Origin of the sequence: Wolbachia endosymbiont of Ctenocephalides felis wCfeT (assembly GCF_012277295.1) — a bacterium.
Lineage (GTDB): Bacteria > Pseudomonadota > Alphaproteobacteria > Rickettsiales > Anaplasmataceae > Wolbachia.
On sequence record NZ_CP051156.1, the window covers coordinates 1,325,846 to 1,441,188 of the forward strand.

Sequence of the window (115,343 nt, forward strand, 5' to 3'; positions counted from 1 at the left end):
AACCTTTCAAAATCTCTTGCTAAATGTGCCCAACAGACCTGCCTTTTCTTGCTGGAAAAGTAGTTGTAAGCTGCATATCTGTCGGTCACTACTAGGTTGTTATTCTTTCCAAATTTACTATTTTCCAGGACTTTCATCCCTCTTGACTCTGTCAATTTGATCACACTTCCTATTTTGCTCGCAAACATCCAGCACCAGCCCTGTTTACCTTTGTTGTAATGGCTAGTTTCATCGATATGTAAAATTTTGCTCTTGCTTACCTCTTCCTCAATTTGCTCATATGCTTCTTGGCATTTTTCTGCCACTCTAGCCTCGCTATTTGATACACTACCGACGCTGATATCCAGGTTGAAAATGTCCTTTATAATATTTGCCACTTCTTTTTTCGAATTCTTGTAAAATCCACTTAATGCTGTAATTACTGACTTAACTCTTGGACCAAATGTGTCCGCAGTTACTCCTTCTTGTAGCTTGCTACTTTTTCTTTTTCCACATCTTTTGCAACGTCCATGCTCTAGTTAATATTCAACTACATACGGCTTGATTTCCGGCAAATCGACCTTTTGATGAGTATACGGATCTTTTGATACCGCAATTTCTCCTCCGCACTCACACGTATTGGGCAGTTCTATTTTTACCATCTCATCTGCCTCCATTTTAGGGCGGTAACTGCCTTTATGTCCAACCTGTGCTCCTACTTTCCTGTCACTTTTTGGCTTATTTTCCCTCATCTTATATAATTCTTTGGAGCTTGGTATAGATGAATTTTTTGAATTTAAGCCAAGCCTTCTTTTAACTCAGCGTTTTCGATCCTTAGCGCTTTATTTTCTGCTTTAAGCTCTTCTATTTTTGTTTCTAACTTTTCTATAGTCTGCTTAAACTTTCGCAAAATTCTAAAAGATCAACCATATTACCTCACAGCCACTCTAGTTTACCTTTTTAGCATTCCTTGTCTACTCTTTATTTTACCGCCCGGCTGAATGGATACGCTACGAACAGTAGCCAATAATTGAGTATTCTATATGATACTCCCCTTAAAGAGTACTTTCTTCTAGCAGTTTTTGAATTTCATCAGTAGGTAAGCCTGTAGATTGGGATATAGTATCAATTGGTACGCCAACTTTAAGGAGGTTCTTTGCCACTTCAATTTCACGCTCTTTTCTCCCTGCTTCCCTGCCCTGTTCCTCGCCGATTTGGATGCCTTCTTCTCTACCTTCTTTTCTTCCTTCCTCTCTGCCTTCTTTTTTACCTTTTTCAGTAGCATCATCAAGTTTTTGCTCGAGAATGGCTTGCTCATCAAGTGTACGCTTTACTTCTTGCTCATATTCTATGTATTCCTTTTCTGACCAGTTAAACCTATTCAGTTCCTCATATGCTTTCTTGATTATTAGATCACTACCTATTATCTTTTCTAATCCTTCTTCACTGGTTTCATCTGCGTATTTAAAATAATAAATCCATTTTTCAACAATATTCTCAAGCTGATCTTCTTTTGTCTTAGGAAATTTAGGTAGCTCGATAAACGTAAAATAAAAGTCTTTTAAATTGTGTTCATAGCTATTTCGATCAAGAATTATATGATCAGACTTATATTCCTCTTTATTGGGAAACAGAATACAGTCAGCGATAGCAATGAAGATAATTTCTTTAAGATTATGATATTGATCACCTTTATCAGCTTGTCTTGTATAAGCCTTAGCTGCGTAATATTGAGCACGTTTTTCAAAACCTTTAGTCTTAGCAACCTGCATCTCGCAAATATATTGAATACCTGAAGAATCCCTGCATAATACATCAACAATACTTTGTTTTTTTGCAGCAATATCAGGATCTTGAATGGTACTTAAAAACTCAATCTCTTTTATTCCATTGACATCAGTAAATCCCAGAATATCATTTAAGAAATGAATTAAAATATCTTTGTTTTTTTCAGTACCAAAAATACGCCGAAATGCGACATCATTCTTAGGATCTAAAAACTTAGAAATAGCCATAATATTTAACGCACTAAATAAATAAATTATATATTATTTTACATAGGCTTACAAGAAGGAGTTTAAAAGTGTGCATGTAGCCAACATTCCAATGGCTAAATACAAAAAATCAAGGAAGAAAAACTTCCTATGTGCTTATTATAAATAGTTTATAGGCAGTGTTCAATATTTTTGTGGCAAAATTTATAATTGAAGCTATACCTTTATAGAAGTCGGTTGAACGCTTATGACAATCATTCTACTAGATACAAAAACCATAAACCGTATAGCAGCAGGAGAAGTAATAGAGCGTCCAGCTAGTGTAGTGAAGGAATTAGTAGAAAACGCCATTGATGCAAAAAGTACAGAAATAGAGATAAAAATAGAAAGTGGTGGACGTAACCTTATTACTATAACAGATGATGGTAGTGGAATAGAGAAGGAGGATATAGAGCTTGCATTTATGCGCCATGCAACTTCTAAGCTAAAAAACGATGATGATTTAGTAGAAATTAAGCATCTTGGCTTTAGAGGAGAAGCTTTACCATCAATTGCTGCAGTAAGTAGAATGAAGCTATCATCCAAAGCAAACAGAACAAACGAAGCATGGTCAATTAATTATGATGGTGGAGAAAAAGTAGGAGAGCTTGCACCTTGCTCTTTATCAAGAGGTACACAAATTGAAGTACGAGATTTATTTTTTGCTACTCCAAATAGGCTAAAATTTCTAAAGACTGAAAGAGCAGAAACCCAGCATATAGTTGATATTGTAGGTAATTTGGCAATGATTAATCCCAATATTGGGTTTACTCTTACTTCAGGTAGCAAAAATCTTGTAAGATATGCAAAGCAGAGTTTGTTATTTAGTAGATTATGTGAAATAGAGGAAGAATTCAAGGATAATGCGCTAGAAATTTGCGAAGAAGAAGACGGGATTAAGCTTACAGGACATATTTGCAAACCGACCATTAATCGTGGCAAATCTACCATGATCTATACATTTGTTAATGGCAGACCGATTAAAGATAACCTACTTATTGGAGCAATTAGATATGCATATCACGGTTTTATTCCAAGTGACAGATATCCTTTTGCAGCGTTACATCTTGAAATACCTTATGATCAAGTAGATGTAAATGTACATCCAAATAAATCAGAGGTAAGATTTCAAAATAAGAGGCTTATATACGAAATAGTGACAAGAGGATTGATAAAAGCACTGTCAACTAGAATAAGTATATCATTTGATGAGTTTGTTTCTAGCAAAGGTGGCTATGAGCTCATAGTGAGCAGTAAAAGTAAAGGACCAGAAAGTCAAAAAGAATTCTATGAGAGAAGACCAAGCCTTTTAGAGAATCAATTAATAAAAGAGTTTGTTTCACCTAGCACAAGTTCATCAAAGCAGTCAAATGACTATGTGCAACAATCTCCACTACAAACGGTTCTGGAAAAAAAGACATCAGAACAGACCGACTTGGAGCACCCACTAGGAGTTGCACACTGCCAGGTTTACAATACTTACATTATTGCTGAGGCTAAAGACAAATTGATTATAGTTGATCAGCATGCAGCGCATGAGAGGCTCGTGTACGAATGCTTGAAACAAAAATCAAATATAAAGAGGCAGTCATTGCTTATTCCCGAGGTAGTTAAAATTAAAGATCAGGCTGGAATGGAGATGATTGAAACTTATAAGGACAAATTATTTGAAATGGGTTTTTATATTGAAGTTAAGTCAGAAAGCGAAGCAATAGTGAAAGAAATACCTGCAATATTAGGAGCAGTCGATGTAAAAGAAATACTACTCAACATAGCTGATAGATTAACGGAAATAGAAGATACGCTTCCTATAGAAGACAAGGTAAATAAAATATTGGCAACCATCGCTTGTCATGGATCAATTAGAGCTGGTAGGAAAATGAAGTTAGAGGAAATGAATGCACTACTGAGGCAAATGGAAGAAACACCATACTCTGGTCAATGCAATCATGGACGTCCTACTTATGTAGAAATGAAATTGAGTGACATTGAGAAATGGTTTGAAAGAAGGTGAAAGTAGTCTGTGTAGAGGTTTGGTTATGCTTAAGATATTTTATTGTACTAAACGTTAAAGCTATTAATATGGGTATATGATGCTGTCCAATAAAGAGCTAAGGAAATTAAATGAAGATTTATTCTATGCTGTAAAACAGGGTGATCTCAATAGCGTTAAAGGGTGTATCGATAAAGGGGCTGATTTTAAAGCCATTACTAAGAGTGGTAATACTACTTTACACTTGGCTGCGTATTGGGGAAACTTGGATGTAGTACAATATCTTATAGAAATAGGAATTGATATAAATGCTAGCTAAGGATGGTAACACTTCTTTGCATCTAGCTGTCAGGGATAGCGATTGGGATATAGCAAAATATTTAATAGAGCAAGGTGCTGACTTTAACATTATCGATAACGATGGTAATACTCCTCTACACTGGACTGTAAGAAATGGTGGGTTAGATGTAGTAAAACACCTTGTAGAAAAAGGTGTGGATTTGAATATTACCGACAGTGATGGCTTGACTGCTATGGATTTGGCTGCTGCAGCTCATAACTTTGACATAGTTAAATATCTTAGTAAGAAGGGTTGCAATTTGGATGGTTTATTAAAAAAGCTTGGGTTAAAGAGGGATGCTTAGACTTAAAAATTCATGCTTAAGATTATAGATAAATTTTTAGATAGAAAAGAGTGATTTACGTAAATATAAATTTGGTTTGTTTATCACTTTCGCTAAAGTAGCAGATATAGATTGAGATTCAGATTTTAAGTGTGTCTTTTTTTAGAAGTCATTGTCTTATATAGGCCTTAGAACGTCAACTTATGATGAGGTGACACTTTATATCGTCTTTTGCAAGTACTTCTGTAGCTGCCGTTTAAGCATCAAGAAATGGATCGCCGTCATTTTATCAAATATTACGTATCCATTCAGGTGTATGGCTTAAGAAGCAATAGCCAGTAGGTTTTGAAAAGGATTTAACTTCTTTTGCCTCCAAGTCAAGTACAATGAAATTATCCTCTCAAGAAACATATTTCCCCGTTTCGATTGTGTAAAATATGAAACTTTTCGGTAAACAACGTAATGCCGAATCTGTCGCTCAGCATAGTTGTTTGTCAGTGGAATATTTTCTGGATCGTCCAAAAATTTCCACATCATCAGATCCGATTTCATGATATTTTTTGCTACTCGAGACGCTCCAATTGCCTCGGGTAAATTTGATATATTCTTTAAGTAATATCTCGTTCGCTTGCGTAATTTTCTTGCTCTTCTTATGAACCTTAATGTGTCTATTTCATCCTTTAACAGAGCTTTTTTCAATGCAAATAATTCAGTAGCAACATTCCTTAAATAATACCCCAAAACTTTCACTTCGCTATTCCAACTATGAGACAACCTTTCAAAATCTCTTGCTAAATGTGCCCAACAGACCTGCCTTTTCTTGCTGGAAAAGTAGTTGTAAGCTGCATATCTGTCGGTCACTACTAGGTTGTTATTCTTTCCAAATTTACTATTTTCCAGGACTTTCATCCCTCTTGACTCTGTCAATTTGATCACACTTCCTATTTTGCTCGCAAACATCCATCACCAGCCCTGTTTACCTTTGTTGTAATGGCTAGTTTCATCGATATGTAAAATTTTGCTCTTGCTTACCTCTTCCTCAATTTGCTCATATGCTTCTTGGCATTTTTCTGCCACTCTAGCCTCGCTATTTGATACACTACCGACGCTGATATCCAGGTTGAAAATGTCCTTTATAATATTTGCCACTTCTTTTTTCGAATTCTTGTAAAATCCACTTAATGCTGTAATTACTGACTTAACTCTTGGACCAAATGTGTCCGCAGTTACTCCTTCTTGTAGCTTGCTACTTTTTCTTTTTCCACATCTTTTGCAACGTCCATGCTCTAGTTAATATTCAACTACATACGGCTTGATTTCCGGCAAATCGACCTTTTGATGAGTATACGGATCTTTTGATACCGCAATTTCTCCTCCGCACTCACACGTATTGGGCAGTTCTATTTTTACCATCTCATCTGCCTCCATTTTAGGGCGGTAACTGCCTTTATGTCCAACCTGTGCTCCTACTTTCCTGTCACTTTTTGGCTTATTTTCCCTCATCTTATATAATTCTTTGGAGCTTGGTATAGATGAATTTTTTGAATTTAAGCCAAGCCTTTCTTTTAACTCAGCGTTTTCGATCCTTAGCGCTTTATTTTCTGCTTTAGAAGGTGTCTGCAAACTCAAGAATTAGCTAATTTAGTAAGCATAATAGTAGTCATATTAAAGAAAATATTGGTTTCCGAAGTTTGAGGAGAATGCTCATAATCCTTACTCATACGCCTAAAATTGGAAAGCCAAGCAAAAGTTCTTTCAACAATCCAACGCTTCGGTATAACCTCAAATCCCGCAATATTAGGAGCTTTTTTTGCTATTGTAAATAAACATCCTGTTTTTATTAAGCATCTGTTTTTAAGGTTACCTGTGTATCCTTGATCAGCAAAAAACCTCTGTAATGTTGGTATTTTTTGTTTTGCTTTTACCAGAAGATCTAAAGCTCCCTCGCGGTCTTGGATGCTTGCACTGTGTACATCTGCCGTAATCACGAGTCCTAGCGTGTCTACAATAATATGCCGTTTTCGACCTTTTATTTTCTTGCCAGCATCGTAACCTCTGGCCCCCCTTTTTGAGTCGTTTTTACTGATTGGCTGTCAATTATTCCAACTGATGGTGTGGCTCTTTTACCAACTACCTCCCTTACTTTTTTTACTAAAATATCGTGTATTTCTTGCCATTTTCCAGTGTTTTTTAGTCGTGTGTTCCAACTGTAAATTGTCTTCCATGGTGGGAAATCCTTAGGTAATTGTCTCCATTGGCAGCCTGTTCTCATTACGTACCTTATTGCATTAATAATTGTTCTAATATCGTGTTTTCTTGGTCTACCTGTCTTTTTTGGCTCAAAATATGGCTTTAAAATTTCCCATTCACTGTCTTTTATGTCACTTGGATACATGTTAAAGTTATCCTTGTATCACATAATTGTCCTTTTTTCTACTTTTCTACATACTTTGCAGACACCTTCTTAAGCTCTTCTATTTTTGTTTCTAACTTTTCTATAGTCTGCTTAAACTTTCGCAAAATTCTAAAAGATCAACCATATTACCTCACAGCCACTCTAGTTTACCTTTTTAGCATTCCTTGTCTACTCTTTATTTTACCGCCCGGCTGAATGGATACCTAGTGTCAAGCACTAGGACGACACTATCTTGCAGGTAACTGGCCTAAAACACGATGCTCGTACACTTCTTAACCCTCAGTTGCAGTTGTGTTTACTGTAGCTCTCGTCATCAGTCGGTCAAACACTCCAAGTACCCTTTTTAACAAACTTGGAGTGAGTGAAGAAATAACATCAACAAGTACATTACTATCTTCATTATCTCCGCTTGCTTTATAGTCTATTGATATAATCCCTCTGCTTTTTCCGCCAGTAAGGAGTTTTCCAAGTATAGGTATTTTCAATAAAGTTTGATTTATTGAATATGCAGGTATTACCTGTCCTTCAACCTGGAATTTATAGTCCTTAATATCAAGTTTTCCACTAGTGCTGATACCAAGTTCTGCTCCTTCAACCCATGATTCTTCAATCTCAATAGTACCATCTTTATACGAAAAAGGTGCATTACACTTGTGAAAGTGCACACCCTCATTCTTTATAGCATTCACAATTCCAGGAAGCGAAGACATGGATAATAAAGTAGTAAGTAGCGGAGCATCTTTTACATAAAAATGGCTAATGGATAGCATACCATAACGTTCTTCATTTTCCCTTTCAGAAGATAAATAAAAAGACAATTTGCCATCTTTTATTGATTTATTAATTCCTAGGGAGCGTAATAATATTCCTGCATTGTCTGCATATAATTCTAGCCCTATGCCACTGTACTCTGCAAATATTTTACTACTATCTTCAAGAAATTGACCTGTAAATTGACTTCCATCACAATTTCCTCCGATGCAGGTTAGGTTGAGGCTAGCATCTTTAATAATAGTTCCTTCCTTCATAATTATACTATCAATGTCCATACTAACCTCTATTTTTTTAACTATTTTATTGCTATTCCTGTTAAGCAACTCTAAGATGTCGCTTAAGTTAGCTTTCTCACCATAGATAGCAATAGAATCTTTTTCTTTACTCGATTCGATATCCACACTGAAATTGTTGTCAGGTAATTTAAAACTACTGGAATTTAAATATAAGGTTCCATTTTCTTTCTTGCCGCCAAATTTTATGTCTAAATTACTTCCCACTATTTCTAGCCTATCTACTGATAATTTACCAATACCTTGCAACTTTACAGAAAATGAAATTTGATTATGATCCTCAATCTTATTTTTCCACCCTAAGTAACTTGAACGTGAATCAAAACCTGATAAGTCTATATTACCTTTAATGTGTCCTGTATTACCTGCATTTATCACTGACTCTACATTTGCACTAATATAACCACCTATATCTTTATCAAAGTTAAGTATTTGAGCTGGCAAATCCCCAGCCAGGCTCCAGGTGAAAGTTTCATTTTTGTTACTGCTTTTAAGATCAAATAATAACTGCGTATCGTTTACTATGCCGCTACCTCTTAGGTTGGTAAAATCACTACCAAAATTAAGTTTAAGGTCATATTTGCCAATATTTGCATCGTAAATAGCCAAATCATCAATTTCTGAATGGAAATTGGCAGAAAAATCCACTTCTTTGTCATCTGCATTTATGTTCAAAATGCGAAAGCCGAACACAGAATTTGCTGTACCGCTCATATCATCCCTTGTGACTGGAATGGCATCGTCTAGCTTAAATCTTACCGGTTCATACAAACCATAAGCATCACTTACAGCCTGACCATTGATAGTAAGCACCGAATCGTCTTTGTCCAGAGAGTTCATTTCAATGTCACCACCATTAATGGTAAAATTTTGAAATTTAGCATTATTTACATTAATCTTAAGGTTATTGTTCTTGATAATTAAATCGCCATTTAGCTCTCGTACTTGCTCAAAATCTTCGTCAAACTTCACGCTGCCGTTTTCTATATCAGCAACAATTACAACGTCTGATAAATCATCATCAAATAAGTCTTTAATTTTACCGTTGAAGCTTAAAATTGTGTTTACAATATTTCCATCAATATTTTCACAATACCAATCTTGAAATTTCTTATTCAGCACTCCATCTGGCACATAAACACACAGATCTTTTGCCGCAAGTCTACTAATATTCACTCTAAACAAAGCATGTTTTATATCAAAATTCATCTTTCCCATTAAAGAGAGATAAATATCTCGAAATTTAAAGTGGAAATTCCTTACATTCATAATTCCAGCATTATATGCAAGGTTTATGTTTACATTAGTTAAGCTTGAGTTATCATTTGCATTATTCTCTGTACTAAGCACGTATACGTTTCCATCTACAACCTCACCCTTATCATTGATTTTTAGTAGAAAATTCCCTTTTAAACCTACGTTTTTATCTAAATTGTAATTTTTAACTGACGCAAAAACTTCGCTAAACAGCCCTAGTTTCAGATCATAAAATGTCCCATACGCATTTAACGAATTATTATGATTCTTTATCGTTATGAATAAATCATCTAAAATACCTTTTCCATCTTTTGTATGAACATAAACATTCAAAACGTTAAAATCTTCTTTCTTATCTATATAAATTTTATCAATTAAAAATTTGTTTTCTGTGCTTTCATTCACAACAATATTAGTAAATTCAATTTTTGACTCTACACTTAAGCTAAAAAAGAATTCTCTTGCTGCTTTTAACGAGTGTTGCAAACTGAAGCTCACTGCTTTTAAGTCAGCTTGATTAGTATGTATACGTATATTATCAGCTAAAACCTGGGTGAATTTTGCATTGGTTTTGAACAAAGAGCTGAACTTAAAGTGCACAAAAAACTCTGGAACTTTTATAGTAAAATTAGGGTTTTTTATCGTTAAGTCTGTAATGACTAAATATGGATTTTTCCCGTCTTTTTGCCAAATAATTGATGTGTCTTGCATACTGACGTCTGAGTTAGCAAAGACTTTTGCTATCTTATTCTTTACGTAAAAGTCGACATAATTTACATTAATTTCTAAAGAATTTTTGCTTTTAAAAAAAACAAACAGGCAAAATGCAAACAATAAAATTATCGAAGACAACACGGTAATTTTTTTAAGCATCAGTCACTGCTTTCCTTGCTAAACTATCCGCTTCCTCATTATATTTATCACCATTATGCCCTTTAATCCATCTGTAATCAACTTTATGTTGTGAAGCTGCGTCATCTAGCTCTTGCCATAACTCTATATTTTTGACCGGTTTTTTGTTCATTGTCATCCAACCATTTATTTTCCACTTATGTATCCATTCTGTTATACCATTTTTAACATAAAGGCTATCTGTATACAAAACAACATCACAAGCAGTTTTCAGAGCTTTCAACCCATTGATTACAGCTCTTAGCTCCATTTGATTGTTTGTTGCATTTTCCTCTCTACCATAAACTTCTTCTTTCTGATCTTGATACAATATAATGGCTGCCCATCCTCCAATTCCAGGATTACCAGAACAAGCTCCATCCGTATATATTGTTACTTCTTTTTTACTCATTTCTTATCCACATAAATTAATGAATTATACAGTTGTCTTATGAAAAAACAATTTTAACGGGTGGATGCAAACTATATTTTAAACTTTATTATAGAAATGAAAAAGAATACGATAGTTAGTGCTAATAAAAGAAAAAATAAAAAATAATTTTTATGTTTTTGCTGTTCCTTCATAATTAAAATAGATCGATAGAACAAAAAATAATGCTGGCAAACAGAGAAAACAGGTAGGAAACTGAATAGGAAAACATCCTTTTTTGCGAGCTATGATCTTTAAATCTTATTATAGATATAGCATACCAAATAAAAATGCAACCCTCAATCGTTACCACGCTTAGATAAAGCAAAGTCTTTTTTAAGAATAGTGCTGGAAACAGGCTAGTAAGCACTAGCAACACGCTATAAACTAGTATATATTTTCTTGTTTTTTCTGAACCATAAACAATATTAAACATTGGAATTGATGCTTTTAAATAGTCTTCAGACTTATTTAAAGACAGAGCCCAAAAATGTGGAGGAGTCCACATGAAGATTATTAAGAATAAAATAAAACTTTCCCAACCAATTGAGTTAGTAACAGATGCCCAGCCAATCATTGGTGGAAAAGCTCCTGCCGCACCACCAATAACGATATTCTGTGGAGTGCGCCTTTTGAGCCAAATTGTATATATGAAAACATAAAATAATATACTAACTGCAAGTAAAGCAGCAGAAACATAATTCACTGCTATTGCCATTATAAACACTGATAATATTCCAAGTGTTATGCCAAATTCAAGTGCACTTTCCGCAAGCACTCTACCTGTTGGTATAGGGCGGTTTTTCGTCCTTTCCATAAGTATATCTATATCTCTATCATACCACATATTTATAGCACCTGCAGCTCCTGAGCCAAGAGCAACACACATAAGAGAAATTAGCGCAAGAAAAGGATGAATACTACCTGGAGCAGCAACCATTCCAGCAACTGCAGTAAACACTACGAGATACATTATTCTTGGCTTTAATAGATACCAAAAATCTCGTATTGTTGACTCAATATTCAATAAAGCACCTGTATGCATTCTATTCGATTACTGGAGGTTTTTCAAAAGTATGGAAAGGTGGTGGCGAAGAAATAGTCCATTCTAAGGTAGTACCTCCCCATGGATTATCTCCGGCTTTTTTACCCCACTTAAATAAGTGGATTACCACAAATACAAAGAACAAAGCTGCAAAAAAAGATATATATGAGCCAATTGAGGATACATAATTCCAAGGAATAAATGCATCAGGATAGTCTGGTATACGCCTTGGCATGCCAGCCAGCCCCAAGAAATGCTGAGGGAAAAAAGTAATGTTAGTACCAATAAAAGTCAGCCAAAAGTGTATTTTGCCTAGACACTCGTTATATTGCTTGCCTGACATTTTACCTATCCAATAATAAAAGCCTGCAAAAGCCCCAAATAAAGTAGCTAGCGACATGACGTAGTGAAAGTGAGCAACAACATAATAGGTATCATGTAAGAGTCTATTTACTCCACCGTGAGAAAGGACTATCCCTGTTATACCACCTCCAACAAACATGAAAATGAAACCAAGAGCAAATAACATCGGTGTTTTAAATTCAATTGATCCACCCCACATTGTTGCAATCCAGCTAAAAACTTTTATGCCAGTAATAACACCAATAAGCATAGTTACAGTACTAAAAAATATTGCAGCATCCTCACCAAGACCAACATTAAACATGTGATGTGCCCAAACCATAAAGCCAAACACTGCTATCCCTATCATCGCATAGATCATTCCTGTATGACCGAACACTGGTCTATTAGAAAAAGTTGACACAACTTGGCTGATAATTCCAAATGCAGGGAATATAATAACATACACTTCTGGATGACCAAAAAACCAAAATAGATGCTGAAACAACACAGGATCACCACCACCTGCAGGATCAAAAAATGTAGTGCCAATATTGCGATCAGTAAGTAGCATAGTTATAGCACCAGCAAGCACTGGTAAAGCAACTATAAGCATAAATGCGGTTAATAACACAGACCATACAAATAATGGCATTTTAGTCAACGACATTCCCTTTGCACGCATATTGAATATAGTAACTATAAAGTTAATTGCCCCCACAATTGATGATATACCAGCAATATGGAGTGCAAATATAGCAAGATCAACACCTGCACTCGGATGAGAGGCTATTTGTGATAAAGGCGGATATAAAGTCCAACCTGTACCTGCACCTTCACCAACAAATACCGAAAGAATAAGCAAAACAAAAGAAGATACTAACAACCAGAAACTTAAGTTATTCATACGAGGAAACGCCATGTCAGGCGCACCAATCATTAAAGGAACAAACCAATTGCCGAATCCCCCCATTAAAGCTGGCATTATCATAAAAAACACCATTGTCAACGCATGTCCTGTAACCATCACGTTGTATAGTTGGTAATTACCGTGCAGTATATCAATGTGCATCAATTGAGTACGGATAATTACTGACAATAGTCCACCAATAATTCCAGCAAATATGGAAAAAATAATATACAGAGTACCAATATCTTTGTGATTAGTAGAAAATAACCAACGTTTTATACCTTTTGGTACATCACTCATAACTATACCTCAAACTTTATCTGATAACTTCTTACTTTCAATCCACTTATTAAAATCTTCCTTGCTTACTGCTTCAACAACAATTGGCATAAAACCATGGCCTTGACCGCACAACTCATAACATTGCCCATAATATATACCAGGCTTTTTAATATTAAACCACGCTTCATTTAATCTTCCTGGTATTGCATCAATTTTCACGCCAAAAGCAGGAACTCCCCAACTATGTATTACATCCCCTGCTGTAACTTGTAAACGAACATTAGTATCAATCGGTAAAATGACGTTGTGATCAACAGAAAATAGCTTTAAATCTCCTTTAACAAGATCATCTTTTCCTTTAATGTAACTGTCAAACGATATATCTTTATGTTCTGGATATTGATAGCTCCAATACCACTGATGGCCAATGACTTTTAGCGTCATGTCAGCTTTTGGTATTTTCTCTTGCAATCTAATCAATTTAGCATTCTCAAAAACTAATACTCCTACAATAATTGTCGGTATAACACACCAAATAATTTCTAGAAGGATATTATGATTGGTTTTACTTACTTCTTTTACCTTGCTTTTGCGAAAGCGAAGCACCACATATGCAAGTATTATCCATACAAACAGCATTATAGCAGCCATAATAATCATCACAAACGAGTGCGCTTTAACCACAGACTCCATTATATCAGTTGCAGGAACAGGAAACCCGAATTGCCAAGAAGTGGGAGCAGAAGCAAATGATATACTTGCGAAAAATAATATCAGTAATGCAAATAGCTTTACCATATCTTATGTTTATTTATTTGCTATAAACTCAGATAATAGTATATATAAAACTACTATGCAAATGAAGATTAGTGATGGTTAATGATTTTTTAGTATTTAATACCTATAATACAACAAAATCAATTTGAGGAAAGGAGCATTTGTACAAATCTATCTAAAATGAAAAGATCATAATACTTTACATTAAGAAAATAATAATATATAATGTATTGAGTGTTTACTTTAAGTAAGCTCTATAATAAGTTTAATAGTGTCTGTTACTGCTAATAACCCTCTAGCCTCACACCTAAAAGCAGTAACAGACACTATTAAACTTTATGTCAAATCTACTTACAGCGATAAGGAATTTCAAAGTTCCCTATTTGCATTTTGTCTTGTGATTCATTAATTAACTTTTAATGCTTACTGTAGCATCTAGAATCTAAATTGAAGTGTATCCATTCAGGTATATGGCTTAAGAAGCAATAGCCAGTAGGTTTTGAAAAGGATTTAACTTCTTTTGCCTCCAAGTCAAGTACAATGAAATTATCCTCTCAAGAAACATATTTCCCCGTTTCGATTGTGTAAAATATGAAACTTTTCGGTAAACAACGTAATGCCGAATCTGTCGCTCAGCATAGTTGTTTGTCAGTGGAATATTTTCTGGATCGTCCAAAAATTTCCACATCATCAGATCCGATTTCATGATATTTTTTGCTACTCGAGACGCTCCAATTGCCTCGGGTAAATTTGATATATTCTTTAAGTAATATCTCGTTCGCTTGCGTAATTTTCTTGCTCTTCTTATGAACCTTAATGTGTCTATTTCATCCTTTAACAGAGCTTTTTTCAATGCAAATAATTCAGTAGCAACATTCCTTAAATAATACCCCAAAACTTTCACTTCGCTATTCCAACTATGAGACAACCTTTCAAAATCTCTTGCTAAATGTGCCCAACAGACCTGCCTTTTCTTGCTGGAAAAGTAGTTGTAAGCTGCATATCTGTCGGTCACTACTAGGTTGTTATTCTTTCCAAATTTACTATTTTCCAGGACTTTCATCCCTCTTGACTCTGTCAATTTGATCACACTTCCTATTTTGCTCGCAAACATCCAGCACCAGCCCTGTTTACCTTTGTTGTAATGGCTAGTTTCATCGATATGTAAAATTTTGCTCTTGCTTACCTCTTCCTCAATTTGCTCATATGCTTCTTGGCATTTTTCTGCCACTCTAGCCTCGCTATTTGATACACTACCGACGCTGATATCCAGGTTGAAAATGTCCTTTATAATATTTGCCACTTCTTTTTTCGAATTCTTGTAAAATCCACTTAATGCTGCAATTACTGACTTAACTCTTGGACCAAATGTGTCCGCAGTTACTCCTTCTTGTAGCTTGCTACTTTTTCTTTTTCCACATCTTTTGCAACGTCCATGCTCTAGTTAATATTCAACTACATACGGCTTGATTTCCGGCAAATCGACCTTTTGATGAGTATACGGATCTTTTGATACCGCAATTTCTCCTCCGCACTCACACGTATTGGGCAGTTCTATTTTTACCATCTCATCTGCCTCCATTTTAGGGCGGTAACTGCCTTTATGTCCAACCTGTGCTCCTACTTTCCTGTCACTTTTTGGCTTATTTTCCCTCATCTTATATAATTCTTTGGAGCTTGGTATAGATGAATTTTTTGAATTTAAGCCAAGCCTTTCTTTTAACTCAGCGTTTTCGATCCTTAGCGCTTTATTTTCTGCTTTAAGCTCTTCTATTTTTGTTTCTAACTTTTCTATAGTCTGCTTAAACTTTCGCAAAATTCTAAAAGATCAACCATATTACCTCACAGCCACTCTAGTTTACCTTTTTAGCATTCCTTGTCTACTCTTTATTTTACCGCCCGGCTGAATGGATACTTCATATTTTACACAATCGAAACGGGGAAATATGTTTCTTGAGAGGATAATTTCATTGTACTTGACTTGGAGGTAAAAGAAGTTAAATCCTTTTCAAAACCTACTGGCTATTGCTTCTTAAGCCATACCCCTGAATGGATACCTAAAACACAAAATTCGTACAGCTGTGGATCAAGTCATAGGATGATAAGAAGATCTGCAAAAGCTATTAAGACGCACGATCTTGATATTCACGCAGACTTTTGTTAGTAACAACAACTGTGTCCGCTATCTTATCGTGCCAAGACTGGCAGCGCTTGTTGAAATTTGCCCATATGAAACCCAAGAACAATGGAATGATCGATAACGTAATAGAAAAAAATCTTTTTGTTGCTTGTTTTAAGGTCATTTTTTCAAAAGTTTGTGCATTTACAACTCTGAGTCCCAATAACAGTTTTCCAGGTGTGGCAGCAAATCTTATCCACATATACGCAATGTAGCTGAAGAGCATAAAGAATTGGATTATTTGATTTAAGATTAGTAACCAAATGAAACTACTTTGCATATCCTGTTCCTCAATAGACAGAGGGACTTGCATTTGATATTTTGAAGTAATTTCACCTAGCATCTTACCAGTTTCTGAATTTATAAAGATTTGACCTACAATCTGGCCAAAAAACTGTAAAAGTAAGATTATAATAACTAGATCAAGCAATATTGATAAATAGCGCCTAAGCCCTGTGATATAACATATTCCACTCTCATCTTTTTTGACTTTCTGAACGGCACTCATAGAAGAGAGAAAGGAAAATAAACTATCGAAAAATTTCTTTAACATAAAATGCACTTTTAAATATCACATGTGCCCCTGGCCGGACTTGAACCAGCACACTTTTGCAAGCAACAGATTTTGAGTCTGTCGTGTCTACCATTTCACCACAGAGGCCTTTAGTTTTAATGCTATAGACAGCAGAAAATTAGTCAAATTTTATGTGTCTTTAAAATCGAAATTAAATGTTTTAACAGTTAACTTATGGGATTGTATAAGATTAGTTGCAATTGTTTATAATATATAATATATTAAAATATTAATAATTAATTTCAGAAAAATATTATGGCATCATCCAGTCAAGAAGATTCAGAAAGGATTTGTATTTTTATTCTTGCTTCATTTGTTTTGTTCATGGCTTTCCTTGCTCACATTTTGACACCATCACGAAATAATCATCATATTTATCGCAGCCCAGCATAAGTGGCTGGCAATTTTTCTAATGCTAGTAATCCTACCATTCCAATAGTGCTTCTCTGTGTAGCGATAGTGTTGTTAACAATAGCTGCTTGTTGTTACTACTATGACTATAAGCAAACTTCTGCTGAGAAGAAGGGAGGCGAGAAAGTAGAATCAAAAACTGATATTGGTCGTTGTTTAGAAGGAGACAGCACTCCACAAACTGGCGTGGAAGCTAACGATTCCGGCAGTATAGTTGCTAATGCAGCTCATGCTACTTCAACAGAAGCACCCAAGCGTAACTGAAAATTATATTTACTTTATAGCGGATATTATGTATATTCACTATAAATATTTTAATAATTAGCTTGCTGGACCATCAATAATAAATCTAGAGGTAAAAAATATGAGAGGAGGGTTATTTAATAGAAGGCGCTTAAGAGATATATTCAGGTTTCCACTTGTTTTATCTGGCTCAATGATATTTCTTGGAGCCGCAGTGGCTATAGTGTCTTATGCTATTGGATTCTCGTCTGGGATATGGAAATCTCTTAATTTGCAAATTTGTTATTACACTGGCCTTGGTATGATATTACTTAGTGCAGCATTTTTTGTAGTGAGTGTACTTATTGGTTGTTGTATGGTAGATGCTAAAGAATACAGCACTCCAGAAACTCATATTGTACAACAAGTTGATGATGAAACGCTAGGAAAGCTGGAGTTAATTAAAAAGAAGTTATTGTTATCTGAACATGAGCATCAGCAAATTAGAACTTCGCAAGCTAACGTGAAAATTACCGAACTTGAAGATGAAAATATAGATGCTAATGCAGCTAGTGTTACTTCAACAAGAGTACCAGCAAGATAAAATTATATTTTACTTAAAGTGAGCATTCTGTATATCCACTTAATAAGTTCTAAATTTGATAATTATCTCGTGAGAGCATAAAAGTTTCGCATTTTAGCGGACTACAGGGTTATATATTTCAAGATTAGTTGCAATTATTCATAATATATGATATATTAAAATATTAATAATAAATTTACAGGTGAAATATGATTACAAATTTAAATAATAAAAAGCCCAAATCAGAGTATGTAGCTAATTTAGCTTTTAAAGCTATGATAGGTGGATTAAGGGGGGTTTTCTTACTTGTTTTATTGATATTATTGGACATGCATTTGGGTTGTGTGAATCTCCTGCATTGAAAATTCTTTATGGCGTCTGTTTGGTTATATTTATATCTGGTATAATATTGTTTTGTACGGCAGTATTTATGGAAGATCCTAAGAAAGCCAGCACTTCAAAAATCGGCATGAAAATTACGGAAGACAGCACTCCAAAAGCTGATATGAAAGAAGTTAAAGAAACTAAAGGTATAAATGCTGATGGAACTAATGTTGCTCCATCAGTAACAACAGCAAGCTAAACTTGCATTGTACTTAAAGTGGGCATTTACATGTCCACTTAAATAATAATCTTTAAGGTTAAATATTTTAATGATTAGTAAAAACTCAAGTGAGTATAGGAATTTTCTCTCTAAGTAGGGAAAATCAGTTGCAATTGTTTACCATATTGTCATATATTAAAATATCAATAATAAGTTTAGAGGTGAAATATGATTGGAGATTTATACAGTAAAAGACACAAATTAAGGTGCGTAACTATTTTATCTGTTCCAGTGATGTTACTTGGATTCACAATGGCTATAGCGTCTTACTTTAAAGGATTCTCGTTTGGATCGTGGAAATCCCCTGAATTTGAAATTTTGTTTTACACCAGTATGTGTCTTGCTTTAATTTTTGGAGCGCTCTTTATTGGAATAGAATATATTGGTATGGTGGGGCGTAAAGAAAGCAGTACTTCAAAAACTAATATGCATACGCTACCTATTGCAACATGTATTAAGAATGGTATGGCGGTAGGTTTTGAAGAAGGCAGCACTCCAGAAATTAGTATACGAATTAACGGTGAAGTACTAGAGCAAACAAGGTTATTTCAACAGAAGAATCAGCTTAGCCAACACAGCTGAAAGTTGTATCTTACTTAAAGTGGGCATTTACATGTCCACTTAATAATAGGCTTTAAAATCATCAGCTTTTGTACTAAAATAATTTCTTTATTCCTCAATGCAAGATGAACAAATTAGCTAGCCTTCTTGAAACAAGAAGTTTAGATAAAGAAATATGTAAACTGCCGCACAATTTGGAAGCTGAACAAATGCTCATAGGCGCTATGATTCGTGATAATAGGATCTGTGATGCAGTTGAAGACGCTATCACTGCAGAAAATTTCTATGATCCGCTGCACCAAAGTATTTTTACACAAATATCCAAAACAAGAAAACATGGCATAGTTGCAAATGAACTGAGCCTTAAGATGTTCTTTGAAAATGATCAATCATTTATCGAATGTGGTGGAGTTGAATATTTAGCGAAGCTTGCTGCAAAAGCCAGCATTGCACTCGATATCTATAGTTTAACTAGAATAATTCGTGACGCTTACTTGAGAAGGTGTTTGATCAGATTAGGGCAGGAAATAGTTGATGATAGCTATAATTATGATGTTGAAAACCCAGCACAGATACAAATTGAACAAGCAATGACAAAATTGTTTAATTTAGCAGTAAAAAAACAAGGTGAAAAAACATATATCAAGCTTGCAAGCTCAGTGAAGGATGTTGTTGAGAAGATCAGTATGCTGAAAAATAACCCTGAGGCACTTGGTATAACAACTGGACTTCAGGACCTCAATCAACTTTTGGGTGGATTACAGAAATCTGATTTACTAATTCTTGCTGCAAGGCCATCCATGGGTAAAACAGCACTGGCGCTGAACATTGCACTTAACGCCTGTAAAGTTTTACAAAAAAGAACAGATAAACAACATACTGTAGCATTTTTTTCACTTGAAATGTCAGCAGAGCAATTAACTGCTAGACTTATTACTATAGAATCTGGCATTAGCTACTATAAAGCATTGACCGGAAAAATTAGCGACTTTGAATTGCACGGATTTATTAATGCCAGCACACAATTATCTGAATTACCTTTCATAATAGATGATACTCCCGCATTATCAATTAGCGCTATTCGCACTAGAATACGGTTATTATATCAACTATATAATGTAGAAGTGGTGTTTATTGATTACCTGCAGTTAATTAGAGGAACGACAAAGCGCAGCAATGAAAACAGAGTGCAGGAAATCTCAGAAGTAACACAAGGATTAAAGGCAATTGCGAAAGAGCTAAATATTCCGATTATTGCACTATCGCAACTTTCTCGTTCTGTTGAGCAGCGAGATGATAAAAAACCACAACTTTCTGATTTGCGTGATTCAGGAAGCATAGAACAAGATGCAGATATAGTAATGTTTCTTTATAGGGAAGAGTATTATGAATTAAGGAAACAGCCCAATGAAGGAAGTAATAAGCACAGAGAGTGGCAAGAGAAAATGGAAAAAATTAGAAATATTGCAGAGCTTGCTATAGCAAAACAAAGAAACGGACCTATTGGTAGTGTAAAGTTACATTTTGACTCCAATAGGGGTACATTTAAAGACTATACAGAAAGGCATGTATCCATTCAGGTGTATGGCTTAAGAAGCAATAGCCAGTAGGTTTTGAAAAGGATTTAACTTCTTTTGCCTCCAAGTCAAGTACAATGAAATTATCCTCTCAAGAAACATATTTCCCCGTTTCGATTGTGTAAAATATGAAACTTTTCGGTAAACAACGTAATGCCGAATCTGTCGCTCAGCATAGTTGTTTGTCAGTGGAATATTTTCTGGATCGTCCAAAAATTTCCACATCATCAGATCCGATTTCATGATATTTTTTGCTACTCGAGACGCTCCAATTGCCTCGGGTAAATTTGATATATTCTTTAAGTAATATCTCGTTCGCTTGCGTAATTTTCTTGCTCTTCTTATGAACCTTAATGTGTCTATTTCATCCTTTAACAGAGCTTTTTTCAATGCAAATAATTCAGTAGCAACATTCCTTAAATAATACCCCAAAACTTTCACTTCGCTATTCCAACTATGAGACAACCTTTCAAAATCTCTTGCTAAATGTGCCCAACAGACCTGCCTTTTCTTGCTGGAAAAGTAGTTGTAAGCTGCATATCTGTCGGTCACTACTAGGTTGTTATTCTTTCCAAATTTACTATTTTCCAGGACTTTCATCCCTCTTGACTCTGTCAATTTGATCACACTTCCTATTTTGCTCGCAAACATCCAGCACCAGCCCTGTTTACCTTTGTTGTAATGGCTAGTTTCATCGATATGTAAAATTTTGCTCTTGCTTACCTCTTCCTCAATTTGCTCATATGCTTCTTGGCATTTTTCTGCCACTCTAGCCTCGCTATTTGATACACTACCGACGCTGATATCCAGGTTGAAAATGTCCTTTATAATATTTGCCACTTCTTTTTTCGAATTCTTGTAAAATCCACTTAATGCTGCAATTACTGACTTAACTCTTGGACCAAATGTGTCCGCAGTTACTCCTTCTTGTAGCTTGCTACTTTTTCTTTTTCCACATCTTTTGCAACGTCCATGCTCTAGTTAATATTCAACTACATACGGCTTGATTTCCGGCAAATCGACCTTTTGATACCGCAATTTCTCCTCCGCACTCACACGTATTGGGCAGTTCTATTTTTACCATCTCATCTGCCTCCATTTTAGGGCGGTAACTGCCTTTATGTCCAACCTGTGCTCCTACTTTCCTGTCACTTTTTGGCTTATTTTCCCTCATCTTATATAATTCTTTGGAGCTTGGTATAGATGAATTTTTTGAACTTAAGCCAAGCCTTTCTTTTAACTCAGCGTTTTCGATCCTTAGCGCTTTATTTTCTGCTTTAAGCTCTTCTATTTTTGTTTCTAACTTTTCTATAGTCTGCTTAAACTTTCGCAAAATTCTAAAAGATCAACCATATTACCTCATAGCCACTCTAGTTTACCTTTTTAGCATTCCTTGTCTACTCTTTATTTTACCGCCCGGCTGAATGGATACTATCTAAAATACTTTTCGCTTCTAATTCTTGTTTAGCAATAAAGTCTTTTATATAGCTTTCAATTTTTTGATCGCAGTAATCCTGCACTACTTTTTGAACTATACTTTCAGTGTTTTGTGCTAATTTTTCAACTTCAATTTCGATATTGTCTACTTTTCTATCTGTTTCCTCAAGATTTTTTTGTGTTTGCACAATAGCTTTTTTAATAGCAGGATAGTTAGTTAGGCCTAAATCATCAAGAATAGTATAGGCTGAAGGGGTTAGCTTATTACTAAAATTATAATGTTTTTGTTTCATAATGTTACTCCTTTAAGTTTAAATATATAAGTTAATATTATATTAATAAGTGCATATTTATTTAGAATAAGTCTAACGAGATTGAAGGCGGGGAATCTTGACAAAGATTCCCGCTGTAGTATAATTAGAACAAGTGAGTAAATTCTGTACTCGGACACGATTCATTTGCTGCTACGGTAGATAATGTTTCTGCACTCTTATAGAAATTATCTGCAGTAGCTTTTAAAGTATTGGCTTTTACTTCTCTAAGTTCACATTCAAAGTCTCCTAACGTATCCATTCAGCCGGGCGGTAAAATAAAGAGTAGACAAGGAATGCTAAAAAGGTAAACTAGAGTGGCTGTGAGGTAATATGGTTGATCTTTTAGAATTTTGCGAAAGTTTAAGCAGACTATAGAAAAGTTAGAAACAAAAATAGAAGAGCTTAAAGCAGAAAATAAAGCGCTAAGGATCGAAAACGCTGAGTTAAAAGAAAGGCTTGGCTTAAATTCAAAAAATTCATCTATACCAAGCTCCAAAGAATTATATAAGATGAGGGAAAATAAGCCAAAAAGTGACAGGAAAGTAGGAGCACAGGTTGGACATAAAGGCAGTTACCGCCCTAAAATGGAGGCAGATGAGATGGTAAAAATAGAACTGCCCAATACGTGTGAGTGCGGAGGAGAAATTGCGGTATCAAAAGATCCGTATACTCATCAAAAGGTCGATTTGCCGGAAATCAAGCCGTATGTAGTTGAATATCAACTAGAGCATGGACGTTGCAAAAGATGTGGAAAAAGAAAAAGTAGCAAGCTACAAGAAGGAGTAACTGCGGACACATTTGGTCCAAGAGTTAAGTCAGTAATTACAGCATTAAGTGGATTTTACAAGAATTCGAAAAAAGAAGTGGCAAATATTATAAAGGACATTTTCAACCTGGATATCAGCGTCGGTAGTGTATCAAATAGCGAGGCTAGAGTGGCAGAAAAATGCCAAGAAGCATATGAGCAAATTGAGGAAGAGGTAAGCAAGAGCAAAATTTTACATATCGATGAAACTAGCCATTACAACAAAGGTAAACAGGGCTGGTGCTGGATGTTTGCGAGCAAAATAGGAAGTGTGATCAAATTGACAGAGTCAAGAGGGATGAAAGTCCTGGAAAATAGTAAATTTGGAAAGAATAACAACCTAGTAGTGACCGACAGATATGCAGCTTACAACTACTTTTCCAGCAAGAAAAGGCAGGTCTGTTGGGCACATTTAGCAAGAGATTTTGAAAGGTTGTCTCATAGTTGGAATAGCGAAGTGAAAGTTTTGGGGTATTATTTAAGGAATGTTGCTACTGAATTATTTGCATTGAAAAAAGCTCTGTTAAAGGATGAAATAGACACATTAAGGTTCATAAGAAGAGCAAGAAAATTACGCAAGCGAACGAGATATTACTTAAAGAATATATCAAATTTACCCGAGGCAATTGGAGCGTCTCGAGTAGCAAAAAATATCATGAAATCGGATCTGATGATGTGGAAATTTTTGGACGATCCAGAAAATATTCCACTGACAAACAACTATGCTGAGCGACAGATTCGGCATTACGTTGTTTACCGAAAAGTTTCATATTTTACACAATCGAAACGGGGAAATATGTTTCTTGAGAGGATAATTTCATTGTACTTGACTTGGAGGCAAAAGAAGTTAAATCCTTTTCAAAACCTACTGGCTATTGCTTCTTAAGCCATACACCTGAATAGATACCTCCTAACCGTTTTTCTATGCTTGAGCTTATAGATTCAAGTATCTTGTCTATTTCAATGCTTAAAATCTCTTTAGCAGCCTCTCTAAGTGCTAATACTTCTTCGTCAACACGGTCATTTATCTTGCTTTTAACTTCATGCTTATTTATAATACTTTCAATGTTTTGATTGCAACTATCTAGTACTACTTTTTCTATCTGATTTTTTATTCCTTGATTTTCTGCAATTCCTGATTTTACTTTTTCAGTTATATCACCGATTGCTCTGTCAGCTACATCCTTGACTGCTTTTTGTGCTGATTCTTCAGCTGCAGTTTTGACACTTTCTACTTCTTTTGCTACTAATTTTTTCACTTGTCCAATATCTCTTTCTACATCATCCCGTAGTTCATCAAGATCTCCTTTTATTTTGGAAATATCTCTTTTAATAGGGTTAAGGTCAACTAAGCTGATATTATCAAGAAAACCAGCATAGGGTGAAGGGGCTTTTGGTGAGTTAAAGCTGTCTAATGTTTTGTAGCTTGAGCCGTATTTAGTGCCTAAAGCACGTGGGTTGTATCTTGTCATAGTATTACTCCTTTAAATTTAAATATATAAGTTAATATTATAGTATATTAGTATTAATATTATGCTAATAAAAGTATATTTATTTAAGCAGTAAGAAAAAATTAAGGGACTTCTTTCGAAACTGATTTATGGTAAGAAAGAAGTCTAATGAGATTGAAGATAGGGGATTTTGACAAAGACTTCCCGCTGTAGTATGATTACAATAAGAAAGCTGGTTCTGGACACACCTCATCTGCTGCTATGGTAGATAATGTTTCTGCACTCTTATAGAAATTATCTGCAGTAGCTTTTAAAGTATTGGCTTTTACTTCTTTAAGCTCACACTTAAAATCTTTTAATTCCTTATCCATACTTAAACGTACGAAATCACGTAACTCATCAAATTCATAGTTTAAAGACTTCTCTACTTCTAATCTTTCTTCATCGATAAGTTTGTCTATCTTGCCCTCAACTGCATCATTTATAACGCTTCCAATTTTTTTATCACAGTAATCTTGTACTGCTTTTTTAGCTGCACTTTCTGCTTCTTTTGCTACTAATTTTTTCACTTGCCCAATATCTCTTTTTACATCATCCCGTAATTCCTCAACACTGTTTTCTAATTGGGAGATTTTTTTGTTGATAGGGTCAAGGTCAACTAAGATATTATCAAAAATACCAGTATAGGATGAAGGGATATTTTGGCTTGAGCCGTGTTTAATGCCTAAAGTACTTGGGTTGTATCTTGTCATAGTGTTACTCCTTTAAATTTAAATATATAAGTTAATATTATAATATATTAGTGTTAATATTATGCTAATAAATATATATTTATTTAAATATTAAGAATTTGATATAAATATTAAACTTAATATGAATTTGAAATGCCGCTTCAGAAAATCCACAACTTGACGTTGTAATTGATCGTGTTTACTTTAATGTCTAAACTATGACATGGCTGACTTAAAAAAGATGATAGAAGAACTTACTAAACTACGAGATCAGATTAATTACCACAACTTGCTATATTATCAGAAACATGCACCAGAGATTACTGATGCTGAATATGATGAATTAAGGCAAAAGGCGGCTGAGATAGAGGCACGGCTTCCGGAAATTGATAGGATGCAAGATGGTGTAGGCGCTGCACCTGATGAAAAATTTTCTAAAGTGAAACATCAGGAACCTATGCTTTCTCTTGACAATGCTTTCGATGAACAAGGTGTAGAGAAGTTTTTGTCTAAGATAAAGAGATTTTTAATTAGGGATGAAATAGAAATATTGTGTGAGCCAAAAATTGATGGACTGTCATTTTCTGCAGTTTATGAGGATGGGAGGTTTGTTAGGGCGGCAACTCGAGGTGATGGTTTTGTGGGAGAAGATGTGACAAGCAATGTTGCAACAATAAAAGGCTTTCCAAAAACTTTACAAGGTGTGCAAGGTAGGTTGGAGGTAAGGGGTGAAATATACATTAGCAATAGCGATTTCTTGAAATTAAATGAAAGTAATGCATTTGCTAACCCACGCAACGCGGCTGCCGGTTCTTTGAAGCAATTGGATGTAAATGTTACAGCAAGTAGACCACTTAAATATTTTGCCTATTCTTTAATTGGTGGAGCAGAGAAAAGTCAAAGTGAAGTTTTAAATAGGCTTGATGCGCTAGGGTTTTGTGTAAATGAGCATCAATTCTTAACAGACAATATAAATGGAATGTTGGAGTTTTATAATAAGATTTATGATTGCCGCTATAGCTTGGATTATGATATTGATGGAATAGTCTATAAAGTCAATAACTTGGCATTACAAAGTCGCCTGGGAAGTACTCACAAAGCACCACGCTCAGCACTTGCATATAAGTTTTCTGCGGTTTATGCAAAAACAAAGTTAAATAAGATATTTATACAGATTGGTAGGACTGGAATATTAACTCCAGTTGCAGATTTAGTACCGGTCAATGTCGGAGGGGTGCTAGTTAGCAGGGCAAGTCTTCATAACCAAGATGAGATAAAGCGTAAGGATATCAGGGAAGGGGATGTTGTTACAGTTAAAAGGGCAGGGGATGTAATCCCTCAGATTGTTGAAGTGGATAAGGATTCTCGTTCTAAAAATGTGTCTGAATTTGTATTTCCTGAGGCATGTCCTGAGTGTGGAAGTAAAGTGCAAAATGTTGAGGGAGAAGCAGCAGTAAGGTGCCCTGAAGAGTTTACCTGTAGAGCTCAGATTATAGCGAAGCTAAAATATTTTATATCCAAAGATGCATTCGACATAGTTGGCCTTGGTGGAAAACAGATAGAGTTCTTTTATGACCTTGGCCTGATAAAACAAATACCAGATATTTTTACTTTAGAAGAAAAATTGAACGGATTTAACCTTAAACAACAACCAGGTTGGGGTGAGAAGTCAATAGCTGGTTTATTAAATTCTATACAAAATAAAAAAGCGATAGCGTTGGATAGGCTAATATTTTCTCTAGGCGTGAGATTTGTTGGTCGGGTGACAGCCAAACTTCTAGCAAGTTATTATACCTCTTACAATAATTGGTATGGCAACATGATTAAATTACCACTTAATAAAGAAATTTTTTCTGAATTAGAAAGTATAGGTGGTGTGGGAAAAAAGACGGCTGAATCCTTAAAATCTTTCTTTTCTGAAGAGCGTAACATGAAGATGTTAAACGATCTTATTTTCCATCTTAATGTTCTTCCTGTAAATGTTAACTCTAGTGATTCTATCTTAAATAATAAAATTGTAGTATTTACTGGCACACTGCTTACTATGAGTAGAGGCGAAGCAAAAGTAAGAGCCGAAGCTCTGGGAGCAAAGGTTGGTTCAAGTCTTTCTATAAAAACAGATTACCTCATTGCTGGAGAAAATCCTGGTTCTAAATACAAGAAAGCAATGGAACTTGGCATAAAAATTTTAAATGAAGATCAGTGGCGCAGTTTAATTTAAATGTTCTTCACCTCACACTTTAAACATGATATCTTGTACAACTCACTAATTGAAAAATGTTGTTACCTTTTTTGTTAATATTAGCTCTGATTGCTAAATTTATTGAAATTGACATTTCCGTACCCAGCTTTCCTGATATTGTACGCTACTTTAATGTATCAGAAGGGGTGATCCAACTAACTATAGCCTATAATTTTTTGGGTTTTTGTATAGGAGGATTGTTTCTTGGTCCGTTGTCGGAATGTTATGGCAGAAGAAGAATTATGATTTTAGGCAACACTTTACTACTGATTGGAGCTGTTGGCTGCGTCTTTGCCCCAACTGTCTTTTGGCTTATGGTTTCGCGTTTTATTCAAGGAATTGGTGCTAGCGCATCTGTGGTTGTATTTGCAGTGGTTGCAGACAGTTATCAAGGTGAAAGAGCAGTAAGGTTTATCGGTATAATGAATGCAACCTTAACTGTGGTTATGGCAATTGCACCAGTTTTAGGAAGTTTGATTAATAATGCTGTAGGATGGCGTGGCAACTATGCGAGTGTTGCAGCAATTTGTTTTGTTTCATGGGTTTTATTACTTTTAGCATTACCAGAAACAAAAAAAGACTTTGAAGTCTTTAGTGTAAAAAAAATGATAGGTGATTATAAAAGTTTACTGCTAAGTTCAAGATTCGTTGTACTCTCTATGATACCAAGCTTCTTTTCTGCTGCTTATATGTCATTCATTACTTGTGGACCATTTTTGTATATGGAAACTTTTGGTTTGTCTAGCACTAGTTATGCACTACATCAAGGTGCAATTGTTGGATTCTTTTCATTAATCAGCCTTTTTTCTGGTAAAATTTTACATAAACTTGGAGCAAGGTGGTGCGTGATTCTGGGGACAGCCATAATTATTCTTGGGTCTTTTTTGCTTTTAATATTCAGTGTAACTGCACCTCTTTCTCCTCACTTTACAACATTATCTGTAATTATTTTTGGTATTGGATGTGCAATGTGCCAAGCAGTGATTTTCAATGCATCTATCAGTGTTTTTCCAGAAATGAAAGGTACAGCCTCTTCTGCAGTTTCATTTATTAGATCGTTTATCATGGCTATTTTCATAGGTTTAGCAAGCTATACCTATAACGGTCAAGCAATTAGTGTAGCTCTCCTTATGTTGTCTGCAGTAACTCTAGAACTTATCTTCACTGTTTATTTATTGTTTTCAAAGTCTGGAGAGGAGCTGTAAAGTTGATTCAAATGCCTTCTGATACTTTTGCACAGTTGTAACTGAAGGATTGCCTTCTTGTTATTCTATAACTTGATCATATGACCTAGTCGAAAAATCTGGGTTGGCTATAATCATATCTCCTCTTCTTTATGATACCTATAACTTCCACAAGCAGTGCAAATACAAACGAAGAGTACAAATAACCTTTTGGTAATTTTATATGAATTCCTTCAAGCACAAGATACACACCAACAAGCAGAATAAATAAAATAGCAATTAATTTTAAGTTTGGATTAGACTGTATTAATATTGTAGTATAGTTCGATAAAAATATCATTGCTAATATGGAAAACGTAAATGCTATAGCAATTATTACCATATTGTGAGTCAATGCTATAGCAGTCAATATTGAGTCAACAGAAAAAACTAGGTCTATCAGCATAATCTGCAGAACAACCAAGAAAAATTGTGATTTCGCACTTACTTTTGTTACTTTTTCCTCCTTGCCTACAAAAATATCGTTTAACAACTCCATAGCACTCTTAACAATCAGAAATACTCCCCCTGCAATCATAAGCAAGTCCTTTACTGAGATATCAAGTAATGCTGCATGAAATATGGGCTTCTGCATTGATAATATAGCTGATGTAAAAAATAATATTACAAAACGCATCAACAGTGCTAATCCAAGGCCAATAAATCTCACTTTTTCCTTCAGATCTTTTGAGACTTTATCTATCGCTAAAGAAATAAAAATTAAATTATCTATACCAAGGATAGTTTCAAGGAGTGTCAATACCAGTAAAGTCCAAAGATCTTCTAACATTTTATCTATTAGATTTAATTTTTTTATACTTTACAATATATTTATAAAAATTAAGTGACCTTAGTAAGTGGAAATAAGAAAAAAACCTTCATCTGACTTAGCATTTATTTATATTCAGAAATTTTAGTATATAATTATAAATAAATTATATATTCTATAGGATAATGCTGAGCGATATGAGAAAGATGATTGAAGAGATAATAGACCAGAACAAAGGTCACGATATAGTAACTCTTGATGTGCAAGATAAGACTGTTATTGCGAAGTATATGATCATTGCATCTGGTGATTCAAGCCGCCATGTCAAAGCTTTAGCTGAGCATGTAATAAAAGGCCTAAAAAAATATGATAAAGTGAGTGTTGAAGGCATGGAAGAAGGCAATTGGGTGATTTTGGATTTTCAAGGCATAATGGTTCACATATTCAGACCTGAAGTTAGGGAGTATTACAAGATAGAAGAGCTGTGGCAGTAGCTACATTCGCGCATTTATGGATGTGACAGTTTAATTGACAAAAGTTAGAATATCAGATAAAATTTATGTGCTAGTATTGATATTTTTAATAGGGGAATGAACTATTACACTCGCGCATTTAGTGAATATGTCTATATATTTGATAATTATTCTTTAACAATATATGGGCCTTGTAAGAAACAAGAGAAGCCTGATAAGGAACCAGAGAAGTGTCATGTAGTATATTATCACAACAATGAAGATTTATCTAAGATTGAAAAGTGTCATTTAAAAGGGATTAAAAATGAAGATTTAAAAGCATTAGCTGAATACTTGAATCAGTTTGAAAATCTTAAAGAACTTCATCTGTCAGGTACTGAGGTTAGTGAAATAAGTCCACTGAAGGATCTTACAAATCTTACGTACCTTGACCTATCTGGCACACAAGTTAGTGAAATAAGTCCACTAAAGGATCTTAAAAGTCTTGAAAAACTTAATCTATCGGGTACCAAGGTTAGCGACATAAATGTACTTAAGGATCTTAAAAGCCTTAAAGAACTTCATCTATCAGGCACTAAGGTTAGTGACACAAGTCCACTAAAGGATCTTACAGGTCTTACATGCCTTGATCTATCTGGCACTCAGGTTAGTTACGAAGATGCACAAGAATTAGTGAAAAAGCTTCCAAATTGTAGCATTATAGGTATAGAAACGCTAAGAGTTAATAATCAAAATCGTGCAGCTTCAATCAATAGAAAGTACTATATCAGTGGTGCAGTAATTGGTTTTATTCTAGGGTTGGCAGCATATTTTGCAGGAGCTACCATTTTAACTTTTATTTGTGCTGCCATTGCTTGCGCAACGATTGTGGCTGCAGTAGGTGCAGTTGCAAAAGTGCTTGATAATGTAAGTACTACTAAACTTAACACGCTCTACCAATCTATTGATGATCCCACTAATAATTCTATTTACAGTAATGAAGTTACACCATAGAATTAACCCAACAATCAGCTTGGTTGACAGAGCATCATGTGGGTTGTTTTTTACTTTATAGTTGAAGTATGAGTATTAAAATTGCACCTTCTATACTTTCAGCAGACTTTGCAAAATTAGGAGAAGAAGTAAAGAAAATCGATGATTCAAATGCAGATTACATACACATAGACGTTATGGACGGATGTTTTGTTCCAAACATTACAATTGGTCCTAATGTTATCTCTGCAATACGTAAATATAGCAGTCTTCCCTTTGACGTGCACTTAATGATTAATTCTCCGAGAAATCACATTGAAAGTTTTGTAAATGCGGGTGCTGATATTATTACTGTACATGCAGAAGCAGAGGTGCATCTTGAGAGGCTAATAAAAAAAATAAAATCATATAAAAATATAAATGATGAGAAAAAAACTATCCAGGTTGGGGTCTCCATTGTTCCTTCAACTCCAGTAAATGTTCTTGAATATATAATACATGAGCTAGATATTGTGCTCATTATGACAGTAAATCCTGGTTTTGGTGGACAAGAATTCATTCACTCACAACTAGAGAAAATATCCTCCGTGAAAGAAATGATACAAGACCGCAATCTAAAAACGCAAATTTCAGTTGATGGTGGTGTAAGCCTTTCAAATGCATCTGAGATAATAAAAGCAGGAGCAGATATCTTGGTTGCAGGGTCAGCAATATTCAAAACTAAAGATATCAAAAAAGCTATAGATGATTTTAAAAGTTTGTAGTTAATTACCATAATTGTATCCATTCAGGTGTATGGCTTAAGAAGCAATAGCCAGTAGGTTTTGAAAAGGATTTAACTTCTTTTGCCTCCAAGTCAAGTACAATGAAATTATCCTCTCAAGAAACATATTTCCCCGTTTCGATTGTGTAAAATATGAAACTTTTCGGTAAACAACGTAATGCCGAATCTGTCGCTCAGCATAGTTGTTTGTCAGTGGAATATTTTCTGGATCGTCCAAAAATTTCCACATCATCAGATCCGATTTCATGATATTTTTTGCTACTCGAGACGCTCCAATTGCCTCGGGTAAATTTGATATATTCTTTAAGTAATATCTCGTTCGCTTGCGTAATTTTCTTGCTCTTCTTATGAACCTTAATGTGTCTATTTCATCCTTTAACAGAGCTTTTTTCAATGCAAATAATTCAGTAGCAACATTCCTTAAATAATACCCCAAAACTTTCACTTCGCTATTCCAACTATGAGACAACCTTTCAAAATCTCTTGCTAAATGTGCCCAACAGACCTGCCTTTTCTTGCTGGAAAAGTAGTTGTAAGCTGCATATCTGTCGGTCACTACTAGGTTGTTATTCTTTCCAAATTTACTATTTTCCAGGACTTTCATCCCTCTTGACTCTGTCAATTTGATCACACTTCCTATTTTGCTCGCAAACATCCAGCACCAGCCCTGTTTACCTTTGTTGTAATGGCTAGTTTCATCGATATGTAAAATTTTGCTCTTGCTTACCTCTTCCTCAATTTGCTCATATGCTTCTTGGCATTTTTCTGCCACTCTAGCCTCGCTATTTGATACACTACCGACGCTGATATCCAGGTTGAAAATGTCCTTTATAATATTTGCCACTTCTTTTTTCGAATTCTTGTAAAATCCACTTAATGCTGTAATTACTGACTTAACTCTTGGACCAAATGTGTCCGCAGTTACTCCTTCTTGTAGCTTGCTACTTTTTCTTTTTCCACATCTTTTGCAACGTCCATGCTCTAGTTAATATTCAACTACATACGGCTTGATTTCCGGCAAATCGACCTTTTGATGAGTATACGGATCTTTTGATACCGCAATTTCTCCTCCGCACTCACACGTATTGGGCAGTTCTATTTTTACCATCTCATCTGCCTCCATTTTAGGGCGGTAACTGCCTTTATGTCCAACCTGTGCTCCTACTTTCCTGTCACTTTTTGGCTTATTTTCCCTCATCTTATATAATTCTTTGGAGCTTGGTATAGATGAATTTTTTGAATTTAAGCCAAGCCTTTCTTTTAACTCAGCGTTTTCGATCCTTAGCGCTTTATTTTCTGCTTTAAGCTCTTCTATTTTTGTTTCTAACTTTTCTATAGTCTGCTTAAACTTTCGCAAAATTCTAAAAGATCAACCATATTACCTCACAGCCACTCTAGTTTACCTTTTTAGCATTCCTTGTCTACTCTTTATTTTACCGCCCGGCTGAATGGATACAAAGGCATAGTTCTCCTAAAACTACGTAATATACCTATGCGACAAGATTTTTGGCTATAGGTGTCTCAATCCCGTAAAAAAATCTTTTAATAAGATAGAACATTCTTTTTCCAATATTCCACCATAAACTTCAGGCACGTGGTCACAAAACTGAAATATTTTAGCACCGTGTTCAACTCCCCCACCTTTTGGGTTGTAAGCCCCAAAGTATAATCGCTTAATTCTTGCAAAAGATATAGCTTGAGCACACATTGGGCAAGGCTCTAGTGTTACATACATGTCAGCGTCACAAAGTACAGAAGTTGAAAGTGATTTACATGCCTCTCTAATTACTAGCATTTCTGCATGCGCAGTTGGGTCATTATCGATATTATATGCAGAAGCAATAACCCTATCTTCATACACCACTATAGCCCCTATTGGCACTTCATTGTTTTCTTTAGCAACCTTAGCTTGCTCTAAGGCTAGCCCCATGTATTTATGATTGAACACTTTTTGTTCTTAAATTTTCTACTTCTCTCAAGCCATTAATATTACTGTATGGCCCTTCAGAAGGTGATATATAGCCTTCATCGCCTTCGTTGCTAAACTCATCATATCCATAAGGAGTAACATTTACTAAAAATTTAGTACCCTGCCTACTCGCATAATCATGTTCACGTTCGATTTGGGCTTTTAATTGTGTAAAATACCATTTTACTTCTCGCTTTAGATCTTCCTCTATTTCTTACTGGTACAAGGTTTATTTCCATACCATACTCATCTGCCATTTCTAAAATTCCATCAACTATATCTTTTGGAATCTGATCATCCGTTTCCTGACTAATAACTTGAAACAATTCTGGTAGATATAAACGCACAAAATCTTCCAACACCACCTAACCTATTTATTTAGCCCACTTTATTCTACACTAAATTTTGTTTTTATCAACTGCTGCTTTAACAAATGACACAAAGAGAGGATGAGGAGAGAATGGCTTTGACTGAAGCTCTGGGTGAAATTGAACGCCGATAAACCATGGGTGGTCTATTAACTCCACTGCTTCTATGCACGTTCCATTTTCTGCAATACTGCTGCATATCAAGCCATTTTTTTCTAAATCGTCTTTATAGTCTAAGTTTATGATATATCTATGCCTATGCCTTTCTGAAATAGTGGAATTTTCATATACATCTGCCATTTTAGAGTTTGCACTTACATTGCACTTATATGCCCCAAGTCTCATGGTACCGCCAAGATCAGTGTTTTGATTGCTAGCTAATTTAACAATTGGGTGTTTGCAAGTATAAAATTCCTCAGAATGTGCATCTTCAAGTTTCATAACATTACGAGCAAATTCAATCACTGCAAGCTGCATGCCAAGGCATATTCCAAAAAAAGGAATATTACTTGTACGAGCATAGTTTATAGCTAAAATTTTACCTTCTATTCCATCGTCACCAAATCCACCAGGTACAAGTATTGCATGAGAGTTCTGCAATTTCTTCCCTATAAGTTTTTCATCTTTTTCTCTTGAGTTAATCCAATTTATATTTACTTTAACTTTATTGCTAATCGCACCATGAGTAAGTGCTTCCAACAGAGATTTATATGCATCAGGGAATTCAGTATATTTTCCAACTATTGATATAGTAACCTCTTGTATTGGATTTTTAATAGCATCCACTATTTGATGCCACGCAATTAAATCAGGCTTCGACTTGCTTATATTAAAATGTGCTAAAATTTGCGTATCAAGCCCGCGCTGACTATATAAAACTGGTAGCTCATATATATGGCTCACATCAGGAGCTGGAATCACGTTAGATAAAGAAACATTACAAAGTTTAGCTATTTTTTCCCTTTGATTATCAGCAACTTCTTTTTCGCTGCGGCATAGTATAATATCTGGTTGCAGACCTGCAAAATTCAGCTCTCGCACTGAATGTTGCGTGGGTTTTGTTTTTGATTCTTGTGCTACAGCAAGATACGGTACCAAAGTTAAATGCATGAGAATAACCCTTTGCTTACCAAGCGTATAGCTTATTTGTCGTATAGCTTCTAAAAACGGTTGGCTTTCAATATCGCCAACAGTTCCACCAATTTCACATATTACAAAATCTAAATCTTCTGTATCATTAAATATAAAGGATTTAATTAAATTCGTTACGTGGGGAATAACTTGAACGGTTTTACCCAAGTAGTCACCATGCCTTTCTTTTCTTAATAACTCATAGTACACCTTGCCAGTTGTTATGTTGTCATCCTTGGTTGCTTGAATTCCAGTGAAACGCTCATAATGTCCAAGATCTAAATCGGTTTCAGCCCCATCTTCAGTGACAAATACCTCTCCATGTTGAGTTGGATTCATTGTACCAGGGTCAATATTTAGATATGGGTCAAGCTTTCTAATGCGGACCTTAAAACCATAAGCTTGAAGTAAAGTGCCAACACTTGAGGAAACCAAGCCCTTACCAAGTGATGAGACAACACCACCTGTAACAAAAATAAATTTAACTTCCGTCATTCATTTTCAAAAGGAACAGAAAAAGATTCTTTTTCTTGTTTTTTTTCTAATATGATTTTCTCTGCAATTGATTTTCTATGAACATCCTGTGAACATAATCCTGACAACAACAGTGTATTTATGATAAATAACCCAGCAACTACTGCAGTTATTTTGCTCAGCGGATTTGCAGAAGACTTTACTGGAATCATCGAATTTAGTCCCTGCTGTGAACTACTAAATCCACTCAATGAACTACTGCCAGGTGGTTGCAAAAGCACTAACACCACCAAAATAATAACCAATATTATTTGAAATACACTTAATAATGTTACTGACACGATAGAAAGGTTGAAAATAAAAATTTTAGAAGCATAAAACGTACAAGTCAAGTTCTTATAAGCATTAAATATTTTACTTAAATATTTAATTCTTTATCATGTATGAGATTAATAGTGGTGGTATACTAATATGATTAAAGATTATCAGAGGGGACATAGAGGTCGCCTAAGGGAGAAAATTATCTCAGACTGTGGACAATCATTACTTGATTATGAGATTTTAGAGCACATCTTATATTCAGCATACAGCAGAATTGATGTAAAACCGATTGCAAAAAATTTAATAAAAGATTTTGGCGGTTTAAATAAAGTCTTTAATGCTGATAGAGAAGCATTGCAAAACATCAATGGAGTGAATGATGCAGCAGTATCTGCTATTTTTTGTGTAAAGCAGGCTTTTGTTCGTTCTGCAAGGGAGGAAATCATGAATAGTCCCATATTAGATAATTGGAAAAAATTACTCGATTATCTGAGAACTAGTATAGGAAGCTTAAATAGGGAGAATTTTCGTGTTATTTATATGAATAAAAAATATCGTTTAATAGCAGAAGATTTGCAAAATGTGGGCACAGTCGATCAAACCCCTCTTTATGTTAGAGAGATTATCAAGCGTGCACTTTTGATCGGTTCAACATCTATTGTAGTTTGCCACAATCACCCAAGTGGAGATACGCAGCCTTCAGGTAGTGATATATCCCTTACTAGACAACTTTCAGAAGCTTGCCAAAGTATAGGAATAGAACTTATAGATCACATTATCATTGCATTTAACAGTCACTTTAGCTTTAAGGAAAATAGATTGTTGTAAAATTCTTTTATTTAAAAAACCTATGCAATTTTCCGCAGATAATAAGGAAAATTAGAGCTCTCTTTGAGCAGAATCATCTATTATTGGATTACTAATTCGAGCTCTTGCAGCTGGTTGCTCCTCCTCAAAACTTAACTTGAAGCCCCCTGTGCACTCAAACCTTTTGAACTCAAAAGCATTATTAAGTTGTACTGCTATCATAAGTGCCGATAGAGCGATACATCCCAAAGAAAATGGTAGGTGGAACTGTAAATAAGAACACAATGCCAGCACCACCCAAGTTACGATGTTTATAAATTACTTTCATATACCCCCAAAATAAAAATACCAAGTTTAGAATGACACGTATATGAATTAATTGCAAGCAAACCTATGATCTATTTGGATTACTACTCGGAGATGCTATAAAATTTGGTTGTTGCAAATTAGTAAAAAAATTTTATAATATAAGAAAAGTACAGGTATAAATATAAATTATGGCAAATCATAAAAGTGCTAAAAAAATGATCCGGGTAATAGCAAAGCGTGCTTTAATAAATAAAATGCGTAAAAGTAAAACCCGCACTGCTGTTAGGAAATTAATGGACATAATTAATTCTGGTGATAAAGAAAATGCTGTTATGGCATTCCGCAATGCTGAGTCTCATTTGCATAAGTGCGTAAACAAAGGTGTTATGCATAAGAACACTGCTGCACGTAAAATAAGTCGTTTAAATGCAAAAGTAAAAGCATTGATGACTGCAGTAGCTTAGGTGATGGATAAAAAAGCATTATTAGAATTGGATGATGGATTAAAAATCGAGTTACCTATATTAAGCGGGGCAACAGGTCCTGATGTGCTAAATGTTAAAGATTTATACAAAACAACAGGGTTATTTACTTACGATCCAGGATTTGTTTCAACTGCATCTTGCTCTTCTTCAATCACGTTCATTGACGGAGATGAGGGAGTTCTAAAGTACAGAGGGCTTGATATAGCAGATCTTGCAGAGGGTAACAACTTCGTCGCTATTATTTATCTGCTGCTTTACGGTAAATTACCAACTCAAGAGCAACACAAAGAATTTTTTTCGAAAATACAGGAGCTATCGAAGGTATCAGAGCAAATTGTAAATATAATTAAAGCATTCCCGAAAACTGCTCACCCAATGTCAATTTTAATCGCATGCTTTGCGAATTTAGCAGCATCTTATCATGAAGAATACGGAAATAATGTTAATGGTAAAGGTTTAAACTTTGGCATCTCCGCAATAGCGCAAGTCCCTGCAATTGTTGCTATGATTTACAGGCACACTAATGGACAAGAATTCGTTAGTTCCAGCAATGAGCTCAGCTATAGTGAGAATTTCTTAAAGATGATGTTTGGCAATACTTTTGATAGTGATAAAAGTGTAATTTTTGCTGAGGCTTTAGATAAGATTTTTACTCTTCACGCGGATCACGAGCAAAATGCATCAACAGCAACTGTCAGAGTGGTGGGGTCTGCCGGTTCTAACCTATATGCATGTCTTGCTGCTGGAGTGGCAACGCTTTGGGGACCAGCGCACGGCGGTGCTAATGAAGCAGTGGTGAAGATGCTAGAAGAAATAGAAGAAAACGGAAATGTAGATGAATTTATCACGCGAGCCAAGGATGATAGTGACTCGTTTAAACTCATGGGATTTGGACACCGTGTCTATAAAAATTACGACCCGCGCGCACGAATACTGAAGGAAATTTGTAATAGTGTCTTAAATAAAATCGGCAATAAAGACAATAAGTTACTTGAAATTGCAGTAAAACTTGAAGGGGTAGCTTTAAGGGATGAATACTTTGTTAAGCGTAAGCTATATCCAAACGTTGACTTCTATTCAGGTATAATAATGAATGCTATTGGCATACCCTCAAGTATGTTTACCCCAATTTTTGCACTTGCAAGAACTACAGGTTGGGTTACTCAGTGGTATGAGATGATAAATGATGAAGAGACTAAGATTTGCAGACCAAGGCAGCTTTATGTTGGTGGATAGTCATTTTTCTTCATAAATTTTTAAAGAAATTTATATAGTAAATAGCAGTAAAGCATGTTATCTATAAGGTAAAAGGATTTTAGCTATAAGATGGTTCAGTTTTCTCTACCAAAAAACTCTCAAATTAACGAAAGGGGCAAAGTTTATCCTATCTCCAGTGAAGCAAAAAACGTCAGAAACTTCCTTATTTATCGTTGGTCTGCTGATGATGGAAAGAACCCAAGGATAGATACATTTTCCATCGACATGGACGATTGTGGCTCTATGGTGCTTGATGTGTTGATAAAAATTAAGGATGAAATAGATTCAACTTTAACCTTCAGACGTTCCTGTAGAGAGGGAATATGCGGGTCTTGTGCTATGAATATTGATGGAACTAATACTCTTGCATGTACTAAATCTGTGAATGACATCAAAGGTGATGTAAAAATATACCCATTACCTCACATGTATGTAATAAAGGACTTAGTTTCAGATTTAAGCCAATTTTATGAGCAATATAAATCAATTAAACCTTGGCTGCAAGCAGATGAATCCACCATTTCAAATAAAGAACACATTCAGTCTCCTGAAGAGAGGGAAAAGTTGGATGGTCTTTCAGATTGTATATTATGCGCTTGTTGCTCAACTGCTTGCCCAAGTTACTGGTGGAATAGCGATCAATTCTTAGGGCCAGCAATATTACTTCAAGCTTACAGGTGGATAAATGATAGCCGCGATGCCAAAACGCGTGAAAGGCTTAATGCGCTCAATGATTCATTTAAATTGTATCGCTGTCATACCATAATGAACTGCACAAAAACGTGCCCTAAAGGGCTGAATCCTGCAAAAGCAATAGCAAAAATAAAACAGCTTATGGTAGAAGGAATTTAGCAAATGGCTGGGCATTCGCAGTTTTCAAATATAAAGCACCGAAAAGGTGCTCAGGATGCAAAACGCTCTCAAAAATTCACAAAACTTATTAGGGAAATAACAGTTGCTGCAAAGGAAGGCTTACCTGACCCTGAGCTCAATCCACGCCTTCGCTCTGCTATATTTGCTGCACGTAAAGAAAACCTACCAAAAGATAAAATAGATACGGCAATAAAAAATGCAGCAGGTAATATCGCTGGAGAAAATTATGATGAAATACAATATGAAGGTCATGGACCTTCAGGAACTGCATTGATTGTTCATGCTCTCACTAATAACCGCAATCGCACTGCCTCTGAAGTGCGCTTTATTTTCTCTCGAAGAGGTGGAAATTTAGGGGAAACAGGAAGTGTAAGCTATCTTTTTGATCATGTAGGTCTTATCGTTTATAAAGCAGAAGGTATAAATTTTGATGACCTTTTTGATTATGGAGCTGAATTAGAGGTGTTGAATGTGGAGGAAAATAGCTCAGAAGGGTTGTATATTATCACTTGCGAAGTAAAAGATTTCGGCAAAATACGTGATGCTTTTTATACAAAATTCGGAGAGCCAGAGCTTGCTTGTCTTTCATGGCAACCAAAGGATTTAATAGAAATCAGCGATAAAGAACTAATCGAAAAACTATCTTCGTTGGTTGAAGAGCTAGAGGATAATGATGATGTACAGTATGTGGAAGGCAACTTCACTTTCTCTGATGTTGCTTAAAGGCATGAGATTAATTGTATTTGCATTGCTTTTTATCCTGCCAATGTTTGATGTACATGCTTCAACTAGCAGTAAAGATACTTTGTTAATATCAAGTAAAATAAATTCCTCTTTTTTTGCAACAGGAGTTGCACATGGTTTGGCACCAAATACAGTAATGAAGCTGATTAGCATATACAAGGACTTTGGTGTAGATTTCAAAAAGGATATTGTGCCAAAGAGTAAATTAGAAGTTTTGTTTGAAAGATCTACCAAGGATCAGAAGATTGAAGAAAAAATTCTGTATACTTCGCTAATAATGAATAAAAAAGCCGTTAGTCTATACCATTACAAGCCGCAAGATGGTAAAGAAGGATATTTCAACAAAGAAGGAGTGAACGCTCAAAATGGTAGATTTTTCATAAATCCTTTAAGTGAAAATTATCGTATATCTTCAAAATTTGGTAATAGGAAGCATCCTATTCGCGGCAAAGTTGCCTTTCATAAAGGAGTGGATTATGCGGCTAAACTTGGCACTCCTATACATGCAACTGCAGATGGTGTAATAGAATATTTAGGAGATAATGGAGGGTACGGAAAATACATTAAAATAGCACACAAAAACGAATATTCAACTTGCTATGCTCATATAAGTAAATTTAATAGTAATCTTAAGTCAGGCTCTAAAGTAAAGCAGGGACAAGTAATTGCTTATGTTGGTAATACTGGTGTTGCAACAGGTCCTCATTTACATTATGAAGTTATATATAATGGTAAACATATTGATCCACTTACAGTAGCAGAAAGAAAGCTATCTGATCAGGAGTTAATAGAGTTTAAACTGTTTATGAATAACATAGACAAAATTATTAGTAGTAAAATTCGTTAAATAATAATAAAATTAGTTAAAAAAGTTGGGCATAGTATGAAAAAGGTTAAGAATACAATAGTAACAGATAGAACATCTAGTCAATTGAGTGCATTCCCTATTTTAGCGTTAGGGCTAATTCTGCTTGTTACCCTGTTGGTTTGTGTGGTGTACGATAATGTAATCGGTGCAGGTATTACTTTGATTACTGTGATTCCAATGACACTGCTTTCCACAGGGTTTTTTGTTAATAACCCTAACGAAGCAAGAATAATAGAATTTCTTGGCTATTATGTTGGTACTTGCTTTAAATCTGGAATATTTGTGACGATTCCTTTTTCAAATACGTATGTTATTTCTCTAAAATTCCAGAATATAAGTACAGAAAAAATAAAGGTTAATGATGCAAACGGTAGTCCTATAGAGATTTCAGTGGTAATTGTCTGGAGAGTAAGTAGCCCTGCAAAAGCTTATTATAATGTTAATAATTATAATGAGTTTGTTTTTGTGCAAAGTGATTCAGTAATAAGAGAATTAGCAAGCAATTATCCATATGACAGCGAAGGTGATGCAGAATCTCTTCGTAAAAATTCTGACAAGATTGCAAATGAGCTGCAGTCAATGTTACAGCAAAGATTGAATGTTGCAGGAATTGAAGTTACAGAAGCAAGAATATCGCATTTAGCATACTCATCTGAAATTGCACAAGCAATGCTAAGACGCCAGCAAGCATATGCAATCACTTCTGCAAGAAAGCTCATAGTACAAAATGCAATAGGGATTATTGAAGAAGTAATAGTTCATTTTGAAAAGAATAAGAGTTTGCAACTAGATGGAAAGCAAAAGGTTCAGTTGATAAATAATTTACTAGTTGCACTAATTTCTGAGCAAGATGCACAACCAACAATTAGTTTAGATAATAATTAATCTAGAAATTTTTATGGAACTGACTAGAGGTTTACAAGAATAAAATTATCATTATTCTATAATTAATTGTTGTTATATTTATGAATATTAAAAACCTCTTTACTAAAGTAACCGTAGTTATCTTAGCCTGCTTATTGATCTTCATGGGAGTTGGTAGTCTCATATCTGATAATAGTAGTAGAGAGGAAGAAATAGCTAAAGTTGGAAAGAAAGTTATCACACTGGATGAGTATAAATCATTATATAAAAATTACAGCAAACACATTTCTGGCTCTGATGTCAGTAAAGAACAAATAAGAAAGCTAAAATATGACTTACTTGATGCGCTTATAGAGCAGAAGCTATTACTTAACTTAACTGATGAGCTTGGATTAGCAGTTGGAGAAGAATCTATAAAGGATTACATAAAAAATGCTAAGTATTTTCAAAATGATCAGGGTGAGTTTGATAAAGATAAATTCACTGAAGCTTTAAGTGCTTTACACATGACAGAAAAGGAATACATATCAAAATTGGAGAAAATTCTGCCTGCAATGATGCTAATGACTTCTCTATTTAAAGATAACTATCCAGTCACTTTTGGTGAAAAAATTGACAAGCAGATATACGAGAGTCGCCACCAGACCAGAGTAGTGGATATTTTTAAAGTAACTAAAGATGCAATTACAGATATTAAAGAGCCAGAAGATCAAGCCTTACTTGATCTATATGAAAAAAATAAGTCTAATTTCTACTATCCTGAATATCGAACTGCACAATATATCTCCTTAGGCCAAAAATATTTTGAAGATCAAATAAAAATTTCAGATGAAGAAGTTGATAATGTAATAAATCAGCAAGAGCTTAAGGATCAAAGGGATATATTTAACTTGATACTTCAAACTAAAGAAGAAGCAGAAGCTGCAAGAAAAGCATTTGAAGAAGGTACAGTAAGTTTCGAGCAAATAGTAGAACAGTTTGGCAAAACAACACTTGAAGATACTAAAGTAAATAATGTAACTAAAACTTTCCTTCCAGAAAGCATGAGAGAGGAAGTGTTTGCTCTCAAGGTAGGTGAAGTTAGTGGCGTTCTAGCAAGCAATTTTGGTTGGCATCTAATAAAGGTAGAGAATGCACATCAAATCTCAGATGAGGATTTAGTTGATTTGAAGAAAAATATAAAGTTAAGTCTAATTAACCAAAAGTCCTTTGAAAAAGTTAACGACTTCATAAATCAAGTGAATTATAAAATATATAACGGTGCAACAATTGAAGAAATAGCAAGTGAATATACTTTGCCAATGCAAACTATTGGTCCAATGGACGCTAATGGAAAAGACCAAAATAACAGCAAAAAGCAGGATAATAATGATTTAGTTACCTTTATTTTTTCACGAGAAAAGGATCAAAAAAGTTATTTCAAAGGTGTTGGAGAAGCTGTTGTTAGTGTGAAAATCACTGATATTCTTCCATCTAAGACAAAAGATTTCAAAGAAAGTAGGCAGGAAGTAATAGAACTTTGGCGTAATAGATTTATAGAAGAAAAAATGTTTGAAGCTGGTAAAAAGATTGCAGCACAGCTAAAAGAGCAGGTAGATCCAGAAGGAATGAATGGTGTAGAATTAGTTAAAGGTCAGCAGATACTCCGTGATGAGCAGAATTATCCTTTTTCTTTTATAGAAGAAATTTTTGGCATGAAAACAATTAATTCAGTAACAAGTCCTGTTCAGCATAATAATGAAGTTATAGTGGGTGTTTTAAAAGAGATGTATTCATCAGATGGAACATTAAATAAGCTTGATACTGGAAGGCGTATGATGATATCGCTCAAAGAGCAGTTAGTTAACTACCTGCAATCGAAGTATAAAGTTGAAATTAATGAATCTAAAATTAGTGAGTTATAACCACAGATGTATGAGCATTATTTCAAAGTGATCCCAGTTCAAGCACTGGGATCATGAAGTTTATCACCCCTTAAGAAACTCCTTTCTTTACCGCTGGCGCCCAGTTAATTGCGTTATTTCAAGACCATTAAGATTCTCAGATGGTGCATCAGCAACTTTACCATCTTTTTGTGCTCTTGCCTCAAGCATAGATTGATTGGTCGGCTGCTTACATAATTCAATTAATCTATGAGGAAATGAATATATATTAAGTTCCTTAAAACGTGTGTTTGTTAATGATTCATCGCTTTCAGCTACAGAAACGTTAAAACTTGAGCTGTTTATTAATGATTTGTTGCTTTCAGCTACAGAAACGTTTTGGCTGCTGTTAATTTTCTCTCTATGCTCTTCCACTACCTTAAGTAACTCATCTAAGCCAGTACTAACAAGTTTTGTACGCAATTTAGCATAATTTTCACTTGGTTGTGCTCGCTGCAGAAAAAGTTTTAAGGCTTCTTTATAATATTCAGAACTTTTAGGATTGTCTTTATAAAGCTTGATGCATTCATCGTATGTCGTTGTTGTCCTAGCGGCAACTTTGCCAATAATAGGGATCAAATATTTTAATTCTTCAACATTACTTGTACCTTCTGGCATTGGTTTACTTGGATCAAGTGCTGATTTTCCAAACATGCCACTGAATGATAATCTACGTTCCCCTATATCTAACATCTCCTTTATTGACTACAAAGATTCTTGCTTTCGAAGTGCTGCCAAAATATCTCCTCATTAATTCCAGTAACAAATTTACGTAAGTTTGCTTTCTTAGAAGGTGTCTGCAAACTCAAGAATTAGCTAATTTAGTAAGCATAATAGTAGTCATATTAAAGAAAATATTGGTTTCCGAAGTTTGAGGAGAATGCTCATAATCCTTACTCATACGCCTAAAATTGGAAAGCCAAGCAAAAGTTCTTTCAACAATCCAACGCTTCGGTATAACCTCAAATCCCGCAATATTAGGAGCTTTTTTTGCTATTGTAAATAAACATCCTGTTTTTATTAAGCATCTGTTTTTAAGGTTACCTGTGTATCCTTGATCAGCAAAAAACCTCTGTAATGTTGGTATTTTTTGTTTTGCTTTTACCAGAAGATCTAAAGCTCCCTCGCGGTCTTGGATGCTTGCACTGTGTACATCTGCCGTAATCACGAGTCCTAGCGTGTCTACAATAATATGCCGTTTTCGACCTTTTATTTTCTTGCCAGCATCGTAACCTCTGGCCCCCCTTTTTGAGTCGTTTTTACTGATTGGCTGTCAATTATTCCAACTGATGGTGTGGCTCTTTTACCAACTACCTCCCTTACTTTTTTTACTAAAATATCGTGTATTTCTTGCCATTTTCCAGTGTTTTTTAGTCGTGTGTTCCAACTGTAAATTGTCTTCCATGGTGGGAAATCCTTAGGTAATTGTCTCCATTGGCAGCCTGTTCTCATTACGTACCTTATTGCATTAATAATTGTTCTAATATCGTGTTTTCTTGGTCTACCTGTCTTTTTTGGCTCAAAATATGGCTTTAAAATTTCCCATTCACTGTCTTTTATGTCACTTGGATACATGTTAAAGTTATCCTTGTATCACATAATTGTCCTTTTTTCTACTTTTCTACATACTTTGCAGACACCTTCTTAGCTGGATCTATTTCCTTAGCTGTCTTTGTTTTATTAATTTTCATAACTATTACTCCTCTTTTTACTTAAAGAAGAAATATAACAAATATATACAACTTTCACGAGAATTGCGCTTTTATAAATTCTTTTTAAGCATCACGCGTAAGTACTTTTTTAATAAAAATATCAAATTAGCTAATAATTTAACCTATATATCGTATCCATTCAGCTGGGCGGTAAAATAAAGAGTAGACAAGGAATGCTAAAAGGTAAACTAGAGTGGCTGTGAGGTAATATGGTTGATCTTTTAGAATTTTGCGAAAGTTTAAGCAGACTATAGAAAAGTTAGAAACAAAAATAGAAGAGCTTAAAGCAGAAAATAAAGCGCTAAGGATCGAAAACGCTGAGTTAAAAGAAAGGCTTGGCTTAAGTTCAAAAAATTCATCTATACCAAGCTCCAAAGAATTATATAAGATGAGGGAAAATAAGCCAAAAAGTGACAGGAAAGTAGGAGCACAGGTTGGACATAAAGGCAGTTACCGCCCTAAAATGGAGGCAGATGAGATGGTAAAAATAGAACTGCCCAATACGTGTGAGTGCGGAGGAGAAATTGCGGTATCAAAAGATCCGTATACTCATCAAAAGGTCGATTTGCCGGAAATCAAGCCGTATGTAGTTGAATATCAACTAGAGCATGGACGTTGCAAAAGATGTGGAAAAAGAAAAAGTAGCAAGCTACAAGAAGGAGTAACTGCGGACACATTTGGTCCAAGAGTTAAGTCAGTAATTGCAGCATTAAGTGGATTTTACAAGAATTCGAAAAAAGAAGTGGCAAATATTATAAAGGACATTTTCAACCTGGATATCAGCGTCGGTAGTGTATCAAATAGCGAGGCTAGAGTGGCAGAAAAATGCCAAGAAGCATATGAGCAAATTGAGGAAGAGGTAAGCAAGAGCAAAATTTTACATATCGATGAAACTAGCCATTACAACAAAGGTAAACAGGGCTGGTGCTGGATGTTTGCGAGCAAAATAGGAAGTGTGATCAAATTGACAGAGTCAAGAGGGATGAAAGTCCTGGAAAATAGTAAATTTGGAAAGAATAACAACCTAGTAGTGACCAACAGATATGCAGCTTACAACTACTTTTCCAGCAAGAAAAGGCAGGTCTGTTGGGCACATTTAGCAAGAGATTTTGAAAGGTTGTCTCATAGTTGGAATAGCGAAGTGAAAGTTTTGGGGTATTATTTAAGGAATGTTGCTACTGAATTATTTGCATTGAAAAAAGCTCTGTTAAAGGATGAAATAGACACATTAAGGTTCATAAGAAGAGCAAGAAAATTACGCAAGCGAACGAGATATTACTTAAAGAATATATCAAATTTACCCGAGGCAATTGGAGCGTCTCGAGTAGCAAAAAATATCATGAAATCGGATCTGATGATGTGGAAATTTTTGGACGATCCAGAAAATATTCCACTGACAAACAACTATGCTGAGCGACAGATTCGGCATTACGTTGTTTACCGAAAAGTTTCATATTTTACACAATCGAAACGGGGAAATATGTTTCTTGAGAGGATAATTTCATTGTACTTGACTTGGAGGCAAAAGAAGTTAAATCCTTTTCAAAACCTACTGGCTATTGCTTCTTAAGCCATACACCTGAATGGATACACCATTAAATAACCTTATAAAAACAAATTCCCTCTGCATATATATATGCAGCCTTAACCTTTTGAGGGCTTAAAATTCAAGCATTCAGATCATTCCTTAGGCAGTAATGAGAATACTCTATCAACCAATTCCTTACTCTTAATGATTATATGAAAACAAGAGAATAAAATGCCATGTAAGACATGGCACATATGCTAAAAAACATACCCCACTACTTACAAGCGAAACTGTGCTTTCCAGCTTATATAATGCAGTTCAGCCAGCTGCTGCATGCTTCTCATTCAGCTTGACTAGAAGGTTGTGACTTGCTTTGAATTTTACTCTTCTCTTTTCAGGAACAATCATTATTGCACCAGTCTGAGGATTACGACATTGCTTTTCCTTACTGGTAACAGCAGCTAATGTTCCCACGCCATACAAGCGTATTTCGCCAATACTATCTAACTCATCTTTTATTACTGTCATAAGAAAGTCATGAATTTTGCCTAGATAATATTTTGTTATGTCTATTTCATTTTTAGAACAAAAGTCTTTTAATTTACTTATTATATTTTCTTTACTCATAAATTACCTTAATATTGAAAAAATTACACAGATAGCATATTACGTTGACAATGATAGTCAACTAAATTTATCACGAAAATATAGGCACCTCTGTAAATATTTGTACAATGTTTATAAAAAATACCACAATTATCTTTTAGAAAATTGACATTTCTTACGTGCCTTATGTTGACCATACTTTTTACGTTCAACAACACGTGGATCTCGTGTTAAAAACCCACCATTACGCAATATAGAATGCAAATCCTGGCTGACATTACTTAAAGCTCTACTTATCCCGTGAGCTAAAGCACCTGCTTGACCAGATAATCCCCCACCTTTTACAGTTGCAAATATATCATATTTATCTAGCGTAGAAGTTGCAACAAAAGGAGCTCTTACCACCTGACATACTGATTCTCTCTTGAAGTAATCAAGCAACTTCTCCTTCCTATTAATATTAAATTTTCCAGTTCCTGGTTTTATCCAGACTCTTGCAACAGATTCTTTCCTCAGACCTGTTCCATATGAACGACCGAGTGAATCAACTGCTGTTTTGATTGTTTTATTTATTGCAAAACTTTCCATTTTAACTCCATTATTTCTTGTTTTTACGATTTAAAGATGCAAAATCTATTTTTTCAGGTTGTTGTCCTTGGTTCTTATGCTCTGGACCAGCATAAACGTATAAATTTTCAAGACGCCTGCGTGCCATAGGTCCATCATCAAGCATCCTTTTTACGGCCATTTTCATTACACGCTCAGGGAACTTGCCACTTAAAATATTATCCGGAGTATTTTTCTTTAGACCACCAGGATAACCTGTATGCTTGTAATAAATCTTATCCTTTAATTTCTTTCCGGTAAAACACACTTTTTCTGCATTGATGATAATAACATTATCACCACAATCCATGTGAGGTGTATATTCAGGTTTGTGTTTTCCGCGTAAAAGCGTTGCAACAAATGCTGCAAGCCTACCTACCACTAATCCTTCCGCGTCTATAATAAACCATTTTTTATCAATTTGTTTTTCTTTTAAGGAAAATGTCTTCATTATAATTTAACTAAACAGTAGTAAGCTACTATACACTTAATTCTTAACCATTGTCAAGAACATTAGTTATTGATTATTAAAGGAGTTTATGCTAGTAATTTGGCTGCACGACCATTGTAGAAAAGGAGCAGAATGTTTCGATTAATTATTACACTTGTAACTATTTTAAGTACTATAAGCTGCTATGCAATTGATCTTGAAGAAGCTATAGATATGGCCATTAAAAACAGCTCAAAACTAAAATCGCAGTTCTATCAATATCAAAGTGCAGAAAGATACCATAAATCTACGGGATTGGCTGGATTTTTGCCTGATATCAGCTTGCAATATGACTTTGACAGTAAATTTAATCTCGTTGATCCTAGTAAATCAAATCGACATGAAAAACTTCTGACACTTAGCCAAAGAGTAATAGATGGTGGTGGCACTTTTGCTACATTTGGTCGATCAAGTCATCTATTGCAAGTAGAAAAAATAAGGTTTCAACGATTGAAGCAAGATCTTGCGCTTAAAGCTGTTGCAGCATACGTTGATGTTTTACAGAAAACAGAAATGCTGAAGTTAAGAGAACACAAAGAACGTGTTTCCTTAGAACATTTATCAGCCATGAAAAAACGCTTTTCTCTTGGAGAGGTAACCAATGCTGAAGTTTCATTAGCAAAGGCAAAATTTTCATCTGCTGTATCAAGAAGAGTTGACGCAGAGGGTAAGTTAAAAGTGGCAAATGTTGCCTATTTTCATTTGATTGGGGAAGATCCTTATGAGCTTTCTGAAGCAAATGATAAGCTACCTTCCGTTCCTGAATTAGATGAGTGTTTACAATTAGCAAGAACTAATAACTTATATCTGAAAATGGCAATTCACCAAAAAAAGGCAGATGGAATGGGAGTGATAGCTGAAACTTCAAGGTGGTTACCTTCTTTGAATCTAAGTGCAAGTGCAGATCTTAAGCAAAGTGAGAGCGGAGAGGAAAATGTACTTAAGAGATTATTAGGAAATACTAATATTATTTTTACCCTTGACATTCCAATTGTTAAAAGGGGCACAAATTTTTTTGGTATCGGTAGAGCTCATATGGATGTAAAAAAATCCACCCATGATTATTATGAAGCAGTCAAAAATGTAGAACGAGAGGTTATTCAAGCATGGAATAATGTTTTAACAGCAAAAGCTGTTATCAAAGCAAGCCAAGAGGCAGAAGCAGCAGCAGCCTTAGCACTTGAAGGGGCTGAACAAGAGGTAAACTTACATTTAAAGAGCACAACTGACCTTTTGGATACCGAAGATGCACTATTCGAAGCGCGTTCGGACTTAGTTAGCGCAAAAAGCAATTATGTTACTAGTGTTTACAATTTGCTTTTTATGATAAATAGTATAGATCTCTAAATTTATTGGTACTGATATATGAACGATGGACAAAAGCAAAATGTAAAGGATATTTTAGAAGATATAAAAAGAGCTATATCTGATAAAAACACTGAAGCAGAAACAGAGGATGATGAGGATGTATTGCATCTTGAAGATGAATATTTGGAAGATACAGAAGAAAGCAATGAGGAAGAGCATTATGAAGACAAGGAAAATGAGGAGACAGCTGTAAGTAATGGCAAACTAAATGGTCATAGCTATGACTTAAAAAAAGATATTGGTTTGCATAATAATACTCAAGTGAAACAAGTGCAAGATAATGATCAACTAATTTTGAAAGAAAATATGGAGGGAATCAAAGCGTTGCTTGGAAAGATGCAAAATGAGTTACAACAGCAACAAAAGCAGCAGCAAAAAAGACAAGAGCTCACCGTTGAAGAGTTAGTAATCTCTCTTTTAAAACCTCAATTATCAGAGTGGTTAAATAAGTATTTATACGGGCTAGTAAAAGAAGTAGTCGAAAAAGAGCTAAAAGATATAATAAATAAAAACAAGTAAGGTATTAGCTATAAAAACTAGAGTAAAGACGGCTAGAGGCAGGAAATTGTCTTCAACGAGATGGCTACATCGTCACCTGAATGATCAATATGTGCAGAAAATTAGCAAGGATGGCTATAGGTCACGTTCAGCATATAAGCTGGTAGAAATAGATAATAAGTTTAAATTGTTCAAAAAAGGACAAAAAGTGATCGACCTTGGTGCATCACCTGGAGGATGGTCACAGGTTGCATCTCAAAAAGGTACAGATGTGTTTGCTATTGATATAAAACCAATGAATGCACTTCAAGGAGTGGAGTTTATACAGTGCGGTATCATCAATGGACTTGAGACTTTAAAGGAAATATTCAAAGACCAAAAATTTGATGTAATTTTATCTGATATGGCTCCGGAAACCTGTGGATTAAAATCAGCTGATCACATTAGAATTATGCTTTTGTGCGAAGCAGCTTTAAATTTTGCAAAGCATTTTTTAAACAATGGTGGTAAGTTTGTAGTAAAAATTTTCCAAGGAGAGTCTGATAAAGAGTTCTGTAATCAGCTAAAAAAAATGTTTCAAACAGTAAAATACTTTAAGCCAAAGTCAAGTAGATCTGAATCCTCAGAAATGTATTTAGTAAGTTTAGACTTCGTCGATAGCGATATAATTTAATCTTGTTCCACAGCAAACTTTAACGCCATATTAGTAGCTAGGGTACTGCTAACTATGAGAATGGCAAAAATCAAAATAGTGACCAGAAGTATGTTAATATTCAAAGGTAAATTTTCAAATTGAGCTAATAGCTTGAAGTATACAAAGGTCGGCATAATAATCGGCAATACTAAAACTTGCGATATTCCTGATGCTAAATTATTCCTACCAATCATTAGCGCATTTCCGGTCGCTGAAATATTTATTATTATTAAGGTATTAAATAATAAAGATAATGCTACTACAGTTGATTGTTCAATACTATTGCTCTCTATTACAAAGTCAAATATAAAGAAGATCAGCGAGATTGGTAATCCAAATGCTAACCAATGGGCAAAAATTTTGTAAATGATTATAAGTTTAGAAGAAAATGGTTGTATGAAGATTTGCTCAAGTATTCCATCATGATAATCTGACGTAAATAAATTACTTGTAGAAATTTGTAAAACGAACGTAGCACAGATCCATACTAACGTCAACATGATTTCTTGTTTATTATTGTTGTTTTCTAATGAAAATGAAGATAAACTTAACATTATAATAAAAATACACATTATGTAGATAAAATTCTTATTATTTGTTGTTAACTTTTTTACTAGGCGAACCATACTAAGGCCTTTAAATGTTTATTATGAATTATAGTGTTTACTTTGAGGGTAGTATAATTTTTTGTTTTTGAGTTATATAGATTTTATTATTTAATTGATTATGGAAGAGTCATCAAAAATAAAATTACCAGAAAATTACACCCCTTCAGAAGATGAAGAGTACATGAGCGCAAGGCAATTGGAATACTTTAGCCTTAAACTGCAACTAGAGCTTGATGAACTAGAGAAACAAGAGTTAGAAGATGGTGTACACTATTCTGATGAGGATAGTGGAGATGAAAAATTAATTAAGCGTAGAAAAGACAAAAAAGAGAAAATTAAAGAAGCACTAGAAAAAATAAAATTGGGGACTTATGGTTATTGTGATGGAACAGGTGATGAAATTGGTGTTGAAAGGCTAAAAGCTAATCTACTTGCTGTATATTGTATCGAAGAGCAAGAAAAAATAGAAAAACAAGAAAACGTGTATAATACCGACGATTAACATGTTCTTTTTCAACAAACACGGCTATAGTATATTTTTTAAAAGGTAAGCTTCATATTTAATTTCTTAAAAACACACAAAATAGAACCTTAATATTCCCCAATTTATATTTTTCTTATCCTAACGAGGGTTTTTTCAAATTTGCATTTTAATCATTCTATAGCAGTTCAATCAAAAAAAGTTTAATATTTATAAAATTACTCAGAAGATAAAGGATGAATTTAAAGAACGAAGGTATATTATTGATTCTATCCTCTCCCTCGGGAGCTGGAAAAACTACTATATCAGAAAAACTACTTGAGCAATCAACTGATTTGGTTAGATCCATTTCTATGACTACGCGCGAACCTCGCCTTGGAGAAATCGATGGCCAAGATTATTTCTTTGTTACAGAAGAAAAATTTCATGATCTGTGTAAAGCTGGCAAAATGCTTGAATATGCCAAAGTTTTTGATAATTTTTATGGTATACCAAGAGACTTTATAGAGCAAAACCTTCACAATGGAATAAGCGTTTTATTGGTTATAGATTGGCAAGGAGCATTTCACTTATTTAAGACTATGAAAGAAAAAGTTGTGAGCATCTTCATCCTCCCTCCCTCTATGGAAGAACTGAGATTGCGTTTGCAAAAACGCAACAGTGACAGTGCAGATGAAATAGAGCGAAGGCTAGCTGAAGCTCAAAAAGAAATAAGCAAACGTGATAAATATGATTACATAATAATAAATGATAATATTGACAAAAGTGTTAAAGAAATAAATTCCATACTTAATGTAGAAAGATTAAAGAGACTGAAAGAGAAGAAAAATTCAACTTTAGCATAGGGCTTATATATGAAAGTTCTATACTAGCCTTTTAGTGATTTCATTAATAATGGTATTATGCACCTGGCTATTATCCATCGTTTCAATATTGGTTAAAATACTACATCTACTTGGTTCTTTTTTAGCAATTTCCTGAAATCCCTGTCTAACTCTATTGTAAAAATCTACGTCCATTTCTTCATATTTGTTCTTATCTTTTGCCCTATTGAGTCCAGCTTTAACATCAATATCTAAGATTAATGTGATATCTGGATATCTAATTCCCGCTAGTTCATGTAGATTATTTATCAGCTTCAAATCAACACCAAGCCCATATCCTTGATATGCAATAGTTGAATCAATAAATCGATCACAGATTACTACTTTTCCTTCTACAAGGGCTGGTAATATAAGATTTTTCATATGCTCATATCTCATTGATACAAGCAGTAAGAGTTCGGAAACTGGATCAATACTGCTAATTAACATTGATTCCCTTATCTTTTCTGCAAAGTCAGTGCCACCTGGCTCTCGAGTTAGTATTACATCGTAAGTTTGTTGAAAATGATCTGCAAGTAGCCTAGACTGCGTTGTCTTGCTAGAGCCATCTATTCCCTCAAAAGTTATGAACATAAATTATAATGCTAAAAAAGAATATGCAAATAGTATACATAGAAACTATTTGACACTTAAACAATAAAACCATAAATTACATATGATATTCTAACTTAAGCTTATGGTTGCTTTGAACACTCCTCAGGTAGATTTTGACTTTACTGCAAAAGATTTTAACCTACTGGGAATAGATAATAAGTACTATTCATTAAATGACTGTCGTGGGAAAAATGGCTTAATCGTAATGTTTATATGTAATCATTGCCCTTATGTACAGTCAATTATTAGCAACTTAGTAATAGATATTGATTTATTAAGAAAAAATCACCAAGTAAACACTGTTGCAATCATGCCAAATGATATAAGTGAATATCCAGAAGATTCATTTGAAAATATGGTTAATTTTGCTAAAGAGAATAAATTTACCTTTCCATACCTTATTGATAGCACACAAAAAGTGGCCAAGGAGTATGGGGCTGTTTGCACCCCTGATTTTTTTGGTTTTAACTCCAACCTAAACCTTTGTTATCGCGGTCGCTTTAATGATGCGAAAAAAGAAAAGATTCAAGGGTATGAAGCAGGAAGCAGCGATTTATTTCAAGCCATGAAATTTATTGCAGAAACTGATAATTTTCCAGCTGAGCAAAAATCCAGTATTGGTTGCTCAATCAAGTGGTTTAAGTCTACAGGTTAAATATTATGCACAGCAGCTCTCAGCATTTGTTTGACATTATAATTTTGCTTTCTGCTGCTGTGTTTATAGTCATAGCGTTTTGGAAGATGAACATTAGTCCAGTGCTTGGCTACTTTGTTGCAGGCGCAGTTATTGGTTCTCACGGGTTCAATTTAGTGCATTCGGCTGCAGCAATGGATAATTTTGCAGAATTTGGTGTAGTTTTCCTGTTGTTCATTATAGGCCTTGAGTTAACCTTTGAGCGCTTAATTGCCATGCGTATTCATGTCTTTGGGTTTGGTTCTTTACAGGTAATAATAACCATGCTGGCAATATGGTGCATTGCTCTTGCATTTGGTGTAGATACCCATATGGCTATGGTTATAGGTGGTGGACTTGCGCTATCTTCAACAGCAATAGTTTTGCAGGTTTTGCAAGAAAAAGGCTCGCAAGCAAGTCAGGTTGGTAGATTATCGATAGCGGTATTGCTAATGCAAGACTTCGCAGTAGTACCATTAATAGTATTGGTACCACTACTTGCTGGTAATTCTGAGCATAGCCTAATAAGCTCACTTGCTGGTTCGTTAATACAAGCAGCTATTGCTCTAGTGCTAATATTTATAACTGGCAGGTTATTGCTTAGACCTTTATTTTCAGTAATTGCCAAAATGGAAAGTAATGAAGTATTTATCTCAACAACACTTTTGATAATACTTGGAGCAGCATTTATTACTGAACAGTTTCACCTTTCACTGGCACTCGGAGCGTTTGTTGCTGGATTGCTGGTTGCAGAAACAGAATATAGGCATTCAGTAGAGCATGCAATATTGCCATTCAAAGATTTGCTGTTAGGGTTATTTTTTATGACTGTTGGCATGTCTATAGACACTGAACTTTTGCTCAACAAGCTGCCACTTATTACTTTATTATCTATTGTTCTTATTATTTTAAAAACATCTATAATATACATCTTGTGCAAGTTCTTTGGATTTAAAAGTGCACCTGCTATACAAGCTGGACTATTGCTTGCGCAAGGTGGCGAATTTGCATTTATTTTGTTTCGCTTGGCAGATGAGCTAGATGTGCTACAGAGCGAAATCGCTCAAATACTTATGATGGTGACTACAGTAACCATGGCATTTACTCCTCTTTTATCTGGAATTGGGGATTGGATAGCCTCATTTAGTGCTGAAAAGGTGATATTAGACGATGCATCTGTAGAGGTAGATACACAAGACCTTCACAATCATGTAATAGTTGCTGGGTTTGGTAGGGTCGGATATATGGTAACAAAGATGTTGACTGCAGAACATGTAAGTTACGTTGTTGTAGATATTCAATCCAAGATAGTTAAAGAAGGAACAAGCGATGGCTTTCCTATATATCTTGGTGATGTTACAAGACCTGAGATTCTAAAATCAGTAGGAATAGAAAGGACGCAAGCTCTCGTTATTTCTATCAAGAATGAAGTTACTATAAAGAAAGTAGTTGCCTTAGTTGCAGCAAATTTTCCGCATGTCAGTATAATAATACGCCTACCAGACCTCAGTAATGTTGAAGATTATAAGCATCTTGGGGCTAGCAAAATTATCCCTGAAACTTCCGAAATAGGGTTACAGTTGGGTGGAGCGGCATTGAGTTTAAGTGGAATAAGTGAAAGCGGAGTTGCATCTCTTAAGAGCAAGTTTAGAAAAGGCAACTATAGTATGTTAAAGGACATTAGTAGCGAGATAGATGAGTAGAGCTGCCGCATTTGACCGTATGATTGTATCCATTCAGGTGTATGGCTTAAGAAGCAATAGCCAGTAGGTTTTGAAAAGGATTTAACTTCTTTTGCCTCCAAGTCAAGTACAATGAAATTATCCTCTCAAGAAACATATTTCCCCGTTTCGATTGTGTAAAATATGAAACTTTTCGGTAAACAACGTAATGCCGAATCTGTCGCTCAGCATAGTTGTTTGTCAGTGGAATATTTTCTGGATCGTCCAAAAATTTCCACATCATCAGATCCGATTTCATGATATTTTTTGCTACTCGAGACGCTCCAATTGCCTCGGGTAAATTTGATATATTCTTTAAGTAATATCTCGTTCGCTTGCGTAATTTTCTTGCTCTTCTTATGAACCTTAATGTGTCTATTTCATCCTTTAACAGAGCTTTTTTCAATGCAAATAATTCAGTAGCAACATTCCTTAAATAATACCCCAAAACTTTCACTTCGCTATTCCAACTATGAGACAACCTTTCAAAATCTCTTGCTAAATGTGCCCAACAGACCTGCCTTTTCTTGCTGGAAAAGTAGTTGTAAGCTGCATATCTGTCGGTCACTACTAGGTTGTTATTCTTTCCAAATTTACTATTTTCCAGGACTTTCATCCCTCTTGACTCTGTCAATTTGATCACACTTCCTATTTTGCTCGCAAACATCCAGCACCAGCCCTGTTTACCTTTGTTGTAATGGCTAGTTTCATCGATATGTAAAATTTTGCTCTTGCTTACCTCTTCCTCAATTTGCTCATATGCTTCTTGGCATTTTTCTGCCACTCTAGCCTCGCTATTTGATACACTACCGACGCTGATATCCAGGTTGAAAATGTCCTTTATAATATTTGCCACTTCTTTTTTCGAATTCTTGTAAAATCCACTTAATGCTGTAATTACTGACTTAACTCTTGGACCAAATGTGTCCGCAGTTACTCCTTCTTGTAGCTTGCTACTTTTTCTTTTTCCACATCTTTTGCAACGTCCATGCTCTAGTTAATATTCAACTACATACGGCTTGATTTCCGGCAAATCGACCTTTTGATGAGTATACGGATCTTTTGATACCGCAATTTCTCCTCCGCACTCACACGTATTGGGCAGTTCTATTTTTACCATCTCATCTGCCTCCATTTTAGGGCGGTAACTGCCTTTATGTCCAACCTGTGCTCCTACTTTCCTGTCACTTTTTGGCTTATTTTCCCTCATCTTATATAATTCTTTGGAGCTTGGTATAGATGAATTTTTTGAATTTAAGCCAAGCCTTTCTTTTAACTCAGCGTTTTCGATCCTTAGCGCTTTATTTTCTGCTTTAAGCTCTTCTATTTTTGTTTCTAACTTTTCTATAGTCTGCTTAAACTTTCGCAAAATTCTAAAAGATCAACCATATTACCTCACAGCCACTCTAGTTTACCTTTTTAGCATTCCTTGTCTACTCTTTATTTTACCGCCCGGCTGAATGGATACACCATAATTTCTAATATTTTTACTACTAGATATAACAAGAAAACTTTTTTGCATAAAATCTTTAATAAAAAGTTATAGACTTCAACCACTTATTTACCATACATAGAAAAATATTTGTTAATTTAAACAATATTTTTACTAATTAATTTGAGAGGAAATAGAATGCCTAAAATATCACAAGAAGAAAGACCGATCATCAAGAAAGAAGCAAGTAATGTAGAGGGTAAAAAAATCTCTATAGCTTCTAAATTGGAAGATATAGAGCAAAGTAGAATAGTAGAGTTCTCATTTAAAGGAAAAGATTTAACAATTAATTCTCTTAGTATATCTGATGATTACGCTGAAATAGGCTTTGTTACAGGAGAAGTGAAACATGTCCACAACACTTCCAGATCAGGCCGTAAATCAACTATTGATGGTATTATTTCAGGTTTTAAAAACAAAAAAATACGAAGTGAAAAGGAGTATAATTATGAAAAATTCAACAAAAGATATCTAGCAAAGCTTTGGAGTAAGGAGGTAACAACCAGCCAAGGAAAAATGGGTAATGATCAGCCAGTTAGTGATAATATGCAAGGAGATCAGCTGCTTGCTCAAGGAATTGAAGCTGCTACAAACATAACAGGGGAATTACCTGACTTTGAATTCATAAATGAGTTGGAAGAAGATATTGGCCATTTGGGTGTTCCTTTGCCTTCTAACGTAGAGACTACTACTCTAGCAGGTCAACGAGTTACTGAAACAACAACAGGATATAGTCAAGACAATGGAACATTAGCAGCAATTGCTGCAGCATGGGCTGGAACAATATTAGTACCAGTACTAAATACTACATTAAAAGCAGTTACACACATTAACAATGGAACCAGCACTAATTTGACACTATCTGAACCAACTCCAATTCCAGCTGAGGAACAAGGCGCTGAAATATCAGCAAAAGCAATTGCAAGTAGTATTGCAGGAGGAGCAATGCTACTAGTAGCAGGAATAGTAGTAGCAAAAACGGGAATAGTACAAAAAGTATGGAATGCTTTATGGGGTAGGGCAGGTAGCCAGGATGCTGAAAAAAGAATTGCCCGTAAGGAAACAGATCCATTCCTTCCTGAAAGCACAGTAAATCCTCTACCAAAACTGCCGAGGGCAAAACCTATTGATGCAGCTAACAGTGCTGAAGAAGGAGCTCAGTTCCTTCTTGGAAGCAATGGTATCGTAGTAAATCCTCAACAAGAATCACAAATGGCTGGTCTTAATGCAGCCATAAAAGATTTAGAAGATAGATCAAGTGGTTTACCTGATCTTAAAGAATCTAGTAGCCCTAGAAGTGAAGTAGATGATAATACTATTACACAACCTTTTAGGTGTAATGATCCTAAGAGACAAACTATTTCTCCTTCTCGTCGTTAATTCAATAGACATACTGTAATTGCAATTACAGTATGTCTATATCTTGAGTTATAGCCAATTTTCTATTTACAGTAATAATATTAAACTATAGAGTTAATTTAAAAAGGGGCGATTAGCTCAGCTGGTAGAGCATCTCGTTTACACCGAGGAGGTCGGCAGTTCAAGTCTGTCATCGCCCACCATTCCATGCATGCGAACCATCCTATATAGCAATTCTAGTATACCCCAAACCCCCAATAATAGCGGCCTTTTACCCCTTTTACATGTATGCCTTTATATCCTATTATCTTTCCATAACTTGTTAATATTACTTGCATAACGCTATATTTATGGAAAAATTACTCAAAAAGGTAGGTACTTTTTTGCGATTTTGAGGAAAATTAAAAAGTAAATAAGTCAATAATTGAATTGTGTGTGATACTGAAGAGATATGTGTTTTTGCTAAAGTTCAGTTTTAAATCTATTTACATGGAATAGCCTTTAGTCGAAATTCTTGACTCTTGATCTCAAGAATGTCAGTATTAGAATAAGTTTTTGTTTCATTGAAAGAAATAAGGGGGTTATCTTTCATTATGCGTAATTTAGCTGACACATTTGTTGATGATATTACACCTTCAATTCATGAATATAATCGAAACCCAAATGAGTGGTCTTATAAAGGTCTTGTATCTGCATGTGAGAGATGTTTATCAACATATTCTAAAGTAATTAACGATATTGAAAAAGAATATAAACATCTCAACGGTCAGATTAATATTAAGCAAGCCACCGATAATATATTAAAAAGATTGAGTCAGATCACAACAGTACTAAATGAGTTTAATAGACACAAAGTAGACATTGGTCATGCTAGAGTATCATTCATCCCTATTATAATGAATTTAGAGAAGCAAATACGGTCACTGAAATATCGCGGTGATAAATTGAATCTTACACAGTATGAAGAAAGTCTAAAGTCATTGAAAGATATGGTTGCTAATAGTGAGGCCGATAAACTAATTCCTAAGATACAAGGACTAAATAATAAAGCAAAGTTGTTACAAGATAATATAAGAAATGTCAGGATACAAATTCCAAACGAAGGAGTTAACGCTGCTCTAGTAACAGAAACAGCATTACCTAATAAAGTAGAAGCAGTAAGTTTACTTGTAAAAGAAAAACCTGAGGTATCAAAATCAGTAACTTTTAACGAGCAGGCAAATAAAATTAAAGAAGTTAAGCCTGATAGAGAGAACTACTTCGAATCTAAAAAACAGCAAACCATACCTAAGTTGCAGGAAAGCCTTAAAGGATTTAAAAAGGAGGAAGAAACACAGCATAAGTCTAAGAATATTCGATATTGTAAACCAACAGCATATTTCATTGCAGCAATAGCCCTATCAGCCCTAATTATAACGGTAGCATTTTTGACAGAAGCATACGTAATTTTAGCAGCACTTATTATCCCAGCAATGATTGGACTTTATGGATACAACGAATGTCAAAAGCCTAATTCTAATCTTCAAGAGAGTGTGAGAGTTAAAGAATCAGTTGTTGTTTCTGCTGAATTATGCTAACTATAGTAGTTAGTGTAGAGCAACACAAGAATCCCATTGAACAAGATCGCTGTATATATTGCTGATAAACGAAGCCGCCTATAAATAGAGTACTTTCCTCTTCGTCTAAATACCTTTATTATTTGTTTTTGAAAGTACTATATACTTCGAGTACATTTGCTTTTCAATGTGAAAGCTTGATAAGTTGAGGTAAAAATGTTTAAGTGTAGTCATTTTTGTAAGGTCATTGAAATTAATAAACCCAATGAATATATAAGGTTTGTACTAACAAAAAGGAGGTGCTTGCATGAGTAATATAGTTCGTTCAAACAAAAACTTTAGTAGTAATGATTTCACTATCAGGGGCTTACAAAGAGCTGTTGATGATATGTTCAATAGTTTTTTTATACCTGAACTTACTAAAAGCAGAAACACTTTACCAGCTTGTGATTTCTATGAAACAGACAAAAATTACTGTCTATCCATGGATTTACCTGGAATTTCTAAAGAAAATATAGATATTAGCATGTCTGGTAGTAATTTAATAATTAAAGGTGAGAAGAAATATGAAAATGAGTCATCTGAGGAAGAGAGGAAGTACTACCACCTAGAGAGGTATTATGGCTCATTTTATAGATCTATTCAACTTCCGCCAAATGCAGAGCAGGATAAGATTTCTGCAGATTTCTCAAATGGGGTGCTAAAAATAAATATACCTAAGTCTGATAAATATACTAAAAAGATTGATATAAAATAATAAAAAGAAATAGCAGGCCTTCTATTTATTTGGGCTTGCTTTCTCTTGAGTTATAAATAAGTCTTATGTTGAAATAAACATATATTGATGTTACTATTAAGGGCTCCTATGAGTAGTAATCAGACAGTTGATGAAGAAGTTTCTTGAACCGACGATGTTGTTAAAGCTATTGAATGAGGGTCACACCCGGATAACAAAGTTTTTACGATGCAACCGATGATAGTCAACAAGCAGAGATCGAAAAAAAACAGAGATTTTAGTTTGCAATAGGCACTGTGGAAGTTCATCATTCACAAGAAACCGATGGGAATGTGCTTGCCAAAAAGAAAAGAAAGCAATACTATAAATGGCATAGAGACTCCAGAGGAGGATGAAATGGGTACACGTAGTAAAAGTCAAGCACAAAAAGAGAGAGTAAAAGAATCTCGTGTAGAGCAAAAGAAAAATGAACAAAAAGCAGAAGAGCAATTTTTAAGGACATATATTGGTGATGATTATGGTCAACGGGTAGAAATTGAAGAAAATGGTTTTCAGGGCAATGTTGGACAAACTAGTAATCCAAATAAAAATAACACTGCTTTACAAAGTAGAAAAGAAAGCAAATTGCCTACTATAGCTATTTCAACATTAATAGTGGCTGCACTTGCCTCAGTTGCTTTCTCAATTTATTTTGACGTGCTAGCTGTGGGAATAGCAGTTGCAGCTTGTTGTCTGGTTGTTGCTACACTTATATACTGCTGTAGACCTAAAAGTTCAGTTGAAAACTATAAGGTTGAGAAAGTTGAACCTAATGTTAGACAAGCACTTACATAAATAAGTATTGTAGCTTATTATTTAAGAATTATATTAATTATTGCTAGGTAGAAACTTGGTAAACTACGAAGAAGTATTCTTAAACAAGATAAAAGATATTAAGATAAGGCTTAAATTTCTTTACTAAAATATTCATTTGGTATGAAATGACGCACCATCTGGACCAAAAGAGCTGCCTTATACAGAAAATGTCTAAAATTTATTGTGATGAGGATAAGGACCTGACTAGTGAACGAACTGCTTTGCGTGACTCTTGACTCTTAATTTCCTTATATTCTCTAACAAGCTCTAATATTTCTCTATCGCTTTCATCATTATTATATTGAAAACTACTTTCTTCATGTAGTTCTGTTGTTACTGGAGGAGCAGGAAGTAGAACTACAAAATCAACAGACAACGCTGCGGCTATAGCATATAACCTTTCAATTGAAACGCTGTTTTTTCCAGACTCATATTTCTGTATTTGCTGAAATGTAATACCCACTTTCCTTCCCAATTCTTCTTGAGAAAATCCTCTTATCAATCGCAATTCTTTTATTTTTCTTCCAATTTTAGGCTCTGTGAACAAAATTTCATGCGAGCCATATGAGAGCGCCAACGAAATTCAAAAATCCCAAATAAACCACAGCAGTTTTGTCAAAACGAGAGAAGATGCGCCTGAAATGCTTCATTTTACCGAAAAAACACTCAATCAAATGCCGCTCTTTATAAATATGTTTGTCATAATCTCTCTGCACTTTTCTATTCCTTTTCGGCGGAATCACAACTTCGCACTTTTTATCCTCAAGACTGGCAACAAAAGCATTGCTGTCATAGCCTTTATCCGCCACTACAACGGAGCTATGGACATTTTCTGTTAACGCTTCAGCTTGTGTAATGTCATTTCTTTGACCGGCAGTAAGTGTAAATTTTAACGGATTTCCAAGGGCATCAACAAGTGCGTGAATCTTGGTTGTGAAACCGCCTTTGCTGCGCCCTAAAGCCTCTTGAGCTCCGGAATTTTTTTTGTACCCGGCAGAGCAAGCGTGAGCTCGGACAATCGTTCCGTCGATCATGTGCACCTCTAAATCTGGATCTTGCGTATATTTGAGCAATTTTGCCCAAATTCCCTTTTCACACCACTTTTTAAACCTCTTGTGTATACTCCTGTAATTGCCGTATATTTCAGGTAAAAGACGCCATTGACAACCACTTCGAACTGTGTACCAGACTGCTTCTATGAACCTTTTCAGATGCTCTTCAACTTTTTTGTGTATGCCTTTTATGCTTTTTAGGAATGCATAAATTTGTTTCCATTTTCTTTCTTGTATGTAATATTTCATTGGGTAGTTTCTCCTTTTTATTGCTTAATTGGATTAAACTACCACTTTTCCCTTATTTCTCCTACTTTTTCTCTACCTTATTTTCTCACGGCAAAATTTTGTTCACAGAGCCTAGCATTTTTTTCTGTAGCATCTGCTAAGAAGGTGTCTGCAAAGTATGTAGAAAAGTAGAAAAAAGGACAATTATGTGATACAAGGATAACTTTAACATGTATCCAAGTGACATAAAAGACAGTGAATGGGAAATTTTAAAGCCATATTTTGAGCCAAAAAAGACAGGTAGACCAAGAAAACACGATATTAGAACAATTATTAATGCAATAAGGTACGTAATGAGAACAGGCTGCCAATGGAGACAATTACCTAAGGATTTCCCACCATGGAAGACAATTTACAGTTGGAACACACGACTAAAAAACACTGGAAAATGGCAAGAAATACACGATATTTTAGTAAAAAAAGTAAGGGAGGTAGTTGGTAAAAGAGCCACACCATCAGTTGGAATAATTGACAGCCAATCAGTAAAAACGACTCAAAAAGGGGGGCCAGAGGTTACGATGCTGGCAAGAAAATAAAAGGTCGAAAACGGCATATTATTGTAGACACGCTAGGACTCGTGATTACGGCAGATGTACACAGTGCAAGCATCCAAGACCGCGAGGGAGCTTTAGATCTTCTGGTAAAAGCAAAACAAAAAATACCAACATTACAGAGGTTTTTTGCTGATCAAGGATACACAGGTAACCTTAAAAACAGATGCTTAATAAAAACAGGATGTTTATTTACAATAGCAAAAAAAGCTCCTAATATTGCGGGATTTGAGGTTATACCGAAGCGTTGGATTGTTGAAAGAACTTTTGCTTGGCTTTCCAATTTTAGGCGTATGAGTAAGGATTATGAGCATTCTCCTCAAACTTCGGAAACCAATATTTTCTTTAATATGACTACTATTATGCTTACTAAATTAGCTAATTCTTGAGTTTGCAGACACCTTCTTAGAGGAAGGTGAGTCTTTTCGTTTACATAAAGTTGGCCGTTTTTATTCAGTATCTATTAAAGAAAAAAAGATTCGTGATCTTCGTAGTGATGAAATAATTGTAGTTCCCCCAAGTAGACGTATACGTTTCAAGGCTTTTTTTAAGCTCCCTCAATTTTAACATTACCTAAAGTAGTACACTCATTCCCTTTTACCACAATATCTTCTTTTGGCTCAATCAACTCAATATTGCTTACTCCTTCCACAAAAAGATTGGCTATAATCCAAGATTTTGTAACATTAGAGCCCAAACCTTTAGCTGATTCAAACTTTTCAATAAATTGTTTCTTCGCTGTTTCAACAATATCTTGTGATACCACTCTACTTATACTAACTTTAGCATAAATATCTACAGGAATAATATTGCAGCCAACAACCGTAACTGTATCTGTTAGCATGCGAATATCATCTTGAGTAACTTTTTTCCTTACGATATTAAGTAATTCTTCCGAAAGCACCCCTTCTGTTGATAATATCGAGACCTGTACGCTCCCAGGAACAAGAGACTCAACTAATGCATCTTTAACTCTTGCATCAGCAGACAGTGCATGGCATCTATAATGTTCTCTACTACCTCCAGTACTCCAGCCAACTATTTTAGCTTTTATTCTTTTTCTAAAAATTTCATCTTCTTCTTGATCTTTACGTACTACTCCATAAAATTCAGCTAAGTAGTCAAGGTCAGACCCTTCTGCGAACTTTAATAAATTTGCTTTGGCTGCTTCATTTATTCTTTGTCTGAGTAACAGTTCTCTCCATGCTGCAATTTCTAGCATTCTCATAGCTGGGTCACTTTCAATAAGTGCTGAAAACGTTGAATCTCTATGCACTAATTCTTCTTTCATGCGCGATAGAATTTCCTCATAACTGAACTCTCGAGTAATGCTCGGTAGTTGCTTTTTCATATAATAATCCCTTCGAGCAAAATATGTTTGTTGTTTGGTAAGTAACTTCCCTCTAGTGAGATAGTAACTTTTCCTTCTTGTATCTCTGTAATTTTTACTTTTTCTAATTTAAATCTCTTTTCCCATTTCTCTAAACTTTCTGCTATTGCTGCATAGACTTCCAAAGAAAAGTCTCTATTAATTGGCTTATCAACTAATTCAAGTAATTTTGATCCATAATCCCTACGCATAATTCTGCTTCCAATTGGAGTGGTAAGTATATCAATTATGGATTGTTTCAAATGTTCTATTCCTTCCAATTCTTTTCCCGTTTTGCTGCTCATTCCCCTCATATTCATAATTTCTTTATTTGCGTCTCCAATTTTATTGTGTGTAATGGAGACAAAGATTTACATTTAATGTTTTATGCCTCCGTCATTTATTGGTAAAGCTATAATATTTATTCCACAAAGACATTTCTGCTACCACTTATTACCTTAAAACCACATGAAACCATATCACCAAATCTTGCTATACCATAGCCATTTGCAAACACAATTTTTGATCCTTCAATTACTTTTTTACCTTCACTCCAATTATCACCTTTTCGACAAACAGGATAACCATTTGCAAGTACATTATTACTTCCACCTATGCAAAAATGCGGAGAAATCTCTGTGCAATAATCCCCTAAACGTACAATTCCTTTACTCATATTTTTCAGTTTAAATCTATCCTGTTTGCTTTAAGTTTTATACTATTTTTTGTCATTTCTATTTCTGACTCTCCAACCCTAAAAGTAATCTTATCAACTACAGATATTTCCAAGTGATGGTTTTTCTTGTCATATGATATTTTTGTCCCGTCTTCAAATAAAAAGCAATTTATCTCTTTTTTACTTTCCTGAGCAGAATACTTTTGTTGATATATTCCAGAGAGCACTACTCCTAAAGATAATTCACCCAGTGGAGAAAATATCACCACTTGCTCATCAATGTCTGGTGGGAACCAACTGCTATCTTTTCCAGCTCTATTTGTTATCCACGGCAGCCAATCTGTTAAAAATTCACCTATTTTGACTTTTACCATTGCTTTTTCATAATCCACTTCTTTGATAAGCCCAATACGGACAATATTAGCTAATTTCCTCTGTAACTCTGAAATTGCAAAATTACTTTCCAACACTGATTTCCCCAATTTCTATTTTATGTGGTTTAATTTTGCTCTCTTTCCAGATGGACTCTCCTAAATGAAGCTCATGTCTCCACTCAATCAACCAGACGTAATATGCATCTAATTCCGGACGAAATCCATCCTGCTCCGCAGATATAAATTCAGCAGGTGAAATATTCATATTCCAAGTGTTTTTGTTTACAATTTTTGCCACTTCAGCAGCTAGAGATCTCACAACTATAGAAGCGTTTTCTATTGTAGAATCAATTATAACTCGAGCTTCAAATCTAGCCCTTAACGCAAGTTCTTCTGTGCCAGGATCTTTTCCTGCTTCTAAACCTGAAAGTTCTACAAAGACTGCAGGAGCTATCAATTCTTTTCTGATTGTTGGGTAAACCCCGCATGTTTGTATCATTGGAATTTCTCTCTTCAGCGTAGTGCAAATTGCTTCATGTAACTCGTTCCAATTCATAAGTCAGCTATTTTAAAATTCCCTGCACCTAGCTGAAATTTACCTTCTCCTTTTGCAAATGGACCAGTTATTACATCAAGCCACTTATCTTCCTTAGAGTCCTGTGCCATACCTTTTATTACTTTCTTTTCATTTAATAGATCTTGCACTAGCCGCTCAAGTCTGTGTTTACTGATCTCGTGCAATGCAGTTGGTAATCTATGTCTTTGTTTAAATACTCCTGGACCACCTGTATGTGTAAATGGATGACCCTCTCGCGCTGAAATTTCAATAGCCTGTAATAATACCTTTTTTAAATACTCATCAGAGACTGTTTTTATCTCAAGCTGCTCAGATACATCTTCAAGCAAGCCATTTGATGCACGTAGATAAGTCCTTACGTTTCTGTCTGTTGATCCATTTGATTTAACAACGGCACCTTGGTAAACAAAGTTACTGATTCTTGCAATTCTTAACTTACTAAATACTAAATTCTGTTGTTCTATAGGTGCAGGCCATAAGGCAAAAGAACATCTAACTCCATCAACAAGTGCCGTAGTACCTCTTATTGCATCTCTTGCTTGCTCTGCTGTAGAAATTAATTCACCACCTCTGGGTTTTCTCATATGATGCGCTACAATTACAGATGCTCCTGTTTCATGTGCTAAGCTTGCAAGCAACCCCATTAGCTGCCATCCTACTTCCGGGTCTGAATTTATATCTGCTTGTACAAATGATACTAAAGGATCAAATACTATTAATTTTAAATTTTCAATTTCACTTAACTGCTTGCAAACATCTTCAAACTTAGGCAAAGTTTCTGGAGCTTTACCACGAGCACTTTTCAGTATAGCAAAAGGTCCACCAGCACTTGGTAATGGTACTATAAACAATTTATCTTTACATTTTAATCTATCACACTTAGGGTCAAGGCGTTCTAAGCGGCGGTGTATTTCATCTGCATCGTCCTCTGCCGAGAAAATAACTACAGATCCATGCTCAGTAACCAAAGGACCAAAACCACATGTTTGATCTTTATTACTTGCAACTTTAAGGGCTAAATCAAGAAGAAGCATACCTTTACCAGTATCTCCCATTGCAGCTAGAATAGATGTAACACCAAGAGGAAATAATCCTTCTACGAGAAATCTTTGTTCTGGTGCAGGACCTACATAATGATCAACACTCCAGTCTAAAATATTAAGCATTCGCTTAATGACTATTTTTCTTGAATTATTTTCAATAAACTCGGAAATATTTTCTTCTGTGCAATTAGCAGAATCCCAACCTTGAGGTTTATCACATGGTATATCAATTATAGCTAGTGACGCAACACCAAGCGAGGAAAGCTTTTTTACAGCCTTTTCAGCGTACTGTTTTCCTGGCTCATCATTATCTGGCCAAACGATAACGTGTTTACCTTTTAGTGGTGACCAGTCTGTTTTTTCTATTGGTGCATTTGCTCCTGACATTGCAGTTGTTGCGGTAATACCTTGCTCTATAAGAGTTTCTGCACATTTTTCACCTTCAACTAAAACAACTCTATCGGATTTTAGTATACCAGGAATGTTGTACAAAGGTCTTATCTCAGGTGCAGTAAAGCTGGATTTTTTAACATCAAACGGAAGATATCGTTTACCTTTGTCAGTGTCATAACGATAAACTGTAGCAATAATTTGATCATTTTCACCATAGTAATTCCAGGATGAAGTTGGTTGTCCTAGCATTTCATTAGTTCTTTGCTCTCTTGCATAACCAATCCACTTAGAAATATCTGCTATAGTTTCAGTGAATTGATTTTTTCCAGTAACAGCAGACCAAAGGTCGAAGATATCACCTCCTTTTCCAGTTGCAAAATCGTGCCAGAGTCCTGCTTTATTACCAGTTAACTCCACCACTAAACTCTTTCCCTTATGACCATATACGTCACCTACATAAAATTTATCACCACGAAACGTTCCTCTTGGTAGCAGGTAAGAAAGACAAGATCTGATGTTCAACGAAAGCTGAGCTTTCAGATGTTCTTTCTCTTCTAATGGCTTATAATGTCCATTTCTTTGCGGTGCTGCAGTATTAAAATCGCAATAGATACCCATAAAGTCCTCCAAAAATTTTGAAAATCTAACTAATATAAAAGTGGACTAAGGGAGAGTAGACCGGTGGAACTTCCCCACCAGCCCCTCGCAAAACTGTGCATGAACCTCTCGACTCACACAGCTTCCATTATTCACCTTTTGACCTAAGCCTAATGTCCAGTGATAGAAAATATCAGGTCCCTTTTTCCTCATTTTTCCTAGAAGTTGCCTTGCTAGTCTTCCATGATTTCGAAGTTTCTTGTATTTTCTTCTGACCCACTTTTCTAGATGCCGCTCTACGTTCTTTAGAGGTTTGTATATCTCGGTTTTGCAGAATCTGCCATAGTACTGATACCAGCCTCTGACTATTGGATTTACTATCTTTGATATTTCCTCTAACGTTTTATGTGTACTTTGTAGTATTTTCCATGATCTTATGGTTGTAGTAATATCTTTCTTGGCCTTGTTGCTAATTGCAGGGAGAAATGAAACAAAATTCTTTCCTATTTTATTTCTTGCTAATCTGGGTCTAAATGTGTAACCCAGAAAGTCAAAACTTTGCTTAGGAAATTCACTTTTCCTATTATCATCTTTACAGTACACAATTTGTGTCTTTTCAGGATGTAACTTTAGCTTATATTCAGCCAATCTTTCTTCGATCATTACTTTCATAAATTCTGCCTGCTTACGAGTCTTACAATGTACTACCGCATCATCCACATATCTTTCAAATGGTATTGTTGGGTACTTTTGTCTCATCCATTCATCAAATACATGATGCATAAATATGTTTGAGATCATAGGGCTTATTGAACCTCCTTGCGGAACTCCTTTTTCCCTAACTACCTTACTGCCATCTGCTAGTTGAATTGGAGCTTTCATCCATCTTTCAGCATACAGTATGACCCATTTGCAGTCTGTGTGTCTTTTGATAGCTTGCAATGCTAGCTCGTGGTCCAAATTGTCGAAAAATCCCGATATGTCAAGATCTATCGTCCAATCGTACCTCCAGCATCTTTTACGCGCTGTGTCTACCGCGTCCAGTGCAGATTTATTTGGTCTATAACCATATGAGTCTTCGTGAAATTTTGGCTCTACTAGCGGTTCCAGATACATAGCAGCGGCTGTTTGCCCTATCCTATCGAATACTGAAGGAACACCTAAAATTCTTTGTCCTCCTCCTGTACCTTTCGGTATTGCAACAGCCTTTACAGCTTCCGGAAAATAACTTCCAGATGACATCCGATTCCATAGTTTGTATAGATTATCTTTTAGATTTTCCTCAAACTTTGTTATCGAGACCTCATCTACACCAGCAGCACCCTTATTTTTCGATACTTGTTTATAAGCTCTCCAAATAAGTTGCTTCGGTATATCAAAAGACTTTGTTTTATTCATTAACTCCTCCCTTGCGGTTGATAAATAATTAAAACTAAATAACTCAGCCCCTTCGCTCCATTTCTATTACAGAAACTTCTTCACTACTACGAGCTGATCCGCCCCTGTTCTTCGCATCGGTACTCTCATCCTTAGAGTTTAGCTCCTTGGATTTCTCCCTTATCATCGAAACGACAGGTTCCCGTAGTTCCGTACAACAGCCTGAAATAGATTCATGCCACCTCTATGCCGGACGCCATCTACCCAGTAAACAAGCTCCTGATAGACTTATCCCAGGTTACTACAGACCCCCTGGTTTTGACGCCACCTAAATCGTTTTCGACACTTCGTCAGTGGTTCACTTTCGTTCATCTCTCTACTCCACACATGACGCATAATTGCGCCTTTTCCATAATGCTCACTACCTTGGCTCTTTACCAAAGCAGCTTATGGTTGTTTAAAGCCTGCTCTTGCAAACCGGCTTTGAGGGGCCCACCCTCATCTGTCATGCAGCTTCAACACTTTCCGTGTCTCTACGGCGCACCCGTAGCTACGATATTGGATATTTTCCAGTGCCCATTGGCTTCATTGATAAATTTTGTCGGTATAGGCCTTCCATTTCTTAGCTCGTACATTACTTGTAGAATATTTTTGTGCTCATTAGGCCTAAACATTACTATTCCAGATGTGTAGAAACTTCTTAGAATTCCCGCACCACTGAGGCTCTGAAATGGATTTTTTGCCAATACAGTTGTTGGTACTTTCTTAGTATGATGTGTAAGGATTATTCCTCCTGTAGGATTAGTTATGGACCTTAGTTTTTCAATTCCATCCTGCAAAAAGTTAAGCATAGACTTATTATTTCCGCAATCAACAACATTATAAAGAGAGTCTATGACAATGAGATCAACGGTTTTTGTATCAAATTTTTCTGCCATAATCCCTTTCATTTTTTCTATGCCTTCAGAATTTAAGGTTAACTTCATCTTCGGTGTAATAGCTAAGTTTTCTGTTGCTACATCAAGAAATTTTTGATTTATTCTAAGTTGCTGCAAGCGCTCTCTTATATAATCATATTCCATTTCATTTTGCAGATAGAATATCTTTAGTGGTTTTACAGGCTTCATACCCAGAAATGGTACTCCAGCAGCCAAGTGTACTAATAGAGAAAGTAAAAAATTACTCTTTCCGACTTTTGGAGTGCCACCTATGACTAAAAGACCACCTGGAGTTAGAATCCTTGGAGCTATTATATCTCTTGGCATAGGCGATTGATCATTTAAGTACTGTCCTACAGAAAATGCTGTAGTTTTGTTTAACGGTAAAACTTCCACTTTTTCGGATGCCTTTTCAATACGTTTAACCCACTCTTCAGCAAGATTTATGTCACCTAAAACTAAGGTCCACAATTTAATTATATCACCCTTAGTTTTTTTGTTAAAGTTATACCAATCTCCTACTTTTTTTCCTGTGGTTTCAACCATAATTTTCTCTCCATTTATACTGCCAATATAAAATCCCTTCGAATAAAATTTACCACCAGGAAGCAAGTAAGATAAACAATCCTTAAGGTTATTAATTAACAGCGGTTTTATTTCTAAAACTTTCTTAGGTGAAAAATCCATAAAATCCTCTTTATTTATTCCAATTTTATTCAACATGTTTTTTAGACATTTAAAGTCAAGGTTAGCGAGCTCACAAACGGTTTCAAAAGATTGTGAACTGTGGATCCACTTACGAGCTTCTTTCTTAAGTGTATGACTTTTTCCTACTGCATCATGAATACCTCTAGTAATAACAGCAGTCCACAGCTTGCTTTCATCGTACTTCAAAATGGCACCCAATCTGCTTCAGAGCCTCTGTATGGAGTAGTGACTGCAGTAATTCTATTCCTATCTCCGTACCTAGTATCGGTTTCAATGCCCACTTTTGCTGTAAATTCTAACCCATTTAAATCTGCAATGGAGTTAAGTTTTCGAGCAAGAACTGCTTTTTCTGAAGTGTCATCCGAATGAATATTACGGGCTGATTCCAAAATACTTCTCAGCATAGAACGTCCTGAATCTCCCCAGCTATCTTCTCCATCTTCTGCTTTGCCACTTTTAATACCAATCATTTGATAGATCTTATGTTTTGCATATGGTCCTTCAATGACAGTAAATTCTGCATTTAAATAGATGCTGTTAGTAGCAAGACTTCTAGTAAACCAACACTCGCAATTCCCTGGCTTAATTGCCATCTTTACCTTCACTATTGTGCCCTTTGGTATTAAATTACTATACGGTTTTACATTGTTAAAATCAGTTAAAAGGTCTTGTAGCATAAAATTACCCCCATGAGTTGATTTTTAAAGTTAAAAAAAGTGTAGGAATGTTTAGCTATCCCACTATTTGCCAACGCCCATTTAGTTTATCAACAAGCTTGTTTGGAACTCGTTCACCATTACGCAATTCAAAAACTATTTGACGTGCAGTGCCTTCTTCATCTTGTGCAAACATGACCATTCCAGTACTGTAGAATCCGCGCAAAGACCCAGCACCACTTAAACCTTGAAATGGATCTTCCTCGAGCATTTTCTTAGATAATTTTTTCGTGTGGTGGGTGAGTATTATGCCCGCATCTGGATTAATAGCATTACGTAATTTTTCAAGCGTTTTTTGCAGGAAGAATAGCATAGCACTATTATCATTTTCATTGCCATATTCACTGCTAAAGATGTTCCGAAGAGGATCTATGGCCACAATATCAGGTTTAAAGCGCTCTTTGACAATTTCTTTTATCTTGTTTATCTCTTCACCACTAAATGATATTTGCACCTTTGGAGTAATAACTAAGTTATTAGCAGCTATATCCAAAAGTTCGTTATTAAGTTGAAGTTGTTGCAAACGCTCTTTCATGTATTCATACTCGATTTCAGTTTGCATATAGAAAATTTTCATAGGACGACTTGGCGCCATTCCGAGAAACGAAACTCCAGCAGCCATATGAACTAGCCAAGAAATCAAAAAATCACTCTTTCCAATCTTAGGTGGACCACCAAATACTAGTAAACCTCTCTGAGTTAAAATCCTTGGTGAAATTATATCCTCTGGAATAGGCAACCGATCATTCAAATATTCCTTCATACTGAAAAAAGGAATCTTTTGACCGATATTCAGAAAATCTTGTAGCATAAGTAACCCTCCAAAAGTTAATTGTGTGCAACAAATTGAGTAGTAGTAGAAGCAGTAGAAAAAGTGAAGGCCTTAGCTTTAATTTTCGTAAGTAATTTTCCCAGATGTGGCTCTTCAACCATATCAAGAGAGCCACTACGATCTTTAGCAGGATAACCCCAAGGATTGATGGTATGACAGACAAATGAACGTTTCTCTGTACCATCCTCTTTCTTGATTGCAACCATACTAATTACTTCATCAACAATTCCAGGTATTTCACTGGCAGTCTTAGCCCCCTCACACTGAGGAAGCCAAGTTGGACGGTTGAAATCATCTAGGTATTGACCTAAAGTGCCAACTGTAATAATGTCTTTACTCGGAATATGCTGAAACTGATTGAGCCAAGCCATCATCTCCTGAGCAAGTAATCCATATGCAGCTCTCATATCTTGTTTGCCGTTTCTTTCAGAAAAAGCTTCAGGTTGCATTTTTGCCCATAATAGACAAAGACGTGATGCTACTGTAATACTGTCAATGAAAATACATCGATATTTAGAAAACTCTGAAAGAAGCTCTTTGTACTTACTAGACACATAATCGTAATGTCTTTGACTATAAGCTGAATCAGCTTTTAATGCAGGATTTGGACCACCAATTAGGCAGGCAATATCCCGAGCTTGATTCCAGGTACGAATATTGATAGAATCTCCTTGCCAATCTTGAACAGCAAGAAGTCCAGCTTCAAAATCAAGACAAAGTGTTGGCTCATCTAAAGTCTTTAAGAGACTAGTTTTACCTATACCGTAAGGACCAAAGATGACCATTTTTATACCTGTTTGAACTTTTAGTCGTTCATTGCTATTTATTATTTTCATTTTAGCCTCTTATTCACTTTTGTAAGCAGCGTATACATATATATACAATCAAAAACACCAATGTGTCTAAAAATTAAGAATTTTTTTCACTAAAATATACAAGCAAAAACAGCTATTCACTTTTGTAAGCAGCGTATACATATATATACAATCAAAAATCGCCAAGTGTCTAAAAATTAAGAAAATTTTCCCACTTAAAAGCTGCTATAAAATTTTTAATACCTCACTACAAAGCTGCTATGCAAATATGTCTAAAAATGTGAAAATTTATCACGTATTTGCTTGAGGATGTTATATATGGTTGTTCTTGGCATTCCTGTGATTTTAGCAACTTCAGTAGCTGTAAATGACTTAAGTAGTTCGCATATACTTCTTTCAGGTTCAAGTAGTGTTGCAAATATATAATCTACATCAAAACGTGCTGCTGTATCGTGCTCAAAACATCTATGATCAGGTATATCATCATCAACGTCGAATTCTATAAAGCATTCAGTGCGTTTGCGCTTAAGTAGTAGATTATTAGCACAAGATCTGGTTAGCTGAGCAACAAAAGTACCAAAACTACCTCTTGTTTCGTCATATTGATTAAGACGAGGCCAAACTTCACAAAAAAGTTCCTGCTCTATATCTTCAAGACTTTCATTAATAAAATATCTATTATAATTAAGACGATTTGCATAGTATTTTACCCATCTAATGACTGTGGTATTAACTCCTAAAAAAGAATTTTTGGATTTCATATAAACCTCTAATAACTAAAGGCTTATAAATAATGATTTTGGCGAGACTCCGCAGAATTTAAATAAGTCCTAGTTGATTTATTATAGAAAATAGAATAAGACAACTATTAATTTTACTAGATTAGAGAATAAGACTTTCTAAAAATTAAATAAGATTAGAATAAATTATTTATATTCTTGCTTTTTATATTAAATTTATAAGATAATATGTGTTTATATTAAAGATATTTTAGCAAGCCAGTGCTGCTTTGAATTTAACACGTAGCTTTTGTAAAATGTGGTACACGGTGCTTCTGGCTATTTTATTCATCTGGGCAATATCACTTGGATCAAAAAACTTAAGCTGCCTACATAAATCTTGCCATTTTTCAGGTAATGTTGGAATGATACTTTCTACATCAATACGGATCGTAGCTTCGTTAATTGGGTACGCCGTACCAGATAAAACTGAAAAAGGTTTGCCACTATACTTATTACGTTGTTGTTTTTTCATGAGGTTGGAGGCACGACCTTTAATTACCATGTTAGCAAAGATGAAGAAGTTACCCTTAGTTTCATCATACCGGCTAAGATAAGGCCATGACTGGTATAGAAGTTCTTGTTCTATATCTTCAAGTTCTTCATGAGCAAAATGTTCAAAGTCTTTGAGATATTTGGTGTAGAATCTTATTTGTGCAACTACAATAGGATTAACACCATAGTAGCAATTTTTAGATTTCATATAACTTCACTTTCACATTAAATGTTATACAAGAAAAGTTACAGGGTTGTTCAAGCTTTTTTTGAGAAAATTTGTAAAGAGATTAAGATACATGAAAACTATGATCATTAAAATAGCTCTAAAATGGCTAAGAATTCAGCAAAGTGTACCAAGTTGCTCTACCTTTTCCATATTGGGCAATATGATTACTTTTTACCAAATTGAATACATGCTTTTTCAAAGTATTACGATTTGCCTTGGTAATACTTTCCAGATCGCTAATTGTAAGACGCCCATGCTTGCTGAGTAACGATAATATTTGGGATGAAAGAGGGGACAAATGGAGGTTTAACATCCTTTCGTTGGCTACTTTTTGCTCTAGGTAAATTTTTTGTTTCTGTAGGGATCGCAGAAAAAACGTGAGCCAAGGACTCAAGTCCGGTTTATCTGTTTTTAATGATTGTTGGCTGCGGCGTAAGGCTAAATAGTAGCTTTCCTTATTACTTTCGACTATGCTTTCAAGGGAACTATAAGGCACATAAACATACCCTGACTTTAGCAATAAAAAAGTTGTGAGTATACGTGATAGCCTTCCATTTCCGTCTTGAAATGGGTGAATAGCTAGAAAAACAACTATGAAGATACCAATAACAAGCAAGATGTGTAGCGATTTTGTTTCCAATTGCTGTCTAATCCAATAAATGAGTTCTTCCATTTTTGTAGGAGTTTCAAATGGAGAAGCTGTTTCAAAAACTATACCAAGGCTTTTGCCAGATTCATTAAACGCCTCAACATGATTTGGAAATTTCTTATATTCTCCCATGTGTCTCTGGTCTTTATGAGAAAATTGTAGAAGCCAAATATGAAGCTGTTTTATGATATTTTCTGTAAATGGCATGTTTTCAAAATTTTGAAACACTTCTTCACAAACATAAGCATATCCAGCTACTTCCTGCTCATCTCTGGAACGAAATGAATTTGTATCCAGACTATATAACAGTTGTTCTACTTCACGGTCTGATAGCTTTACCCCTTCAATACGAGTTGAGGAACCAATGCTTTCAATTGTTGCCACTTTTTTTAGCATCTGTAAACGCTCTGGAGCCAAATTACCAAGCAATTGCCATGCCCCTTTAAACTCATCGATTTCAGCAACCAATTTCAGCATTTCAGGTGTTATTACAATGGTTGAAACCTTAAACATATCCATATTTTTACCTAATGGTATCTAATTATATCCAAAAATATCCTATTAGTAAAGCATATTAGCTGAAAGCTTCAAAGTAAAAGAAGTTAAAATTTTAAATATTATATAAGAAGGATTGTAGAATTGTTCAGTTTTTTCTACTTGAATTTTTAATGCCAGCTATAGAATAGTCGTTATAATAGTAATGAAATATACTAGAAAATTAAAATAATCTCACATTCTATATTTTTCCATAATACTAACGTTTTTACCCACCTAGAAGGCAAAAAGTCATTTCAAAAATCCTGCAATTTCCAGCCTTCCCGAAAAAATGCCGGGAACTTAAGAATAGACATCAACTGCATTAAGTAACCGAAATCACAAGACTTCCTGCCATTTCTATATAGCATATTTACTTTCCGATTTTTCAAAATAACAAAAAACTGGGAACACTTAAACCCGCTACAGTGGCTGATTTCCATTTTCCGGAGATTTATATTATAAATAATAATATGTATATAAACATATATAGATAATAATAATAAATATAATAAAACAATAACCACACCATACATACACGAAAGAATGGAAAGAAGAAGAGAGGAAGAATGAAAAAGGGAGAAGGTAAAGAGGGAAAAGAGAAAGGAAAAGGAAGGGAGGTATCTCTTTATTTGACAATAGCTCCAAAATAGTCATATCTGCTTTTCTGTGAGCATCTATGGTTTTTGGTAATATTATTGTGCTTTTGCCCAAAGAGCGCCTGTAGCATGCCTTAAAACTCGAATGTGAGTAAAAATTTGATAAGACAAATGGTCGTTCCTTTAAAATAACCATCATGTTCGCTTTTCTGTCAGTATCTTAATTTATGAATTATATTAAACTTTTAATCAAGATGATCTTTGGCTGAGATTCCACTTTGGATGAGGAATTGTAATTCTAAATATTAAAATCACAATAAAATACATTAGAAAGTTAAAATAATCTTGCACCTTAGATCTTTCCATAATATCAATACTTTTACCTGCCTAGAAGACAAAAATCCATTTCAGAAATCCTATAATTCCCAGTCTTTCCAAAAAAATACCGGAAACATGGGAATAAACATAGACGCCATGAAACCATCTATATTCCAAGGCTTTCTACTATTTATTATATAAGACTTTTGATTCCCGATTTTTTAAAAGTGCCAAAATTTGGGAACACTGAAACCCGCTACAGTAGCTGATTTCCATTTTCCGGAGATTTTATATTATAAATAATAATATGTATATAAACATATATAGATAATAAATAATAAAATAATAATCATACCATACATACACGAAAGCATAAGCCAAGGGAGAGAAGAAGAAAAAGGGAAAGGAAGAAGGAAAGAGAAAAGGAAGAGCGAAGGAAACAAAAGAGACTCCTCTTTTACAACAATAGCGCTAATAGCTGCTTTTCTGTGAGATCTGTGACTTTGATAGGAAATTTTCCACGCAACCGAAAGAACGTCTGTAGCATAGCAAAACTGAATACAGCCCTATACTGCGCTAGAACATCCATGAAGCTTTAGGCAAGCTAGATACTCTAATTAAATACTTAGCAAATAATATTAACTTATAAATCAATAAGCACCTTAAAACAGGCTTTCTGTACCATTTTCAAATTTTTTTGGTTAATTTTTAGACACTTTGCGATTTTTGATTGTATATATATTATGCGACATATTATAAATCACGCTATGCAAATCCTTACTCTTGATCTTGGCAAACAAACTGGCTGGGCTATTCTCCATAATGGAGTAGTTCATAGTGGTAGCGAAAGTTTTCACTCTAGCCGATTTAATGGTGGTGGAATGAAGTTCTTAAGTTTTCGTAACTGGCTTGAACAGAAGCTTGAAAATATCTCTGCCGTATATTTCGAGGAAGTTAGAAGGCACCTTGGTACTGACGCGGCTCATTGCTATGGTGGGTTCTTAGCTCATTTGACTGCTTGGTGTGAAGAGCATAACATTCCATATAAGGGCGTTCCTGTTAAGACTATAAAGCGCTTTATTGCTGGTAAGGGTAATGCAAGTAAGAACGAAGTTATTCAAGCAGTGCAAGATAGAGGTTTTTGTCCTGTAGATGATAATGAGGCGGATGCACTAGCTTTGATGTTTTGGGCACGAAAGCATTTTACTTCTGGCTTTGATTACAAAAAGTATGAAGATATAAAGAAAAATACCTAAATTACTTAAGTATTCAATATACTACCTGGACTAGAAATAATGATTTATAAATTAACTATAATACTTAATCTTACAATAAAAATAATGAATAATCCTCGATATATTAACTAATTTTCCGGGTCCTTCTCAACTCACACGAGAACTGGGTGTCCGAGGCTCGGGCCTTCTTTAGCGTTAGAATGATTTTAAATATTGACTAATTTTATAATTCTATTAATTCCTTAATCTATGAACTTAGAGCTTCACTATTACCCAATTGGGAATCTCATCGAATACGATAGAAATCCTCGTAAAAACGACGTTGTGGTTAACAGAATGTGTGCATCTATTCGGGAATTTGGCTTTCGTATTCCCATAGTTGCAAAAAGTGATGGTACGGTGGTTGATGGCCATTTACGCCTTAAAGCTGCAAGAAAGCTTGGCATGGAAAGCATCCCGGTGGTCCTTAGTGATAATTTAAGTGATGCCCAAACCAAAGCCTTTCGATTGCTAGCAAATGAATCAGCTAACTGGGCAAAGTGGGACGATGATCTGTTAAAAATTGAATTACAGGACTTAGAAGATTTAAATTTTGACCTCAAGCTCACTGGGTTTGAACTGGAAAAAATCCAACGCTTTCTTGATGATGAAAATAAAGAGGAAGAAAAAGACCTTGCTGATTTTAATGAACACAGTTGTAAAAGCAAGTCAGTAGTCACAAAACCAGGAGATTTATGGATTTTAGGTGATCATAAAATTTACTGTGGTGATAGTCAAGTAATTGATTCATTTAAAGCGGTTTTAGATGACAAAATGGCTGACATTACCGTTTGTGATCCTCCTTATAACGTTGATTATGGTGCTAGCCAGGAAAGAGATGATCGAAAAATATTGAATGATGATCAAGGAGAAAAGTACGAATTGTTCCTCTATGATGTTTGTGCTCATATTTTAGCAAACACCAAAGGGGCAATTTACATTTGTTCATCATCATCTGAGCTTGCCACGCTGCAAAAGGTATTTGAAGAAGCAGGAGGACGTTGGTCAACATTTATCATCTGGGCAAAGAATCATTTTACGATAGGAAGAGCTGATTACCAAAGGCAGTATGAAGCAATACTCTATGGTTGGAAAGATGGAAGCAAACGTCAGTGGTATGGTGGTAGGAGTCAAAGTGACCTATGGTCTTATGATAAGCCTGCTTATAACTCTCTACACCCGACAATGAAGCCAGTAGAATTAATGGAAAGGGCAATAATCAATAGCAGTAGGCCAGGTGATATAGTACTTGATCCTTTTAGCGGGTCTGGCAGTACTTTGATTGCATGTGAGAGAACAGGCAGAATATGCAGAACAATTGAACTGGATCCTATATTTGTTGATGTAACGGTAAAACGTTGGCAAGTGTATACCGGAAGAGAGGCTATTCTTTCCAGCTCTGGAAAAACTTTCTCAAAAATTAGGGAAGAGATAACGCAAGAGTAAAAAATAAAAAGAGGGAAAAAAGGAGAAAAAGAAGTGGAAAGGATAACACAAACAGAATGGGCAAGAGAACAAGGGTTTTCTAAGCAATATGTCTGTTATTTAGTGAAACAAGGGATTGTAGAACTGAAAGATGGCCTTATTGATAGAGAACAAGCAAATAACGCGCTTGAAACAATTCGAGATCCAAGTCAGCCACAAAGAAGAAAAAACGGTGAAGAGGGTAGAAGCAGAAATACTAATGAACTTTCAACCATGCTTCTTAAAACCAGAATTAAGAATGAAGTAGAGCGTGGTAAGTTACTGGAAGCTAAGGCTAAAGCTGAAATTGGTGAACTTGTCTCAATAGAAGAAGTAAAGCGTGAGGCTTTTAACACCGCAAGAGTAGTGCGTAACAATCTGCTCAATATTCCAGATAGAGTTTCAGCACTTCTTGCATCGATGAATGAGGCAGAAAAGATCCATGAAAAATTAACAAAAGAGATTAGGACTGCCTTGGAAGAGTTGCCTAAATAAACAAACCAAAAACACCTTAAATGACCAGTAACTTACACTTAGAGTTAATTAGATGTCTTATTAATCAACCAGGAGTAGACATCAATGCTCAAGGAATAGATGGAAAGACACCACTACACTGTGCTATTAAACTGGATGAACTGAGCTTAGTGGAACTGCTGCTTACCAAGAAAAACATAAATCCACTAATTGAAGATAACGAAGGTAAAACCTCGCTGGATTACGCAAGAAATGTTGTAAAGAAGGAAGTATTAGAAGCTCTAATTAATAATAAATATGGGTCAGAGGAAGATAGCTTACTTCATTTAGCTGCAATGATGGGCGAGATTAACGCAGTTAGATATTTGATCAGAAAAGGTGTGGACGTGAATAGCAAAAATGCTTTGCACCATACACCATTACATTTGGCAGCAGGCATTGGACATGTAGAAATTGTAAAAATTTTAGTAAAAGAAGGAAACGCTGCAATAGATGTCTTTGATGCACGAAATCAGACTCCAATGCACTATGCAGTGAACAATAAACAACTGGAAATAGTAAAATTGTTTCTGGAGCTTGGAGGGGATGTTAACAGAGTTCGCAAAGGCCAAGGCTCGATGAAGTTATCACCACTTCACAACGCTGTAAGCAACAGTAATTATGATGGGCGAGACTTATGCTTTGATATTATGAGATGCATAATAAATGCGCCAAATTCCAAAATCAATTTACAAGATTATGAAAATAAAACACCGCTCCACTATGCAGATAGGCTCAAAACAATAGAGGTTCTGCTAACTCGAGAAGATATTGATCCGCTAGTAAAGGATGATAGTGGCAAAACACCATTTTGTTATGCAAAAGAAGCAAATAGACCTGAAATAATCAAAGTTTTAATAAGTAGTAAATATGGACCTGAAAAAAACAGTTTATTACACCTGGCAGCAGAAAGAGGATATGTTGAGCTACTGGATGATATTCTAAAAGAAGGAGTAGAGGTTGATGTTGTAAACGATAAAGATCAATCACCTATATATCTTGCAGCAAAGCATAGAAAATTTAATGTAGTGAAATTACTGCTTAAAAAAGGAGCAGACTCTACAGATGTTTTTCAACAGGCAATAAAAGCAAATGATGTAAAGCTAATAAAGCTACTACTGAAAGAAAAAAGTATAGTGCTGTTTGGTAGAGATAATAATTTTCCAACGTTTCATGTTTTAAGTAATAAATATCTGGAAGAGAGAAAAATAGCCGATAGAAGGGTAAAAAAATACAATAACATAATCTATATTTTCATAGCAGTATGTGCAATAGGATTAGTAGCGGTCTATCATAAGATTGGAATTGCTATAGTGATAGGAATACTTGCACTGATCGTAGCAGTAGTAATGAGTAATTTGACTCAGAAGTACATAGAAAAAGAATTTCAAAAGAAAATGGTTGTTGAATTAGAAAGTGAGAAGACAAGTGAAGCTACATCTATTCCTACACTAAGCGACGTTGAAATTCAAAGTAACTCATCCGATGAAGAAAGCTCTGTTGCAGAATTTCAAGCCAGAGAGGTGTATGAAAAACAAGTTTTAGAAAGTACTGATACTGAAAGTAGGTGTAGGCAACATGGTGTATAGTACAAGTTTTTACTTGGGGTTAAAGCCAGATCCACTACTTAAAGTTTCAGAATGGGCAAATGAATATCGTGTTCTTTCGCAAACTGCATCATCAGAACCTGGTAAATGGAGAACTGAGAGAACGCCTTATCTTAAAGAAATAATGGATTCACTTTCACCTTCTTCTTCAGTTGAAAGAGTAATATTCATGAAAGGAGCACAGATTGGCGGAACAGAGGCTGGTAATAATTGGATTGGCTATGTAATTGATCAAACCCCTGGTCCTATGCTTGTTGTACAGCCAACTGTTGAAATGGGAAAGCGCTGGTCTAAGGGAAGATTTGCTCCACTTATTGATAGCACGCCATGCCTCAAAAGCAAAGTTAAAGATCCAAGGTCAAGAGATTCAGGCAACACCGTACAAAGTAAAGAGTTTCCAGGTGGCATGGTAGTAATCACTGGAGCAAATAGCGCTGTGGGCCTTCGCTCTATGCCAGTAAAATACCTCTTTCTTGATGAAATTGATGCGTATCCTGGAGACTCTAGCGGTGAAGGTGATCCAGTTCTTCTCAGTATCGCTCGAACCAATACTTTTACGCGGCGAAAGATCTTTTTAGTATCAACACCAACAGTTCATGGCATCAGCAGAATTGAAAAAGAATTTGAAAGTTCTGACAAACGTTATTTCTTTGTACCATGTCCTCACTGCAATCATTATCAAGTGCTAAAATGGCCACAAATTAAGTGGGAAAACAATGACCCAAAAACAGCACATTATGAATGCACTGAATGCAAAGGCAAAATAGAAAATCATCAAAAAACAGAGATGCTTGCCAAGGGAGAGTGGAGAGTTACTGATCCAACAAAAGATGGAAAGATAGCAGGATTTCATATTTCAAGTTTATATAGCCCAGTTGGCTGGTATAAATGGAGTCAAGCAGTAGCAGAATTTTTGCATAGTAAGGAAAATGAACAATTACTGAAGGTCTGGATAAATACTACGCTTGGAGAAACCTGGGTTGATAGAGGAGAAGTACCAGATTGGAAAAAGCTTTTTGAGCGTAGAGAGTCTTATCCAATTGGCACAGTACCAGAAGGAGAAGTAGTTCTCACCGCAGGAGTTGATGTACAAAAAGATCGGCTGGAAATAGAAGTTGTTGCTTGGGGAAAAGGTCGAAAGAGCTGGTCGATTGATTATCAAGTGTTTGAAGGAGACCCAGGGGCTGATGTTATCTGGAATAAGCTTTCTGAATTACTGAATCATCATTTTATTGGCGAGAATGGCTTGGAATATACAATCAGTATGATGGCAGTTGATGCAGGGTATATGGCTCAGGAAGTATATAATTGGGCAAGAAGTCATCAAGGATCAGGAAGAGTTATGGCAGTCAAAGGAGTGAACAAAGCCCTTGTACCGCTCAGTAGCCCAAGTAGAGTTGATATAACGGTTAGTGGGAAAAAACTACGCAGAGGAATGAAACTCTGGCCAGTTGGAGTATCAATATTAAAGTCAGAACTTTTTCAATTACTTAATATTTCGCAGAATGAGGAAGGATTTCCACCTGGATATTGTCATTTTCCAGAATATACACCTGAATATTTTAAACAGCTTACTGCAGAACAATTAATTACCAAAGTAGTCAAAGGCTATACTAAACAAGAGTGGCAGAAGATAAGAGATCGTAATGAAGCACTTGATTGTCGGATATATGCAAGAGCAGCATCTATTGCCCTGGGAATTGATCGTTGGCCAGAGAATAAATGGAATAGCTTGAGCGAGAAAACTGAAAGTAAAAAGTCAAAGAAAATAGTCAAAAGCAAATGGATAAGTGAGCAATAAATGTATACCGAAGATTTTTTAAACCAAGTTGAGAAAGCGATAAAAAAGCTCCAAAGAGGAGAACGAGTAGTATCGATTGCCTATGGTGACCATGTTGTTCGATATGCAGAAATTCAGATAAATGACCTATTGAATTTAAGGCAAAGAATCAAAGCTGAGTTGAAAGTTGCTGGGATGAAGCCAAAGAGGAAAATTATTTTTTCAACTAATAAGGGGGTAATTTAAATATGAAAAAGATTGATGAAGAAGAGGAGGAGTGTGAATTTTTAGAGTACTTAAAGAGCTATATTATGGCGAGCCGTACTAAAGCAAATGGCAAGCGTCCCTCTTTAGAGGAGATAGAGGCTGAAGTATCTAAAAATTCAAAAATAAAATGGCAAAGAAATGTGGATAAAATCGATCAAACAACTGTTAAATAGGCTGCCAAAAACCAGAAGTTCTGCTTGGGATTCATCTGGTTCTGGAAGGAGATTAACGTATTGGCAGCCAGAGAGAAGTGGTATAAATAGCTTGCTTGTGAGTAACCTTGAAACTTTACGCAGTCGCTCTCGAGATATGGTTCGAAAAAATCCGTATGCTGCAAGTATTATTGATACGGTAGTTAGCAATTGCGTTGGAACGGGAATAAAACCGCAATCAAAAGCCAAAGATGCAGAATTCAGAAAAAGAGTTCAAGAGCTATGGCTGCAGTGGACCGATGAGGCGGATAGCAATAATATAAGCGATTTTTATGGGTTGCAGGCTCTAGTATGTAGAAGCATGGTTGAAGGTGGAGAATGTTTTGTTCGTTTAAGGACTCGTAAACCTGAAGATGGATTTTCTGTTCCTTTGCAACTTCAGGTTTTAGAATCAGAGCATTTGGATAATAAAACCACTCAAGCTTTAGCAAATGGTAATGTAATTCGTAACGGTATTGAGTTTAACAGACTTGGGCAGAGAGAGGCGTATTACTTATTTAGAGAGCACCCAGGAGAGAATTTAATTGGAGAATCGGTACGTGTGCCAGCAAGTGATGTTTTGCACGTTTATAAACCACTCAGACCTGGGCAAATCAGAGGAGAACCGTGGCTCAGTTCAGTACTTTTAAAACTCTACGAGCTTGATCAGTACGATGATGCAGAATTAGTCAGGAAAAAGACTGCGGCAATGTTTGCTGGGTTTATCACCAGGCTTGATCCAGAAGCAAATATAATGGGGGAGAATGAATCAGATGAGCATGGGGTAGCTTTATCAGGCTTAGAACCTGGAACTATGCAATTACTTGATCCAGGAGAAGACATAAAATTTTCAGAGCCATCAGATGTGGGAGGAAGTTACGAAGCATTTATGAGGCAGCAATTAAGGGCCATAGCAATCGGTATAGGAATAACTTATGAGCAGCTAACAGGAGATTTAACTAATGTCAACTACTCATCAATTAGAGCAGGGCTAATAGAATTTCGCAGAAGATGTGCAATGTTACAACATAATATTATGATATTTCAATTTTGCAGGCCTGTATGGGAAAGATGGCTAGAACTTGCTACTTTATCTGGCAAGCTTCCTATGAATAAAAAAACAGAGAATTTCAAAGATGTAAAGTGGATACCACAAGGGTTTGATTGGGTAGATCCACTAAAAGACCAACAAGCACAGCAAATGGCAGTAAGAAATGGTTTTAAAAGTCGCTCAGAAGTAATTTCAGAAATGGGTTATGATGCTGAAGAAATTGATCAAGAAATAGCTGAAGACCAAAAGCGTGCTGATTCTTTCAACCTATTTTTTGACTCGGATACAAGGAGTACACAACAAAAATCATGACAAAACAAGCAGTATGGCTAAATAAGCCAATGATGGTAGAAACAAGAAGTTTTGAACTACTATCTTTATATAGCGGAAAGCAAGCAAACTTTAAAAACTTAAAGCATAATACTATAAGCTTAAAAGGAGTAGCAATTATACCAATTTATGGAATTCTAACCAAAAACCCTGGAACTTTTGACGATATTTTAGGCATGACGTCATATGAAAGGATTCGCTTTCAAATAGAGGAAGCGTTGGGAAATGATAAGGTAGAAACTATTCTACTTGATATAGATAGTCCAGGTGGAGAAGTAAGCGGTTTATTTGACCTGGCTGATTTTATTTATGAAGCAAGAAGGTCGAAAGAAAAGAAAATAATAGCAATAGCTAATGATGATGCTTATTCTGCTGCTTATGCAATTGCTTCAAGCGCTGAAAAGGTTTTTCTCACTCGTACTTCAGGAGTTGGCAGTATTGGGGTAATTGCAAGTCACATTGATCAAAGTGGGTTTGATGAGAAACAAGGTATTAAGTATACAACAGTTTTTGCTGGAAATCGCAAGAATGATTTAAATCCACATGAGCCAATAACTTCTGAGAGTTTGGAAAGCTTACAGGAAGAAGTAAATCGCTTATATGGAATGCTAGTTGAACTTATAGCACGGAATAGAAATCTTTCCATAAAAACTGTCAAATCTACAGAAGCAGGACTTTATTTCGGGCAAAATGCAATTGAAATTGGTCTTGCAGATGAAATTACAATTTTTTCGGAGTTTAAATTTATTAATAAAAACAGAGGGAGTATGACTGAACAAACTATTACTAAAGTTGAAGAACAACATATCAAACAATCGGTAAACCCTAATGATTTGATTGATCAAGGTAAAAAACTTGGTTATGACAACTGCCGCAGCGAAGTCTTAGAGGTGATACGTTTATGTAATTTATCAAAAATGCCAGAGAAAATACCAGAATTTATTGAGCAGGGTGTAAGTAGCAAACAAGCACAGGAAATTTTAATAGGGCTACTCGCAGAGCGAACAACAAAAGCCGAAATTTTTAGTGCATTACCACAAAACTCATCAGAAGATCTACTGATGCAAGCAGCTAAAGCCCGCCAGAGTGCATAATTACAAGGCTATATTTTTATACCGCGGAATATAGTCGTTACAAACGCAGCGGTAAAACAATCAATTAATTAGGAGAAAAAACATGCCTTGTATAACTGAACAGAACAATCTTGGTGACCTCTTAAAATATGAGGCATCTAACCTATACTCACGAGATCAAATAACTGTAGCAAAAGGGCAAAATCTTAGCTTAGGAGCTGTTGTTAGTAGAAAAACAGATGATGATTTAATTAGAGCACTAAATCCAACTGCAACAGATGGTACACAAACTGCCATTGGTGTTGTTACAGGCGATGTAGATGCAAAAGCAGAAAACACCAAAGCGGTAGTAATTACCAGAATAGCCTTGCTAGCTGATCATGCTATTGTTTGGCCACCTGGTATTCTTGAAGATCAAAAAACAGCAGCAATAAAACAACTTGAAACCCGTGGCATTATCATTCGTAAGGGAGTTTAACTATGCAAAATCCATTTTCAAATCCAGCATTTAACATGACAGCGCTAACTGCTGCAATCAACATATTACCGATTAATTTTGGTCGAACTGAAAGTTTAAATCTATTTCCAAGTAAGTCTGTAAGATTCCGGCACATTACTATTGAAGAGCAAAACGGTGTTTTAGCACTGCTTCCAACACAAGCGCCAGGAGCACCAGCAACGGTTGGAAAGCGTGGAAAGAGAAAGGTAAGAACTTTTACAATTCCACATATTCCCCATGATGATGTCGTTTTGCCAGAGGAAGTTCAAGGAATACGTAGCTTTGGCTCAGAAAACGAACTTGTAGCGCTTGCTGATGTTGTCACTGATCATCTACAGTCAATGCGCAATAAACATGCAATAACACTGGAGCATTTACGTATGGGAGCTTTAAAAGGGATAATTTTAGATGCAGATGGCTCTGAACTCTTAAACCTCTACAATGAGTTTGGTATTACTCCAAAAGTAGTAAATTTTGCACTTGGCACTGCAACAACCGATGTAAAAAGAAAATGCATGGAAGTACTCCGCCATATTGAAGATAGTTTGAGTGGTGAATATATGGAAAGAATTCATGCATTAGTCAGTCCTGAATTTTTCGATGCTTTAACATCACATGCAAAAGTAAAAGAAGCATATGAGAGATGGCAAGAAGGAGCAGCGCTTCGAAATGATATGAGGTCAGGATTTACGTTCTGTGGTATTACATTTGAGGAGTATAGAGGACAAGCAACAGACATGGATGGAAATGTCAGAAGATTTATTGAGAAAGACACCGGACATTGTTTCCCATTTGGAACAGTAAATACATTTACAACTTACTTTGCTCCAGCAGACTTTAATGAGACAGTAAATACACTCGGACAACCACTTTATGCAAAACAAGAGCCAAGGAGATTTGATAGAGGAACGGACCTTCATACTCAATCAAACCCCCTGCCAATGTGCCATAGACCTGGAGTGCTGGTAAAACTCGTTTCAGTGTAAACGTGTTAAGAAATTGCCCCAGGCACACTAATAAGGCAAGGCAACGCCTGGAGCATATACTAATTTTAGTATAAAATATGATCAAAGCAAGGATGAATATATTGAAATTATTTACTGATTGTTTTGAGCACTTAGGTGTAGAAGTTGTATACTGTAACCAAAACAAGCAGCCAATTTGTAAAATTAAAGCTTTGGTAAAACGTCCAGATAGCGCGTATTCTTTAGGTGCAGATGGAAAATTCACTCAGCAAATTGCTTCCATAGAAATACGCACTCAGGATATTGGGTTCCTTAGTGTAGGAGATTATATTAAAATTGATGGTAAGTACTATAAGATTTTTGAGCCACCACTGAAAGGTTCTTCAAATAACTTATGGGAAATTACAGCAATGGAGGTCTAGAAATGTTTCTTAACATTGAAGTTGATCATAGTATTGATAAAGTTATTCAAGATGTTAATGCTAGTAAGGCTAAGGTAGAATCAGCAGCAATGAAAGCCTTAAACAAAACGGCTCTGTGGTTAAAAGTACAGGCCAGCAAAGAAATCAGTCAAGAAAAGCAAATAAAGCAGAGTTTGATTAGGAAAAGACTACGAATAATTAAGGCAAGTAAAAGCTCTGTAAATGCATTAGTGAAAGCAAGTCTTTATGGGATAAAGGTAGGCAAATTAGGCTCTATGAGACAGACAATGATAGGAGCTAAGGTAGGAAGCCGTATGTTCCAAGGTGCATTCATAGCAACGATGAAAAGCGGTCATACAGGAATTTTTAAGCGCAGGGGTAGAACGTCTTTACCAATTGATGAGATTTTGCTGCCATTAGAACCTGAGGCGTCAAAAATAATAAAAGAGCTTGTGACTCAAGAGGTTGAGAAAGTGTTTGAGAAATTTTTCCACCGTGAACTTAATTATATTTAAAAGACATGACAAAATTTTGGAAAGACTTAAAGCAAACAAAAACTCTGTCAAAAGTTTTCTCATCAGGTCTTAATAAAAAATATTTTACAGTAATGAGGATTTATGCGATATCCACTTTGTTTATGGAAATATCCAGGCCAACCACTGCATTCTATGATATCATTATTATCAATTGAAATTCCTGATTTAGCTAATTGATCCTTTATCGCTCTTCGCATTCTATTGAGTGGTCTTCTGACTTTTCTTTCAAGATCATAGATAGTCTGTGTGTTGATACCCAGACGTTCTGCCAACTGTTCAAGATTGAGAAATGTATATCGATCAGTAGGCAGCCCATCCTTGATATCATACAGAAATTGTGCAAATAGTATATGAAAGATCTTAAGTTGTAACCTAGATGATCGGCTAATAACCATGATATCGTTGATGTAGATAAGATTACCCTTAATCTGTAACTGCAAATTGTACACTGTTAATTGTAAAAATTATATCATGCTAATTATAGCATAAGTATGTTAATAAAAAAAATTTTGTTTTTTTTAGACACATTGCCAATTTCACTTGTATATATATTATAGAGCATTAGTTATGTCAATTCTCACACAGTCAGGTAGAGCAGCAATTGCAGCTAGTATAAAGGAGCAGTCTCTTCATCTTGCTTGGGGCTCAGGTGACTCTAACTGGGAAAGTAGCCATAAAGTAGAAAAAACTTTTACTAATGGCATATTAACTCTCGATCACCACCCTATCAAGAATGTTAAGCTCTTTCAAGGTGCAAAGGTCTATGAACCTAATGCTGACTATATAGTTGATAGTAATACAGGTGTAATTAAACGAGTAGAAAATAGCTCTATTGTAGAAAGTAATATAGTAGCATTAGAGTATACTCAAAGTACACCACCAGAACATATAACTTCAGCAAAGCTGCTTAATGAACTCGGAAGGCGCGTTATTGATGAAGTTCTTTTCTGCACAGGTGATGAGAATGGCGAGCTTATAACTCCTACAGGTCGGTTTAAACCATCAAGTGTACCAACCAATAATCTCTATCTTAAATGTAGCTTCGATTTCTTGAATGCAGCGAATCAAGTGATAAGAGAGCTTGGAGTTATGGTTGGTACAAGGATAAAAGAAGAATTGCCACCTGGACAGAGATATTTTGAGCCACAGGATATTGAAGATCATGGAATTTTATTGGTCTTAGAACACACTGTGCCGCTTATCAGGACTGCTGCTACAAGAGAAACATTTTCTTTTGTTATAACATTCTAACTAAATATTTTGAAAAAGTAAGACAAATGACATTGAACAGTTATTATAACCGCTTTAATCCTGATAAAAAGTACGAACGAAGTTTATTCTTGGCTGGTAGAGGACTACAATCTGCAGAATTAAATGAAATGCAAGATTACGCTCTTTCCAAGCTCAAAGGAATAGGCGATGCAATATTTCGTGATGGTGATGTTATAACAGGAAGCGACTGTATAATAGACACGGAAACTGGTAAAACCACACTTGAAGCAGGCAAAATCTACCTTCGTGGGTCAGTTAGAGGTGTGGAGCAAGCAGAGTTTACTATTCCTATTAATACTACAGTACGCATAGGTGTTTACTACGCTGAATCAACTATTACAGAGCTAGAGGATAGTGCGCTTCGTGACCCTGCTGTCGGTACTCGTAATTATCAAGAAGTTGGTGCTGCAAGACTTAAAAGCACTATTACTTGGGGTTATCAAGCTGAAGGTGTTTCGCCTAGCTCTGCAAATGGAGAGTTTTACCCAATCTATAATGTTGAAAACGGAATATTAATTCAGCACTCTGCACCGCCTCAGGCCAATTTAGTGACTACTGCTCTTGCTCGTTATGACCGTGAAGCTAACGGTTCTTATGTTGTAGAAGGTCTTGAAGTAATGTTTTTACACACTGAAGAAGGCGAGGGAAAAGTGGAAAAAATGGGAAAAAAACAGGTTTTTGTGGTAAACGAGGGAAAAGCTCATGTTGATGGTTATGAAATTGAACTTCCCCACAGTTTACGAGTTTACTTTGATGAGGATCCTGACATAAAAGCAGTTGAATCAGAGCCACATACTTTTCAGCCAAACAACCAAAAAACAATGGAGCTTAAAGTTAATGATTTTCCAATTAAAGAAATTAAAAAAGTAGATATTACAGTACAAAAAACTATTACCATTACTCATGGTTCTTACTCTGGAGCTGTTGATCCGATACCTGATTCTGCAATACTGGAAATTATTCAAATTAAGCAAGGTAATGTTATTTATGAAAATAGTACTGATTATAAACTCAAATCAGGAGATGTTGATTGGGGACTCTCAGGAAAAGAACCATCACCTGGAAGCAGTTATCAAATAACTTATCGCTGTCGTACTTATGCTGCTCCTGCAGATATTAATGAGCAAGGGTGCACAGTTAAAGGAGCAGTTGACGGAACACTCGTCCTTGTTGATTACACTTGGAAAATGCCACGCTATGATTTGATCACAATAGACGCAAAGGGTACGGTCAGAAGAATAAAAGGAATTTCCCACTCTTGGCAACCATCAATGCCTAAAGCACCACCCGGACAACTTTCTCTCGCTCACATCTATCAAGAGTGGAATGAAAAACCGAAAGTGACAAATAATGCTATTCACGCTGTTCCGATGAATGATCTGGAAAGCATGAAAAAAGGGATTAGTGATCTATATTCTCTAGTGGCACAGGAGCGTCTTAAAAATGATGCAAATTCAAGAGATCCTACCACTAAAAAAGGAGTATTTGTTGATCCATTCTTTGACGATGATATGCGTGACCAGGGAATAACGCAGACTGCAGCAATTGTAAATAGGGAATTGATTCTGCCAATTAATGCTACAGTAGTTGATATTAATAGTGGAAAAATACCTCAACTACTTCCCTATGCACTTGAGCCAGTGCTTGAACAACTTTTGCAAACAACAGAGATGAAAATTAATCCCTATCAAGCTTTTGATCCCATTCCAGCCAAAGTTACTATTAATATGAATGTTGATCACTATACGGAAGTAAAAACTAATTGGTCAAGTTCAGTAACCAGGGAGTTTAATACTACAATGAATTCAGAGACTTCTGAGCTTTTATCAACTACATCAAAAAATGCTGAATTTATGAGAGAAGCAACCCAAAACTTTGAGGTTGAAGGCTTTGCAGTTGGTGAAAAACTTAAGGAGTTAAAATTTGATGGAGTAAATATTCAACCTCAAATTTAGAAAATATATAGAAAACACACGTTCTGAGAAAATATGGATTCAGCATTTATAGCCGATAATAAAGGAAAAATAAAAGGAAGATTTACTGTACCAAGTAATATTCCAGCCGGTACTAAACTTGTTCAATTCTTTGGTGATAAAGGCAGTTACGGTGAAGCAACTTATACTGGTAAAAAAACTATTAACGTAGAAGAACGAAGAAGAGTTTTTTCCAGCAAACGTGTTGATCCTTTAGCCCAAACATTTACTTTATACGAAAATAGGCATATTGGAGGAGTTGATTTATGGTTTACGAATAAAGGCTCAAAACGTGTTGCTGTACAAATCAGAGAAACAGTTATCGGTGTTCCTTCACATACTGTTATTGCTGAGAGTTTTGTTGAGTCAGAGAGGGTTAATATAAATGGTACAGCAACACGTGTTGTTTGGTCTCCGGTTTTTTGTGAAGCTGGCAGAGAGTATGCTCTGGTTTTACTTACCGATGATGCAAATACTGCAGTAAAAATAGCAGAGCTTGGCAAATATGATGCGGTAAACAGCCGTTGGGTTACAAGTCAGCCTTATCAAGTTGGAGTATTACTTTCATCAAGCAACGCTGCTACTTGGACTCCACATCAAAATTTTGACCTCACTTTTCGACTACTTGCTGCAAAATTTACTGAATTTTTTCACACCATTAATCTTGGCAAAGTAACTAGCAACAATACTTCAGACCTTATTGTGCTGGCAAACGTGGAAAAAGCAGGTTTTGATACCAACGCTGAATTTGCTTTAACAGATACCCAAGGAGAAGAACATTTTCTATCTGATAATTTACCACTGGCGCTTCGTTCAAGGCTCTCAGAGGAACTTACAGTAAAAGTAGTGCTGAAGGGGTCAGAAAAAAGAAGTCCAGTGCTTTATCCAGGAATACAAGTAGTGCTTGGCAATATTGGAGAAACCGCAGACTACATAACCAGAAGCATTACTGCAGGTCCAAGCGCTAAAATCACAATTACCTATGATGCTATTATTCCTGGTACTGCAGATGTTAAAGCTTATGTGCAGGCTGAAAAAGAGAAAGAAGAATGGCAACTGGTGAATTTAACATCAGGAAAACCGATCGGAGACAATTGGGTGGAGCGTACTCACGTGCTGACAAACTTTAATGCCAATGAGACAAGAGTAAAATTAGTTCTGAGTGGAACAGTGCTTTATCGCCCTAAAGTGAAAAATCTAAGAGTAATTGTCACCTAAAATGCCAGAAGATAAAACAAAACGAGGATATTTTTTACCGCATCCAGAGAATATTGCTGCTAAGGATGTGGTTCGTATTCGCACAACAATTGAGAAGGTAGATAAAGATATTACAAAAAGAGAAGATGAACATAACCAACTAAAGAATAATTTTGAAAGATTTAGCTTTGAAACTTTTTTGAATTTATGGAGCAATAAATGACCGTAACTCAAGATGCGATTAACGCTTTACATAAGAGGATTAGAACCTTAGCAGAAAATAGTACACCAGATCAACTAGCATATCTTGCTAAATCACTGGAATCGATAATAGATAAAAAAGCTATTTCCAATGTTGTGCAAATGACTGAAGTAAAAGAGATAATTGATGTGCTACAGAAGAAAATTAAAGATTTAGCAGCAAATAGTACACCTGACCAGGTAGCATATCTTGCTAAAGCATTGGAATCAATAGTGGATAAGAGTGCAGTATCTGATATTTTACAGATGAGTGATGAAAAGCTGAAAGAACTTCTAAGCGCTGCAAGGTCGCACTTAAATGATATAGAGACTAATAAGACAAGTTCAATATCGTCCATCACTGCAGTAAAGAAAGAGTCTGTGAATGAGATCAATACGCTAAAAACTAATACCTTGGATACTTTAAAAGCATCTTCAGATTCATATGTATCACTACTTGACACGAGAAAAGATACTAATATTGCGGCAATAAATAGTATTGGCAATGATCATAAAGATGCTCTTACAGATGTAGTAGAAGGTTTTCGTGCTGTGAATGATGTGCCAAGTGGGTCATCAATTATGAGAGAAGTAAAAAACAGAAATATGGTTGAGCCAGGTTCAATACCCTTCATATTTGGAGTACTCAGTAGGCAAAATAACTACTTTGGTCATGGAATTTCCACTAGTGAATTTGGAGAGTGGAGCCGTGATGTCACAAAAACAGATTATATATTACAGTTACTTGCAGGCACTCATACATACGATACAAGTTACGTTAGTTTTTATCGGCCAAGGCAGTTGTGTTTTATAGAGGGAAGTAACGGTACATTTATTTACGGAGAGCTATACACAAACAGTTTTTCGAGTAATCGTGATTATATATACTACTACCCATATGCTGCACTTGGAGTAATATTTGTAAAAAATACAACCAACCAGAATATAAGAAGGACAATAAACTTTCTTGGATCAGCAGGAGGTGATGCAAAAGCTGAATTACTTGTGGGGACTCCTGATAACACTAATGATAATAAGTCAAGAATTTCAAGAATAGCATGGAAAAGTGCTTACAAATACACGAATTATAGTAGCGAATTTACTGCATCTGGATATATAGAAATTCCAGCAGGAAAAACTGTTGTAGTTTTACTTCATACATCATCTTGTCTGGATTCCCAAAGAAAAATTAGTGAAGGTATGCTTTCAGGTGATGTATATATCTATAGCCAATTTATTCAGTGGGGGATTTATAACATACGTAACAACTTTTTAAGCACAGGACTAGAAGTTGATGTAGAAAGAACACTTAGAGCTTGGCAATGTCCAGGTTTACAGGAGACTTACCAAATTTGGCAATAAAGGTCGGAGGTAAAAATATGCCCATTTATATTCGCTTTAAAGATCACAAACAAATTGAAACGACGACTCTAGAAAAACAACCAGAAGGAGTTGGATGGCAGAAAGCGCCAGAGAATTTTGACTGGCAGAAAAGTTATTGTTTAACTCAAGGAGGGAAAATTGTTGAAAGGAGTAAAGAGGATATTCAAAGAGAGCTACTTGATCATGCGAAGCTTTGTGCTCTTCATTGCCTTAATATGTATTTCAATCGCTATGCAAATCGGTACGCAGGTTATTCGCATGCAAAAGCGAAATCATATGAAGTGCAAGCAAAAGCAGCGGAAAATATTTTGAAGTCTGAAGAAGAAAAACAACCCTTAAGCAATAAAGATGTAGAGATTATTGAGCCTTTAGCAAAAGTCCGTTCTATTTCAGTAATTGGAATGGCAAAACTTATTCAAGAAAAGGCAAAGAAAGCAGTAAAAGCAATAGCAAAATGTGAAGAATTAGAAGATTTAGCAAAACAAAAGATAAAGCAAGCAACAATTCAAGAAGAACTGCAAAATTTTCTTAAGCATTTTGAACAAGAGATAGAAAATTCTCTAGCTAATTTATAAAGATAAAAAGAAAGATTTCCAAATTAAAGAACCTCTAGCAAAAATTCTTCTATAGGCCAAGTAGCAAAAGGCGAAAAGATTAGAAAATTTCTCAAACAATTTTAAACAACAAATCTCTCTAGCAAAGTTATAGGAAAAATGACAGAAAAATTTCTCCATGGTGTGAACGTTATTGAAATAACTGCAGGACCAAAAACAATCAGAACAAGTAAATCATCAGTAATTGGTATTATTGGAACTGCGCCTGAAGCCGATGAAGAAAAATTTCCACTAAATAAACCAGTTCTTATAGCTGGAAGCCTAAAAGAAGCAGCAAAACTTGGGAAAAAAGGAACACTTCCATCTGCAATAAGCTCAATCTTTTCACAAATTGGTGCGACAGTTGTAGTGATTCGCATTGAAGAAGGTGAAAATAGTGATACGAAGCTAAAAGAAGATGAAACAGTTAAAAATATCATCGGTGGAGTTGATCAAGAAACTGGAGAATATCAAGGGATAGAGGCTTTCCTCAGCAGTGAGAGTATAATACATGTTGCCCCAAGAATCCTGATTAGCGCCGGTTTCACTCATCAATTGCCTGAAACAGAATCAAGCGAAGAAAAGCCCAAAAATCCAGTGGTTGCAGCATTAATCCCGGTAGCAGAGAAGCTGAGAGCTATAATAGTTGCAGATGGTCCCAATACCAATGATGAAGAAGCAATCAAATGGCGAAAAAGTATTGGTAGTTCTCGTGTTTATGTGGTTGATCCATGGGTGAAAGTGTTCGTTGATGGAAAGGAAGAGATATTGCCACCAAGTCCATTTGTTGCAGGTTTAATTGCTAAAGTAGATAATGAACATGGATTCTGGTGGTCACCCTCAAACCAAGAGATTAATGGTATTGTTGGAACTAGTCGTCCTGTTGACTTTACACTCGGTGATGCAAATTGTCGTGCTAATTATTTAAATGAAAATGAAGTTGCAACAATTATTCATCAAAAGGGTTATCGTTTATGGGGAAATAGAACATGTTCAAGTGATGATAAATGGGCTTTTTTATCGGTGAGACGCACTGCAGACCTTATTAACGATAGTCTACTCAGAGCACATCTTTGGGCAGTTGATCGTAATATTACTAAAACTTATATAGATGATGTCGTTGAAAGCGTTAATTCGTACTTAGCAAATTTGAAAGCACAAGGAGCTATTCTTGATGGTAAATGCTATGCATCACCAGACCTCAATACTCCAGCAAATATTGCCAGTGGAAAAGTGTATTTTGACTTTGAGTTTACACCACCATACCCTGCTGAGCAGATCATTTTCAGGTCTCATTTAGTGAATAATAAAATAGTTTAATTTAACTTTCCAAATAAAATCTTTTCAATATTAATATATCGGAGAAAACGTGTTACCGAAAATCTTAAAGAACTTTAATGTATTCGTTGATGGGCGTGGTTATGCAGGTCGTATTGATGAGATAACTCTTCCAAAGCTTACCATAAAAACAGAGGAATACCGCGCAGGAGGCATGGATATACCTGTTAGCATTGATATGGGGATGGAAAAGCTTGAAGCGGACTTTACTTTTTCTGAATATGATTCAGAGCTGTTCAGACTCTTTGGTTTGATAAATGGCAACTCTGTTTCCCTGACGCTTCGAGGAGGTCTTCAAGGTAGTGGTATCAATAATATCGAAGGAGTAATTATTAATCTCAGGGGAATATTTAAAGAGTTTGACTTTGGTAGTTGGAAGCCTGGAGAGAAAGCTACATTAAAATGTTCCGTTGCTGCTCACTATTATAAATTAACCATTAGTGGCAATGAACTCATCGAAATTGATGCCGAGAATATGATTCGGAGAATTAACGGTATTGATCAAATGGCTCTATTACAAACGGTACTTGGAATCTAAAACTTATTTGAAATTTTATTTTTTTTAGGAGAAAAAACTTATGCAAACAATAACACTAAACAACCCTATCACAGTTGATGGAATTTCTGTTTCAGAACTTACTATTAGACGCCCAAAAGTTAGAGATTATTTAGCAATGGAACGTATTAGTGGTAGTGATCTGAGTAAGGAAGTGGCATTAACTGCAAATTTAACATCTGTCACGAAAGAAGCAGTCGAAGAATTGGATATTGCCGATTATGCTAAAGTACAGGAGGTATTAAAGGATTTTTTTTCACCAGTTATCCAAAAAACTTGAGATTAGAAGTAATGGAGCTCAGTTCTCTTGTAGGTGGGGGAATTGAGCCATTGCTTGAAATGGAAATTAGTGAATTTATCTTATGGCATGAAACAGCGAGGAAAGTGAAATGTCAACGTTATCTATAAAGATAGGAGCAGTTTTAGATGGTAGTTTTAATGCTGTAATAAAAGGAAGTAGCGGGCAACTTTCTCGTCTTGGTGGTAATATAAAGCAGCTTAATTCATCGTTGAAGTCAGTAACTGGATTCAGGCAATTAGGTCGCGATGTTTTGGCTAGCAAGCACTCCTGGAAAGATTTTGATAGACAAGCAAAAACCTTAGCTCAAAAAATAAAAGCAGCAGAAAAACCAAGTAAAGAATTAAAGGTTGCATTTGATAAAGCTAAAGCTTCCGCAGCAAAAACAAAGAATACTTTCCTAAAGAAAAGAGAAGCCTTACATGCAATGAGTAAGGAAATAAAGAATAGTGGTAGAACTATTAAATCTTTTATAAATGATCAGTATAAACTTGAGGCATCGATCAGCAAGGTAAGAAGTCAATATAATAGACTTGGGTCTGCAATACATAAGCAACAAAAAGCTTCAGCAAATAGAGCTCACTTTAGATCACAAATAATAGAAACTGTGGGGCTAGGATTAGCACTCGCATCTCCGATTAAGGTTGCTATTGACTTTGAGAGTGCCATGGCTGATGTGAAGAAAGTGGTAGAATTTAATAAAGAAACAAAAGAAGCTGATGAATTTGCACAAAAGTTAAAGGAAATGTCGCGTACTATACCGCTATCTGCAACAGAATTAGCTCAAATAGCTGCAAGTGGAGGGCAACTTGGTATTCCAAAAGGTGACCTTTTTAAATTTACAGAAACAGTGGCAAAAATGTCAACTGCTTTTGATATGTCTGCAGAACAAGCAGGTGATTCTATAGCCAAACTTGCTAATGTTTACGATATTAAAGTTAGTGAAATGGAACATGTTGGTAATGTGATTAACCACCTGTCAGATAACACTGCTGCTAAAGCGAGAGATATGGTACAAGCATTAGGCATAGTTGGTGGTACTGCAAAGCAATTTGGATTAAAATTTGAAGAAACAAGCAGCTTAGTAAATGCTTTCATTAGTTTGGGTAAACAACCAGCAAAAGCAGCAACTGCGATAAACGCTCTACTTTCAAAACTTCAGACTGCTGAAGGGCAAGGACAAGAGTTTAAAGCAGCACTAGAGGACATAGGTATAACTGCAGAAGAAATGGCACAAAGAATTGGTGAAAATGGCCAAGAAGCATTACTTTACTTTTTTGAAACATTGGAAAAAGTAGATAACCAAGAACGCTCTAAAATTCTTATGAAGCTATTTGGCCAAGAATACCAAGATGATATTGCACTGCTGGTGGGAAGCTTAAAAAAATATAAAGAAGCCATAACTCATTTAGCTGACAAAGAAAAGTATAAAAAATCTATGGAGAAAGAATTCGAAAATCGCGCAAAGACGACAGCCAATAACTTACGGCTACTAAGAAATACAATAGCAGAGCTAGGAATGAACTTAGGCTCAGTAATGCTACCTCCTTTAAATTGGATAAGTGAAGTTTTGAGGTCTGTATCCACAGGTATAGCTTGGTTTGCAGAGAAGTGTCCAATTATTACTACTGGAATCATGAGCATAATTTCACTTTTGATTCTTGGTAAGATTGCGATGGTGAGTTTTGGTTATGCAATTGCTCTTGTTAAAGGTGGAGCTGCAACTTTATCAGTTATTTTGCATGGACCGCTTGGATCAGCACTAGTGGCATTATCATCATATGTGATTCCTGCGGTAGTTACAGGCTTCAGAGTATTAACAGCAGCAATGATCAGTAATCCCATAGGAGCTGTTGTTGCTTTACTTGCAACCGGTGCAATTCTCGTAATTAGTAATTGGGAAAAAGTGAAAGACTTCTTTGCTGGTCTTTGGGAATATATAAAATCGATAATAAAACCAATCGGTGAAGCTTTCTCATGGCTTGGAAGTACAGTTAGTAGTATATTTGGCGGGGTTTCTGAAAATAGCCCAATAAAAGAATTAGAGAAAAGTGTTGTTCCACTCACCGATGGAAAAGTTGTCAGTGCCCTCTCTCAAAATAGCGTGTTGAATAACGGAAACCCTTTATTAAGTAATAGTGTGCTGAAAGAAATTTCTCAAAATAGCTGGAATAACGTTGAAGGGTTTAAAATAAAACATTCTATTGAAGAACATAAAAAGACTGTAGGAAATGAAGAAAAAGATAAGGAACCAAGGGAGTATTTTAAAAACAAATGTGAGAATAAAACTTTCAATCAAACTCAACACAATTATTTCAACATAAGTGTACAAACAGCACCAAATCAGGACATTCGTAGTCTTGCTGATGAAGTGATAAAAAGAATAAGAGAGAAGTCACGTGATGTACTTTTTGATGCTCCGGAAACCTTCTGCTAATGTTATCGTTTGGTCCATATAAATTTACTCCAACAAGCTTAAAATATAACAAAGAAAACCGTTGGAGTGTTATTGAATGTATAGGTAAAATCCCATCGCTTCAAAACATTGGTCAAGGAGTGGAAAATGTAGACTTAGAGGGTACTATTTACCTTCATAATTTTAATGGACAAAACCAACTAAAGAATATGAAAGAAGTGGAAAAAGATCAGGAAAAACATACTTTAGTGGATAGTTCAGGCAATGTTTTGGGGCAATTTGTGATTACACGATTAGAAGAAAAGCAGATGTATTTTTTTCCCAATGGACTACCAAAAAAAGTTGAATTTAGTGTGAGTTTGAAAAGGTATTCATGACGACGTACTACACTACAAAAGAAAATGAAATGCTGGACTTTATTTGCTGGAAACATTATGGCTCAACTGAGGGAGGAATAGTAGAATTAGTGCTAGAAATCAATACAGGGCTTGCTGAATATGGTAGCTTTTTGCCAGCGGGATTGAAGATTAAATTGCCTGAAGTTCAACAACCATTAAAAAAATCAACTTTGAAAATTTGGGACAAATAAATGAAACCAGACTTTTACATCGAAGGAAGCGAACAAATAAAGAACAATCTAATATCATTACGTCTTACTGACGAATCAGGGACTATAGATGACATAGTTGAGATATGTGTGGATTATAAAGATGAAAGTGTAAAGATTCCTGATGAATTAAATATTTCCTTGGGTTACAGGGAAAGAGGAGTAGTACATATGGGCATATATACAATTAATGAGGTTACAATACAGAGCCCGCCTAAAACCCTTCTAATCAAAGCCCATGCAACAAATTTAAAATTATCGCTAAAAGAGACAGTATCTAAATCATGGGATCAAATTACTTTGGGTAACTTAGTGAAAGAAATAGCAGAAAAACATGGATATGGATATAAAGTTGCAGAAGAATTTGAAAATGTGCTAATTTCACATATTAATCAAATTGAAGAAAGTGATATTAGCTTGCTCACAAAAATAGCAATAGAACGTGAAGCAATAGCAAAGCTAGCTGGCGGGTATATAGTATTTGTTCCAAAAGGTAAAGCAAAGTTAGCAACAGGAAAAGTGCTGGGGACAACAACAATTACACCTCAAGACGTAATAAATTGGAAAGTACACTTTACCGTTAGTAGATATAACTCAGTGATTGCGAAATGGCATAGTTATGACAGTGGAAAAACAACATCAGAAACAGCAGGCTCTGGTAGCCCAAGTTATACTATACAGACACCTTACTCAAATGCAGAATCAGCGCTAAGTGCAGCTACAGCAAAGCTTAAACAACTAAAGCGAAATAATGCAACATTAGATATTACTATGCCTGGTAATCCAGAGTTACTTGCAGAGGCTAAACTCAGTTTACTAGGATTTCATCAAGACATAGATGGTGAATGGGTAATTGACAGAGCAGAGCATGTGTTAGATGGTTCTGGTTATCGCACCACATTATCTGCTTCCATAAGTAAATGAAAGCGATGTTAGGAGAAAATTAAGTGAATTATCTATTTAATATTGGAAAAAATGTCACACATGAACAAGTTAGATCAGAATACAAAAGATAAGCTACATTTCTGGTGGTTTATAGTAGCAGTAATATGTGTTATTATCACCTACTACTGGATGAAAAGCAGAGCTACCAGTAATTATGAAGAGGTACTAAAGGTTGCTTCTAAGAGCTGTAACCTGGCAGTTATAGAATTTTCAGTGAAAAATCTCTTAGATGTTAATGCACGAATTCCAGAATTAACAGCGCTACATTATGCATCGGGAGCAGGATGCTTAGAGGTTGTTAAATTTTTAACAAAGGAAGGAGCAGATATAAATGCTGCAAAATATGAAAGGTGGACAGCATTACATTCTGCTGCATATAAAGGAAATTTGGAAATAATTAGTTTTTTATTAGAAAAGGGTGCAAATCCTAAAATTAGAAGTAAAGATGGAAAAAATCCTAGAGACGTAGCTGTACTAAGATCGCGGCACAATAAGGATAAGCCGTATGACGAAATAATAAAGCTACTTGCAAACGCGGAAGACAAGTTCCAAGCCAATTAGTAACTATTTTTAGAAAAATATAAAATACTTAACCATAAAGCTTCAAACTTTACCAGACATGAAAAACCAAAACACAGGGAAAATCCCAATTACAGTAATTATTACAATAACACTACAAACAGTAGCAGCAATCTGGTGGCTTGCCAAGCTTGATTTGCGTGTGCATATGCATGACAAGCTTATAGAACAGAATAGTAGATTAAAAGAAATAGTCTATCGCCTGGAAGAGAGAGTAAAGAACCTCACCGAAGAAATTGATGAACTTGAAAATCAACTTTTCAGGCCAAAATAATAGGTAACAACTTAATTCAAAACTATTTTTGTGAATGACAAAATACATTTTATCTGTTGACGGAGGTGGCATTAGAGGGATCATTCCTGCCATTATTCTTGCAGAAATAGAGCAAAGAACAGGAAAGCCTATTTCAGAAATTTTTGACTTAATGGCTGGTACTTCCACAGGTGGAATAGTTGTTGCAGGGCTCTGTAAAAAGGATAATACAGGAAACCCTCAATACTCAGCAAGTGATTTAGTTGATCTTTATAAAGAGTACGGACCTTACATTTTTAAATCTTCATTTTTAAGAAGGTCAATATTTTCATGGTTAAACGGTGCTCAGTATCCATATCAAAATATAGAGAACATACTACACAAGTATTTTGGTGACGCCACTCTTGCAGACGCTTCAAACAACTTATTACTCACTAGCTACGATATTCGTAACAACTGTCCTTTCTTTTTTAAGAATTGGAAAGAAGATAGAAAATTCATTAAATTAAAGGACGCATTAAGAGCAACAACTGCCGCTCCTACTTACTTTGCTCCAAAATATCTAAAAATTAATGAGGTAGAAAGAATCTTAATTGATGGAGGAGTTTTTTCAAATAACCCTGCGGCATGTGCATATGCAAGTGCAAAAAGACTATTTCCAAATGACGATATAGTACTTCTGTCCATTGGCAGTGGTAGATTAAATAGCAACATAAATAATTCAAAAAAATTAGGAAAAATAGGATGGATAAAACCTTTAATAAACGTGATGTTTGCCTCTGGACTTGACTGTGTTAACTATCAATTAAGTCAGATTATTGAAAACAACTATATAAGGATTCAATCACAACTCACAATCGCATCTGTTGAAATGGACAATGCTACACATAAAAATATAAAACGCCTACGAAATGAAGCTCAAGCTATGATTAAATGTAATCACGAAGTAATTGATAAATTCTGTACATATTTTCTCTCTAAATAGCAAGCTTTCCCAAATTGATAAAGTTTACTATTATACGTTTTTTGGATTTAGAAGTGTCATTACCATAAGAATTTCTTTTTTAATTGAAAAAGTTTTTAATATATGGTATAATAAAGTTAATTTAGGATATGGATATTATATATGAGTATTGCAGTAAATCTCGATGAAGAGTTAGTTAAGTCAGCACAATCTCACTCTACTTTACAGAGTCGCTCTGTGCAACAGCAAATTGAATATTGGGCTAAGGTTGGTAAGGTTGTTGAAGAAAATCCTGAGTTAAGCTACAGTATAATTAAAGAAATTTTATTAGGTCTTGAAGATGTCAAAGCAGGGAATGTTGAGGAATATAAACCTATTTAGCTGTGAAAGTTCTTATAACTAATGCTTTTAAACGGTCAATGAAGAAATTGCATAGTAATCAATTACCTAAGCTTGAAGAAGCTATAAAACAAATTCAAAATCACCCATATATCGGAGAGCAAAAAGTAGGTGATCTTGCTGGTATTTATGTATATAAGTTCTTTATTTTTAATCAATTAATTTTACTTGCTTACCTTTATAATGAGCAAAATAATGAATTAACACTTTTTGCACTTGCCCCACATGAAAATTTTTATAGAGACTTGAAGAAGCAAATTAAAGATATCACTTAGCTCTATAAAAAAACATACAATTATAATTCAGTAGGTACATTCTAAAAACTAAATCTTTATAATGAGATAGCTAGTTGCCTCGTCTATATTTCCTGCATTAACTGCAAAAATTCCAATCATCACTTTCCACAATTATTAAGCTGATTAAATTTGTTGCCTGGTTATCAATGAGTAGAATCGCTCTTGGCTTACAATATGCATACAAAAACATTGACTCCTTGGAATTTCTCATGTTTTAAGTAGCCTATTACTCACCTATTAAATAGTAGCTGCCCTTTTTCTTAAAAAGCTTGAAAGACGAATGCATTAAAAAAGTGGGCCAACTTCTTGCTTTTTATTTCTTCATAACCGAAATGTCTCCAGTAAGAAGCTCATTTAATTCCATAACAAAGATATTTTGTAGCATGATAGCTTGAGTTATTTTTTTATCCATTTTATGATTATTAAATACCTCACTATTCCTATTCAAAACCTAACATCTTAGTTGCAATATTAAGAAAATGAACTTACATACCTAATCTTAACGTATTAGATATATATTATAATATCTTCATATAGCTTAATATTTAATTAATTACGCAATCATTAGTTGTAAAAATAGCTTGCACCTAGTGTAAAAATGGAATATACTAAAAATAGCAACAAGTAAACATATCATTTTTGCCTGTTGTTGAAGAGACCAAATTTTTGGAAGTGACACATTTTTTGTGAGGTTGATGTGAATATCGGCAGGTCTTTGAGCCTAATACATAATAAAATTGATAGGTGTAGAAAATTTAAGCCTTACCTCTATCTATTCACCACTAGTTGGTTAGGAGCTTTTCTCCTTCGTCTTGCTGCTAAACATGGTTATAAAGACATGTTGCAATTCTTTATTGAAAATTTTGCAGATGTAAACGCGCGTGGTGTTAATCGTAATACTGCTTTACATTGTGCTGCTAGAAATGGCCATAAGGATGTTGTCAAACTTCTGCTGATTAGTGGTGCAAACATTAATGCTATGAGTAATAAAGGCTCTACACCATTGCATTACTCTGTAAAACGAGGTTTAGAAAGAATAGCTGAAATTCTTCTTGAAAATAAGGCAAATCCTAACCTTGAAGATGTAGATGGGTGTACTCCTTTGTATCTAGCTATAAAGGCTAAGAGCGATGAAATGGTAAAAATGCTTCTTAGACGTGGTGGTAGTGTTCATGTTATCGATAATAATTGTAATACACCTCTACATGCAGCAGTCGATTGTGATTATGAAACAGCGGTAAGTGTACTTTTAAAAAATGGTGCATATGTAAACGCAACTGATAAGTATGACTGTACACCTCTGCATATAGCTGTAATGAGAAAAAATATCGCAATTACCACAATTTTGTTGAAACATGGGGCAAACGTTCATCTAGAAACTTCAGGACATACAGCATTAGAGATGGCTAAGGCTAATAATAGCAAAAAGATTGTTGAATTACTTATGGAATATGGAGCTGAATTAAAGCGGGGGAAGTTATGGTAAAGAAAATAAGAGCAAATGACGATAATGTCAAAAAGGAGTTGTTGAGCATTGTTAAAAGTGCAATTAGGGAAAATGGTTTGACCCAGAAAGAGGCTGCGAAAGTGCTCGAGACCGATCAACCAAAAATGTCTGCAATTGTAAATTTGAGAACAAAAGGACTAAGCCTAGAAAAGATTTTCATGTTCTTATCTCTATTGGGTTATGAAGTGGAAATTGTAGTGAGAAAAACTAATTTGAATTAATGTGGGGGTAATGTTATGACAAATCAAGAATTAAGGCAAAAAATTAAGCACCATAACGTGTTGTACTATCAAGAAAATAATCCTGAAATTACAGATGCTGAATATGATGAACTTAAGAAAAGAGCAACTGAAATAGGGGTGGATACACAGGTTGGGTGTGATCCAGATAGAAGGTTTGCCAAGGTAAGGCACGCTGAGCCAATGTTATCGCTTAATAATGCATATAATCAGAAGGATATAGAAGAATTTCTAGCTAGGGTAAAAAAATCCCTAAACATTGGCAAGCTAGAAATCATATGTGAATTGAAGATTGATGGCCTCTCGTTTTCTGCTGTATATGAAGATGGTGCTCTCATTCAAGCAGCAACTAGGGGAAATGGGAGCGAAGGTGAGGATATCACTAGTAACATAATGACAATAGAAGGTTTTCCAAAAGTTTTGCCTGGTGTTAAAGGCAGACTGGAGGTGAGAGGGGAAGTATACATCAGCAACAGTGATTTTATTGAGTTAAACAAAAATAATGACTTCGCAAATCCTAGAAATGCTGCTGCAGGTTCATTAAGGCAACTAAATCCTGAAGTTACAGCAAGCAGGCCATTGAAGTACTTTGCGTATTGTTTAATTGGTGGAACAGCAGTAACCCAATTTGAGGTGTTAAATAGGTTAGAAGAGCTGGGTTTTTGTGTTAACGAACATCGATTTTTAGCGAAGAATTTAGATGAAATGCTGCAATTCTACGATAAGATCTATAGTAAGCGCTGTAACCTAAACTATGATATTGATGGCATAGTATATAAGCTTAACAACTTAGAATTGCATAATAGATTAGGAAGCACTAACACATTTCCTAGATGGGCAATAGCACACAAGTTTCCTGCAGCACGCGGTAAAACTAAACTCAAAAGAATAATCGTACAAGTCGGAAGAACGGGTCTGCTCACTCCAGTCGCTGAATTAGAGGCGATAAATGTAGGTGGTGTTCTTATCAGTAGAGCAAGCCTGCATAACTATGATGAGATAATACGTAAAGATATACGAGAGGGAGACATTGTTGTAGTTGCAAGAGCTGGTGATGTTATTCCTCATATAGTTGAAGTAGATAGAAGCTCTCGTCTCCCAAATACACCTAAATTTGTATTCCCTAAAACTTGCCCTGAATGTGGCAGTAGAGTAGAAAAAGTTGATGAAGAAGCAGCTATAAGGTGTTCAGGTGTTACTTGCAAAGCTCAGCTTATTGAAAGATTGAAGCACTTTGTCTCCAAGGAGGCCTTTGATATTACTGGATTTTCGGATAAGCATGTAGAATCTTTCCATAACCTTGGCCTTATTGAGCAAATTTCAGATATTTTTACGTTAGAAAAGCAACTGAGTCAATTCAACTTACAAGAACATCATGGTTGGGGTAAAAAATCCATAGCCAACTTGTTAAACTCTATTAACAGCAGAAGAACAATAAGTCTTGATAGATTCATACATTCTCTGGGTATTAGATTTGTTGGCCAACATGTGGCAAAGTTGCTTGCGAATCACTATGTTTCATTCGAAAACCTAATGGCCAAATTGTCAAATAATCAAGTCTTCCATGAGTTACTGCATATTGATGGAATAGGTGAAAAAATTGCAGAATCGATAAGCCTATTCTTTTCAGAGCAGCATAATATTGAAATGTTGAACGAACTTGCATCTCATCTCAAAATTCTTCCAGTTGATAACAATAAACGTAGTGCAGCTATAAGCGGTAAGGTGGTTGTTTTTACTGGTACACTTTTAACCCTGAGTAGAGCTGAAGCAAAAAAACAAGCTGAGTCCCTGGGTGCAAAAGTTGCTTCTGATGTATCTCGTAGTACTGACCTGTTGGTTGTTGGAGATAAACCTGGATCAAAGTACAAAAAAGCACTTACATTAGGTATTAAGATTTTAAATGAAAAACAGTGGTGCGAAATGATAGGCCTCAGTGTTTGATACTGTTATAGGTTGCCATTAATATCTCTTATAATATTTCTTACTAGCACAACTTTCTCATAGTTTATGGTATTTTTCCAATAATTTATAATAGATTTATATAAAGTTTCTGCTAACCTTATGCGAATTCTAATATAATAATAATAAGATGAATGGAAATATTGTATATTACTAAAGCTCATACAAAAGAAACACTGATACAAATGATAAATAAAGCAATAGATGATAATAAATGGAGCAGTAAAGAAACAGCACATATATTACAGACAGCTCTCTCGGACATTTCATGCATTAGAAGGTCAAAAGCTGCAAGTTTTTCATTAGCGAGACTTTTAACTTTTTTAGTGAGATTAGATTGCAGGGTAACAATTTCAATTAATAGTAAAGAGACTATAAAGCAAATTGAGTATTTTGAGCTTGCAGCGACTTCTGTCTTAACATAAAACCATGCAAAATTGATGTGTTGGATACATTACAATTTTAAGGGCAGTTATAGAAGCACTTATACGAGGGTATAGTTTTATACCACCTGAGCCCAAATCGACGTTCTAAGCTAATATGAGACAGACATTCTAAAACTTAACACTCTTAATACTCTAAGTTTAATGCATTGCTACTATTGTTAAGGGAATCACAACCAAAAGCAAACTTATATTTTAAATATTGAATATTTTGCATTAATGATGTATTATTGTTAATAATTTTGGAGCTTTTTTGTATGCCATTTTCTAAATTTTTAGATCCAAAAAAACGATTTAACTTTTGTGCGACGTGAAAAGTCGCTTATTAAATTGTTTAGCAGGTCACCCTGACTAAACCGAGTGTTTTGCTACTCGTACCCTACTAGGCTGTACAAGTACAGTAATGTCTTGTGCAAAGCGTCTAGGACAACGTGCCCGCCTGAAAAGGAGAAGTTTGATCTGCGAAGAGAGGACAATGCTGTGAGTGTCAATATGGCACGGGTGCTAGGGTTGTATGGTATGGATAATGTAAGTGAACGATTATAAGCATCGTTAAGTCGAACAAGCCAAAGACACTGACAGGCTTGAACCAAAAGGTATGTAGCTGGTTGTCAGACTGAACGTATCTGATACGCAAACACGAAAGCTACCGGTGTAGTAGATCGATCCTAACCCGTACGTTGTTTAATAAGTGGAACACGGAAACCCCATATATCTCTGGGTATCTTGATACTTAGTAAGGTTGATCGCGAGAAAGACTGATGGGTATGTGGGATTGGGAGTGTGGAAAAAGTGAATGCTCATCTGTAATGGATGTGATACAGGTTTAAACGTTACCTGGCTCGAAAGGGAACTGACGTCCACAATGGTCATCTTGGACAAGATTGTTTGTAAAACCTTTAAAGAGAGGAAAGCAGATGGTTACAGGTAAAATTGTAAGTGCACCTTTCGGTACTGCCGAGCACTGGAACCAGATTAACTGGTCTCGGTGCAAGAAAAATACAAAAAGGCTACAATCTCGTATTGTTCAGGCAACAAAAGATGGTAGATGGAATAAAGTGAAAGCTTTACAACGTCTCCTCACACGTAGTTTTAGTGCTAAAGCATTAGCAGTTAAACGCGTGACTTCGAATAAAGGAAAATACACATCTGGTGTCGATCGTCAGTTGTGGCAAACACCTTCAGCTAAATCTCAGGGAATTAAAAACCTAAGGCAACATGGATATAGTCCTCAACCTTTGAAACGGATTAATATCCCTAAGCCCACAGGCGGCAAACGACCCCTTAGTATCCCAACGATAAAAGACAGAGCTATGCAAGCCTTATACCTAATGGGACTTGACCCTGTTGCAGAAACAATAGGAGATATACACTCATATGGGTTTAGAAAACATCGCTCAGCGGCCGATGCGGTAAGCCAGGTTTTTCTAACTTTGGCTAGACATGACGCTCCACAATGGATTTTAGAGGCAGATATTAAGAAATGTTTCGATGAAATAGACCATCACTGGCTAGAAAGTACAATTCCAATAGAAAAAGGTATTCTCAAGAAGTGGTTAAAATCTGGGTTTATAGAGAAACAAATGTTCCATTCCACAATAGCAGGAACTCCACAAGGTGGAATTATATCTCCTGTACTTGCTAATCTAACCCTAGACGGTCTTGAAGATGTTTTCATTAAACACTTTGGTAAGAAAGGGACAAAGAAACGCAAGGCAAGTGGTGTGCACCTGATCCGCTATGCCGATGATTTTATAGTAACTGGAAAATCGAAAGAAATTCTTGAAACTAAAGTCAAACGGCTAGTAGAGGTTTTCTTAGGTTATAGGGGGTTAACCTTATCAGCAGGAAAAACTAAGATCACACATATAAAACATGGGTTTGATTTTCTAGGTCAGACAGCGCGTAAGTACAGAACGAAATTAATCATCAAACCTTCAGTAAAAAGCATAAGCAGGCTACTGAAAAGCGTTCGGTGCTTGGTTCGTAAGAGTGGTGCACAAACCCAAGAAAAGGTAATTGAAGTCCTCTCACCTCATATTCGAGGTTGGGCCTATTATCATCGTGGGATATGTGCAAGAAAAGCTTACGAGAAAGTTGACCATGAGATTTTTAAAGCCTTATGGCAATGGTCAAAGCGCAGACATCCTAACAAAGGTAAACGCTGGATCAAAAGGAAGTACTTCAAAGTCATAGAAACCAGAAAATGGTGTTTTGCGGCTTTGACTAAGGATAAAGATACAAACAAATGGAAAGAACTTTTCCAGGCGACAAGTGTATCAATTCGACGCCATAAGAAAGTTAGAGCAGTAGCTAACCCCTATGATAAAGAGTGGTATGCTTACTTTAAAGAACGTCAATCAAAAAAACTTTTCTCTTTGCAGAAATGGTGTAATATGATTAACGTTAGCTCTAAGAAGGGATTTGATATGTCCAAAAGTTCGAAGAAAATTGTAGCCGGTTCTCATCAAAAGGACTTAAGGTGGCTCGAGCCGTATGAGGGAAAACTTTCACGTACGGTTCCTAGAGGAGGGTTCAATGGGCAGGTATCTTAGTCCATTGAATCCTTACTCGTTCAAGCTAATCTTTGGTACTGAGAAAAACCAAAAAATTCTCATTCACTTCCTAAATGACATTCTAGGGTTTACTGAAGAAAATACAATACAAGAAGTAGAGTTCCTCGGTACTATAATGAACCCTGAAATTGCTTCTGACAGGCAAAGCATAGTTGATATTCTATGTAAGGATTCAATTGGTAGAAGATTCGTAGTTGAGATGCAAGTTGCTAGAGATAAAGGCTTTGAAAAACGTGCACAACTTTATGCTGCTAAAGCTTACTCTAGGCAATCATGCAAATACTTTGATTTACAAAAAGTATACTTCATTGCCATTTCTAATTGTAATTTATTTCCTCAAGATGTCTATTATATTTCGACTCATAATATACGTGATATAAAAACCAATGGACACTACTTAAAAGACTTTCAGTTTGTTTTTGTTGAACTGCCTAAGTTTCCTAAAAGCAAGGTAGACCAGCTAGAGACTACAATAGAACGTTGGTGTTTCTTCTTTCGGTATGCAGCGGAAACTACAGACGAAGATCTAAAAAAAATAGCAGAACAGGAACCAATAATAAAGCTAGCGTATGATGAATTGGATAAATCCAGATGGAAAGAAAAGGATCTAGTAGCATATGAAGAGAGGGATATGAATGTCGAAAAAGAAGAGGCTATTCTTGAACAACGGCTTGATGATGCTACTGAAAAAGGTAAAAAAGAAGGTAGAGAAGAAGGTAGAGAAGAAGGCATCCAAATCGGCGAAGAACGAGGCATCCAAATCGGCGAAGAACGAGGTAAAGTTGAAGTAGCAAAGACAATGCTTGCTGATAATGTGGATGTTAACACTATTGCTAAGTTTACCGGCCTTTCCCCTGATGAAATAGAAAAATTACAAGAGAAGATTACTCTTTAGCGCAAGTGCTGTATAAATTAGTGGAGTTTCGCCCGTTCATATCTGCTTAGCAGTTGTTTCACTAGCCTACTTCTTTCATCTACTAAATCAATTGGCTGAATGTACTTTGCTTCAATTTCCTCCATTTCTTTTTCCCGTTCTTTAATGCTATCCTGAATAACTTCAGTTGAATATTTACTTTTTCCGCTTTCAAGTTCTAATTTTAGTCTTCTCACCTTGTACTCTAATTCATTAAATTTTTCATATTTTTTCAGAAGCTCAATCATTCCATTTATTTTAGAGAGTAATTCTTCCTCTTCTATTTTTTCCATAATCATAGAAAGCAGAAACTTATCTATTTCATAATTAGCCTCTGGCCGATTTGCAAACAATTCTATAGGATCCATATTATGCTTACATCCACACAGAAAGCCGTAAAGCCTTATCTTATTTTCAAGGTAATTTTTCATATCCTCCGAAAGATTCGGCTCTTCATAAGCTTTGGATAGTGCCTCATTTAGATAATTCAAATCCATCTTGCTTATTTCTTCAGGCAGCAAAATTGTCAATAAATGCTTCACTAACTCAACATCATTCGATTTGACTGCTTGGTAAAGTGCTTCCCCTTTATTTTCTCTTAAATCGTAGAGCTTTGATGAGTCACCAAGACTAAACAGATAGTTGGTTAACCCACCGCTCTCTACTACAATATTTGCTTCCCTCAGTGAATTTTCATCATCATAGGGTTTAAGCAATTCCCTTTCACTTACTTCTTCTATTGCAACTGCAACCTCACTTAGCTTTTTCAGCCGATCAATATCATTGCTTTCAGTTGCATCTTGTGCATCCTCCAGTACCTGCTGATACAGCTCTTGTTTTCCCTTATTATCTAAGCTTTCACAGTGTTTTTTCACCTCTAGAGGTGTTTGCAATAGTAGGTTCATAATTAATCCTTAAATCCCACTACAATAACTGATTTTCAGCAAAGCTAAAGTAATTTTTTTCTGTCACAATTATATGGTCTATTAGTTCTATTTCCATGCTGCTACATGCAAGTCCTAATATTTTAGTCAAACTTTTATCATGCTGTGAAGGTTTTGCCTCTCCTCCAGGGTGATTGTGAGCTATAACCATTGCGCTTGCTTCTACTAATAAGCCTCTTTTCATTATTTCTCTTGGGTGAAGTGATACTTTATCTAATGTTCCCTCTTGAATATACTCATCAATGATACGAGATTTCTTATCAAAATAAATAACACGAATACTTTCTCTATTTGATTGAGCTATTGTTATTTTTAAGTATTCTATCAATTTTTTCTGATTCTCAACTATTGGCAGTTCTTCCAGGTCTTTTCTGAGCATTCTCTCAATTGTTTCTCTCACACACATAATACTTGCAACTGCCGAATTATTCATGCCAGTTACACTTTTCAGTTCATGAAAGTCAGCGCTAATCACCTTACCAACGCTTTTGAACAGCTCTAATAATTTTTCTGCAATTTCCCTGCTTTCCCCTTTATTGAATGAAGAGTATAAAATAAGCTCAACCAATTCAAGATCAAGTAATGATGACCGGCCTTTGCTTGATAGTACTCTTGTTTCTAGTTCTTTTTTTCTATTGTTTGCGTTTTCACTATTATTCATAAAAATTACCTATTAATTAGCTACTAAAAAATTTCAATTATTGACCTGCATTTTTTGCAAGTCGTGCCATAGGGCCATCAATTTTCCAAAAGATCAAG

The 115,343-nt window shown here is 35.4% G+C and carries 112 protein-coding genes, 2 tRNA genes and 11 pseudogenes (1 of these 125 cut by a window edge); 75 read left to right on the forward strand and 50 right to left on the reverse strand.

Translation table 11 applies throughout. The features are described from left to right. Positions 1 to 909, reverse strand: a pseudogene (gene tnpC / locus HF197_RS06470) (IS66 family transposase); it reaches 451 nt to the left of the window's first position. A 125-nt stretch (positions 910 to 1,034) separates the two neighbouring features. Beyond that, on the reverse strand, positions 1,035 to 1,994 hold the full coding sequence (locus HF197_RS06475; RefSeq protein ID WP_168464714.1) for an Rpn family recombination-promoting nuclease/putative transposase: 960 nt from the start codon (positions 1,992 to 1,994) through the stop codon (positions 1,035 to 1,037). A gap of 226 nt (positions 1,995 to 2,220) precedes the next feature. Between HF197_RS06475 and mutL the strand changes: the two genes are divergently transcribed. The 3 genes from mutL (at position 2,221) to HF197_RS06490 (ending at position 4,649) form a co-directional block, all read left to right on the forward strand. Further along, positions 2,221 to 4,026 (forward strand): DNA mismatch repair endonuclease MutL, encoded by a 1,806-nt coding sequence (gene mutL, locus HF197_RS06480; protein ID WP_168464715.1) that lies wholly within the window; start codon positions 2,221 to 2,223, stop codon positions 4,024 to 4,026. A 79-nt stretch (positions 4,027 to 4,105) separates the two neighbouring features. Then, a complete protein-coding gene (locus HF197_RS06485) occupies positions 4,106 to 4,324 on the forward strand; it encodes an ankyrin repeat domain-containing protein (protein WP_168464716.1) in 219 nt (72 codons plus the stop codon). After that, a complete protein-coding gene (locus HF197_RS06490; RefSeq protein WP_168464717.1) occupies positions 4,314 to 4,649 on the forward strand; it encodes an ankyrin repeat domain-containing protein in 336 nt (111 codons plus the stop codon). Before HF197_RS06485 ends, HF197_RS06490 begins: the two co-directional genes overlap by 11 nt. Before the next feature lie 300 nt (positions 4,650 to 4,949). Here the strand turns inward: HF197_RS06490 and tnpC (HF197_RS06495) are convergent. The 10 genes and pseudogenes from tnpC (HF197_RS06495) to HF197_RS06540 form a co-directional block, all read right to left on the reverse strand. Further along, positions 4,950 to 6,257 (reverse strand): annotated as a pseudogene (gene tnpC, locus HF197_RS06495) (IS66 family transposase). Beyond that, positions 6,254 to 7,023 (reverse strand): annotated as a pseudogene (locus HF197_RS06500) (IS5 family transposase). The pseudogenes tnpC (HF197_RS06495) and HF197_RS06500 overlap by 4 nt, the downstream one beginning before the upstream one ends. A 293-nt stretch (positions 7,024 to 7,316) precedes the next feature. After that, on the reverse strand, positions 7,317 to 10,241 hold the full coding sequence (locus tag HF197_RS06505) for a YhdP family protein (RefSeq protein ID WP_168464718.1): 2,925 nt from the start codon (positions 10,239 to 10,241) through the stop codon (positions 7,317 to 7,319). Beyond that, on the reverse strand, positions 10,234 to 10,671 hold the full coding sequence (rnhA, locus tag HF197_RS06510) for a ribonuclease HI (RefSeq protein WP_168464719.1): 438 nt from the start codon (positions 10,669 to 10,671) through the stop codon (positions 10,234 to 10,236). The genes HF197_RS06505 and rnhA overlap by 8 nt, the downstream gene beginning before the upstream one ends. 175 nt (positions 10,672 to 10,846) lie before the next feature. Continuing rightward, entirely contained in the window at positions 10,847 to 11,734 is an 888-nt protein-coding gene (locus HF197_RS06515) for a heme o synthase (RefSeq protein ID WP_168464720.1), read from the reverse strand. 1 nt (position 11,735) lies between these two features. Continuing rightward, positions 11,736 to 13,286, reverse strand: coding sequence for a cytochrome c oxidase subunit I (gene ctaD, locus HF197_RS06520; RefSeq protein WP_168464721.1), 1,551 nt, complete (start codon positions 13,284 to 13,286; stop codon positions 11,736 to 11,738). Between the two features lie 9 nt (positions 13,287 to 13,295). Further along, positions 13,296 to 14,066 (reverse strand): cytochrome c oxidase subunit II, encoded by a 771-nt coding sequence (gene coxB, locus HF197_RS06525; protein WP_168464722.1) that lies wholly within the window; start codon positions 14,064 to 14,066, stop codon positions 13,296 to 13,298. A 454-nt stretch (positions 14,067 to 14,520) separates the two neighbouring features. Next, positions 14,521 to 15,881 (reverse strand): annotated as a pseudogene (gene tnpC / locus HF197_RS06530) (IS66 family transposase). Between the two features lie 287 nt (positions 15,882 to 16,168). Next, positions 16,169 to 16,777, reverse strand: a complete 609-nt coding sequence (locus HF197_RS06535) for an RDD family protein (protein WP_168464723.1) — start codon at positions 16,775 to 16,777, stop codon at positions 16,169 to 16,171. A gap of 25 nt (positions 16,778 to 16,802) precedes the next feature. Continuing rightward, positions 16,803 to 16,885 (reverse strand) — tRNA-Leu (locus tag HF197_RS06540). 372 nt (positions 16,886 to 17,257) lie between these two features. On the opposite strand from HF197_RS06540, the gene HF197_RS06545 reads away from it, so the two are divergent. The 6 genes from HF197_RS06545 (at position 17,258) to HF197_RS06570 (ending at position 20,789) form a co-directional block, all read left to right on the forward strand. After that, positions 17,258 to 17,473, forward strand: coding sequence for a hypothetical protein (locus HF197_RS06545; protein ID WP_168464724.1), 216 nt, complete (start codon positions 17,258 to 17,260; stop codon positions 17,471 to 17,473). 100 nt (positions 17,474 to 17,573) lie between these two features. After that, positions 17,574 to 18,035 (forward strand): hypothetical protein, encoded by a 462-nt coding sequence (locus HF197_RS06550; protein ID WP_218938891.1) that lies wholly within the window; start codon positions 17,574 to 17,576, stop codon positions 18,033 to 18,035. A 188-nt stretch (positions 18,036 to 18,223) separates the two neighbouring features. Beyond that, complete coding sequence (locus tag HF197_RS06555; protein WP_168464726.1) at positions 18,224 to 18,376, forward strand: hypothetical protein; 153 nt, start codon at positions 18,224 to 18,226, stop codon at positions 18,374 to 18,376. 68 nt (positions 18,377 to 18,444) lie between these two features. Beyond that, positions 18,445 to 18,597, forward strand: a complete 153-nt coding sequence (locus HF197_RS06560; RefSeq protein WP_168464727.1) for a hypothetical protein — start codon at positions 18,445 to 18,447, stop codon at positions 18,595 to 18,597. Between the two features lie 189 nt (positions 18,598 to 18,786). Next, a complete protein-coding gene (locus HF197_RS06565; RefSeq protein WP_168464728.1) occupies positions 18,787 to 19,200 on the forward strand; it encodes a hypothetical protein in 414 nt (137 codons plus the stop codon). Positions 19,201 to 19,304: 104 nt separating this feature from the next. Then, positions 19,305 to 20,789: a replicative DNA helicase gene (locus HF197_RS06570; RefSeq protein WP_168464729.1), complete on the forward strand. Its 1,485-nt coding sequence runs from the start codon at positions 19,305 to 19,307 to the stop codon at positions 20,787 to 20,789. Here the strand turns inward: HF197_RS06570 and tnpC (HF197_RS06575) are convergent. The 3 genes and pseudogenes from tnpC (HF197_RS06575) to HF197_RS07370 form a co-directional block, all read right to left on the reverse strand. Further along, positions 20,769 to 22,109 (reverse strand): annotated as a pseudogene (gene tnpC / locus HF197_RS06575) (IS66 family transposase). The gene HF197_RS06570 and the pseudogene tnpC (HF197_RS06575) overlap by 21 nt on opposite strands. 56 nt (positions 22,110 to 22,165) lie before the next feature. After that, entirely contained in the window at positions 22,166 to 22,486 is a 321-nt protein-coding gene (locus HF197_RS06580; protein ID WP_168464730.1) for a hypothetical protein, read from the reverse strand. A 124-nt stretch (positions 22,487 to 22,610) separates the two neighbouring features. Next, positions 22,611 to 22,766 (reverse strand): hypothetical protein, encoded by a 156-nt coding sequence (locus HF197_RS07370; RefSeq protein WP_218938892.1) that lies wholly within the window; start codon positions 22,764 to 22,766, stop codon positions 22,611 to 22,613. A gap of 71 nt (positions 22,767 to 22,837) precedes the next feature. Between HF197_RS07370 and tnpC (HF197_RS06585) the strand changes: the two are divergent. Then, a pseudogene (tnpC, locus tag HF197_RS06585) lies at positions 22,838 to 24,198 on the forward strand (IS66 family transposase). Here the strand turns inward: tnpC (HF197_RS06585) and HF197_RS06590 are convergent. After that, positions 24,185 to 24,784 carry a hypothetical protein gene (locus tag HF197_RS06590; RefSeq protein ID WP_168464731.1) on the reverse strand — a complete coding sequence of 200 codons (600 nt, stop codon included), beginning with the start codon at positions 24,782 to 24,784 and terminating at the stop codon, positions 24,185 to 24,187. The pseudogene tnpC (HF197_RS06585) and the gene HF197_RS06590 overlap by 14 nt on opposite strands. 197 nt (positions 24,785 to 24,981) lie before the next feature. Further along, entirely contained in the window at positions 24,982 to 25,515 is a 534-nt protein-coding gene (locus HF197_RS06595) for a hypothetical protein (RefSeq protein WP_168464732.1), read from the reverse strand. Positions 25,516 to 25,717: 202 nt separating this feature from the next. Here HF197_RS06595 and ligA (HF197_RS06600) point away from each other — a divergent pair, with 202 nt between their 5' ends. Continuing rightward, entirely contained in the window at positions 25,718 to 27,715 is a 1,998-nt protein-coding gene (gene ligA, locus HF197_RS06600) for an NAD-dependent DNA ligase LigA (protein WP_168464733.1), read from the forward strand. A 56-nt stretch (positions 27,716 to 27,771) separates the two neighbouring features. Beyond that, positions 27,772 to 28,941, forward strand: coding sequence for a multidrug effflux MFS transporter (locus HF197_RS06605; protein WP_168464734.1), 1,170 nt, complete (start codon positions 27,772 to 27,774; stop codon positions 28,939 to 28,941). 85 nt (positions 28,942 to 29,026) lie between these two features. Here the strand turns inward: HF197_RS06605 and HF197_RS06610 are convergent, their stop codons facing one another. After that, entirely contained in the window at positions 29,027 to 29,749 is a 723-nt protein-coding gene (locus HF197_RS06610; RefSeq protein ID WP_168464735.1) for a TerC family protein, read from the reverse strand. Between the two features lie 164 nt (positions 29,750 to 29,913). Between HF197_RS06610 and rsfS the strand changes: the two genes are divergently transcribed. The 3 genes from rsfS to rpe all read left to right on the forward strand — a co-directional run bounded on the left by rsfS (position 29,914) and on the right by rpe (position 31,937). Beyond that, positions 29,914 to 30,222, forward strand: a complete 309-nt coding sequence (gene rsfS / locus HF197_RS06615) for a ribosome silencing factor (protein ID WP_168464736.1) — start codon at positions 29,914 to 29,916, stop codon at positions 30,220 to 30,222. Between the two features lie 96 nt (positions 30,223 to 30,318). Further along, positions 30,319 to 31,194, forward strand: coding sequence for a leucine-rich repeat domain-containing protein (locus tag HF197_RS06620; RefSeq protein ID WP_168464737.1), 876 nt, complete (start codon positions 30,319 to 30,321; stop codon positions 31,192 to 31,194). Between the two features lie 68 nt (positions 31,195 to 31,262). Beyond that, positions 31,263 to 31,937 carry a ribulose-phosphate 3-epimerase gene (rpe, locus tag HF197_RS06625; RefSeq protein ID WP_168464738.1) on the forward strand — a complete coding sequence of 225 codons (675 nt, stop codon included), beginning with the start codon at positions 31,263 to 31,265 and terminating at the stop codon, positions 31,935 to 31,937. Between the two features lie 36 nt (positions 31,938 to 31,973). Here rpe and tnpC (HF197_RS06630) read toward each other — a convergent pair. The 5 genes and pseudogenes from tnpC (HF197_RS06630) to secG form a co-directional block, all read right to left on the reverse strand. Then, positions 31,974 to 33,334, reverse strand: a pseudogene (tnpC, locus tag HF197_RS06630) (IS66 family transposase). A gap of 133 nt (positions 33,335 to 33,467) precedes the next feature. After that, positions 33,468 to 33,887 carry a nucleoside deaminase gene (locus HF197_RS06635; RefSeq protein ID WP_168464950.1) on the reverse strand — a complete coding sequence of 140 codons (420 nt, stop codon included), beginning with the start codon at positions 33,885 to 33,887 and terminating at the stop codon, positions 33,468 to 33,470. Between the two features lie 182 nt (positions 33,888 to 34,069). After that, positions 34,070 to 34,285 (reverse strand): hypothetical protein, encoded by a 216-nt coding sequence (locus tag HF197_RS06640; protein WP_168464739.1) that lies wholly within the window; start codon positions 34,283 to 34,285, stop codon positions 34,070 to 34,072. Between the two features lie 39 nt (positions 34,286 to 34,324). Continuing rightward, positions 34,325 to 35,920 carry a CTP synthase gene (locus HF197_RS06645; RefSeq protein ID WP_168464740.1) on the reverse strand — a complete coding sequence of 532 codons (1,596 nt, stop codon included), beginning with the start codon at positions 35,918 to 35,920 and terminating at the stop codon, positions 34,325 to 34,327. Further along, a complete protein-coding gene (secG, locus tag HF197_RS06650) occupies positions 35,917 to 36,240 on the reverse strand; it encodes a preprotein translocase subunit SecG (protein WP_168464741.1) in 324 nt (107 codons plus the stop codon). Before secG ends, HF197_RS06645 begins: the two co-directional genes overlap by 4 nt. A gap of 133 nt (positions 36,241 to 36,373) precedes the next feature. Here secG and radC point away from each other — a divergent pair, with 133 nt between their 5' ends. After that, the gene (radC, locus tag HF197_RS06655; RefSeq protein WP_168464952.1) at positions 36,374 to 37,048 is read left to right on the forward strand and encodes a RadC family protein; all 675 of its coding nucleotides are present in this window, start codon (positions 36,374 to 36,376) and stop codon (positions 37,046 to 37,048) included. A gap of 181 nt (positions 37,049 to 37,229) precedes the next feature. Here radC and HF197_RS07590 read toward each other — a convergent pair whose 3' ends face one another. Then, positions 37,230 to 37,355, reverse strand: a complete 126-nt coding sequence (locus HF197_RS07590) for a hypothetical protein (protein ID WP_256359335.1) — start codon at positions 37,353 to 37,355, stop codon at positions 37,230 to 37,232. A 169-nt stretch (positions 37,356 to 37,524) separates the two neighbouring features. Here HF197_RS07590 and rpsT point away from each other — a divergent pair, with 169 nt between their 5' ends. From rpsT to HF197_RS06695, 7 genes are all read left to right on the forward strand, one after another. Then, positions 37,525 to 37,800: a 30S ribosomal protein S20 gene (gene rpsT, locus HF197_RS06665; RefSeq protein ID WP_168464743.1), complete on the forward strand. Its 276-nt coding sequence runs from the start codon at positions 37,525 to 37,527 to the stop codon at positions 37,798 to 37,800. 3 nt (positions 37,801 to 37,803) lie between these two features. After that, positions 37,804 to 39,057: a citrate synthase gene (locus HF197_RS06670; protein WP_168464744.1), complete on the forward strand. Its 1,254-nt coding sequence runs from the start codon at positions 37,804 to 37,806 to the stop codon at positions 39,055 to 39,057. A 90-nt stretch (positions 39,058 to 39,147) separates the two neighbouring features. Further along, positions 39,148 to 39,930: a succinate dehydrogenase iron-sulfur subunit gene (locus tag HF197_RS06675; RefSeq protein WP_168464745.1), complete on the forward strand. Its 783-nt coding sequence runs from the start codon at positions 39,148 to 39,150 to the stop codon at positions 39,928 to 39,930. 3 nt (positions 39,931 to 39,933) lie between these two features. Next, entirely contained in the window at positions 39,934 to 40,674 is a 741-nt protein-coding gene (locus tag HF197_RS06680; RefSeq protein WP_168464746.1) for a YebC/PmpR family DNA-binding transcriptional regulator, read from the forward strand. A 4-nt stretch (positions 40,675 to 40,678) separates the two neighbouring features. Next, positions 40,679 to 41,542 carry a M23 family metallopeptidase gene (locus HF197_RS06685; protein ID WP_168464954.1) on the forward strand — a complete coding sequence of 288 codons (864 nt, stop codon included), beginning with the start codon at positions 40,679 to 40,681 and terminating at the stop codon, positions 41,540 to 41,542. A 36-nt stretch (positions 41,543 to 41,578) separates the two neighbouring features. Next, complete coding sequence (locus HF197_RS06690; RefSeq protein WP_168464747.1) at positions 41,579 to 42,448, forward strand: SPFH domain-containing protein; 870 nt, start codon at positions 41,579 to 41,581, stop codon at positions 42,446 to 42,448. Between the two features lie 80 nt (positions 42,449 to 42,528). Beyond that, positions 42,529 to 44,331, forward strand: a complete 1,803-nt coding sequence (locus HF197_RS06695) for a SurA N-terminal domain-containing protein (protein ID WP_168464748.1) — start codon at positions 42,529 to 42,531, stop codon at positions 44,329 to 44,331. Between the two features lie 87 nt (positions 44,332 to 44,418). On the opposite strand, the gene HF197_RS06700 is transcribed toward HF197_RS06695, so the two are convergent. Next, positions 44,419 to 45,003, reverse strand: coding sequence for a hypothetical protein (locus HF197_RS06700; RefSeq protein ID WP_218938893.1), 585 nt, complete (start codon positions 45,001 to 45,003; stop codon positions 44,419 to 44,421). Between the two features lie 151 nt (positions 45,004 to 45,154). Next, positions 45,155 to 45,924 (reverse strand): annotated as a pseudogene (locus HF197_RS06705) (IS5 family transposase). Positions 45,925 to 46,270: 346 nt separating this feature from the next. Here HF197_RS06705 and tnpC (HF197_RS06710) point away from each other — a divergent pair. Continuing rightward, positions 46,271 to 47,631: pseudogene (gene tnpC / locus HF197_RS06710) on the forward strand (IS66 family transposase). Between the two features lie 276 nt (positions 47,632 to 47,907). On the opposite strand, the gene HF197_RS06715 reads toward tnpC (HF197_RS06710), so the two are convergent. The 3 genes from HF197_RS06715 to rplM form a co-directional block, all read right to left on the reverse strand. Beyond that, entirely contained in the window at positions 47,908 to 48,216 is a 309-nt protein-coding gene (locus HF197_RS06715) for an HU family DNA-binding protein (RefSeq protein ID WP_168464750.1), read from the reverse strand. Positions 48,217 to 48,345: 129 nt separating this feature from the next. Continuing rightward, positions 48,346 to 48,783, reverse strand: a complete 438-nt coding sequence (gene rpsI / locus HF197_RS06720) for a 30S ribosomal protein S9 (RefSeq protein ID WP_168464751.1) — start codon at positions 48,781 to 48,783, stop codon at positions 48,346 to 48,348. A gap of 10 nt (positions 48,784 to 48,793) precedes the next feature. Then, on the reverse strand, positions 48,794 to 49,252 hold the full coding sequence (gene rplM / locus HF197_RS06725) for a 50S ribosomal protein L13 (protein ID WP_168464752.1): 459 nt from the start codon (positions 49,250 to 49,252) through the stop codon (positions 48,794 to 48,796). A gap of 132 nt (positions 49,253 to 49,384) precedes the next feature. Here rplM and HF197_RS06730 point away from each other — a divergent pair, with 132 nt between their 5' ends. The 3 genes from HF197_RS06730 (at position 49,385) to HF197_RS06740 (ending at position 51,830) form a co-directional block, all read left to right on the forward strand. Further along, entirely contained in the window at positions 49,385 to 50,638 is a 1,254-nt protein-coding gene (locus HF197_RS06730) for a TolC family protein (RefSeq protein ID WP_168464753.1), read from the forward strand. Positions 50,639 to 50,656: 18 nt separating this feature from the next. Then, on the forward strand, positions 50,657 to 51,178 hold the full coding sequence (locus tag HF197_RS06735; protein ID WP_168464754.1) for a DUF2497 domain-containing protein: 522 nt from the start codon (positions 50,657 to 50,659) through the stop codon (positions 51,176 to 51,178). A 76-nt stretch (positions 51,179 to 51,254) separates the two neighbouring features. After that, positions 51,255 to 51,830, forward strand: a complete 576-nt coding sequence (locus tag HF197_RS06740; RefSeq protein ID WP_168464956.1) for an RlmE family RNA methyltransferase — start codon at positions 51,255 to 51,257, stop codon at positions 51,828 to 51,830. Here HF197_RS06740 and HF197_RS06745 read toward each other — a convergent pair. Beyond that, entirely contained in the window at positions 51,827 to 52,477 is a 651-nt protein-coding gene (locus HF197_RS06745) for a heme exporter protein CcmB (RefSeq protein WP_168464755.1), read from the reverse strand. The genes HF197_RS06740 and HF197_RS06745 overlap by 4 nt on opposite strands. Positions 52,478 to 52,577: 100 nt before the next feature. Here HF197_RS06745 and HF197_RS06750 point away from each other — a divergent pair, with 100 nt between their 5' ends. Together HF197_RS06750 and gmk are read left to right on the forward strand one after the other, a co-directional pair. Next, positions 52,578 to 52,961: a TraR/DksA family transcriptional regulator gene (locus tag HF197_RS06750; protein WP_168464756.1), complete on the forward strand. Its 384-nt coding sequence runs from the start codon at positions 52,578 to 52,580 to the stop codon at positions 52,959 to 52,961. 215 nt (positions 52,962 to 53,176) lie between these two features. Further along, complete coding sequence (gmk, locus tag HF197_RS06755) at positions 53,177 to 53,785, forward strand: guanylate kinase (protein ID WP_168464757.1); 609 nt, start codon at positions 53,177 to 53,179, stop codon at positions 53,783 to 53,785. Between the two features lie 18 nt (positions 53,786 to 53,803). On the opposite strand, the gene tmk is transcribed toward gmk, so the two are convergent. Beyond that, the gene (tmk, locus tag HF197_RS06760; protein ID WP_168464758.1) at positions 53,804 to 54,397 is read right to left on the reverse strand and encodes a dTMP kinase; all 594 of its coding nucleotides are present in this window, start codon (positions 54,395 to 54,397) and stop codon (positions 53,804 to 53,806) included. Positions 54,398 to 54,500: 103 nt separating this feature from the next. On the opposite strand from tmk, the gene HF197_RS06765 reads away from it, so the two are divergent. Beyond that, a complete protein-coding gene (locus tag HF197_RS06765; protein WP_168464759.1) occupies positions 54,501 to 55,073 on the forward strand; it encodes a thioredoxin family protein in 573 nt (190 codons plus the stop codon). A gap of 5 nt (positions 55,074 to 55,078) precedes the next feature. Next, entirely contained in the window at positions 55,079 to 56,794 is a 1,716-nt protein-coding gene (locus HF197_RS06770) for a cation:proton antiporter domain-containing protein (RefSeq protein WP_168464760.1), read from the forward strand. 46 nt (positions 56,795 to 56,840) lie between these two features. Here HF197_RS06770 and tnpC (HF197_RS06775) read toward each other — a convergent pair. Further along, positions 56,841 to 58,201, reverse strand: a pseudogene (gene tnpC, locus HF197_RS06775) (IS66 family transposase). A gap of 241 nt (positions 58,202 to 58,442) precedes the next feature. Between tnpC (HF197_RS06775) and HF197_RS06780 the strand changes: the two are divergent. From HF197_RS06780 to HF197_RS06800, 5 genes are all read left to right on the forward strand, one after another. Next, positions 58,443 to 59,684: a hypothetical protein gene (locus tag HF197_RS06780; protein ID WP_168464761.1), complete on the forward strand. Its 1,242-nt coding sequence runs from the start codon at positions 58,443 to 58,445 to the stop codon at positions 59,682 to 59,684. 106 nt (positions 59,685 to 59,790) lie between these two features. Then, positions 59,791 to 59,866: transfer RNA gene (locus HF197_RS06785), tRNA-Val, on the forward strand. Positions 59,867 to 60,256: 390 nt separating this feature from the next. Continuing rightward, positions 60,257 to 61,240 carry a hypothetical protein gene (locus HF197_RS06790; protein ID WP_168464762.1) on the forward strand — a complete coding sequence of 328 codons (984 nt, stop codon included), beginning with the start codon at positions 60,257 to 60,259 and terminating at the stop codon, positions 61,238 to 61,240. Positions 61,241 to 61,526: 286 nt separating this feature from the next. After that, on the forward strand, positions 61,527 to 61,976 hold the full coding sequence (locus HF197_RS06795; RefSeq protein WP_168464763.1) for an Hsp20/alpha crystallin family protein: 450 nt from the start codon (positions 61,527 to 61,529) through the stop codon (positions 61,974 to 61,976). Between the two features lie 315 nt (positions 61,977 to 62,291). Next, positions 62,292 to 62,789: a TomO hydrophobic C-terminal domain-containing protein gene (locus HF197_RS06800; RefSeq protein WP_168464764.1), complete on the forward strand. Its 498-nt coding sequence runs from the start codon at positions 62,292 to 62,294 to the stop codon at positions 62,787 to 62,789. 199 nt (positions 62,790 to 62,988) lie between these two features. On the opposite strand, the gene HF197_RS06805 is transcribed toward HF197_RS06800, so the two are convergent. After that, positions 62,989 to 63,357 carry a helix-turn-helix domain-containing protein gene (locus tag HF197_RS06805; RefSeq protein WP_168464765.1) on the reverse strand — a complete coding sequence of 123 codons (369 nt, stop codon included), beginning with the start codon at positions 63,355 to 63,357 and terminating at the stop codon, positions 62,989 to 62,991. Positions 63,358 to 63,361: 4 nt separating this feature from the next. Then, the gene (locus HF197_RS06810; RefSeq protein ID WP_168464766.1) at positions 63,362 to 64,111 is read right to left on the reverse strand and encodes an IS5 family transposase; all 750 of its coding nucleotides are present in this window, start codon (positions 64,109 to 64,111) and stop codon (positions 63,362 to 63,364) included. A gap of 209 nt (positions 64,112 to 64,320) precedes the next feature. Here HF197_RS06810 and HF197_RS06815 point away from each other — a divergent pair. After that, a pseudogene (locus HF197_RS06815) lies at positions 64,321 to 65,090 on the forward strand (IS5 family transposase). Further along, the gene (locus HF197_RS07675) at positions 65,083 to 65,268 is read left to right on the forward strand and encodes an HU family DNA-binding protein (protein ID WP_168464958.1); all 186 of its coding nucleotides are present in this window, start codon (positions 65,083 to 65,085) and stop codon (positions 65,266 to 65,268) included. The pseudogene HF197_RS06815 and the gene HF197_RS07675 overlap by 8 nt, the downstream one beginning before the upstream one ends. Here the strand turns inward: HF197_RS07675 and HF197_RS06825 are convergent. The 14 genes from HF197_RS06825 to HF197_RS06890 form a co-directional block, all read right to left on the reverse strand. Further along, positions 65,249 to 66,052: a baseplate assembly protein gene (locus tag HF197_RS06825; protein WP_168464767.1), complete on the reverse strand. Its 804-nt coding sequence runs from the start codon at positions 66,050 to 66,052 to the stop codon at positions 65,249 to 65,251. The two genes, HF197_RS07675 and HF197_RS06825, sit on opposite strands and share 20 nt — an antisense overlap. After that, positions 66,049 to 66,384, reverse strand: coding sequence for a GPW/gp25 family protein (locus tag HF197_RS06830; protein WP_168464960.1), 336 nt, complete (start codon positions 66,382 to 66,384; stop codon positions 66,049 to 66,051). Before HF197_RS06830 ends, HF197_RS06825 begins: the two co-directional genes overlap by 4 nt. 107 nt (positions 66,385 to 66,491) lie before the next feature. Then, complete coding sequence (locus HF197_RS06835; RefSeq protein ID WP_168464768.1) at positions 66,492 to 66,746, reverse strand: PAAR domain-containing protein; 255 nt, start codon at positions 66,744 to 66,746, stop codon at positions 66,492 to 66,494. Positions 66,747 to 66,751: 5 nt separating this feature from the next. Further along, positions 66,752 to 67,216, reverse strand: a complete 465-nt coding sequence (locus HF197_RS06840; protein ID WP_168464769.1) for a phage baseplate assembly protein V — start codon at positions 67,214 to 67,216, stop codon at positions 66,752 to 66,754. Continuing rightward, positions 67,203 to 67,676, reverse strand: a complete 474-nt coding sequence (locus tag HF197_RS06845; protein ID WP_168464770.1) for a hypothetical protein — start codon at positions 67,674 to 67,676, stop codon at positions 67,203 to 67,205. The genes HF197_RS06840 and HF197_RS06845 overlap by 14 nt, the downstream gene beginning before the upstream one ends. Beyond that, positions 67,673 to 69,751, reverse strand: a complete 2,079-nt coding sequence (locus HF197_RS06850) for an AAA family ATPase (RefSeq protein ID WP_168464962.1) — start codon at positions 69,749 to 69,751, stop codon at positions 67,673 to 67,675. The genes HF197_RS06845 and HF197_RS06850 overlap by 4 nt, the downstream gene beginning before the upstream one ends. A gap of 45 nt (positions 69,752 to 69,796) precedes the next feature. Continuing rightward, positions 69,797 to 71,128, reverse strand: coding sequence for a group II intron reverse transcriptase/maturase (gene ltrA / locus HF197_RS06855; RefSeq protein ID WP_168464771.1), 1,332 nt, complete (start codon positions 71,126 to 71,128; stop codon positions 69,797 to 69,799). A gap of 512 nt (positions 71,129 to 71,640) precedes the next feature. Further along, positions 71,641 to 72,939, reverse strand: coding sequence for an AAA family ATPase (locus HF197_RS06860; protein WP_168464772.1), 1,299 nt, complete (start codon positions 72,937 to 72,939; stop codon positions 71,641 to 71,643). Next, positions 72,936 to 73,430 (reverse strand): hypothetical protein, encoded by a 495-nt coding sequence (locus HF197_RS06865; RefSeq protein WP_168464773.1) that lies wholly within the window; start codon positions 73,428 to 73,430, stop codon positions 72,936 to 72,938. The genes HF197_RS06860 and HF197_RS06865 overlap by 4 nt, the downstream gene beginning before the upstream one ends. Positions 73,431 to 73,485: 55 nt before the next feature. Continuing rightward, positions 73,486 to 74,280 carry an AAA family ATPase gene (locus HF197_RS06870; RefSeq protein ID WP_168464774.1) on the reverse strand — a complete coding sequence of 265 codons (795 nt, stop codon included), beginning with the start codon at positions 74,278 to 74,280 and terminating at the stop codon, positions 73,486 to 73,488. Positions 74,281 to 74,297: 17 nt separating this feature from the next. Then, a complete protein-coding gene (locus HF197_RS06875) occupies positions 74,298 to 75,137 on the reverse strand; it encodes an ATP-binding protein (RefSeq protein WP_168464775.1) in 840 nt (279 codons plus the stop codon). Positions 75,138 to 75,388: 251 nt separating this feature from the next. Further along, positions 75,389 to 75,877 (reverse strand): sigma-70 family RNA polymerase sigma factor, encoded by a 489-nt coding sequence (locus HF197_RS06880; protein ID WP_168464776.1) that lies wholly within the window; start codon positions 75,875 to 75,877, stop codon positions 75,389 to 75,391. A gap of 229 nt (positions 75,878 to 76,106) precedes the next feature. Continuing rightward, positions 76,107 to 76,598, reverse strand: coding sequence for a sigma-70 family RNA polymerase sigma factor (locus tag HF197_RS06885; RefSeq protein ID WP_168464777.1), 492 nt, complete (start codon positions 76,596 to 76,598; stop codon positions 76,107 to 76,109). Positions 76,599 to 76,725: 127 nt separating this feature from the next. After that, positions 76,726 to 77,787, reverse strand: coding sequence for a Fic family protein (locus tag HF197_RS06890; RefSeq protein WP_246168491.1), 1,062 nt, complete (start codon positions 77,785 to 77,787; stop codon positions 76,726 to 76,728). Positions 77,788 to 79,486: 1,699 nt separating this feature from the next. Between HF197_RS06890 and HF197_RS06895 the strand changes: the two genes are divergently transcribed. The 37 genes from HF197_RS06895 (at position 79,487) to HF197_RS07075 (ending at position 113,622) form a co-directional block, all read left to right on the forward strand. Next, positions 79,487 to 79,975, forward strand: a complete 489-nt coding sequence (locus HF197_RS06895) for a crossover junction endodeoxyribonuclease RuvC (protein WP_168464967.1) — start codon at positions 79,487 to 79,489, stop codon at positions 79,973 to 79,975. A gap of 228 nt (positions 79,976 to 80,203) precedes the next feature. Then, positions 80,204 to 81,439, forward strand: a complete 1,236-nt coding sequence (locus tag HF197_RS06900; RefSeq protein WP_168464778.1) for a DNA modification methylase — start codon at positions 80,204 to 80,206, stop codon at positions 81,437 to 81,439. A gap of 33 nt (positions 81,440 to 81,472) precedes the next feature. Next, positions 81,473 to 81,952 carry a hypothetical protein gene (locus HF197_RS06905; protein WP_168464779.1) on the forward strand — a complete coding sequence of 160 codons (480 nt, stop codon included), beginning with the start codon at positions 81,473 to 81,475 and terminating at the stop codon, positions 81,950 to 81,952. A 20-nt stretch (positions 81,953 to 81,972) separates the two neighbouring features. After that, the gene (locus HF197_RS06910) at positions 81,973 to 83,559 is read left to right on the forward strand and encodes an ankyrin repeat domain-containing protein (protein WP_168464780.1); all 1,587 of its coding nucleotides are present in this window, start codon (positions 81,973 to 81,975) and stop codon (positions 83,557 to 83,559) included. Beyond that, positions 83,549 to 85,378, forward strand: coding sequence for a phage terminase large subunit family protein (locus tag HF197_RS06915; RefSeq protein WP_168464781.1), 1,830 nt, complete (start codon positions 83,549 to 83,551; stop codon positions 85,376 to 85,378). Before HF197_RS06910 ends, HF197_RS06915 begins: the two co-directional genes overlap by 11 nt. Then, the gene (locus tag HF197_RS06920; protein ID WP_168464782.1) at positions 85,379 to 85,603 is read left to right on the forward strand and encodes a gpW family head-tail joining protein; all 225 of its coding nucleotides are present in this window, start codon (positions 85,379 to 85,381) and stop codon (positions 85,601 to 85,603) included. It begins immediately after the preceding gene. A gap of 2 nt (positions 85,604 to 85,605) precedes the next feature. Continuing rightward, on the forward strand, positions 85,606 to 85,797 hold the full coding sequence (locus HF197_RS06925; protein ID WP_168464783.1) for a hypothetical protein: 192 nt from the start codon (positions 85,606 to 85,608) through the stop codon (positions 85,795 to 85,797). Next, positions 85,763 to 87,178: a phage portal protein gene (locus HF197_RS06930; RefSeq protein WP_168464784.1), complete on the forward strand. Its 1,416-nt coding sequence runs from the start codon at positions 85,763 to 85,765 to the stop codon at positions 87,176 to 87,178. Before HF197_RS06925 ends, HF197_RS06930 begins: the two co-directional genes overlap by 35 nt. After that, a complete protein-coding gene (locus HF197_RS06935) occupies positions 87,175 to 88,290 on the forward strand; it encodes a S49 family peptidase (protein WP_168464785.1) in 1,116 nt (371 codons plus the stop codon). Before HF197_RS06930 ends, HF197_RS06935 begins: the two co-directional genes overlap by 4 nt. An 82-nt stretch (positions 88,291 to 88,372) precedes the next feature. Continuing rightward, positions 88,373 to 88,747, forward strand: coding sequence for a head decoration protein (locus HF197_RS06940; protein ID WP_168464786.1), 375 nt, complete (start codon positions 88,373 to 88,375; stop codon positions 88,745 to 88,747). Between the two features lie 2 nt (positions 88,748 to 88,749). Next, complete coding sequence (locus HF197_RS06945; protein ID WP_168464787.1) at positions 88,750 to 89,754, forward strand: major capsid protein; 1,005 nt, start codon at positions 88,750 to 88,752, stop codon at positions 89,752 to 89,754. Between the two features lie 92 nt (positions 89,755 to 89,846). After that, the gene (locus HF197_RS06950; RefSeq protein WP_168464969.1) at positions 89,847 to 90,155 is read left to right on the forward strand and encodes a head-tail joining protein; all 309 of its coding nucleotides are present in this window, start codon (positions 89,847 to 89,849) and stop codon (positions 90,153 to 90,155) included. Positions 90,156 to 90,157: 2 nt separating this feature from the next. Further along, a complete protein-coding gene (locus HF197_RS06955) occupies positions 90,158 to 90,670 on the forward strand; it encodes a phage tail protein (RefSeq protein WP_168464788.1) in 513 nt (170 codons plus the stop codon). Positions 90,671 to 91,258: 588 nt separating this feature from the next. Next, positions 91,259 to 91,942, forward strand: a complete 684-nt coding sequence (locus HF197_RS06960; protein ID WP_168464789.1) for a hypothetical protein — start codon at positions 91,259 to 91,261, stop codon at positions 91,940 to 91,942. A gap of 26 nt (positions 91,943 to 91,968) precedes the next feature. Continuing rightward, positions 91,969 to 93,918, forward strand: coding sequence for a DUF4815 domain-containing protein (locus HF197_RS06965; protein ID WP_168464790.1), 1,950 nt, complete (start codon positions 91,969 to 91,971; stop codon positions 93,916 to 93,918). A gap of 33 nt (positions 93,919 to 93,951) precedes the next feature. After that, a complete protein-coding gene (locus HF197_RS06970) occupies positions 93,952 to 95,154 on the forward strand; it encodes a hypothetical protein (RefSeq protein WP_168464791.1) in 1,203 nt (400 codons plus the stop codon). 1 nt (position 95,155) lies between these two features. Further along, positions 95,156 to 95,356 carry a hypothetical protein gene (locus tag HF197_RS06975; protein ID WP_168464792.1) on the forward strand — a complete coding sequence of 67 codons (201 nt, stop codon included), beginning with the start codon at positions 95,156 to 95,158 and terminating at the stop codon, positions 95,354 to 95,356. Then, positions 95,353 to 96,735, forward strand: coding sequence for a hypothetical protein (locus HF197_RS06980; RefSeq protein ID WP_168464793.1), 1,383 nt, complete (start codon positions 95,353 to 95,355; stop codon positions 96,733 to 96,735). The genes HF197_RS06975 and HF197_RS06980 overlap by 4 nt, the downstream gene beginning before the upstream one ends. A gap of 17 nt (positions 96,736 to 96,752) precedes the next feature. Beyond that, positions 96,753 to 97,331, forward strand: a complete 579-nt coding sequence (locus tag HF197_RS06985) for a hypothetical protein (RefSeq protein WP_168464971.1) — start codon at positions 96,753 to 96,755, stop codon at positions 97,329 to 97,331. 138 nt (positions 97,332 to 97,469) lie between these two features. After that, positions 97,470 to 98,669, forward strand: a complete 1,200-nt coding sequence (locus HF197_RS06990) for a phage tail sheath subtilisin-like domain-containing protein (protein ID WP_168464794.1) — start codon at positions 97,470 to 97,472, stop codon at positions 98,667 to 98,669. Between the two features lie 49 nt (positions 98,670 to 98,718). Beyond that, entirely contained in the window at positions 98,719 to 99,225 is a 507-nt protein-coding gene (locus HF197_RS06995) for a phage major tail tube protein (protein WP_168464795.1), read from the forward strand. A gap of 40 nt (positions 99,226 to 99,265) precedes the next feature. Then, positions 99,266 to 99,523, forward strand: a complete 258-nt coding sequence (locus HF197_RS07000) for a phage tail assembly protein (RefSeq protein ID WP_168464796.1) — start codon at positions 99,266 to 99,268, stop codon at positions 99,521 to 99,523. A gap of 109 nt (positions 99,524 to 99,632) precedes the next feature. Next, complete coding sequence (locus tag HF197_RS07005; protein WP_168464797.1) at positions 99,633 to 101,978, forward strand: phage tail tape measure protein; 2,346 nt, start codon at positions 99,633 to 99,635, stop codon at positions 101,976 to 101,978. After that, entirely contained in the window at positions 101,978 to 102,334 is a 357-nt protein-coding gene (locus HF197_RS07010; RefSeq protein ID WP_168464798.1) for a phage tail protein, read from the forward strand. Before HF197_RS07005 ends, HF197_RS07010 begins: the two co-directional genes overlap by 1 nt. Next, on the forward strand, positions 102,331 to 102,546 hold the full coding sequence (locus tag HF197_RS07015) for a tail protein X (protein ID WP_168464799.1): 216 nt from the start codon (positions 102,331 to 102,333) through the stop codon (positions 102,544 to 102,546). The genes HF197_RS07010 and HF197_RS07015 overlap by 4 nt, the downstream gene beginning before the upstream one ends. After that, the gene (locus tag HF197_RS07020) at positions 102,547 to 103,488 is read left to right on the forward strand and encodes a phage late control D family protein (RefSeq protein ID WP_168464800.1); all 942 of its coding nucleotides are present in this window, start codon (positions 102,547 to 102,549) and stop codon (positions 103,486 to 103,488) included. It abuts the gene before it with no gap. A gap of 60 nt (positions 103,489 to 103,548) precedes the next feature. Continuing rightward, positions 103,549 to 104,070: an ankyrin repeat domain-containing protein gene (locus HF197_RS07025; RefSeq protein ID WP_168464801.1), complete on the forward strand. Its 522-nt coding sequence runs from the start codon at positions 103,549 to 103,551 to the stop codon at positions 104,068 to 104,070. A gap of 58 nt (positions 104,071 to 104,128) precedes the next feature. Beyond that, on the forward strand, positions 104,129 to 104,362 hold the full coding sequence (locus HF197_RS07030) for a hypothetical protein (protein WP_168464802.1): 234 nt from the start codon (positions 104,129 to 104,131) through the stop codon (positions 104,360 to 104,362). A gap of 34 nt (positions 104,363 to 104,396) precedes the next feature. Then, positions 104,397 to 105,326 carry a patatin-like phospholipase family protein gene (locus HF197_RS07035; protein WP_168464803.1) on the forward strand — a complete coding sequence of 310 codons (930 nt, stop codon included), beginning with the start codon at positions 104,397 to 104,399 and terminating at the stop codon, positions 105,324 to 105,326. 141 nt (positions 105,327 to 105,467) lie between these two features. After that, positions 105,468 to 105,686 (forward strand): TA system antitoxin ParD family protein, encoded by a 219-nt coding sequence (locus HF197_RS07040; RefSeq protein ID WP_168464804.1) that lies wholly within the window; start codon positions 105,468 to 105,470, stop codon positions 105,684 to 105,686. Between the two features lie 2 nt (positions 105,687 to 105,688). Beyond that, on the forward strand, positions 105,689 to 105,979 hold the full coding sequence (locus HF197_RS07045; RefSeq protein WP_168464805.1) for a type II toxin-antitoxin system RelE/ParE family toxin: 291 nt from the start codon (positions 105,689 to 105,691) through the stop codon (positions 105,977 to 105,979). A 718-nt stretch (positions 105,980 to 106,697) separates the two neighbouring features. Next, positions 106,698 to 107,486, forward strand: a complete 789-nt coding sequence (locus tag HF197_RS07050; RefSeq protein ID WP_168464806.1) for an ankyrin repeat domain-containing protein — start codon at positions 106,698 to 106,700, stop codon at positions 107,484 to 107,486. Then, the gene (locus HF197_RS07055) at positions 107,480 to 107,728 is read left to right on the forward strand and encodes a helix-turn-helix domain-containing protein (RefSeq protein WP_168464807.1); all 249 of its coding nucleotides are present in this window, start codon (positions 107,480 to 107,482) and stop codon (positions 107,726 to 107,728) included. Before HF197_RS07050 ends, HF197_RS07055 begins: the two co-directional genes overlap by 7 nt. A gap of 15 nt (positions 107,729 to 107,743) precedes the next feature. After that, positions 107,744 to 109,690: an NAD-dependent DNA ligase LigA gene (gene ligA, locus HF197_RS07060; protein WP_168464808.1), complete on the forward strand. Its 1,947-nt coding sequence runs from the start codon at positions 107,744 to 107,746 to the stop codon at positions 109,688 to 109,690. Between the two features lie 161 nt (positions 109,691 to 109,851). Further along, complete coding sequence (locus HF197_RS07065; protein ID WP_218938894.1) at positions 109,852 to 110,133, forward strand: XRE family transcriptional regulator; 282 nt, start codon at positions 109,852 to 109,854, stop codon at positions 110,131 to 110,133. 935 nt (positions 110,134 to 111,068) lie between these two features. Beyond that, positions 111,069 to 112,706 carry a group II intron reverse transcriptase/maturase gene (gene ltrA, locus HF197_RS07070; protein WP_168464414.1) on the forward strand — a complete coding sequence of 546 codons (1,638 nt, stop codon included), beginning with the start codon at positions 111,069 to 111,071 and terminating at the stop codon, positions 112,704 to 112,706. Then, positions 112,690 to 113,622 (forward strand): Rpn family recombination-promoting nuclease/putative transposase, encoded by a 933-nt coding sequence (locus HF197_RS07075; RefSeq protein WP_168464810.1) that lies wholly within the window; start codon positions 112,690 to 112,692, stop codon positions 113,620 to 113,622. The genes ltrA (HF197_RS07070) and HF197_RS07075 overlap by 17 nt, the downstream gene beginning before the upstream one ends. Positions 113,623 to 113,639: 17 nt before the next feature. Here the strand turns inward: HF197_RS07075 and HF197_RS07080 are convergent, their stop codons facing one another. Together HF197_RS07080 and HF197_RS07085 are read right to left on the reverse strand one after the other, a co-directional pair. Further along, positions 113,640 to 114,545 (reverse strand): hypothetical protein, encoded by a 906-nt coding sequence (locus HF197_RS07080; RefSeq protein ID WP_168464811.1) that lies wholly within the window; start codon positions 114,543 to 114,545, stop codon positions 113,640 to 113,642. A 19-nt stretch (positions 114,546 to 114,564) separates the two neighbouring features. Further along, positions 114,565 to 115,245: a JAB domain-containing protein gene (locus HF197_RS07085; protein ID WP_168464812.1), complete on the reverse strand. Its 681-nt coding sequence runs from the start codon at positions 115,243 to 115,245 to the stop codon at positions 114,565 to 114,567. Positions 115,246 to 115,343 lie beyond the last annotated feature (98 nt).

Excerpts from the sequence above, each read along its gene's own strand:
- HF197_RS06475 (WP_168464714.1), bottom strand. The coding sequence starts at position 1,994 with ATGGCTATTTCTAAGTTTTTAGATCCTAAGAATGATGTCGCATTTCGG.
- mutL (WP_168464715.1), top strand. The coding sequence starts at position 2,221 with ATGACAATCATTCTACTAGATACAAAAACCATAAACCGTATAGCAGCA.
- HF197_RS06485 (WP_168464716.1), top strand. The coding sequence starts at position 4,106 with ATGCTGTCCAATAAAGAGCTAAGGAAATTAAATGAAGATTTATTCTAT.
- HF197_RS06490 (WP_168464717.1), top strand. The coding sequence starts at position 4,314 with ATGCTAGCTAAGGATGGTAACACTTCTTTGCATCTAGCTGTCAGGGAT.
- HF197_RS06505 (WP_168464718.1), bottom strand. The coding sequence starts at position 10,241 with ATGCTTAAAAAAATTACCGTGTTGTCTTCGATAATTTTATTGTTTGCA.
- rnhA (WP_168464719.1), bottom strand. The coding sequence starts at position 10,671 with ATGAGTAAAAAAGAAGTAACAATATATACGGATGGAGCTTGTTCTGGT.
- HF197_RS06515 (WP_168464720.1), bottom strand. The coding sequence starts at position 11,734 with ATGCATACAGGTGCTTTATTGAATATTGAGTCAACAATACGAGATTTT.
- ctaD (WP_168464721.1), bottom strand. The coding sequence starts at position 13,286 with ATGAGTGATGTACCAAAAGGTATAAAACGTTGGTTATTTTCTACTAAT.
- coxB (WP_168464722.1), bottom strand. The coding sequence starts at position 14,066 with ATGGTAAAGCTATTTGCATTACTGATATTATTTTTCGCAAGTATATCA.
- HF197_RS06535 (WP_168464723.1), bottom strand. The coding sequence starts at position 16,777 with ATGTTAAAGAAATTTTTCGATAGTTTATTTTCCTTTCTCTCTTCTATG.
- HF197_RS06550 (WP_218938891.1), top strand. The coding sequence starts at position 17,574 with ATGAGAGGAGGGTTATTTAATAGAAGGCGCTTAAGAGATATATTCAGG.
- HF197_RS06555 (WP_168464726.1), top strand. The coding sequence starts at position 18,224 with ATGATTACAAATTTAAATAATAAAAAGCCCAAATCAGAGTATGTAGCT.
- HF197_RS06560 (WP_168464727.1), top strand. The coding sequence starts at position 18,445 with ATGGAAGATCCTAAGAAAGCCAGCACTTCAAAAATCGGCATGAAAATT.
- HF197_RS06565 (WP_168464728.1), top strand. The coding sequence starts at position 18,787 with ATGATTGGAGATTTATACAGTAAAAGACACAAATTAAGGTGCGTAACT.
- HF197_RS06570 (WP_168464729.1), top strand. The coding sequence starts at position 19,305 with ATGAACAAATTAGCTAGCCTTCTTGAAACAAGAAGTTTAGATAAAGAA.
- HF197_RS06580 (WP_168464730.1), bottom strand. The coding sequence starts at position 22,486 with ATGAAACAAAAACATTATAATTTTAGTAATAAGCTAACCCCTTCAGCC.
- HF197_RS07370 (WP_218938892.1), bottom strand. The coding sequence starts at position 22,766 with ATGGATACGTTAGGAGACTTTGAATGTGAACTTAGAGAAGTAAAAGCC.
- HF197_RS06590 (WP_168464731.1), bottom strand. The coding sequence starts at position 24,784 with ATGACAAGATACAACCCACGTGCTTTAGGCACTAAATACGGCTCAAGC.
- HF197_RS06595 (WP_168464732.1), bottom strand. The coding sequence starts at position 25,515 with ATGACAAGATACAACCCAAGTACTTTAGGCATTAAACACGGCTCAAGC.
- ligA (WP_168464733.1), top strand. The coding sequence starts at position 25,718 with ATGGCTGACTTAAAAAAGATGATAGAAGAACTTACTAAACTACGAGAT.
- HF197_RS06605 (WP_168464734.1), top strand. The coding sequence starts at position 27,772 with ATGTTGTTACCTTTTTTGTTAATATTAGCTCTGATTGCTAAATTTATT.
- HF197_RS06610 (WP_168464735.1), bottom strand. The coding sequence starts at position 29,749 with ATGTTAGAAGATCTTTGGACTTTACTGGTATTGACACTCCTTGAAACT.
- rsfS (WP_168464736.1), top strand. The coding sequence starts at position 29,914 with ATGCTGAGCGATATGAGAAAGATGATTGAAGAGATAATAGACCAGAAC.
- HF197_RS06620 (WP_168464737.1), top strand. The coding sequence starts at position 30,319 with ATGAACTATTACACTCGCGCATTTAGTGAATATGTCTATATATTTGAT.
- rpe (WP_168464738.1), top strand. The coding sequence starts at position 31,263 with ATGAGTATTAAAATTGCACCTTCTATACTTTCAGCAGACTTTGCAAAA.
- HF197_RS06635 (WP_168464950.1), bottom strand. The coding sequence starts at position 33,887 with ATGGGGCTAGCCTTAGAGCAAGCTAAGGTTGCTAAAGAAAACAATGAA.
- HF197_RS06645 (WP_168464740.1), bottom strand. The coding sequence starts at position 35,920 with ATGACGGAAGTTAAATTTATTTTTGTTACAGGTGGTGTTGTCTCATCA.
- HF197_RS07590 (WP_256359335.1), bottom strand. The coding sequence starts at position 37,355 with ATGAAAGTAATTTATAAACATCGTAACTTGGGTGGTGCTGGCATTGTG.
- rpsT (WP_168464743.1), top strand. The coding sequence starts at position 37,525 with ATGGCAAATCATAAAAGTGCTAAAAAAATGATCCGGGTAATAGCAAAG.
- HF197_RS06670 (WP_168464744.1), top strand. The coding sequence starts at position 37,804 with ATGGATAAAAAAGCATTATTAGAATTGGATGATGGATTAAAAATCGAG.
- HF197_RS06675 (WP_168464745.1), top strand. The coding sequence starts at position 39,148 with ATGGTTCAGTTTTCTCTACCAAAAAACTCTCAAATTAACGAAAGGGGC.
- HF197_RS06680 (WP_168464746.1), top strand. The coding sequence starts at position 39,934 with ATGGCTGGGCATTCGCAGTTTTCAAATATAAAGCACCGAAAAGGTGCT.
- HF197_RS06685 (WP_168464954.1), top strand. The coding sequence starts at position 40,679 with ATGAGATTAATTGTATTTGCATTGCTTTTTATCCTGCCAATGTTTGAT.
- HF197_RS06690 (WP_168464747.1), top strand. The coding sequence starts at position 41,579 with ATGAAAAAGGTTAAGAATACAATAGTAACAGATAGAACATCTAGTCAA.
- HF197_RS06695 (WP_168464748.1), top strand. The coding sequence starts at position 42,529 with ATGAATATTAAAAACCTCTTTACTAAAGTAACCGTAGTTATCTTAGCC.
- HF197_RS06700 (WP_218938893.1), bottom strand. The coding sequence starts at position 45,003 with ATGTTTGGAAAATCAGCACTTGATCCAAGTAAACCAATGCCAGAAGGT.
- HF197_RS06715 (WP_168464750.1), bottom strand. The coding sequence starts at position 48,216 with ATGAGTAAAGAAAATATAATAAGTAAATTAAAAGACTTTTGTTCTAAA.
- rpsI (WP_168464751.1), bottom strand. The coding sequence starts at position 48,783 with ATGGAAAGTTTTGCAATAAATAAAACAATCAAAACAGCAGTTGATTCA.
- rplM (WP_168464752.1), bottom strand. The coding sequence starts at position 49,252 with ATGAAGACATTTTCCTTAAAAGAAAAACAAATTGATAAAAAATGGTTT.
- HF197_RS06730 (WP_168464753.1), top strand. The coding sequence starts at position 49,385 with ATGTTTCGATTAATTATTACACTTGTAACTATTTTAAGTACTATAAGC.
- HF197_RS06735 (WP_168464754.1), top strand. The coding sequence starts at position 50,657 with ATGAACGATGGACAAAAGCAAAATGTAAAGGATATTTTAGAAGATATA.
- HF197_RS06745 (WP_168464755.1), bottom strand. The coding sequence starts at position 52,477 with ATGGTTCGCCTAGTAAAAAAGTTAACAACAAATAATAAGAATTTTATC.
- HF197_RS06750 (WP_168464756.1), top strand. The coding sequence starts at position 52,578 with ATGGAAGAGTCATCAAAAATAAAATTACCAGAAAATTACACCCCTTCA.
- gmk (WP_168464757.1), top strand. The coding sequence starts at position 53,177 with ATGAATTTAAAGAACGAAGGTATATTATTGATTCTATCCTCTCCCTCG.
- tmk (WP_168464758.1), bottom strand. The coding sequence starts at position 54,397 with ATGTTCATAACTTTTGAGGGAATAGATGGCTCTAGCAAGACAACGCAG.
- HF197_RS06765 (WP_168464759.1), top strand. The coding sequence starts at position 54,501 with ATGGTTGCTTTGAACACTCCTCAGGTAGATTTTGACTTTACTGCAAAA.
- HF197_RS06770 (WP_168464760.1), top strand. The coding sequence starts at position 55,079 with ATGCACAGCAGCTCTCAGCATTTGTTTGACATTATAATTTTGCTTTCT.
- HF197_RS06780 (WP_168464761.1), top strand. The coding sequence starts at position 58,443 with ATGCCTAAAATATCACAAGAAGAAAGACCGATCATCAAGAAAGAAGCA.
- HF197_RS06790 (WP_168464762.1), top strand. The coding sequence starts at position 60,257 with ATGCGTAATTTAGCTGACACATTTGTTGATGATATTACACCTTCAATT.
- HF197_RS06795 (WP_168464763.1), top strand. The coding sequence starts at position 61,527 with ATGAGTAATATAGTTCGTTCAAACAAAAACTTTAGTAGTAATGATTTC.
- HF197_RS06810 (WP_168464766.1), bottom strand. The coding sequence starts at position 64,111 with ATGAAATATTACATACAAGAAAGAAAATGGAAACAAATTTATGCATTC.
- HF197_RS06825 (WP_168464767.1), bottom strand. The coding sequence starts at position 66,052 with ATGAAAAAGCAACTACCGAGCATTACTCGAGAGTTCAGTTATGAGGAA.
- HF197_RS06830 (WP_168464960.1), bottom strand. The coding sequence starts at position 66,384 with ATGAGGGGAATGAGCAGCAAAACGGGAAAAGAATTGGAAGGAATAGAA.
- HF197_RS06835 (WP_168464768.1), bottom strand. The coding sequence starts at position 66,746 with ATGAGTAAAGGAATTGTACGTTTAGGGGATTATTGCACAGAGATTTCT.
- HF197_RS06845 (WP_168464770.1), bottom strand. The coding sequence starts at position 67,676 with ATGAATTGGAACGAGTTACATGAAGCAATTTGCACTACGCTGAAGAGA.
- HF197_RS06850 (WP_168464962.1), bottom strand. The coding sequence starts at position 69,751 with ATGGGTATCTATTGCGATTTTAATACTGCAGCACCGCAAAGAAATGGA.
- ltrA (WP_168464771.1), bottom strand. The coding sequence starts at position 71,128 with ATGAATAAAACAAAGTCTTTTGATATACCGAAGCAACTTATTTGGAGA.
- HF197_RS06865 (WP_168464773.1), bottom strand. The coding sequence starts at position 73,430 with ATGCTACAAGACCTTTTAACTGATTTTAACAATGTAAAACCGTATAGT.
- HF197_RS06870 (WP_168464774.1), bottom strand. The coding sequence starts at position 74,280 with ATGCTACAAGATTTTCTGAATATCGGTCAAAAGATTCCTTTTTTCAGT.
- HF197_RS06875 (WP_168464775.1), bottom strand. The coding sequence starts at position 75,137 with ATGAAAATAATAAATAGCAATGAACGACTAAAAGTTCAAACAGGTATA.
- HF197_RS06880 (WP_168464776.1), bottom strand. The coding sequence starts at position 75,877 with ATGAAATCCAAAAATTCTTTTTTAGGAGTTAATACCACAGTCATTAGA.
- HF197_RS06885 (WP_168464777.1), bottom strand. The coding sequence starts at position 76,598 with ATGAAATCTAAAAATTGCTACTATGGTGTTAATCCTATTGTAGTTGCA.
- HF197_RS06890 (WP_246168491.1), bottom strand. The coding sequence starts at position 77,787 with ATGGATATGTTTAAGGTTTCAACCATTGTAATAACACCTGAAATGCTG.
- HF197_RS06895 (WP_168464967.1), top strand. The coding sequence starts at position 79,487 with ATGCAAATCCTTACTCTTGATCTTGGCAAACAAACTGGCTGGGCTATT.
- HF197_RS06900 (WP_168464778.1), top strand. The coding sequence starts at position 80,204 with ATGAACTTAGAGCTTCACTATTACCCAATTGGGAATCTCATCGAATAC.
- HF197_RS06910 (WP_168464780.1), top strand. The coding sequence starts at position 81,973 with ATGACCAGTAACTTACACTTAGAGTTAATTAGATGTCTTATTAATCAA.
- HF197_RS06915 (WP_168464781.1), top strand. The coding sequence starts at position 83,549 with ATGGTGTATAGTACAAGTTTTTACTTGGGGTTAAAGCCAGATCCACTA.
- HF197_RS06920 (WP_168464782.1), top strand. The coding sequence starts at position 85,379 with ATGTATACCGAAGATTTTTTAAACCAAGTTGAGAAAGCGATAAAAAAG.
- HF197_RS06925 (WP_168464783.1), top strand. The coding sequence starts at position 85,606 with ATGAAAAAGATTGATGAAGAAGAGGAGGAGTGTGAATTTTTAGAGTAC.
- HF197_RS06930 (WP_168464784.1), top strand. The coding sequence starts at position 85,763 with ATGTGGATAAAATCGATCAAACAACTGTTAAATAGGCTGCCAAAAACC.
- HF197_RS06935 (WP_168464785.1), top strand. The coding sequence starts at position 87,175 with ATGACAAAACAAGCAGTATGGCTAAATAAGCCAATGATGGTAGAAACA.
- HF197_RS06940 (WP_168464786.1), top strand. The coding sequence starts at position 88,373 with ATGCCTTGTATAACTGAACAGAACAATCTTGGTGACCTCTTAAAATAT.
- HF197_RS06945 (WP_168464787.1), top strand. The coding sequence starts at position 88,750 with ATGCAAAATCCATTTTCAAATCCAGCATTTAACATGACAGCGCTAACT.
- HF197_RS06950 (WP_168464969.1), top strand. The coding sequence starts at position 89,847 with ATGAATATATTGAAATTATTTACTGATTGTTTTGAGCACTTAGGTGTA.
- HF197_RS06955 (WP_168464788.1), top strand. The coding sequence starts at position 90,158 with ATGTTTCTTAACATTGAAGTTGATCATAGTATTGATAAAGTTATTCAA.
- HF197_RS06960 (WP_168464789.1), top strand. The coding sequence starts at position 91,259 with ATGTCAATTCTCACACAGTCAGGTAGAGCAGCAATTGCAGCTAGTATA.
- HF197_RS06965 (WP_168464790.1), top strand. The coding sequence starts at position 91,969 with ATGACATTGAACAGTTATTATAACCGCTTTAATCCTGATAAAAAGTAC.
- HF197_RS06970 (WP_168464791.1), top strand. The coding sequence starts at position 93,952 with ATGGATTCAGCATTTATAGCCGATAATAAAGGAAAAATAAAAGGAAGA.
- HF197_RS06975 (WP_168464792.1), top strand. The coding sequence starts at position 95,156 with ATGCCAGAAGATAAAACAAAACGAGGATATTTTTTACCGCATCCAGAG.
- HF197_RS06980 (WP_168464793.1), top strand. The coding sequence starts at position 95,353 with ATGACCGTAACTCAAGATGCGATTAACGCTTTACATAAGAGGATTAGA.
- HF197_RS06985 (WP_168464971.1), top strand. The coding sequence starts at position 96,753 with ATGCCCATTTATATTCGCTTTAAAGATCACAAACAAATTGAAACGACG.
- HF197_RS06990 (WP_168464794.1), top strand. The coding sequence starts at position 97,470 with ATGACAGAAAAATTTCTCCATGGTGTGAACGTTATTGAAATAACTGCA.
- HF197_RS07000 (WP_168464796.1), top strand. The coding sequence starts at position 99,266 with ATGCAAACAATAACACTAAACAACCCTATCACAGTTGATGGAATTTCT.
- HF197_RS07005 (WP_168464797.1), top strand. The coding sequence starts at position 99,633 with ATGTCAACGTTATCTATAAAGATAGGAGCAGTTTTAGATGGTAGTTTT.
- HF197_RS07010 (WP_168464798.1), top strand. The coding sequence starts at position 101,978 with ATGTTATCGTTTGGTCCATATAAATTTACTCCAACAAGCTTAAAATAT.
- HF197_RS07015 (WP_168464799.1), top strand. The coding sequence starts at position 102,331 with ATGACGACGTACTACACTACAAAAGAAAATGAAATGCTGGACTTTATT.
- HF197_RS07020 (WP_168464800.1), top strand. The coding sequence starts at position 102,547 with ATGAAACCAGACTTTTACATCGAAGGAAGCGAACAAATAAAGAACAAT.
- HF197_RS07025 (WP_168464801.1), top strand. The coding sequence starts at position 103,549 with ATGAACAAGTTAGATCAGAATACAAAAGATAAGCTACATTTCTGGTGG.
- HF197_RS07030 (WP_168464802.1), top strand. The coding sequence starts at position 104,129 with ATGAAAAACCAAAACACAGGGAAAATCCCAATTACAGTAATTATTACA.
- HF197_RS07035 (WP_168464803.1), top strand. The coding sequence starts at position 104,397 with ATGACAAAATACATTTTATCTGTTGACGGAGGTGGCATTAGAGGGATC.
- HF197_RS07040 (WP_168464804.1), top strand. The coding sequence starts at position 105,468 with ATGAGTATTGCAGTAAATCTCGATGAAGAGTTAGTTAAGTCAGCACAA.
- HF197_RS07055 (WP_168464807.1), top strand. The coding sequence starts at position 107,480 with ATGGTAAAGAAAATAAGAGCAAATGACGATAATGTCAAAAAGGAGTTG.
- ligA (WP_168464808.1), top strand. The coding sequence starts at position 107,744 with ATGACAAATCAAGAATTAAGGCAAAAAATTAAGCACCATAACGTGTTG.
- ltrA (WP_168464414.1), top strand. The coding sequence starts at position 111,069 with ATGGTTACAGGTAAAATTGTAAGTGCACCTTTCGGTACTGCCGAGCAC.
- HF197_RS07075 (WP_168464810.1), top strand. The coding sequence starts at position 112,690 with ATGGGCAGGTATCTTAGTCCATTGAATCCTTACTCGTTCAAGCTAATC.
- HF197_RS07080 (WP_168464811.1), bottom strand. The coding sequence starts at position 114,545 with ATGAACCTACTATTGCAAACACCTCTAGAGGTGAAAAAACACTGTGAA.
- HF197_RS07085 (WP_168464812.1), bottom strand. The coding sequence starts at position 115,245 with ATGAATAATAGTGAAAACGCAAACAATAGAAAAAAAGAACTAGAAACA.